This is a genomic window from Micromonospora sp. NPDC005220 (genome assembly GCF_040607895.1).
Taxonomy (GTDB): Bacteria; Actinomycetota; Actinomycetes; order Mycobacteriales; family Micromonosporaceae; genus Micromonospora.
Map to the genome: position 1 here is coordinate 1 of NZ_JBEXHP010000013.1, position 115343 is coordinate 115343.

Consider the following 115343-nt stretch of genomic DNA (forward strand, 5'->3'; position numbering starts at 1 on the left):
TCACCGACATCCTGCGCACCGCCCGCGCCACCGGCTCGACCCCGGCCGCCGCCGCCCACTCCCGCGCCCGCCAACGCATCGAACACGGCCGCCGCTAACTCGGAAGCAGACCTACTTCCCCCCGATCAGGTCCAGTTCGCGTCGTGAAGCGGCAAGGACAACCCTGCCGCCACCCGACCGGGAGACAACGGCCAACCGCCACCCTCTTGCCCGCAGCCACGCCACCGGTATCCGGTATCCGGCCGACCCTGGAGTACATCCACATGACCCTGCCCACCAAACTCGTGATCGTCATCCGTGCCGACCTATCGGCCGCATGGGCGGTCAACGCCGCAGCCGTACTCGCGTTGAGCCTGGGCGGGCGACTGCCCCATCCACCGGCGGCGGACGCCGAAGACGGATCCGGCGAGCCGCACGTCGGGCTGAACCCCCATCCGGTGCCCATCCTGAGCGCCACCGCCGACCAACTCCGCGACCTGCACCGCAGCACACGCGCCGACGCCGATCTGATCACCGTGGCCTTCAACGAGGTCGCCCAGCAGGCCCGGACCTACGACGACTATGTGACCGCACTCGCCGCAACGCCGGCGGACGAGATCAACTACGTCGCTGTCGCGGCGTTCGGCCCGCGTAACCGGATCACCGCCCTGACCAAACGCTTCCCCCTCTACGCCCCCACCGACGCATCGATCACCGCACGGCCGGACGACACGCGCAGGAGGGCCGGCCTGTTCCCCACCACCGACGATCGCCGGTTCACGACACCCGCCACCGGCGACGAACGGCAGATGCTGCACGACATGCTGCGAGCCCAGCGCACCACGCTGACGTTGAAATGCGCAGACGTCGAGGACGCCCTGGACCGCCGATCGGTGCCGCCATCGACGCTGTCGCTGCTGGGCCTGATCCGACACCTCGCCGACGTGGAACGCCGCTGGTTCCGCCAGGTCCTGGCAGGTCAACACGCGCCCCCACGGTTCTCGTCCCAGACCAACCCCGACGGCGACTTCGACGACGCCGTGTCCGACCCAGCCTTCGTCACCGCAGCCCGGCAGGCGTGGCACGACGAGGTCACGTTCGCCGACGCGTTTATCGCCGCCGCCCACAACCTCGACATCGAGGGCAACGACACGTGGCGCGGTACCGTCTCGCTGCGTTGGGTCCTCATCCACATGATCGAGGAGTACGCCCGCCACAACGGCCACGCAGACCTGCTCCGCGAGCGGATCGACGGAACCATCGGCATGTAGCCCGTCCCGTCATGATCAGGTGCACTGTTCTCGGCACGAGCGCGTATAGGGCGGCGTAGGCCAACGGGTTGCAGAATCGAGAACGCCTGGGCCACGCTCTGCATCCATCCGGCGGCGCGATGAATGAACCGAGTACGCCGGAGACCGCGAGGACCGGCACGGCCGGGTTCCGCGCGTCGATGAGGACCGAGCTGAGCACCGCACCAGCCGCCGGCCGGGCACGGCTACTCGGCAGCGTCGCGGGTACGTGCCGCGATGCGGATGGTGGTGCCTGCGGGTCCGCTGTCGACCAGGACGTAGTCGGCCATCTGCCCGACCACCCACAGGCCCATTCCTCCCGTGCCGGACAGCGGCGGCCGCTCGGTGCGGGGAACGTAGTGGGCAGCGTCGAAGCCCAGCCCGTGGTCGGTGACCTCACAGGTGAGCTGGCCGTCCAGGAGCAGGCGTACGGCGCCGCTGCCGCCCCCGTGGCGGATCACGTTGATCAATAGTTCGTTGACCGCGGTGACCCAGCTTTCGATCTCGTCGTGGTCGAGGCCGCACCGGCGGCTGACGGCCTCGACCTCGTGTCGAACGCGGGTGAGATCGGTGAGGGTGAACGACGTCGAGAACAGGACCTTTCCGGCGGTGGGGGCATGGTGGTCGGGCGGTGGGTTCGCCACTGCTTCCCCTCTCTGTCGGACGTCGAGCGGGTGACCTTACCGGTGGCGCGACGGAGGATGGCGCTTCGAAACGGTTCACCGGACGATCAAGACATCAATGTGAGATGGGAAGGTACCCCACGCGGGCGGCACGACACTGTTGATCTCGCTGCTGGCATGCTGTCGGCCGCGTACCGGCGTCTAGGCTTCCTTCGTGGCTGATGCCGAGCTGGTGACGATTGAGGAGCGGCTGCGTCGTATCGAGGCGATCACCGACGCCGCCCTGTCGGGGCTGAACATCACCGAGTTGCTCGACGAGCTACTTGAACGGGTCCGAGACCTACTCAAGGTCGATACCGCCACCATCCTGCTGCTGGACGACCACAGCGGCGAGCTCGTCGCGACAGCGGCCAAGGGCCTGGAGGAGGAGGTACGCCGCGGCTTCCGCATCCGGGTCGGACGCGGCTTCGCCGGCCGGGTGGCGGCGACCCGCGCGCCGGTCACGATCTACGACGTGACGCCCCACGACGTGGTCAATCCCATCCTGCTCGCCACAGGCATACGTGCCCTGCTGGGCGTGCCCATGCTGGCCAACGGCAACCTGGTCGGCGTACTGCACGTCGGCTCCCTGGCCCTGCGGCGGTTCGGTCCCGACGACGTGCGGCTGTTGCAGCTCGTCGCGGATCGGGCCAGCTTCGCCAGTCAGGCCCGAGCGCAGGTTCTCGACCGGCAGGCGGCGCTGGCCCTGCAACACAGCCTGCTACCAGGCCGGCTACCCGACACCCCCGGCCTGGACCTGGCCGCCCGGTACGTACCCGGCCACGACCTGGGCATCGGCGGCGACTGGTACGACGTGTTCGGGTTGCCCTCGGGCTGGCTGGGCGCCGTCATCGGTGACGTCTCCGGGCACGGGCTGCCATCCGCCGTCGTGATGGGACGCATCCGCAGCGCGCTACGCGCCTACGCCCTCGATTCCGACTCCCCCGCCCAGGCCCTGACCTCCCTCGACCGCAAGATCCACCACTTCGAGGCGGGCACCCTCACCACCGCCGTCTATGCCCTGATCACACCCGACCGCGCGACGGTGCACCTCTCCTGCGCCGGCCATCTGCCACCGCTGCTGGCTACCCCCGGCCAACCCACCAAGCTCGTCAACCTCCCGGCGGACCGGCCACTCGGCGTGGGCCGGCCATTGGCCGAGCGCCGTACCACCGTCCTGGACCTACCGCCGGGCGCGGCGCTCATTTTCTACACCGACGGGCTGGTCGAACGACGCAACGAGCTGATCGACACCGGCATCGAACGCCTCGCCGACGCCGTGCAGTCCGGTCCGGCCGACGCGTTGTGCGACCACATCATGGCCACCGCCGAGGAGGACCCGAGCGACGACATCGCCCTGCTGGTCATCCGACGGCAGCCAGCATCGGAGTGAGCCGGCTCTGCCTGGAGCCCGAACCCGCCGACCCACTCCTGACCCGAGGCGTCCGGATCATCCCGATACGTTCAGCTTCAGCGGACGATGATCAGGTTGGCCATGTCGACGACCGGCCGGTAGCCGAGGGCGGCGTAGATCTTGTTCGAGGTCGGGTTGGCTTGGTCGGTGAACAGGCAGACCCGCGCACCCTCGGCCCGGATCCGCCGGGAAACCTCGGCGACCGCGTTGCTGGCCCAACCACGCCCCCGCTGGGCCGGCGGCGTGTACACCGGGCCTACCCGGGCCACCCCGAACGACGGCGGGTTGGCACCGGTGAGGTGCACCGGCTCCCCAGCCTCGTCGACCCAGAACCACAGCCGTCCAGCGTGGAGCCGGCGCAGCATCTCCGTGTGGTCGGGCATCTCGTGGGCACTGGTACCGCGCGGGCGGCCCGCCTGTTCGTCGGCGTCGCCCATGAAGGCGGCGAACCACTCCGTGACCAGTCCCACGTCGCCCTCGGTCGCGGCCACCAAGCTGCCCGGCACAGGTGGCGGCACCGCCAGCTCGCCGAGCTCGTGCAGCCGGGTGTGCTGGGTGACCTGGACTTCCGCCTACGCTAGCCACCGCCGCGCCCCATCGACACGGGAATATCGCACGGGCGAGAACCTGCAAGCGCCGAGCCAGCTGGCATCTTCGGCCGCACGAAGGTCGAACACCGCAGCCTGCGGCGTCCGCACCTGCCGCGAACCAAGCTCTACGCATTGTCGACGCCGGGTTCTTCGGTACGTGGTCGCAGTGTCCCGTCCCGCGAAAGCTGTCAGAATCGTCGTGATGGAGCCGGTACGCGAGCGCGAGGAGAAGGCATGAGCGACTGGAACGAGAAGATCATCACCGAGTTTCGCGCGAACGATGGGCAGGTCGGTGGTCAGTTCGCTGGCGCGCCTCTGCTGCTGTTGCACACGGTCGGCGCCAAGAGCGGCCAGCCTCGGGTGAATCCGATGATGTACCAGAAGGTGGACGGCGGCTTCGCCGTATTCGCGTCCAAGGCCGGTGCGCCCACCAATCCCGACTGGTACTACAACCTGCTCGCTCAGCCGCAGGTCCAAGCGGAGATCGGTACGGACAAGGTCGAGTTGATCGCCAGGGTTGCCGCCGGGGATGAGCGGGAGCGGATCTGGAGCGCGCAGAAGGCCGCGTATCCAGGCTTCGCCGACTACGAGCAGAAGACCACCCGCCAGATCCCCGTCGTCATACTGGAGCCTGCGCCGTAGGCAGAGAGTCATATTCACCGGTGTGCCACTCGCAGCTATCGTCGTCAGATGCCAGGTGCCCGCACCGCCGTGACCGCCCTTGTCACCCTGACGATCGTTGACGTCTTCCACACCATCGTCGCCCTCGCGGCGTACGAGCACCGGATCGGCGTAGTAACCCACGACGGGTCCGGCACGGCGGACATGCTCAACGCCATCGTGCCGCTCCGCGAGCTGTCCGCGGTCATGCTCTGTCTGCTCCTTCTCACGCCGCTCACCGCCTGGGCCGGGGTCGCCAACTGGGTCACCCGGGCCCGTAACAGCGGACCACCGGTCGCACCCCCAGCGCCAGTGAAGTCGTGGTGGATAAGCGCCACCATCGCCGCATCCCTCAATCTGATCGCAACCGTGGCACTCGTGACCACCACGGCCGCCGGCATCCAGGTCGTCCGGCGCACCCAGGCAAACCAGCAGCAAAAGGTTGTTGCCGGAGCCGCAACGGCGTAATCGACCACGTGCGGCACCGGCTGCCCCACGTCGGCGGAGGTCTGCGGGCTGCGGGCTGGTGCGGGCAGGCGGTGGAACCTGACAAACGACGTCAGCAGCCGAGCCGCTTGGTGGAGAGAGCGATGTCGTCGATCCAGAGGTCGAATTCGCCCGGCGTGGTGCCGCCCTGATAGAGCTGCCAGCCGACCTTGACTGTGTTTACCGTCGGCAGAACGAAGGGCACGTCGTTGCCGCCGTGTTCGGTCGTCGACGCGGTCAACCCCGGGATCGCCACCTCGTCGATCCACACTGTGACGCGGTTGTCCGTCGGGTCGAGTTTCCACTCGAAACACTGCCAGGTGTCCTCGGCAACCGGGGCGGACTCCCGCCAGTTGGTCCAGTCGCCGGTCGGGCCACCGTCGGCACCCACGCCCCAGAAGATTCCGGGGACTGTGGGCGCGTACTGGCCGCCGACCGGGCGGACGACCTCCGAACTGCCGGTGCCGGTCGCCTCCACCAGCGTGAAGTGCGCCCAGTCGGGGGCGGTGGGGAACGCATCGACGCGCAACCGCATCCGGCCATAGAAGCGGTTGCCCGGCGCCGCGAAATCGTCGACACGCAAAAAGGCTCGTCCGTTGTCGACAGTGTGCACGTGCAACACCTGGTTGCCGCGGCGGGCACGCTCGACGGTGAGCGTGCCGTTGCGGGTGTCGAGGCCCCAGTCCACAGTGCTGGCGCCACCACGCGGCAAACGCTCGAAGTCTTCACAGAAGAGCAGGCCAGGGGCGCACGAACGTGGGGAGGCACCCGAGGCGCCGGCCGGGACACTGCCGGCTGTGGTGCCGAGGATCAGGGCGGCGGTGAACACCGCGAGGAAACGGCGCATGGTCATCCTTCATGGCGTTGAGTCCCTACCGCGCGGGCAGGGGCCGGAATGGTGCTTCGAACATCGCGATCGCTGCTCACCACGTGGCCGGGGACACGTACGGTGGACATCCGCCCATCGTCGTGGAGATGGTTCGGCGGTACGGCGCGCGTCCGTCGTAGCGGCACTCCGCCAGCACTGCCATGCTCCCGCGCTGACCGTTCCCAGCGCGGTTGCCCCCGCGCCGCAGCGATGTTCGCCATTCCAGCACACCTGCGACCATTCGGGCAACATCGACGTTCATCACTGAGTGCGCTGCGGGCATGCCGCCGCCCACGGAACGGAACGCGCCAGCGCCTGACCCGCGTGCGCGCGTCCGGGCCACGACGGAACGATGCTGAGCAGGCACCCTGCCACCTCGTCCATGCGTTCTGGGTATAGGTTCGGTGGATGGATCTGGTCGCCGCCTGTCGGGCCTTCGTCGCCGTCAGCGGCCACGGCAGCTTCACCTCCGGCGCCGCCGCGGCAGGAATCCCCCAGCCAGTCGCCAGCCGCCGCATCGCCGCCCTGGAGGAGCACTTCGGGGCGCGGTTATTCGACCGGACATCCCGCGCGGTCCGGTTGACCCCGTTCGGGCAGGACATGCTGCCGACAGCGCGACGCCTGGTCGACCTCGCCGACGCCATGGCCGATGACGCCGAGCGGGCCCGGCTGCGGCCGCTGCGGGTCGCCGTACCCGAGATCTGCCCGCCGCACCACCTCGCCGCCCTGGTGGTCGCGGCCCGACGGCAGCGGATCCACCTGGAGGTACGGCCGGCCGGCCCGCAGGAGCGCGAACGGCTCTGCCAGACGCTCGATGTCGGTGCCGGGATCGTGGCGGTTCCGGAGGCGATGGCACCCTGGCGGGTGCCGCTCGGGCTGGCCGCCCGCACTCCCTTTCCGGCGCCGACGGTGTTCCTGGAGACGCTGCGCAGCGGCCGAGCCCGCGCGCAGGCACGCCGGCGGATCCTGATCCAGCCCGAGGACGACGTCGTGCACCTGCGGGACCCGCTGACCCGCGCCGGCCAGTCGGCCGGCCTGGCACCGACGCAGGTGTCGATTGCGCCATCTCTAGTTGACGCCGCGGCAGCGGCCCTCGTCTCCCCCGACCTGCTGCTCTGCTCCCGCCAGCAGGCCGAGGACTTTGCACTGCACTGGTGCCCCCTCGCCGGCCCACAGCTCCTACGGGGTTACGACGTCGCCGCCGGCGTCCGCGAGGACCTCGCCAACCTCCGCACAGTCCTGTACGCGGACGTCGCACGATGTCTGGGCGCGACCGGGGATGGCGCACCCGGTGCCAGTTCGACAGGAGATGCGGGATGAGCGCCACGGCCGTCGTCCGCCACGCGCGTGACCTGCTCGACGAAGCAGGGCTGCACGGCGCCTTCCTCGTCCGCGACCTCGACTCCGGCCAGGAGATCGGCTTCGACGCCGACACCCCCTACCCGACGGCGTCGCTGGTCAAGGTGCCGCTGGCGGTCGCCGTTCTGGAGCGGGTCGGGCACGGGGAAATCGACCCGGCGACGCCTGTCGACATCGCGCCGGGTCGGATCACCACCCCCGGCCCGACCGGGCTCAGCCGCTTCCGCCATCCTGCACGGATCTCTGTGGACGACCTGCTTTACCTGAGCACCTCCGTCAGCGACGGGGTCGCCGCCGACGCCCTGTTCGACCTCGTCCCGCCGGCCGCGGTCGCCGCCGAGCTGCGGCGACTGCGGATCGAGGGCATCACCGTGCGGCACCGGGTCGGCGACCTCGCCGAAACGCCGGCGGAACGCCTCGGCCCCGACGACGTACACCTGGCGCATTCCCTCGCCATCGGCGCGGCAACCCCGGGGCAGGGCCACCCCGTCGCCCAGCTCGACGTCACTCGTGCGAACGCCGGGTCGGCGCGGGCCTTCGTCGACCTGCTGCACGCCCTCTGGCGGCCCTCGACGATCCACCAGAGCACCGCCGCCCGGGTACGCGCCCTGATGGCGGACAACCTGCACCGGCAGCGACTCGCCCCGGATTTCACCTCCGACGCGTCCCGCTGGTCGTCGAAGACCGGCACCCTGCTGCACCTGCGCCACGAGGTAGGGGTGGTGGATCATGCGGACGGGCAGTCGTACGCGGTCGCCGCGCTCACCGCCTCCCGGGTGCCCGCCGTCGCGCAGCCCGGCAGCGAGGCGACGATGGCCCAGGTCGCCCGGAGCCTGCACGATCACCTGCGGACGGGCACCCTGCCCTGGTGGGGTTAGTCCGCGCTGGTGGCCCGGGATCGCCGCTCGCGCAGCGGGCCGGCACACCGTCACAACCTGGCGATCGCGACCTCGGCCGCCTGGGCGATCAGCGCGTCGTCGTAGACGGCGTCCTTCTCGTCGCGGCTGGACAGCACCGAGAGGACGATCGGCGCATGATCCGGGGGCCAGATCACCGCGATGTCGTTGCGGGTGCCGTAGCCGCCGGCACCGGTCTTGTCCCCCACGACCCAGCCGTCCGGCACACCGGCGCGGATCAGCTTGCCGCCGGTGGTGTTGCCCTTCAACCAACCGTTGAGCACGTCGCGGTCCGTCGGTTCGAGGGCGTCTCCCACGGCGTACGCCCGCAGATCCTGGGCCAGGGCACGCGCGGTGCTGGTGTCCCGCCGATCACCCGGCCTCGCCTCGTTGAGCGCGGTCTCGTAGCGCGCCGGATCGGTGACCTTGTCACCGACTCCCCGCAGTTCCTTCTCGAACCGCTGCGGCCCGCCGAGCTTGCGCAGGAGCAGGTTGCCGGCGGTGTTGTCGCTGTAGCGCACGGCCGCGTCGGCGATCGCGCGCAGCGTCATGCCCTCCGTGACGTGCTGCTCCGTGATCGGCGAGTAGGTCACCAGGTCGTCCGCCGAGTACCGCACCACCCGGTCCAACTCGGCGTCGGTGGTCTCGTCGAGGACCTCCGCGGCGGCCAACGCCTTGTACGTCGAGGTAAACGCGAACCGTTCGTCGGCCCGGTACTGCACGGTCTGGCCGGTACCGGTGTCGATCGCGAAGACCCCGAGCCGCGCGTCGAAGTTCTCCTCCAGTCGCCGGAATTCGTGGTCCCGGTCGGTGGCGGTGGACGCGGTGACCGTTGCCGCACGGTCCCGCGTCGCCTGTTCGGCGGCATCGGCGGGGCCGCACGCGGCCAGGGACACCGCAGCCATTGCGGCCACCAGACGGTGTGTCGCAAAAGTCATCATCGCTCCTTGGTCGGTGCCGTCGGTCCGGCGCGGGCGGCGCCGGTCGGGCAGGACTCGACCCTGGCAGGGATCCGGCATGCGGTCGAAGACGGAACTGGCGGTGTTCATGCTGATTTGGCATCGCCGGCGCGGCGCGGATGGATCCTGGTCGAGATCAGGCCGGTGATGCCGGGACGCCGGTCACAGCCAGTCGTGTTCGCGGGCGTACCGGGCCGCTTCGTGGCGGGTCCGGGTCTGGGTCTTACGCATGGCGTTGGAGAGGTAGTTCCGCACGGTGCCTGGCGCCAGGTGGAGTCGGACGGCCCGGACGCCAGCGCGATTGTGTGGGAGTTCGCCGAGCGCCATCCGATCCGGTGAGCCCCGGCCCACGGCGCGGACGGTTCAGACGGCGCCGCGGCGCGGTTGATGGCGGCCGTCCCACCGTTCCTGTCGCACCAGGACCGGCGCGGTCAGCAACCGGGCGATGTCGTTGGGCCACCTTCGTCACCGGCGTGTGCGACTACTGGGTGCCGGTCGCCTCCTGGGCCAGGTCGACCGGCCGCACCTTGAGTTTGGTGGCGATGCGCATCAGTGCGCGTCGGTCGGCGGGGGTGAGGGGGTCGAGCACGTACCGCCGCACCGAGCGCACGTGGGCCGGCGCGGCGGCGACAACGACGTCGTAGCCGGCGTCGGTGAGGGCGGCGATCGTGTAGCGACGGTCCACCGGGTCGGGAAATCGTACGACCCAACCTCGCTGTTCGAACCGCTTGACGACGTTGGAGAGACGGGACAGCGAGCCGTTGGCCAGGTAGGCGAGCTCGCTCATCCGCAGCCGCCGGTCGGGCGCCTCCGACATCTGGCTGAGGGTCAGGTAGTCGAAGAGGGTGAGCCCGGCCACCTGCTGCAGGGGCGACTCCAATCGGCCGGGCAGCAGCAGGACCAGCGAGGCCAGACCGGTCCAGGCGTCCTTCTCATCCGCCGACAGCCAGAGCGCCTGGTCGGTGGCGTCCTCGTCGGGGCCCGGAGTGGCGGTGGTTGCCATGCCGACACCATACCCAGCAGCCAATACTTCATGGTTGAAGTTGTGCATGCTACCATTCACTTCAAGCATGAAGTCATGAAGAGGGAGAGCAGCATGATCGAGCCACAGTTCTTCGCCACGCCCGGCTACGGCCCCTGGATGCTGGAGAACCGGCACTACCAGCAGGCCTTGCGGATCGGTGACCGCGTCGACATCTCGGGCCAGGGCGGATGGGACGACGAACTCACCTTCCCCGAGTCGCTCGAGGAGGAGATCGTCCGGGCCTTCGACAACGTCGAGCGCACCCTGGCCACGGCCGGGGCCACCTGGCGGGACGTCGTCTCCGTGGACTCCTTCCACGTTGCGAAGGCCCCGGGCCTCATCGACGAGGCGCACGGCCAGTTCATGGTGGAACAGTTCCGTAAGCGGATGGGTGACCGGTCCCCCATCTGGACCCTGATCGGCGTCGCGGCTCTGGCCGCGCCGAATATGCGCGTCGAGATCCGGGTGACCGCCGTCGTCGGTCGCCCCTGACCCGTCACGAACGACCGCGATGACGCGGTACGCCTGCGCTGGCCGGCGGAGCGGCTGTCCTTGGCGTCCGGCGAGGTGGGAACGGGGGCCCCGACACGGCGTCCCAGTTCGCGGGCACCGCGGCTGATTCCCAGCGCTATCTCGCACTGATGCTGCGCTTGCTCCAACCCTGACAAGCCGAATGCGTCTGCGGAGGAGCTGGCGGCCGAGCAGGCACACCAGCTCCTCCGGGCCGGGTTTCAGGTGGAGCAGGTGGGCATCTTCGCCACGACGCCCAGATTGCCCAGGACGCCGGAGCCACCCGGGCCACCGGGGTTGAGCAGCAGCGAGCCCTTCCGTCGCATGTGGCGTTCAGGATGTGACCTTCAGCGCGCACGCGTGGCGGACGGCTTCGCGACCCATACGGCGTCACAGCTCCGTCCGGCGAACCTTTGAGCGGTGCCCCGGTCCTTGCCACCCGGGTCGCTCGTGGAGGCGGTCAGCTCCGGGTTCGCCACGCCGTCGGCAGGCGGCCGGGCTCGACCTCGGGTCACTCCTGCGGTGCGATCAGCCGGTCGTCGGTGGCGTCGCGGACCGTGATCGCTTCCACCGGGCACGAGTCGGCGGCGTCGAGGATGACCTCGGCCGGGGAGACGACGTCGGCCAGCGGCGCGGACAGGCCGCCGACCAGGCGGAAGTGCTCGGGCGCGGTGCCGGCGCAGATGCTCGTGCCGATGCAGCGGCGCGAGTCCACCCCGATCCGCCACGCGGTACTCACCAGGCCACCGGCATGCCGAGCAGACCCCGCACCAACATGCCGCGCTTCCACTCCAGCTCTGCTTCCGGTACGGCGAGCCGCAATCCGGGCAGGCGAGTCACCAGGGTGGCGACGGCGACCTGCAACTCCATGCGGGCCAGTTGTGCGCCGAGGCAGTGGTGTACGCCGTGTCCGAACCCCAGGTGCGGTTTCTGCTCGCGCTCGAAATCCAGCCGGTCCGGGTCGGCGAAGACGGTGCCGTCCCGATTCGCCGACGACAGTGAGCCGAGAACCGGCTCACCGGCCCGGACCAGCACCCCGCCGACCTCGACGTCCTCCTTGGCGTACCTGGCGAAGGAGGATCCGACGCCGAGCGGCACGTACCGCAACAGTTCCTCGACCGCGGCCGGCACCAGCGACGGCTCCGCCCGCAGCCGAGCGAGCTGGTCCGGATTGTGCAGCAGGACGTAGACGAAGTTGGGGATCTGGGTCACCGTTGTCTCGTGGCCGGCCGCGAGCAACCCTGCCGCCAGCTCCACCAGCTCGGCCTCGCTGAGCCGGTCCTGATTTTCGTCGCGGGCTCGCACCATCGCGCCGAGCAGGTCGTCGATCTCCGGCTCGCGGCGGCGCTCGGCGACCAAACCGCCGATGTAGCCCCAGAGGTTGTTCAGGTACTCCTGGATCGTCTTCGACGGCAGGGAGGTGGTCGAGACGATCGCCTCGGACCAGATGTGGAAGCGGCCGCGGTCGGCGTACGGGACCCCGAGCAGCTCGCAGATCACCTGGATCGGCAGTGGCGTGGCGACGTGCTCCACCAGGTCGGCCGGCGGACCGAGCCGGACCATGTCGTCGACCAGCGCGTCGGCGATCTCCTGGGTCCGGGGGCGCAGCGCCTCCACCCGACGTGCCGTGAACGCCTTCGCCACCAGGCGGCGCAGCCGAGTGTGATCGGGCGGGTCCATGGTCAGCATGCCGCTGTACTGCTGGCGCGGGGTCAGCCTGGGCTCGTCGCGCTGAACGGCCGGGGCGCGACCGAACCGCACGTCGCCGAGGACCGTACGCACATCCTCATACCGGGTGGCGAGCCATGCTTCCTCACCGTAGGGGAGCTTGACCCGGGTCATCGGCTCGTTCTCGCGCAGCTCGCCATAGGTCGGATCGACGACGAGGCGGTCGGGCACACTGAACGGGTACGGCCGCGCGGGCGGAACGGCTCGGCTCTCGGTGGTCTGCGCGCTCTCCGTCATCCGAATCCCCTTCGTCGAGACAGCGTGATCCTCAGGCCGGCACCACTGTCGTAGCGACGCCGGATTACCAGCGTCAGGGCTCGCGAACAGCACACATCAACGCTCAGTAGTCTCTCGATATCGGATCGTAGCGAGAGTTGTCGATGATCGCTATGACGGCTGACGGGCGTCCGCACGCGATCGACCATGCGGGCGCCCAGGGGACGACGAGAAGTCCCAGGCGTTGACTCATGGCCAGGAAAGCGCAATTGTGTGGAAGCGCTCCCATCGACGGGCTCCTATTCGAGAGGAATGCTCGTGCGTCCCCACACAGCTCTACTCCCGGTCGTGCTCGCCACGGCCCTCGGCGGTCTGGCCCTGCCGGTGCCCGCCCTGGCCGCGGCCGGCCCGGCGCTGGCCGTCGACACCACCGCCGCCCGGCACCAGATCAGCCCGTACGTCTACGGCATGAACTTCGCCGACGAGGGGCTCGCCCGCGACCTGCGGCTGCCGGTGCACCGCTACGGCGGCAACGCCACCACCCGCTACAACTTCCGTGCCGACACCACCAACCGCGCGGCAGACTGGTATTTCGAGAACATCCCCAACGACAACCCGAATCCGGACGATCTCCCCGAGGGCTCGGAGAGCGACCGGTTCGTGCAGCAGAACAAGGCCACCGGCGCCGCCACGGTCATGACGATGCCGATGCTCGGCTGGATCGCCAAGGACCGCTCGCGGGCGTGTGGCTTCAGCGTCGCCAAGTACGGCCCGCAGGAGTCCACCGACCAGTGGGCACCGGACTGCGGCAACGGCAAGAAGCCGGACGGGTCGCTGGTCACCGGCAACGATCCGAAGGACACCAGCGTCGCCGTCGGTCCGGAGTACGCCACCGACTTCGTCAACCACCTCAAGGGACAGTTCGGCGCCGCCGCCAACGGCGGAGTCCAGTTCTACAACCTGGACAACGAGCCGGACCTGTGGCACTCCACCCACCGCGACGTCCGCCCGACCGGCCTGGGCTACGACGAGCTACGCGACCGCACCTACGCGTACGCCGCCGCGATCAAGGCCGCCGACCCCGGCGCGAAGACGCTCGGTCCCGTCGGCTGGGGCCTGAACTCGATCTTCTATTCGGGCCTCGACCAGGACACCTGCTCGCGTACCGGCTGCTGGTCGAACCCTCCGGACAAGGCCGCGCACGGCGGCCAGGACCTCGGCCCGTGGTACCTGGACCGGATGCGCGAGTACGAGCAGCAGCACGGCACCCGCATCCTCGACTACTTCGACGTCCACCTCTACCCGCAGCAGTCCGGCGTGCTCGGCGACGCGGCCGGCGACGCCAACACCCAGGCGCTGCGGCTGCGCTCGACCCGCCAGCTCTGGGACCCGACCTACGTGGACGAGAGCTGGATCAACAGCCCGGTCCGGTTCATCCCGCGCCTGCGCGAGCTGGTCGACCAGCACTACCCGGGCACGAAGGTCGCGATGACCGAGTACAACTGGGGCGGCTTCGGGTCGCTCAACGGCGCGCTCGCCCAGGCCGACGTACTCGGCATCTTCGGCCGCGAAGGGCTCGACCTGGCCACCCTCTGGACCGCACCCACGGCCGACCAACCGGTGGCCAACGCCTTCCGCATCTACCGCAACTACGACGGCAAGGGCGGCGCGTTTGGCGATACCTCCGTCCGGGCGACGAGCGCCGACCAGGGCAAACTGGCCGTGTACGCCGCCGAGCGGAGCGCCGACAAGGCCCTCACGCTGGTCGTCGTCAACAAGACCGGCGACGACCTGACCAGCCCGGTCGCCCTCACCGGTGCCGCCGCCAGCACCGCCCAGGTCTACCGGTACAGCGCAGCGAACCTCACCGGCGTCGTCCGGGAGGCCGACCTGCCGGTGACCGCCAGCGGCCTCACGGCCACCTTCCCGGCCAACTCGATCACCCACCTGGTGCTGCCGCGCACCACCACGCCCGGCGACACCCAGGCGCCCACCGCCCCGGGCAAGCCGACCGCCGGCACCATCACCAGCGACAGCGTCGCGCTGACCTGGACGCCGTCCACCGACAACACCGCCGTCACCGGCTACGACGTACACCGGGTCGACACCACCGGCACCGTCAAGGTGGGCAGCGCCACCGGCACCACGTACACGGTGACCGGACTGACGCCGGACACCCCGTACACCTTCGTGGTAACCGCCCGCGACGCGGCGGGCAACGTCTCGACGGCCTCGCCCGGCCTGACCGTGCGGACCGCGCCCACCGGCCGCTGCACCGTCGGCTACACGGCGAACAGTTGGCCGGGCGGCTTCACCGCGACCGTGACGATCAAGAACACCGGCACCACCGCGATCGACGGTTGGAAGCTCGCCTTCGACTTCCCCACCACCGGCCAGAAGGTCAGCCAGGGCTGGTCGGCCACCTGGAAACAGACCGGAACGAGCGTCACCGCGGACAGCATGAGCTGGAACGGCAAGCTCGCCCCCGGCGCATCCACCGGCATCGGCTTCAACGGCACGTGGAGCGGCACCAACCCGACGCCGACTGCCTTCACCCTCAACGGTCAACGCTGCGGGTGACCTGAGAAACCCTGCTCCGTCCCACACCGGCGGAGCAGGCCGGGAGGGTCCGGGGCCGCTGCGCCCCGGACCCTTGGCTCAGGTGACGGTCCGGGCCAGTCCCGCGACAGGACGGCTCAGAGCCCGATCACCGGGACCGTCCAGCCCGACCGCCTGAGGGCGGAGGCAACGACGATCCCGGCGACCTTGGGCACCGCCCTCGGACAGTCGCGCCAGATCGAGGGAGTGAGGTTGGCAAGGAGGCCCGCTACGGATGGCCCGGCACGGTCAGCCACCGCCGGGGCCCGGGCCCGTTGTGGTCACGGTGGATCGCGGTGAGGGCATCGATCGACAGCCGCACCATAGTGTCCACCAGTATGCCCGGGTCGACACTGCCGTCCGGCCCCAGGTCGTCGTCGACCGGCAGGTGAACGATCGGCCAGGGTGGGTCCTCGAGATAGCCCCGCATCTGTTGGTAGGCCGCGGCCATCTCCTCCTCCGGGACGTTCCACACCTCGCAGCCCCGGGCGCGAAGCCGCGCCCCAGGCTCGACGACCAGCACGAGCGGGAGGCTCGCTGTGCGCAACTCCTCGTCGAGTGCACGCAGCACCCGGTGATCGGCCAGAGACCAGACCTGACGGCGGGCGTGATTGGCCATCAGGTGCTGGGCGTGCTCAATCATCGCCGCCACACGCCCATCCTCCTCGCGCATGGCGCTCGGAGCCCGAGGTCCATAGCGAAGGTCCGCATAGCCGTAGCCAAGCGCGTGGGCGACGTAGCTGCCAAGGAACTCGGCATGGGCATACGGGAGGCCCAGCGCCAGGATCGGCGCCGGCGCGTGCGGATCGGCCGCCCGCGGCCCGCGCGGGCGCTCGTGGTCGGGTACCTGAAGGACGAACGGCGGATGGTCGATGAAGTCGTGCGCTTCCTGCTCTCGCCAAGTCAGCCCGTACGGCCCGTACAGGTCGGCCAGCAGGTGATGAACTTCCTCGCGGGCGACATCCTCGGGCAGGGCCGGCTCATGCAGGGGCTTCAGTGCGAGGTAGGTGTGCTGAAGCAGGCGGTACTGGCTTCCGCGCACCGCAGGGCGAAGCGTGACCTCCCATTCCTTGCTGCGGGACAGCAGCGCCCCGGCCACCTGAGCGGCGGGCGGCGAGTCGGCCGCCTCGATGGCCTGATCGACCCAGCGCTTAACCCGGCGAAGACCCTCCCGCAGCTCGTGCGCCGCCTGATTCTGGTACGCGATCGGACCCAGCTCCGGTGGCAGGACCCCGGCCAACTCCAGCAGCAGCACATGCGACAGTCCGGTGAGTTCGGACAGCCGCTCGAACGTGTGCAGGTCGGCGTCGGCGTCGCCGTTGAGCCAGTTTTGCAGGGTGTTGCGGCTGACGTCGATCGCCCGGGCTGCGGCGTTGACCGACAGATTCTGCTTGCGCAGCGCTTCGGCGACGACGTTGCCCCACGCGATCCGCGCCGCTGAGCGAGGGTCTGACGCTCGTTTCGAAGCCAAGATCACCACCTGACCAGCCGTTGTGCGTCCACTGACACAACTTGGCAGTCGGCGGACACGACGCGGATGGGCCGAACGGGCATATTCAAATGACCAAGGTCGTAATGGTGAGGAGCCCGTTCGTGCCCAGCATCAAGAAAGTAATGGTCACTGGCATTCCGGTCCTGGTGGCCGCGCTTGTCGGCGCCGGTGCCACCGTGTACGCCCAGAGTCGCAAGGAATCGCCAGCAAGCCTCGGTGTGGCGATCGACAACGGGAATGGAAACTGTGTCAACATGGGTAGCAATGGCACTGCGGTCTGCAACCTGGGGCCCATCGAGGAGCAGACGCCATTTCGGGCCAGTCAGGCCCCGGTGGGTGCCGGACCGTGGGCTTTCCGGGTAGCCGAAACCGTCGTCGACGGCACCGACCTGGGCCTGACCGTGCGGTCCTGCCCGTACCAGAACTGCGGCTGCAGCACCGCACTGTGCGAAAAGATCGGGCTGGCCCGAAATGCGATGCTGATCTATGCGCGGTGCCATTTCGATTCCGGATACAACGGCAACGACACGACCACCGACTGGCTGGCGATCACGTGGCCGAGCAACACGCCCGGCGACCTGACCGCACGATTCGACTCGCCCGGTGATCCGTATACCGGATGGGTCCTGGCGAAATACACGACGCCGGCCGGACACAATGGCGAGATTCCGGAGTGCCGGACGCCCGCGCGAGGCGGATGACCGGTCAGCTGACCGGGAGCGCCGCCCGGAGAACGATGTGCCGGGCGGCACCCTGGTCGTCGGCGACGGCGACCAGGAGGGCGGCCGGCATGAAGGAGAAGGCCGGAAATCCGGCGTCGGATAGGGAAGCCCGCCCCTTCGGCGCCAGACGGCCCAGGGTGACGTGCGGGCGGAAGCTGTCTCCCATCAGCTCGTAACGGTACAACTCAAGATTGCGCCGTTGGTCGTCGGTGGGGGTGAGGTGCGGCGGCATGGGCACCGGGAGCGCCAAGTCCCGGAGCCGATCGGCGATCTCGAACTGCTGGCCGAGCAGCGCCCCCGTCTTGGCGTAGCCGATCTCCACATAACCGCCCGCGGTGCACGCGAGGCTCTGCCCGGCGCAAGCGACGCCGGTCGCGTGGCGGGCCGCGCCGGCAACCCGAGCCAGCACGGCGTCCAGCGCCCACGGCTCGAACTCCGCCATGTAGAGCGTCAGGTGGGGGTGCCGGCCGTCCTCCCCGATGCGGAAGACCGAGTCGGTGGACAGCACGTCCGCCGCCAAATGAACGAGGCTTGCGGCTACGGGCGCCGACGGTTCAAGCGCGACGTTGAGACGAGTCATGTGCGCCACTATCGACCGGCACAACGCTCGATGTCCCGTCAGTCAGCTGACGCCTTTCGTCAAGCAGTGGGCACTCACCCGACGGCCGCAGGTCAAAGCCTCACCGACGTCCGTGCCGAAGTCCAGCCAGGGCGATGTGTCGCCGCACCCGACCGGCTCACCGACGCCTCTGCCACTATTGCGACCGGCCAGCCGTGCAGTTCCTCACGATGTCCGCCGGCTCACCGCCCGTCGGAGACCGCCACTGCGTCACCTTCGGCCCACCCATCGGAGCAGCACCCTGCTCGCTATCCGCAGTGGATGGCTTTCGAGGCCGTGACCGGGATCGAACCGGCGTACGCGGTTTTGCAGACCGCTCCCTGACCACTCGGGCACACGACCACGCGGAAGTGCCCCATTGCTCCGACGACTGGACTCGAACCAGCACCTGTACGGATTAACACTCCGTTGCTCTACCGATTCGGCGACGCCGGAATGGTCGCGCGTGGGCCGGGCTCGAGCCGACGGCCGCCGGTACCCCCAGACCGGCGCGCTACCGACTGCGCTACATCCTGACGCGTGCCCCCGGCGCGATTCGAACGCGCGACCCCCAGATCCGTAATCTGGTGCTCTTTCCGCTGAGCCACGGGGGCATGGTGTCGTCGGAGGGAGTTGAACCCTCCGAACGGTTGAGCGGTCGGCGGGCACCGACCCCGCTTCTTCGGTTTGGAGGACCGACGTGTCCGCCGAGTTCACCACGACCGCATGGCATTGCTTGCGTAGGCCGTACGGGGCTCGAACCCGTAACCTCCTGGCTGAGAACCAACTGAGCTGCCAGCTTGCTCCAACGGCCCATGACGTCGGCGGGGATCGCGGTCGCGTGCCCACGATCGCCACCAAACACGCCCTCCCCCGGCTCGAACGGAATCCTCGGCGACTTCACTCTCGTGCGCTACCGGTTACCTCGGGAGGGAATGAATGCGTGGAGAAGAAGGGACTCGAACCCTCGACCTCCGGTCTGCCGAACCGGCGCTCTCCCATCTGAGCTAGAACCCCATGGTCCGGGACCGGGGTGTCGAACCCCGTTTCTCTCGCTCCCAAAGCGAGCGGGTCAGCCGTCTCCCTCGTCCCGGAGGTAGTACGCCCGGCCAGCCCACGCAGGCGCCGGTCGGGTTTCACTATGCCACCACTATGGAGTTGAGAATCTGCGACGCCGCCGGCCGCAGCCGTGACGTAGAGCAGGGGCGGCAGGATTCGAACCCGCAACCTTCCGTTTTGGAGACCGGTGCTCAACCAGTTGAGCTACGCCCTCTTTGGAATTGTTCTGTAACGAGAAAGCCGCCCTGTCCCTGTCGGGGTGGGCGGCTTCGCAGCTTGCGCTGGCGCTATTCGCACCGCCACCCCGGCTTCCAGCTCTGCTCACTCGCGCACCGGTCGTGGGCTCGCCCAATCGAGGGCAGCACGACACCACCGCGCGGCATGAACCGCGTGGTTTCGGTGTGGGCGCGCTGCAACACGGCGAACTCCTTGGGTTGGTCGGGACGGCCTTGCTCATTCAAGGTAAGCGCTGTGTCGATCGGATGGCAAAGGATATTCCGAGCGACCTCCATGTGACTCGTCGAGGGTGGCGGTCAGGCGCTGCCAAGCGCTGTCGACAACGGTCCCTGCTCGCGGCCCAGCGACCGTCGTATGGCGTTCACCAGCGCGAGCTGCGCCTCGATCGGCTCCCGCATCGCCGCGGCGAACTCCTCCTCGGTCAGCGCGTCGGTGCGGGCGTCCACGGCCGCCTTGGCCAGGAACCCGCCGATCGCGGCGCCGAAGTTCTCGATCTCCCGGGCGACCGGGATCGGCGCCACCAGGCTGGCCGAGGTGAGCGCGGCGCTCCACACCGACCAGTCGTACTTCCAGTCCGACCTGGCCCAGTGGGCGCTTTTCAGCAGGAGGGTGAAGGTCGCGTACTGCCGCAACAACTCCTGATACGCGGCGAGCTGTCGGTCGCGAAGCCAGTGCCGGTTCTGAGCCCGATGGGTGAGAACGGCGCCGGCGACGACGCCGACCACGGCGGACAGACCGCCGCCCGCGCTGGTGAGGATCGATTCGAGGACCGCCATCGCAAGATTGTCCCGCAGTTCGGTCATGCCGGACAGTGGCGGGAAATCAGGCGGTCACACCAACACGTGATCTCGGTCCCGGCGGAGGAAGGACGACAGCAGTTGCCTGAACTCGTGCGGGTGCTCGATCGCCGGCACGTGCCCGCATCGGCCGAGAACGTGCAGACGCACATCAGCCAGGTGTTCGAGCAGGGGCTCTACTGCCGTCGGGAGCGGGGTGACGCGGTCCTCGGCGCCGTGAACGAGCAGCACGGGCGCGCGGATGGCTGCCAGCGTCTGCGCCGAGAGGGTGAGATCGTCGACCCACCGTGCCCTGGGTGGGGGGAACAACGACGCGAATGCGGCCGCCCCCGCTCGCATCGCAGCCGCACGGGCGTCGACGGCCGCGTCGGTCACGAGCGCTTGGTCGAAGACGAGGCGACTCAGCATGTCCCGTGCCCCGAGCGGGCCGGCGGGGGCGGCCCAGACCGCGTCGAGCTCCGCGGACAGCGGCGCCCCGGGGGCGCCCATCGTCGAGACCGCCACGACACGGGTGACCTGCTGGGGGCGCGCGGCCGCCAACGCCAGCGCCACGGCACCGCCCATGGAGTGACCCACCACGGCGTAGTGCTCGATCCCGAGAGCATCCATCAGGCCCGCGGCCTGCTCCGTCCACAGCCGGAGCCCACCCCTGGAGCCCGCCGGGACAGGTGTACGGCCGAACCCCGCCTGGTCGGGAGCCACCAGGTGCCAGGACGCACCCAGCGCCTGCGCCGTCGTTGCCCAGGCGCCGGACCCGGTCGTGCCGGGTCCGGAGCCGTGCAGCATCAGCACCGCGGGACCGGTGCCGCTCTCCAGAAGGTGGACGGGGGAACCGTCGACTGTGACGGTCCGAAGTGCCGTCACCGGGGCAGGCCAGGTGTGCTCATGCCGATGCGGGATTGACGGACTTCGAGAAGACCTCCATCATCGCCCTGCCGAACTGCGGCATGTCGGGCCACCCCCGGCAGGAGACGAGGTTGCCGTCCACCACGTCGGGAGCGTCGATGACCGTGGCGCCCGCGTTCTCCATGTCACCGGTGATGGGCGGGAAGCACGCCGTCTTCCGACCCTTCAGCAGCCCGTACACCGCTGGTACCTGCGCGCCGTGGCACACCAGCGCGATGGGGAGGTTGCGCGCGAAGAAGTGCTCGGTGATGCGCCTGACGTCGGCGTCGACCCGGATCCATTCGGGGGCGCGTCCGCCGGGGATGATGAGGGCGTCATAGCGCTCGACGTCGACCTCGGCCCAGGGCACGTCGACAGGCAGCTTCCGGCCGTTCTTCTCTACGTAGGCGTCGGAGTTGGGGTCGAACTCGTGGATGACCAGTTGCACGTCACGCATCGTCCGTGACGAGACGTCGACGTCCCAGCCGCCCTCCTGCACGCGATAGTAGGGATACATGGTGTCGAGTTCCTCGGCGGCGTCGCCGGTCAGGAGCAGCGCTCTGGGCACCTGCTTCTCCTCGCATGTGGGGGCGGTGTGGTGGATCCAATCCGATCCGATTGGATCCAGTCAGCATTCCTGGGCCCCGCCCGCCCGTCAAGCCTCTACCGCCATTCCGCCCGCGTCCGCGGCCTCGTCGAACAGTCGTCGGAAACGCTCGCCGGAGCGCAGGATGTGCCGACGCATCGCGTAGGCGGCGGCGTCCGGGTCACGCGCGGCGATCGCGGCCACAATTTCCTCGTGCTCGGCCATGGCCAGGTGAGTGACCTGGGCGTCGTGGTGAAGCCGGAAGAGGTGCACGTGGCTGTGCAGGCGAGCGAGCGCTTCCCGGATGACGTGGTTCTCCGCGCTCAGGGCGACGAGATCGTGAAAAGCGGCGTCGCGTAGCCCGAAGGCGCCGTAGGCCATGGGCCCGTTGCCCTCCTCCAGCTCCGCCATCTCCTCCAGCATTCGTCGCAGGCCGGCCACCTGCTCGGAGGATGCGCGTTCAGCGGATCTGCGCGCCGCTGCCGGCTCGAGAAGCAGGCGGACCTCGAGCATGTCCTCGAAGCGGTGGCGGGTGATCTGAGGGGGGATGCGGTAGCCAGCATGGGGCACACGCACGACCAGACCCTCGGCCTCCATGCGGTTCAGAGCGTCTCGGATCGGCGTCTGGGAGACCCCCAGCTCTCGGGCCAGGACGTCGATCGTGACGCGGGAGCCGGGCTCGATCCGTAGCGACATCAGCTGTCCGAGCAGCGTGTCGTACACCTCGTCGGCAAGCCGGCCGCCAGATCTTCCCGGCGGCGTCGCGCCCGTCACGGCCCTACGGCCCCGCGCGATCATCGCATCGTCGTCCATCGTGACGTGAGGTCCTTTCCTGCGTCTTCGGGAACCTGTTGACATCAGTCACAACGCTGCGACATGCTGACGCCCCCACTCGATCGTATAGGAAACGTGGACCGAAGATCTTCTCGGTGCCATGACCAGTACATCGCGGCGTACTCGTGACGCCGGTCCGCGGGTCGACCCCCGCGACAGTCCGGCGACGCGCCTGAACCACCTGAGCAACTGCTCGGCGAAGCACATAGCGAGGCCCTAGAAGTCCGAAATCAGAAAGCAGGCACGAAGATGCAGCGAATAGGACGAACATCGAGTTCCCGGCGAAAGGTGCAGCTGGCGGCGGCGGCCATGCTGCTGGTGGCCACGACCGTGACGGCTTGCGGCGACAGCCCGGACGACGGCGCGAAGGCGAGCGCCCCCAAGGCACCGGCGACCATCCCGGAGCTCACCACGGACCCGCTGACCCTCAGCTTCATCTGGTTCGACTGGCCCCCCGCCCAGGCACTGGAAGCCTTCGCGAACGCGGAGTACAAGAAAGAGCGGCCGAACGCGACCATCAAGGTCAACACCGTGCCGAACGCGAACTGGCACGACGCGATGTTCACCCAGTTCGCCGCGCGCAAGACCGACTTCGACATCGCGATCCTGGACTCGCAACACATCGGCGAGGCCGTGACGAACGGCAACATCCTCGACATCACCGACTTCGTCAAGCAGAACATCGACGTCAATGCCTACAACCCGTACCTGCTGGCGGCCTACGGCCAGTTCCCCCAGGCGGAGACCGGCAAGCGCGACGAGAACGCCAGCCTGTACGGACTGCCGCTGCTCGGCGACACCTGGACGATGATCTACCGCAAGGACCTGATCGGCGACAAGCCACCGCAGACCTGGGACCAGATGATCTCAGCCGCCGAGAAGTGCCAGGCGGACAACCCGGGCGTCAGCGGGCTGGCTTTCCACCAGGCCAACGGCTCCGACGCCGCGGCCGTCACCTACAACACGGTCAACGGCGTCTACGGCGGCAACCTCTGGGACGCCAAGACGCGCAAGATCGACGGCGTTCTCAACGACGCCGCAGGCCAGGAGGCGATGGACGTCCTGGTCAACAAGATGAAGCCGCTGACCGCCAAGGGCTCCGGCAACTGGTTCATCGACGAGGTGAACGCGGCGGTCGCTCAGGGCAAGGCCTGCATCGCGTTCAACTGGATCGCCGCGAGCGGCGGCCTGCTCGACCCGAAGCAGTCGACGCTCGGCACCACGCGGGAGCAGATTCTCGACAAGCTGGGCTTCGCCACCCTGCCGAGCCAGAAGACGAACCTGGTCCCGCTCGGCGGCATGGGGATGCACGTGTCGGCCTACTCCTCCTCGGCGAACCAGGCCGAGGCCCTGAACTTCATGAAGTGGTTCGAGCAGGCTGATGTCCAGAAGAAGTGGGCCGCGGCCGGTGGTGTGCCGTCGCGTACGGACGCAATCCAGTCGCCCGAGTTCCTCAACGCCGGGCCGTTCAACAAGGTGTACGCCGACTCGGTTCCGCGGATGCGGGACATGTGGAACGTGCCCGAGTACGCGCGCCTCGTCGACATTGAGAACACCAACGTGAACGCGGCTCTCAACGGCGCGAAGAAGCCGAAGGATGCGCTCGACGACATCGCCAAGGAGCAGCAGAGCGTGCTCGACTCGAGCAACCGCAAGGGCGGCGGCGGACTGTGAGTGACAGTGCCCCTCTGACGACCGATCAACCCGGGCGGGTGGCGTCCGCGACGCCACCCGCACCGGGTCGGTCCCGCCGGTTGAGCGATCGCGGGCTCGCCGTGGTCTTCATCTCCCCCGCGATGCTGCTGTTGCTCGCCATGTCGGTGTTCCCGTTGCTGTGGGCGTTGTACCTGTCCTTCACCGACTACTCGGCCACCCGCGGCGGGCCCGCCAATTTCATCGGGTTCGGGAACTACACCGCCATCCTGACGTCGGCGCAGGTTCACACGAGGGCCTTGACGACGTTGATCTACGTGGTCGGCGCGGTCGGCCTGCAGACCGTGCTCGGTTTCGGCATCGCCTATCTGATCTCACGGCGCACGCACGGGCGAGGAGTGCTGACCACTCTGTTCCTGGTGCCGATGATGCTGTCGCCGGTCGTGGTCGGGCTGTTCTGGCGATTCATGCTCGACGCGCAGTTCGGCGTGGTCAACAGCATGCTCGGCTCGGTCGGCCTGGGGCAGGTGGAGTGGCTCACCCGGCAGCGAACGGCACTGATTTCCCTGATCGTGGTCGACACCTGGCAGTGGACGCCGTTCATCATGCTCATCGCACTGGCCGGCCTTACCGCGGTTCCCAAATACCTCTACGAGGCCGCCTCGATCGACCGGGCGTCCGAGTGGTTCCGGTTCCGCACCATCACTCTTCCGTTGGTATGGCCACTGCTTCTCATCGCCGTGATGTTCCGGGCCATCGAGGCGTTCCGGCTGTTCGACCTCGTCTACATCCTCACCAACGGAGGTCCGGGTGTCTCCACTGAGACGTTGTCGTTCCACATCTACAAGGTCGCGTTCCTGGGCTTCAACACCGGAACCGCTTCGGCGTACGGGATCCTCATGGTCCTCGTCGTCATCGTCCTCACGCAGTTCTACCTGCGCTACCTGAACAAGCTCAAGGAGGGCTGATGGCCGTCTCCGTCGACGAGGCCGTGTCCACAGGTCCTGCCCGGGATGACACGCCCACCGCGCGTCGCCTCGGTGGCCGGGGTCGCTCCGCGCTGGAGGTCGCGCTGCTGACCGTGCTGGCCGTCGTGATGCTCTTTCCGGTGCTGTGGATGATCGAGACGTCCATCAAGGAGAACCGGGACGTCTACGCCATCCCGGCCAAGTTCTTCGACTTCAAGATCACCTTGGACCACTACCGGGACGTGTTCGTCGGCCCCGACGGCGGTCGCACGGCCCTGTCGGTCTCGTTCCTCAACTCCGTCGTGGTCGCCGGGGTCTCCACGGTGCTGGCCACCGTGCTGGGGGTCCCGGCGGCCTGGGCCTACTCACGCTTCGCCGTGAAGGCGAAGAAGGACCAACTGTTCTTCATCCTGTCCACCCGCTTCATGCCGCCCGTGGTGGTCGTGATCCCGATCTTCCTCATGTACCGCCAGGTCGGACTCATCGACAACAAGCTCGGCCTGATCCTCATCTACGCCGCGTTCAACGTCCCGTTCACGATCTGGATGATGAAGGGGTTCGTCGACGAGGTGCCCGCGGAGTACGAGGATGCCGCCATGCTCGACGGCTACACCCGTTTGCAGGCGTTCCGGCGATTCACCCTTCCCCTGCTCGTGCCCGGCATCGCCGCGACGGCGGTCTTCGCACTCATCTTCTCGTGGAACGAGTTCGTGTTCGCCACCTTCCTCACCTCCAGCGACAGCGTCCGGACGGCCCCACCCGCCATCGCCGGCCTCATCGGCGGCACCACCACGGACTGGGGTCTCGTGGCCGCCGCCTCCGTGGTGTTCGCCCTACCGGTGCTCGTCTTCGCGTACCTGGTGCGCAAGCACCTCATCGCCGGTGTGACGCTCGGGGCGGTGCGACGCTGATGGCCGGCATCGAGGTGACCGCCCTGCACAAGCGCTACCCGGACGGGACGGTGGCGGTCGATCGCGTGGACCTGTCCATCGGCCACGGCGAGCTGTTCGTGATGCTCGGCCCTTCGGGTTGCGGCAAGACGACCACGCTGCGGGCCATAGCCGGCCTGGAGAGGCAGACGACGGGCGACATCCGCATCGGCGACACGCTGGTCAACGACCTGCCGCCCGCCGAGCGGGACATCGCCATGGTGTTCCAGTTCTACGCTCTGTACCCACACCTGCGCACCCGCGACAACCTGGCGTTCCCGCTGCGGGCCGAGGGACTGCCCAAGCAGGAGGTGCACGCGCGGGTCGACGAGGCCGCCCGGCTGATGCGGCTCGGTCCGCTCCTGGACCGGCGACCGCGCCAGCTGTCCGGCGGGGAGCAGCAGCGTGTCGCGCTCGCTCGCGCCCTGGTGCGCCGACCGCGCGCCTTCCTCATGGACGAACCTCTCACCAATCTGGACGCGGAGCTGAGGGCGGACATGCGCACGGAGATCAAGCACCTGCAGGGAGAGTTGGGGGCGACGATGGTGTACGTCACCCACGACCAGGTCGAGGCGATGTCGCTCGGTCACCGAATCGCCATCCTCAACAGGGGCCGCGTCGAGCAGATCGGCACCCCGCTGGAGGTCTACGACCGTCCGGCGAGTCTCTTCTGCGCCGCCTTCATCGGCTCGCCGCCGATGAACCTGGTTGAGGTGGAGGTGGCCGACGGGAAGCTGCGCAGTCAGGGCGGACTGGTCCTCACGCCGCCGCCAGGCCTGCCACGCGACCGCCGCCTGGTCGCCGGCGTCCGGCCGGAGGCGTTGGAGGTCACCGAACCACTGGCGGAACGTTCGGTCCCGGCACGGGTGGTCTCGGCGGAGTGGCTGGGCGACGAAATCATCTACGTGGTCGACCACGGCGGTCAGCGTGACGTCCGGGTTCGGATGCCACCGACCGTTCGTTTCGCCGCTGACGCGAAGGTCGGGCTGCGGCACACCGGCGGAACCCCGGCGGTGTATGACGCGCGCACGGAAGAGCTGGTGGCCTGATGGGAACCGTGGCAGCGCAGGGGCTGCGCAAGTCCTTCGGCAAGGTCCAGGCCCTGGACGGGGTGACGCTGGACGTACCGGACGGCTCGTTCTTCGTCGTGCTCGGGCCCTCCGGGGCCGGCAAGACGACGACCCTGCGCGCGATCGCCGGCCTGGAGAAGCTTGACGCCGGGTCCGTGCACCTGGACGGGCGGGACGCGACCGGTGACACGCCGGCCGCACGCGACCTGGCCATGGTCTTCCAGAGCTACGCCCTCTACCCGCGACACACGGTGTACGAGAACATCGCCTCTCCGCTGCGGGCACGCCGCTGTTCGTCGAGCGAGATCGCCGCCGCCGTCGAGCGGATGTCGAGCCTGCTGCACATCGAACGTCTGCTGCAGCGTCGTCCCGCGCAGCTGTCGGGCGGTGAGATGCAGCGGGTCGCCCTGGCCCGGGCGCTGGTCCGTCGCCCGCGCGCGTTTCTCATGGACGAACCGCTGACGAACCTCGACCTCAAGCTCCGCGTCGAGATGCGCACCGAGCTCACCCGCATCCACCGCAGCCTCGGAGCGACCTTCGTCTACGTGACCAACGACCAGGTCGAGGCGCTGTCCATGGCCGACCAGGTCGCGGTCCTCAAGGAGGGGAAGGTGCAACAGGTCGGAACGCCGACCGAGGTGTACGAGCGTCCGGCCAACAAGTGGGTCGCCGGATTCGTCGGGAGCCCACCGATCAGCCTGCTCGCCTGCCGCGCCGAGGGAGATCGGCTGGTCGGCTCGGACGGCTGGACCCTGCCGCGGCCCCGCTGGACCACGGCGGAGGACGGTCGTGCGCTGCTGCTGGGCCTGCGCGCGGAGGACCTGTCCGTCGAGCAGCGTGGGCACGCGTCGTTGTCCGGGGAGCTCTACGGGCTTGAGCCGCTCGGTGACCGCACGGTGGTCGACGTCCGAGTGGGGACGGAGATCCTCAAGGTCAAGGCACGACCCACAGTCACCGGTACGCCCGGCGAGCGGCTACAGGTCACCGTCGACCTGGACCGTGCGCACCTGTTCGACGCGGACACCGGGCTGTCGCTGTCCGAGGCTGGGCGTTAGCGGCGTCGCTCCGGACCTCACCACGAAGATCGCAGGAGGCGACGCAATGAGTGACCCGATGGACGTCCTGGCCCCCGAGCACCGGCGGCTCCGGATCGGCGACGCCTGGCGCGACGCCGCAAGCGGCGCCACCTTTGCCGTCGAGGACCCGGCCACCGGCAAGGTCATCGCCGAGGTGGCGGACGCTGACGTCGTCGACGGGCTCGCCGCTCTGGACGCGGCGAGCACGGCAATGGCGCAATGGGCGGCGACCCCGCCGCGGAAACGGTCAGAGTTGTTGACCGCGACGTACCGGGCACTGACCGGGCGATCCGAGGAGGTCGCCCGGCTGATAACGCTGGAGATGGGCAAGCCGCTCGCCGAGGCTCGGGCAGAGGTGGCCTACGGCGCCGAGTTCTTCCGTTGGTTCGCCGAGGAGGCGGTGCGCGTCGAGGGGCGCTACAGCGTCGCCCCCGCCGGTGGCTATCGCATCCTCACCGTGCCGAAGCCGGTCGGACCGTGCGTCTTCGTGACGCCCTGGAACTTTCCATTGGCCATGGGTGCCCGCAAGATCGCTCCTGCGCTGGCCGCCGGCTGCACGACCATCACCAAGCCGGCAGGCCAGACGCCCCTCACCATGCTGTTCCTGGCCCGCCTCATGGAGGAGGTCGGCGTACCCCCGGGCGTCGTCAACGTGGTCACCACCAAGCGTTCCGGCGAGGTCGTCTCCGCGCTGCTGGCCGACAGCCGGACCCGCAAGCTCTCGTTCACCGGGTCGACCGAGGTCGGGCGCGTGCTGCTTCGGCAGGCTGCGGACAACGTGCTGCGTACCTCGATGGAACTGGGCGGCAACGCGGCCTTGGTCGTGTGTGCGGACGCTGACCTGGACGTCGCGGTTGACGGCGCCATGGTGGCCAAGATGCGCAACATCGGGGAGTCCTGCATCGCGGCCAACCGGATCTACGTCGAGGAGCCGGTGCGCGAGGAGTTCACGGCGCGCTTCGCCGAGCGCATGGGCGCGCTGTCGGTGGGCCACGGCCTCGACGACGGCGTGGACGTCGGGGCGTTGATCGACGAGGCCGCGGTCACCACGATCGACGAGCTCGTCACCGACGCGGTCGATCGCGGCGCCCGGGTCCTGGTGGGCGGCGAGCGTCCGGACGGGCCGGGCCACTTCTACCCGCCTACGGTCCTCGTCGACGTGCCCGACGACGCGCGGATGCTGAAGACGGAGATCTTCGGCCCGGTGGCGCCGATCATCTCGTTCACGTCCGACGACGAGGTGCTGGCGAAGGCCAACGACACCGAGCACGGCCTGGTCGGATACGTCTTCACCCGGGACCTCCAGCGGGCGCTCCGGTTCGCCGAAGGGTTGGACACGGGGATGGTCGGCATCAACCGTGGTCTGATTTCGGACCCGTCAGCTCCGTTCGGAGGTGTGAAGCAGTCCGGGATCGGCAAGGAGGGGTCGCACGAGGGCATCCTCGAGTACCTCGACCTCACCTACGCGGCGATCGACCTACCGTGATCGGCCTGCGGCCGCCCGGCGCGCGCGCCCGCGCCATCCGGGCGGCCAACCTCGCCGACGCCGTCCCGGTCTCGCAGGTGACCTGGACGTCCGCCCAGCACATCACCGCCGACGTTCCGGAGAGGCACCGACATGCTTGAGACCGTCCGCGGACCACGCCAGCTGATAGTGGGCGAAGGGGTCGCGCAGAACATCCCACGAGTGGTGGCCGAGAGTGGCTCGCGAGTGCTCATCGTGACCGACCAGGTTCTTCTGGGGCAGCCGGGCGTGGCCGAAATCGTGGCCGCCGTGCGGGAGAAGGTCGAGGTCGTCGAGGTGTTCTCCGACGCGACCCCGGACGTGCCACTCGCCGATGTCGCAGTGGCCGTCGCGGTCGCCGCCGAGGTGGACGCCGACGTGATCCTCGCCATCGGGGGCGGCACGGTGATCGACCTGGCCAAAATCGTCGGCGTCATCCGGCGCCACGGTGGGACGCCGCGCGACTTCTACGGCGAGTCGAAGGTGCCGGGGCCGACACTTCCTCTCGTCGCGGTCCCGACGACCTCAGGCACCGGCTCCGAGCTCACACCCGTCTCGGTGTTGACCGACCCGGACCGCGAGCTGAAGGTGGGGGTTTCCAGCGTCCACATCGTGCCCGACTTCGCCATCGTCGACCCCGAACTCACCTACAGCTGCCCCGCGACCGTCACCGCCCACTCCGGCATCGACGCGTTCTGTCACGCGGTGGAGAGCTACACCGCGCGACCCCGGGCCCACGGACCGCGCGACCCGGTGGAGCAGGTGTTCCTCGGCCGCAACCCGATCACCGACCACTACGCGCTCCTGGCTGCGGAACGGATCGCCCGTAGCCTGCGTCGTGCGGTCCGGGACGGAGGCGACACGGACGCGCGCGCGGACATGTCCTACGGGTCCATGCTCGCCGGGCTCGCCTTTTCCCACGCGGGCAACGCGGCCCCGCACGCTCTCCAGTACCCCATCGGCGCAGCCACGCACACGCCGCACGGCCTGGGCGTCGGGCTGCTACTGCCCTACGCGCTGGACGCGGCCAAAGATGCCATCGGCGACCGGTTGGCCATCCTCGCCGGAGCGTGCGGGCTCGACGTGACCGACGCCTCGAACGCCGAGGCCGCCGATACGTTCCTCACCTGGCTCGACGGGCTCCTCGCCGACATCGGTATCCCTCCCACCCTGGCGGACATCGGCGTGGCACGCGCCGACCTCCCGCGCTTCGCGGAGATGGCCAGTGGCGTCACCCGTTTGATCCAAAACCATCCCGGCCCGACCGACACCACCAGCCTGACCGCGATCCTCGAAGCGGCCTGGACCGGGGACCGGACCTGACAGCCACTCGGCGAAGACGATAGCCAGGGGCGGGAGTCGCCGTCGACGCTCTCGCGGCGGCCAGTCATCGGTGGCGGGGACGTGGGCCGGTCGGATCGGGTGGGACGAAATGTTTGGCGGTCTCGTTGGCAGCGACGTTGACGATGGTGAGCGTGGCGAGAGTCGCCAACACCGCCGGTGGGAGTGGTGCCAACCCGAGCGGCGCGGCGAGTGGGCTGAACGGCAGCGCGACGGTGACCGCGATGAGCACCAGTCCGGTGCCGGCCAACGCCGCTGAGGGGCGAGTGCGCAGGAAGCTTCGGTTGGACCGCAACACCAGCAGCACGATGATCTCGGTGGCGGTGAACTGGACGAACCAGGCGGCGCGGAAGACGTCGGTGGCTACGTGCCACCACCAGTGCAGGGCGGCGAGCACGAGGAGGTCCACGGCGATGCTGATCGATCCGTACACCAGCATGAACCTGCGGATGGCCCGGACGTCGACGGTGCGAGGGTGCTGGAGTTGCTCGGGGTCGGCGTGGTCGGTGGACAGGGTGGTGTAGGGGATGTCGGAGAGGAAGTTGAGCAGCAGGACCTGGCGGGGCAGCAGCGGCAGGAAGGGCAGGAGGAGCGTGGCGATGCTCATGCTGACGACGTTGCCGAAGGATGCGCTGGTGTTGACGCGGATGTATTTCAGCGTGTTGGTGAACGTGCGGCGGCCGAGGCGGATGCCGTCGGCGACCACGTCGAGGTCCTTGTCGAGCAGCACGATCGCGGCAGCCTGCTTGGCGACGTCGACGGCGGTGTCGACGGAGATCCCGACGTCGGCGGCGTGCAGCGCGGGGGCATCGTTGATGCCGTCGCCGAGGAAGCCGACCACGTCGCCACGGCGTCGCAGCGCGGTCTGAATGCGTTCCTTCTGCAACGGGTCCACCTCGGCGAACACGCTGACGTCGGCGATCCGGTCCGGTAGCTCATCGTCTGGGCAGGCGGCGAGGTCGGCGCCGATCAGCGGTTCACCGGCGAGCCCGACTTCGGCGGCGACGTGTCGCGCGGCATGCCGGTTGTCACCGGTGACCAGACGGACCGTGATACCCATCGCGGCGAGGCGGCGGATCGCGGCGGCGGCGTCGCCGCGGGGCGGGTCCTGGAAGGCGAGCAGTCCGACGAAGGTCATCTCCCGTTCGTCGGCCACAGCGACAGCGGTGGCGCCGGGCATGGGCCGTACGGCAAGGCCGAGCACCCGGCTGCCCTCGTCGCTGAGCGCGGTGAACCGTTGCAGGACGCGGTCGCGCACCTCGTCGAGCGGCACCGTGCCGGCGGCGGTCCGCGCGCTGGTGCAGACGTCGAGCACCGCGCGCAACGCGCCCTTGGTGACCAGGACCGACCCGTCGCTGTCGCGAACCAGGATGGACAGGCGTTGGCGGGTGAAGTCGTAGGGCGCCTCGGCGATCCGGGTTTTCGGGTCGGCGGGTGGTTGCCCCGTCATGATCGCCGCGTCGATGGGATTGGGAAATCCGTGCTGGAGGCCGGCGTTGAGCCGGGCAAGGCGGGCTACCTCCGCGTCCGGCTCGCCGTCGACCGAGAGGCATCCGGTGAGGGCCACCGTTCCGGCGGTCAGGGTGCCGGTCTTGTCGGTCAGGAGAACAGTCATGGCGCCGAAGTCCTCGATGACGTCGAGGCGTTTGACGATGACCCGGTGCGCGGCCATCGCCCGGGCTCCGGCGGAGAGGCTGACCGCGACGATGGCGGGCAGCATCTGCGGGGTCAACCCGACGGCGAGGGCCAGCGAGAACAGCAGGGAGTCGATGACCGGGCGGTGCATCAGCAGGTTGGCGACGAAGATACCGACCAGCAGCACCATCATGATCCGGACCAGCAGCAGCCCGAAGCGGGTCAGCCCGCGCTGGAAACCGGTGCTGGCGGGACGAGCGGCGACCCGACGGGACACCGCCCCGAAGGTGCTGTCCCGTCCGGTGCGCATCACGACCGCGCGTGCGGTGCCGCTGGCCACATGGGTGCCCATCCACAGGGCGTTGCGCCGTTCGGTCAGTTCCGCCTGCGCTGGCGACGGGTCGCTCGACTTCGTCGCGGGGAACGACTCGCCGGTCAGCACCGCCTGGTCGACCTGCAGACGCCCGGCCTCGACGATCCGGCAGTCCGCGGGAACGACGTCCCCAGCCCGCAGCACCACGAGGTCGCCGACGACGACCTCCTCGACCGGTACGGAGACCTCACGCCCGTCGCGGACGACGTCGGTGTTCACGCGCACGCGGGCCTGCAACGCGTCGACGGCCCGCCCGGCGGCGTGTTCCTGCCAGAAGCCGAGTCCGCCGCTGGCGGCGACGATGGCCAGGATGATCGCGCCGTCGATGAGGTCCCCGACGGCCATCGACAACACGGTCGCGGCGATCAGGATCAGGATGATCGGGCTGGTGAACTGTGACAGCAGGAGCCGCCAGCCCCGCTTGCCGCCCGCGGCGACCCGGTTGGGTCCGTGCTCGCGCAGCAGCGCGGCGGCGCGTTCGCCGGTGAGCCCGCCGGTGGACGCCCCGACGGCGGCCACCGCGTCCGGCAGCGGCCCGGCCCAGAACGCCGTGTGCTCGCCCTCTGCTCGCCCCACTGCGCACTCCGCGGTCCTCAGCCACCCGTCCCGCGAGTGACGCTACCGATTCGCCCCACGGCGCGCGGCCGATTGGCCGCCGATCAGGATCGCGGTCTCGCCCGGCACGACCAGCCCGAGCAGGGTCGATGACTCCAGGGCCGGCAAAACGAAAACCAGGGTCAGGACGAGGAGCGGCGGCAGCCGATGAGCGCCGGTTGATTGTCGCCCCCGAACGGGTTGGCCAATGGCAAAGAGGACCATCCGGCGGGGGCGATCCGTAGGGTTCAGCTCGACGGAAGGCACGACGCCGAATGAGGGGCGACCGAGGACCGGTGGGAGCGCGCAGGCATCGCCCATCGCCGGCGTTGCTGGTTGGCCTGACCGTGTCGACCAGCCTGCTGGTAGCGGTGAGCGCGGCTACCCGGCAGCGTCCCGTGCCGCTGTGGGAGCGGGACCTGTTCGCCTTGCTCAACCACCTTCCCGCCGGGCTGACTCCGGTTCTGGTTCTGGTCATGCAGGTCGGCTCATACGCGGCGGTGTTCGTCGCCGCCGCAGTAGCGGTCGTCGGACGCAGAGTCGGCATGGCGTGGAGTCTCCTGCTGGCCGGGAACCTGGCGTACTGGCTCGCGCTCGCCGTCAAGGCCATGGTCGCCCGGCAGCGGCCGGCAGCGCTGCTCACCGACGTGGTGCTGCGCGAGACAATCACCGGACGGTTCGGATACCCGTCGGGACATGTCGCGGTCGCCACGGCCCTGACGCTCATCGCGGCGCGGGCCGGGGGCCCTCGGTGGCGCCGGGCCGCCTGGGTGGTGATTGGGCTGGTCGCCGTCGCGCGGATCCACGTCGGGGCACACCTGCCGGTCGACGTGGTCGGCGGAGTCCTCGTCGGCTGGCTCGCGGTGTGTCTGACCCGGCTCGCGGCCGGCGAGGTCGGGCCGCAACGGTCCGCGCCTGCCCTGCGGACGACGCTGCGGCGGCGCGGGATCGACGTGGCACGGTTGGCGCCGATCCACGGCGACGCCCGCGGCTCGCAGCCGTGGCAGGCGGTCACCACCGGCGGGCGGCGGCTGTTCGTCAAAGTGACCGGCGGTGAGCAACGCGACGCGGACTGGGTCTACAAGCTCTACCGGAGGGTGCGCTACCGCCACGTGGCCGACGCGCCACCCTATCTGAGCGCCCGCCAGCAGAGCGAACACGAAACCTGCCTGACTCTGCTGGCCGAACGCGCCGGCGTCAGGGTTCCCTCTGTCGTCACGACCGCCACCATGCCCGGCGGCGACGCCGTACTGGTGCAGGAGTTCATCGACGCCGCCCCGCTGCACTCCGCCATCGGGCCCGTCCCGCTCGCCGCCGTGCACGACGCCTGGGAACAGGTCGCCCGCCTGCACCGGGCCGGCATCGCGCACCGCGACCTGCGCGCCGCGAACGTGCTCGTCGGTCGGAACCTCGCCTACCTGGTGGACCTGGGCTTCGGCGCCGACGACGCCTCGGCAGAGCAAAAGGCCCGCGACATCGTCGAGCTGATGGTCGCCCTCTCCACGCGGGTCGACCCGGCCAGCGTCGTCGCCGCCGCGGTGGACCACCTCGGTGTCGCGTCGGTCGCGGACAGCGTGCCGTTCCTGCAACCTCCGGTGCTCTCCCGCGCGGGACGCAGCGCCCTGCGTGGTCACCACGGCATGCTGACCTGCCTACGCCAGTTGATCCTGGAGCGTTGCCCCGACCGCGACCGTACGACGGTGAAGGTGGTCCGGTTCAGCCGCCGCACGGTCCTGGAGCTGCTGTTTTTGGGGTTGATCGTGCACCTGTTGCTCCCCCAACTCGGCGAGGTACGCACCGCGGCGCGTCTGATCGTGCACGCCAACCCGGTCGCGGTCGCGGCGACGCTGCTCGGCTCCGCCCTGACCTACCTGCTCAGCGGCGTCGTGCTCCGGTTGGCCACGGCCAATCGGGTCCCGCTGGGCGAGGCCACCCTGGTGCAGGTCGCCGCGTCGTTCGCCAACCGGCTGGCGCCCGGCAGCCTCGGCGGCGCCGCACTCAGTTTGCGGTACCTGCACCAGAAGGGACTCACCGCCGCCGATGCGGCCACCGCCGTGGCCGTCGCCCGCACCGCCGGCGTGGTCTCGGTCGTGCTGCTCCTGCCGGTGCTGTTGCCGTTCGCCCGGCAGCCCGCCCGCATCCTCACTCACGAGGCGACCAGGGCACTGCCGCTGCTACTGGGCGCCTTGGCCGTCCTACTCGTCCTGGCGGCGGTGCTCGCCGTACCCCGGATCCGGCGGCGCGGACGCGCGGCCGCCGGCCAGGTCATCACCGCGCTGCGCGCCCTGACCCGTCAGCACGGACTGCGGCGGCTCGTCGTCGCGTCCACGGCGCTGACCCTCACCTACGGCCTCTGCCTGTACCTCGCGCTGCTCGCTACCCGCGGCCCGGTCCCCATCGCACACCTGCCTCAGGTGATCCTGGTCTGCCTCGTCGGTGAGGGCGTCTCGTCCGCCGCGCCCACCCCCGGCGGGCTCGGTGCCACCGAAGCCGCGCTCGTCTCCGGCCTGCTGCTCTACGGGGTGCCGCTGGACGCCGCTGTCGCAGGCACCCTGATCTACCGCCTCGCGACGTTCTGGCTGCCGGTACCGCCCGGCTACCTGGCCTGGCGGGCCATGAGCCGCCGCCGGCTGATGTGAGCACCAGCGGTGTCGGTCACTGCGGCGGTCGGTGGGCAGGGCGAGGGCGATCGGGCGCGGTCGCGGTGGTGGCCGGCCCGGCGGCAGGGTCCGCCGGTGGCGAACCGGCGTGGTCACGGTAAAGATCGTCGATGTCCGCGGCGTAGCGCGCCGCCACCACGCTGCGTCTGACCTTGAGCGTCGGTGTCAGCTCCCCGTCTTCCTCGGTGAGGTCACGGGGCAGGACGCGGAAGGTCTTGACCTGCTCAGCCCGGGACACGGCGCGGTTGGCGCGGTCCACAGCGGTCTGGATCTCGGCGCGCAGGCGCGGGTGATCGCGTATCTCGGCCAGAGGGGCCTCGGGTACCTGATGGGTGCGACGCCATCGTTGCCAGCCCCGTGCGTCGATGCTCACCAGAGCGGCGACGAAGGGGCGGCCGTCGCCGACGAGCACGCACTGGCTGACCAACGGGTGAGCGCGGATGGCCTCCTCGATCGGGGTAGGCGCGACGTGCTTGCCGGCCGCCGTCACGATGAGTTCCTTCTTCCGGCCGGTGACCTGCAGAAACCCACCCGTGTCGAGGTGGCCGAGATCGCCGGTGCGCAGCCAACCGTCGTCGGTGAACGCGGCCCGGGTGGCGTCCGGGTTGTTCCAGTAGCCGCCGAACACCACAGCGCCGTGGGCCTGGATCTCGCCATCGGCGGCCACCCGGATCCCCACGTCGGGCAGGGGCGGCCCGACGGTGCCGATGCGGTGCCGGTCGGGTCGGTTCACGGTCAACGCCGGTGAAGTCTCGGTCAGGCCGTAACCCTCGAGCACGGTGATGCCGACGCCACGGAAGAAGTGGCTCAGGCTTTCGTTCATCGGCGCACCGCCGACGATGACGGTGCGGCACCGTCCGCCCAGGCTGTCGCGGAGCGTGCGATAGGCCAGCACCTCGCAGGCCCCGTGCGTCAGCCGCAGCCAGGCGCTCGGCCCGCCCCGGTCGTCGAGGGAACGGCTGTAGCGCACCGCGATCCGCTCGGCCGCGGTGAACAGCCACCCGCGGTGGGCGTCGTCGGTCTGCTGTCGTGCCCGGTCGTACATCTTCTCCAACATCCGGGGCACGGCGAGGATGAACGTCGGCTGGTATCGGCGCAGCTGGTCGCGCACACCAGCGATGTCGGAGCTGTGCACCGTCGTCGCCCGCGTCTGCACCATGCCCACCTGAATGAGACGGGCGAACGCGTGCGCCAACGGCAGGAACAACACAGTGGACGCGCCCTCGTGCAGCAGGTTCGGCAGTGCGGACACCGCACCCGTGACGTCGCGGGAAATGTTGCCGTGCGTCAGTATGCAGCCCTTCGGACGGCCGGTCGTCCCGCTGGTGTAGACGATGCTGGCCACGTCGGCGGCGGAAACCCGATGGCGGCGTGTCTCGACGTCGGTGTCGGCGACGTCGCGTCCGAGACCGGCGAGGGTGATCAGCCCGCCGGCGTCGATCTGCCACGCCTCGCGCAGTTCCGGCGCGTCGGGCCTGGCCGCCTCGACCAGACCGGCGTGGGCTGCCGTCTCCATTACACACGCCACCGCGCCGCAATCCCGCAGAATCCACGTCACCTGGTCGACGCTGGCGGTGTCGTAGATCGGCACGGTCACCGCGCCCACCGCCCAGAGGGCGTAGTCGACCAGGGTCCATTCGTAGCGAGTTCGGCTGATCAGGGCGACCCGGTCGCCGTGTCCGATACCGGCGGCGATGAAGCCCCGGGCGAGGGTCGCGACGTCGTCGCGGAACTGCGCGCAGGTCACCGGCACGTCACCCCCGCGTACCGGCCGCCGCGGGGGCCAGGCCCTCGACACCGGCGCCGGGCGAACGAACTGTACCTTCGCCGGGTCCTCCTCGGCGTTGACCCACACCCGCTCGGCGAGGCCCGACGTCGTCGGACCGACGTCAGGCGACGCGACAGCCATGTCCTGCACGATGTCCCCCCGGTTGCCCGGAACCGGCGACGCCGGTGCGTCGACCACCTGCACCGCCCATCGTTCTCACCCCCGGCTCGGCACGCGGACGGTTCACGGAACAGCCCCACGAGCCACCAACACGTGATAAGGCGGCGAAGGCGAGTGCGCACGGCAGCGGCGGGCCCCCGCCCTCGGACGAGGTGCCGCCGCAGCGACGACCGCTGCCGCCGCTACCTCGTCGAGCACAGGACGTGGCCATCTCGCGCGTTACCCCCCACGTACGCTTGAAGGCGATGGACGAGACCACTGGGCTGCGGGAGCGCAAGAAGGCGGCCACCCGCCTGGCCCTGCACGAGGCGGCCCTGAGCCTCACCGCCGAGCAGGGGCTCGACGGCCTGACCGTCGAGGCGATCGCCGATGCCGCCAACGTCTCCCGGCGGACGTTCTCCAACTACTTCTCCAGCAAGGAGGAGGCGCTCTTCCACGGCGACACCACGCGCCTTCGCCGGCTGTTGCAGCTCATCGGCGAACAACCCGTCGACGAGCCGCCGTGGGCAGCACTCAGCCGGGCGGCGCAACGCTTCATCGAGGAGTTGTTCGGCGACGGAGACCCGCCCTGGCTGACCCAGCGGCGGCAGCTACGTCGGCACCCCGGCCTGGCCGCACATCAGGTCGCGGCGTACAGCGCCGTCGAGCGCGAGTTGGCCGGCGAACTGGCACACCGGCTCACCGGCGCCGACGTGGCGCTGCGCTCCCGCGTCCTGGCCGCCACCTTCCTGGCCATCCTGCGGGTTGCCGTGCAGCACTGGATCGAGCACCCGAACGAACCACTGGTAGACACGGTCCGGACCGCCCTCGCGGAGGCCGCCGCTGCCACCTCCGGGCGCTAGGTGTTCTGTCCAGAAGGTTGGGGATCGACACGCAGGCACCACCGCTTCGGCGACCTCCTCCGAGAGGCTTGACGGTCGCCGAGGCAGGCGGCGGGAAGTGCTAGTCGAGGCCGAGGCCGCGGCGGCCGGTCTCGTTCAGGTCTTCCTCGCGGAAGCGGTTGGGCCATTCACGCTCGTAGTGCTCGGCGGGGAAGTCGCTGGGGCTCTCGCCGGTGAGAAACGCCTGGCGGACCGAAGCGGCGTAGGCCTCGTTGCGGGGGCACCAGGGCGCGGCGGGGATGTACATGACGTTTCCCCAGCCCTGCTGGGCCTCGACCGGGGCGACGCTGTGAATCATGTCGGCGTGCCACCAGACGGAGTCGCCGGCCTGGACGTCCGGGATGCCGACGAGGGCTTCCATGAGAGGGGCATGCCATTTGTGGCCGGCGGGGAAGACCTGGTTGACGGTGACGCCGCACATGTCGTCGTCCGGGACGTCGGGCAGTAGCGGGCGCAGCATCAGGTAGGCCATTGCCTCGGGGATCGGGACGGTGTGCAGCACGCCCTGGTCGTGGTTCATGTCGGACAGCGCGGTCCAGCCCTGGAAGGTGCGGAAGGCGGAGCACATGGTGGTGCCGGGGTATTGCGGACCGGCGGTGCGGTGGGCGGCGTCCCACGGGTCGTACTGCTCGACGCTGCCGTCGAACAGGTGCCGGAACGCCTGCTGGTAGGCGCTGGTCATCCAGAGGTCGAGGGTGCCGGGGTCGAGGTGGGTGCCGAGGCCGGCGGAGTCGGCGCCCTCGGGCCGCCGGCGGATCCGGTCGGGGTAGAGCGAATCGCGGTCGGGGTCGAACCACTGCACCCCATCGGATTCGTGCTTCCACTGGTGGTTGAGGAGGGACTGAACCTTGGCCATGCGGTCGCTCTGCCGGGCTTGCATCTGCGCCGAAGACCAGTAGATGGGGTAGATCTCCGGTTTCGAGCCGACGCTGCCGAAGAAGTCGTCGCCGGGGCCGCGGTAGTTCTCGAAGAAGTTGTTGCCCTCGACGTAATCGACGATGTCCCGATCCCATTGCAGGGCCTGGTCGCGCTCGAAGTGTCCGCGGACGACGAGGCAGCCGCGCTTGCGTAGGTGAGCGAGCTGTTCAGCGGTGACGGTTCCGTTGGCGATGTCGGCGTAGTCGATGACCGGCCAGATCGATTCGCCGCGCCGGCGGGCGGCGGCGATGTCGTCGATGGCGGCCTGCACGCGCTGCTCGACCACGGAGAAGACCTCCTCAACGGTACGACCGGAGGCGGCGATGCGCTCGCGCAACGCCTGCTTGATGTCCCGGATCGCGGCCTTGAGGTCGGTGGGGGTTTCTTCCCAGTGGGGTAGCGCGGTAGTTGTCGGCACGACGATTCCTTCCAAGTTAGAAGCCCTTACTTGGACGACTGTACGTGTCCCCCACGACTCAAGGCAAGAGCCCTGACTAGAAAGCCACTTCGGCTCCACAGGGCGCCCAGGCATGGGCAACCCCGGTCGTCCACGCCTCGGACAGCTCGCCACGGTCCGGTAAGACGACACCTCTGTCTAGGCTTGCCGAGTGGAGCCCGCCAAGCCGTCACAAGACCTCGTCCGGTCGGTCACCGATGAGCACGTGCTGCGCGCCCTCATGCAGCACCGCCGCCTCACCCGTGCGGAGCTGGCCGTCGAAATCGGCATCTCGAAGCCCACCGCCGTCGAGAGCGTGCGCCGGCTCACCGAACGCGGCCTCGTCGCCGACACCGGCGAACGCACCCCGGGCGGCCGCGGCCGCGGCCGGGTCGGCTTGTACTACTCGCTCGCCCCCGCGCTCGGGGTTGCGCTGGCGATCACCATCGCCCCCACCGGCGTCGCCGCCGAGTGCATCGATGTCTACGGCGACGTCGTCGCGCGAGCGGCTCGACCGATAGATCGACCGGCCCATCCGACTCAGGTATCCGCAGCGCTCAGCGAAGTGGCCGTCGAGGTCAGCGCCGCTGCCGGCCAGCCGGCCCGGCTGGCCGTGATCGGTGCCGCTGACCCAGTGGATCGCAAGACCGGCCGACTGGTACGCCTACCCGACGCGCCCTTCCTCGTCGGCGAGTTGGACCCAGCCGCCATACTGGCACCACTCGAGGTCATCGTCGACAACGACGTGAACTGGGCGGCGCTCGCCGAGCCGACCCTGCGCGACTTCGCTTACCTCTACCTGGGCGAAGGACTCGGCTGCGCGATCGTCGACGACGGCGAAGTCCGGCGCGGCCATGCCGGCCTCACCGGAGAGATAGCCCACCTGCTCACCATCGGGCCCGCCGGCCGAGCAATCCGTTTCATCGACATCTTCGGTGAGCTGAACCTACGCCGCGACGGCACCACGGCGATCGACATCGAACGCCTCCTCGCGAGCGACCCCGCTACTCACGAAATCATCGGCACTGCCGTCGCCGGCGCCATCGCGGCGGTTATCGCCCTCGCGGACCCACAGGAAATCGTCGTCGGCGGATCATGGGGGCCGGCGCTGCTCGACAGCATCCGCCCCGCCGTCGACCGCATGCCTCGGCGAGTTCCCGTCCGAGCCTCTGCCCTGACCGGCGACCCGGTGCTTGCCGGCGTCCGCGCGGCCGCGTGCACCCGCCTGCGGGCATCAGTGACCACCACCGACTGATTCCGCAAAGGCCGGCCCACGCCGTCACCTGATGCAACCCGAGGTCACCCAGAAGGGGTCACCGCACCGTTCGGACGCGGATTCTCTCTGGCCAGTCCGCGTTCATCGCGTCCCTCTACCTTGCCATCGGATCACTACCCAGAAGTATCTGGTCCTTCGTTCTTGACGAAATGAGGATTGATGGCAGTAAGCAAGCGGGTGGGCCTGGGTGCTGCGGTGGCCGCGCTGACCCTGACGCTGCCGGGCGCCGCCTCGGCAGCCGAGCGAAGCATGTGGGACCGGGCCGAGTTGATCAAGTTCGCCGCGCTGCCGGCAGTGACCTTCGTTCCCGGTAGCGAACCGTCCGGCTCGTCACTCGGCACTGCCCCCATCAACGGCATCACCCCACCGTTCGCCGACCAAACGATTCAGGGGTTCAGCGGCGTCCTGCGCAACACCGACGGCACCTTCGACGTGCTGTCCGACAACGGGTTCGGCAACAAGGCCAACAGTGCCGACTTCCTGCTGCGTGTCCAGCGGGTCGCGCCCGGCTTCGCCGGCGGGGCCGTCGACGTGGTCGGCGGCATCAACCTGACCGACCCGGATGGCAAGGTTCCATTCGCTCTCACCCGCGCCGACCGCGTGCTCACCGGTGCCGATTTCGACGTCGAGTCGATCACTCGGACGGCCGACGGCACGTACTGGATCGGTGACGAATTCGGCCCGTACCTGTTGCACTTCGACCGGGCGGGCCGCTTAATGCAGGCGCCGGTGCCACTGCCGGGCGTGTTCGCTCCCGAGAACCCGACCCGCGGTACGACCCCGGCCAACCTCGCCAGCAGCAAGGGCTTCGAGGGCATGGCCCAGTCACCGGACGGCGCCACGCTCTATCCGCTACTCGAGGGCACGGTCACCGGCGACCCGACCGGCACACTCCGGCTCAACGAGTTCGACGTCAGGACCAACACCTACACCGGTCGACGCTGGACTTACGCGCTCGACGCTGCCGACCACGCGATCGGTGACGCATTCATGGTCGACCGTGACCGTTTCCTGATCATCGAGCGGGACAACGGCCAGGGTGAGACGGCGAAGGTCAAGAGGATCTACCTGGCCGACAAGCGCGACCGGAACCGGGACGGGCGCCTCGACAAGACACTGGTCGCCGACCTGATGAACATCGCCAACCCGCGGCACGTCGGCGGGTTCGCTGGCACCTTCACATTCCCGTTCCAGACGATCGAGGACGTGGTGATGCTCGACGACCGCACGCTGGCCGTCCTCAACGACAACAACTTTCCGTCCTCCTCGGGCCGCACGGCCGGCCAAGCGGACAACAACGAGTTCATCGTGATCAGGCTTGACCGCGACCTGGACGCCGACAAGCGCATCCTGCGTCGCTACTGACCCCGACGCCGAGGGGGTGGGTTGACCTGAACCGCCACCCACCCCCTCCCGGAGCAGCCGTAAGTCGCATTCCACGGTCCACATGCACACACCAATGTGGGCCGCACCAGGTACGTCGCGCACTGGTCGAACGGGGATGACCGCCGGCACGGCCGTCCGACATGGAATATCTCATTTCGGTGACAATCGTCCCAAAAGGTGCGTACGGTGCCGGCATGGTCTCTCGCACGTGGCGTAACCTATTGATCACAGCTCTCGGGATGGGCGTGCTCGCCGGTGCCGGTCAGCTCGGCATCGCGTTCAGCGTCGGCATCGTCCAGCTCACCGGCGTCTCCACCGGCGCCACCGTCAACCAGTGGCCCGCCCAGCTCGCCTGGGTGGGCTGGTTCGCGGCACACGCCGCCATAGCCGGCACCGTCGTCACCGCACGCCTGGCCCGCCGGTACGGGGTGCTGGAAAGCACCGGCAGATTGGTGGCCATCGCCGCCGCGGCCGCGCTGGGCGCCACCGTCATCGCGCTGCTCTGCGTCCGGCCGGCTCAGGCCGCCGATCGTTTCTCGGTGGACCCGATCTGGGCCCTCGGCATCTGCACGATCGTCGGCGCGCTGGTCGGCGCGGGTGCCGCGATCGCCGTACTGCTGCAGCCACCGCTGGGCTGGAACATGGCGGCGGTAGGCGGCGCGGTCTGGCTGCTGGCGCTCATCTCGGCCGTCCCGGCGCTCGCGACCGCCGGGCCGTTGCCCGCCGTACGGATCGGCGTGCTGGAGCAGGCCGGGCTCGACACCGACGCGGCACACCGCCAGGCTCTCCTGATACTGCCGACGGTGGCCCTGCTCGTCGGCGCGGCGACCGGCGGGCTGGCCCGTTGGCGCAGGCATCCGCCTCTGGTCAACGGCGCGACCGGCGCGACCGGCGCGGTGCTGATCGCGTTCGCCTACCTGACCGCCGGTCCCGGCGGCGCCGTCGACCGATACCAGATCACGCCGTACTACGGCGCGCTGCTCGCCGTCGCCGCCGGCGTGCTCGGTTCGGCCGCCGCCGCGTTGTTCCGCTGGCCGTTCCTGTCGCGCACCTCCGAAGAGCGGGTCGTCGAGCCGACACACATCCTCCGTCCGTTGTCCGACCCCGCCGTGCCGCAGGCCATGACGGCAGGCACTGGCGCGGCCGGCGAGCCGCAGCCCGTCGACCTGGCCGGCACGGGGACGTTCGTCGGCGTGACGGCAGCGACGCACACGACCGCGGCCGAACCGCCGGGCTACGGTGCGCCGGCCGACTCCGCGACGCGGACCGCCGCACCGGCCGTTACCGCCGCACCGGCCGCATCTGGCGACGTCGCCACACAGCCAACACAGGCCGCACCGGCCGACCTCGCCACACCGGAGACATCGCAACCGGCGCCCGCGACGGCGGCTTACCTTCCCGCGGGACCCGGTGGGGACGGCTCTGGAACGGCGGGGGCCGACAACACCGAACCCGACGGGGCATCCGCCGCCCCGGGGACCGGCCGGATGTACCAGCCGCCGAAGACCGACCGGACTCACGTTCAGGCAGCTCGGCCAGTCGTTCCGGCCCGGCGGATGCCGTCCTCGACCGAGCCCGCTCCAGGCGCCGAGGCAACCCACTCGGCCGGCACGCAAGGCAGCGCCGAACCGGCTCTCCCACCTCGGCACCGGCCGCCCCTGCCCGACCTGGACCAGGCCGCGAACTGGGATGCCCTCGCGAACGCCCGGCGCGCCGGTACCCTGCCCACGGCCGACGCCGCTCAGGCCGGCCGCGTCGGGGCCGTTCCGGCATCCGTTGTCAGGGCGGAACGGACCGGAGTGGGGGCTGGCGGCCGGCTGGGCCTGTTCCGGCGCAACAGATCCCGGGCCGACGCGGACGGCGCGGGCACCCGGCCGGACGGCGAGCCGCTGCCGCGGCAGGACGCGGAGTTTGTCGACTGGGTGAGCCGGCTGGGCAGGCCGGTAGTGGACAGCGAGTCGGCTCAGGAGGGCCCTCACGGGTCACTCCGCTCCGCCAGCCGCCACCACGGCGACATGTAGCGAAGGCAGACTAGCCGCCCTTGACGTGCGGCGCACGTTTGGCGAGCAGGAAGACCGCGACCACCACGAGGGCCAGGGCGAGCGCCTCGCCGAGAAGGGACAACGGGTCGGTGCGGATTGACTCGTCCAACCAGAGCAGCCCGACCAGGATGGCCACCAAGGGGTCGGTGACCGTGATGGCGGCCAGCGCGGGTGCCCCCATCGGGCCGGCCTGGTAGGCATTCTGGCTGAGCAGCACCCCGAACGGGCCGAGCACGGCGATGGCGTACACCTGCCACTGACCGAAGATCATCGCCGGGCTCTTCTCGAGGTGGAACGCCAGGCTGCTGATCAGGCCGGCCGTTACGCCGTAGCAGATGCCGGCCGCGATGGCCAGGGGCAGCGGGCGCCAGCGCCGGTCCAGCCCCAGCGCGGCCACCACGCTCAGTCCCACGCCGACGACCACGGCGACGCAGAGCAGAAACGCCGACGAGAACGATTCGAGTCCCTGACCCTGACCACGGGTCGGCCGGGCAATCACCAGGAACGCGGCGAGCCCGAGCAGGCAGAGAATCGACTCCAGGAGCAACGTGCGGTCGACGCGAACATGCCCGGCCGCGGCGAACAGCAGGATGTACCAGACCAGCCCGGTCACCAACAGTGGCTGCACCAGGATCAGTGGGATCAGGCTCAACGCCACGACTTGCAGGGCGAACGCCGCCGCCGCGAGCACCACTGACCATCGCCAGCCCCGCACGTGGAAGAGAGCCAACAGCAGGCTGGGCCGGCCGGCTGGCGCCGTGGGCACCTGGCGGGAGGCGCGGAACTGCAGGACGGACGACCCGGCGAACGCTGCCGCGGCACCGAGGGCGACCGGTATCCCGACGGCCATCGCCCACGCCGCGTTCATCGTGCGCCAGTCGGACCGCTCACCTGGGCCGCCTCCTCCAGCATGGGTCGTCACCTGTCCGTCCGCCCGGACGCAGCAGCAACCCGACCGGATCGGGGCCGTTGGCTCGGCCGCGTTTCCGGCGGCTCGGGGTTCCCTGTTCGAACTGGTTCAAACGGGTCGTCCGGTGCCCGTTCGTCGAGGCACGGGAATCAGCGCGGTTACGCCGAACGGCCGTAATTGGCTCGTTAAGCTGACGATCGTCTCGAAAGGGGCGGCGCCCCTTTTGCCGCGTACCGCCTGGGAGCGCCCACATGTCAGCGACCGCGTCCGCGCGTCCCGGTTCAACACCGGTCGTGGATCGTCTGTTCGCGCTGCGGCGGCTGCGGCTCGGCGTGTCGGGCGAGCGCGACCGCCCCGGCGACGGCCAGCGCGAACCCCACCGCCGCCACGGGAACGGACCCGGGCCGTACCCCATCACCGAGCAGCAGCCAGCCGGCCGCCGCCGGGGCCACGGTCTGCCCGAGGATTGTCGATGCGGAGGCCACGGTGACCGTGCCGCGTTGCAGGGCTGTGGCGTAGAGCAGCAGGCCGGTCAGCCCCGCCAGCACCACGGCGTACGTCGCCGGGCTGGCCAGCAGATCGCCGACCGTGCCGGCCGCGCCGATCAGCCGGGCGCCGAGCGCCGCGCAGCCGAACGACAGCCCGGCGAGGAGACCCGGCACGGCCGGCCCGGACATTCGCGGACTACCCAGGTACGCCACGACGGCCAGGGCGAGCACCGCCGCGAGCAGCCACCAGCCAGCCGACCCCGGCACCTCGCGGGGTGGCCGACTGGTTACCGTGATCACCAGGAGCACCAGACCGACCACCACCGCACCGATCGCCGCCCAGTCCCGGGCGCTGAGCCGGATCCGCAGCACGAGCAGGGCGATGAGAGCGACCATCCCGAGGTTGGCCGCCTGCACCGCCTGCACGGCGAAGAGCGGCGTGGTCCGCAGCGCGGTGAAGGTGAGCAGCGAGGACGCACCGTCCAGCGCCAGACCGGTCGCGTAGAGGCCGTTGCGTACCAACCGCAGCAGCAGGCGCGGGTCGAGGTGCTCGGTGGGCGCCACCCGGCGGGCGCCGATCGACTGCACGATCGCCGCGGTGGCGCTGCACGACGCGGCGATGAACGCGAGCAAGAAGCCGAAGGCCATGAGGCATTCCCGTGGTCCTGGCCGCCGGACGGGACCGCCCGTGGCACCTGCGCATACCCGTCTTCGGCCGGGTATCGCCCCCGCCGCGCGAGCGACCGGTGAAGACGACAGGTCGGCCGGCCCCGCCCGCCGGGTCCGAGCCGACCGAGCGGACAGCCCGACGGGTGCTGATCGTTTCGGCCGACATCGGCGGCGGCCACGACGCCACCGGCCGGGCGCTGCAGGAGCGCGTACACGCGCTCTGGCCCGGGAGCCGAGTCGGGTGGGCGGACACGCTCGACGTCATGGGGCCGGGCGTCGGGCCTGGCTTCCGGCGCACCTACGTCACCAACGTCGCGATGACACCCTGGTTGTACGAGTTCTTCTGGGCCTCGCTCTGGCGGCACCGCTGGTTCGCCACCGCCTCCAAGTGGTTCACCGGTGCCTGGGCGGGCCGCCGGCTCGCGGCGACCATTGAAACCTTCGACCCCGACCTGATCGTCTCGACCTATCCACTGGGCAGTGCCGGGCTGGCCTGGCTCCGCCGGCATCGCGGGCTCGACGTGCCGATGGGCGCGTGGATCTCTGACTTCGCCCCGCACCCCTTCTGGGTCTACCCGCAGCTCGACCTGAACGTCGTGGTGCATCCGTCGGCGCTGCCGGTGGCGGCAGTCGCCGCGCCCGGAACACCGCTCGGCGTTTGCGCCCCGCCGGTACTCGATCGGTTCCATCCCGGCGACCAGGTCGAAGCAGCCCGGCGCTGCGGCCTCGACCCGGAACGGCCACCGGTGGTGGTCGCCTGCGGCTCGTACGGCTTCGGTGCGATGGAGGAGGCGATCGCCGCGCTGGTCGGCATCGGCGACGCGATGCAGGTCGTCGCCGTCTGCGGGCGCAACGAGGCGCTCGCCGACCGGCTGGAGGCGTTGAACACTCCCCCGGGCCGGCTGGTGGTCCGCCGGTGGGTCGACGACATGCCGACCCTGCTGCGGGCCGCTCGACTGCTGGTCACCAACGCCGGCGGGGCCACCGCACTGGAGGCGTGGGCCACCGGCACGCCGGTGGTGATGTACCGGCCCATCGCGGCGCACGGGGCCGCCAACGCGGCACTGATGACCGCCGCAGGGCTCGCCGAGACTGCCCAGGATCCGGCTGCCCTCGTCGCCTGCGTCCGTACCCGGCTGGTCGATCGACCGCCGGCCCGCCTGGTCGAGGTCCCGCCCGGGCCACTCCTGCCGTACCTCGGGCTGCCGGCGCTGGCCGACCGGCGACCGCCGGCAGAGGCGGTGGCGCCGGACGGTGGACGGGCGCCGAACGGCAGGCCGCCGAGTTGGCCGTTGCGCGCGCAGGATGCGTTCTTTCTGCACGTGCAATCGCCCACGGTGGCCCAGCAGATCGGTGCCGTGCTGGATCTGGACCCGCACCCGGACGGCCGGCCGCTCACCCGGGCGGACCTGACCGCGTTGCTGGCCCGGCGGCTGCCCGCGATTGCGACCCTGCGACGCCGCCTGGTGTCGCGGGGCCGGTGGCGCCGGCCCGGTTGGGTCGTCGACCGGCACGTCGAAGCCGGCGCGCATCTCGACGAGGTCCGGGTCGGGCCCGACGACGACGGCGCTGCCGTGGTGGACCGGTTCTGGTCACAGCCGCTGGCCATCGACCGCCCGCCATGGCGGATGCTGCTGGTCAGCGGCCTTCCCGACGGCCGTACCCGGGTCGCGGTCAAGCTGCATCACTGCCTCGGGGACGGGCTCTCCGCGATCGGCGTCCTGCACCGCCTGATGGACGCGGCCGGCGACCGGACCCCACCGCGGAAATCTGCGCCCGACGCCGTTGCTTCGACGCGGGCTGCGGCCGACCACCGGGCCGACGCGGCTGTGGACGCGGAACGTGCACCGGCCCGGCGGGGCCGTCCGGGCGATCGGACCCGGGAGGTGGCTCGGCAGGCCCGGCTCACCGCGCGTGGGTTGATCCGTCTCGCCACGCAGGGGCGCGCGCCTGCCAGCCCGCTCAACCAACCCCTCAGCTCGCCGCGTCGGCGGTTGGTCACCGCGAGCCTGCCCGCCGCCGATGTGCTTCGCGCGGCCCGGGCCTGCGGCGCGCACACCAGCGAACTGATGGTGGCCCTCACCGCCGGAGCGCTGGGCGCGGTCCATCCGGCGCCGGCGCCCCGACGGCTGCGGGCGATGTTCGCGGTCTCCGTCAGCCCACGGCGGCGGGCGGCCACCCACGGCAACTGGACCGGCGCGGTCAGCCTCGACCTCCCGCTGGAGCGGGCGGGGACCCGCGATCGGGTCCGCGCCGTACGTGAGTCGCTGCGCGCCGCGCTCGCCAGCGGAGAGGCCGAGGCCGCCGGCCTGGTGATGCGGGCGATGGGCGCGCTCCCCGCGCCGCTGCACGCGGCGGCGGCCCGGCGCGTCTACACCAGCCGGAACCTCAACGTCATCGTCTCCTACCTGCCGGCACCGTTTCGGACACACCGGCTGGCCGGCGCGTCGGTGCGAACGGCCACCCCGGTGGTCGCCCTGGCCGACGGGGTACCGGTGGGCATCGGCGTGCTGCGGTGCGGCCTCGCCTTCGAGATCGGCGTACTGATGGACGAGTCGCTCGCCGACCGCGGCACCGCCTTCGTGGCCGCGCTCCGCGCCGACCTGGCCGAGCTGCTCTCCGACGTCGCCGTGGCCCCGGGCGGGAACGACGGCGAGGCAGCCGTGGGCGACGGCGACGCGGGGGCTGACGTCGCGGTGTCCGCCGGGCCGGCGCCGCCGGGGGTTCGTCGGTGCGCCTGACCGGGTCGGTGGTCCTGGTCACCGGCGCGTCGTCCGGTATCGGGGCGGCGCTGGTACGGCGGCTCACCCGGGCGGGCAGCCACGTCCTCGCGGTCGGCCGGGACCCGAGCCGGCTCGACCGGCTCGCCACCGAGACCGGCGCGATCCCGCTGCGGGCCGACCTGGCCCTGCCCGGGGCCGCCCGGGAGCTGGCCGAGCGGGCGATGGACCGGCACGGCCGGGTGGACGTGTTGGTCAACAACGCCGGCGTCGGCTGGGCGGGACCGTTCGGCTCGATGCCGACCGAGCGCGCCGAGGAGATGCTCGCGGTGAACCTGCGGGCCCCGGTCGAGTTGACCCGGGCGCTGCTGCCCGAGATGTGTCACCGCGGCGGACACCTGGTCTTCGTCGGCTCGATCGCGGGCCGACTGGGGGTGGCCGAGGAGGCCGTCTACGCGGCCAGCAAGGCTGGCCTGGACGCCTTCGCGCGCAGCCTCCAACTGGAATCCGCCTGCCCTCGGGTCGGCGTGACGGTGGTCGTGCCGGGGGTGGTGCAGACAGCGTTCTTCGCCCGTCGGGGCCGGCCGTACCACCGGGACCGGCCCCGCCCGATGCCGGCGGACCGGGTGGCCGAGGCGGTGGCCGACGCGATCGCCGGGAACCGGGCGGAGGTCTACCTGCCGGCCTGGCTGCGGGTGCCGGTGGCGGTGCAGGGCCTGCTGCCGGCGGTGTACCGCCGCCTGGCCAGCCGGTTCGGCTGACCGTCCGAAGTCCCGCGGCCCGGCCGTTCAGTTCATCCGGGCCGCCCGCAGCGACTGACGCAGCGAGGACATGGTGGCCAGCACCGCCGTCGGCTCGTAGCCGCAGTGCGCCATGCAGTTCGCGCAGCGGGGGTCGCGCCCCCGGCCGTAGCTGTCCCAGTCGGTCGAGTCGAGCAGCTCCTGGTAGCTGCTGGCGTAGCCGTCGGCCATCAGGTAACAGGGACGCTGCCAGCCCAGCAGGGAGTACGACGGGATCGCCCACGCGGTGCACGGGAAGTCGACCCGTCCCTCGAGGAAATCCAGGAACAGCGGCGAGTGGTTGAGCCGCCAGCGCGCGCGCCGGCCACCGGCGAATGCTTTGCGGAACAGCTCCCGGGTCTCCGTGACGCCCAGGAAGTGCGCCTGATCCGGCGCCTTCTCATAGGCGTACGCCGGCGAGAGCATCATCTCGTCCACGCGCAGGTCGTCGTTGAGGTAGTTGAGCACCTCGATCACGGTCTGCGGGGTGTCGGTGTTGAAGAACGTGGTGTTGGTGGTGACCCGGAAGCCGCGCCGCTGCGCGGCCCGCACGGCCGCCACCGCCTCGTCGAAGACGCCGTCCTTGCAGACCGACGCGTCGTGCCGTTCCCGCAGCCCGTCGATGTGCACAGTGAAGGCGAAGTACGGCGACGGACGGAACTTGTCGAGTTTCTTGGGCAGCAGCACCGCGTTGGTACAGAGGAACACGAACTTTTTGCGCCGCACGAGTTCGGCGACGAGGGTGTGGATCTCCGGGTGCATGAGCGGCTCGCCACCGGCGATGGAGATCATCGGCGCCGCGCATTCCTCCACGGCGGCCAACGCCTGCTCCACCGGCATCCGACGCTTGAGCAGGCTCGCCGGCTGCTGTATCTTGCCACAGCCCGCGCACTTCAGGTTGCAGGCGAACAGCGGCTCAAGCTCCAGCAGCAGAGGAAATTTCTCCCGCCGGCGCAGCTTCTGCCCGACCAGGTATCGCGCGACCCGCAGGCTCTGACGCATCGGCATACTCACGGCTGACGTACCTCCTTCGGCAGGGTGAAACGCACGTCCTCCACAGCAGCGCTGTGCTCACTCACCTCCCCCGCCCCGAGGGCGGTGAGGGCGGCGATGAGTTCGTCGACCAGCCCCGGGGGCGCCGAAGCGCCCGCGGTCACGCCGACCGTCGCCACCCCGTCCAGCCAGCGCAGGTCCACGCAGCCCACGTCGTCCACCAGATACGCCCGGGACCCGGCGCGCTCTGCCACCTCCACGAGGCGGCGGGAGTTCGAGGAGTTGGCCGAGCCGATCACGAGGACCAGGTCGGCCTGCCCGGCGACGGCGGTGACGGCGCGTTGCCGGTTGGTGGTGGCGTAGCAGATGTCGTCCGAGCCGGGACCGGACAGCGCCGGGAACCGCCGCCGTAGCGCACCGATGATCGCCGCCGCCTCGTCGGTCGCCAGCGTGGTCTGCACCAGGTACGACACCCGCGCCGGATCGTCCACCCGCACCGTCTCGGCAGCGGCCGGGTCGGGCACCAGGCGGATCTGCTCGGGCGCCTCGCCGAGGGTGCCGTCGGTCTCCTCGTGTCCGGGGTGCCCGATCAGCAGCACCGTGTCGCCCCGGCCCACGAACCGGCGCGCCTCGGCGTGCACCTTGGTGACCAGGGGGCAGGTGGCATCGATCACCGGCAGCCGTCGATCGGCCGCCTCCTGGCGTACGGCCGGCGCGACCCCGTGCGCCGAGAAGACGGTGAGCGCCCCGTCGGGAACCTCGTCCAGTTCCTCGACGAAGACCGCGCCCAAGGCCCGCAGGTCGTCCACCACCCGGGCGTTGTGCACGATCTGCTTGCGCACGTAGACCGGTGGTCCGTGCCGGCGCAGCGCCTGCTCCACCACCGCGATCGCCCGTTCGACTCCGGCGCAGAAGGATCGGGGCGAGGCCAGTACGACCCGCTGGACACTCTGCGCCGCCGCCCATTCGGCCAACGCCGCCGCCACCGCCGGCAGCACGCGCAACGCGGTACGGACCCGACGCACGGTGGCTGGCCGGTACAGGGGCCCGGCTGCGGTGTCGGCGACCACCCGGACGCAGGCCGCGGGCGCCGAGACGCCGGCCAGCAGCCACGCCGATTCGAGGTCGGCGACCAGCGCGCCGGTCGCCGCGAGCCGGGCCCGGGTCGCGCCGTCGACCAGCCGGTGGGTGCTGACCACCGGGCCGACATGCACCCGCAGACCACGTCGGCGCAGCGCGCCGACGAGCAGCCCGGCGTCCGGCATGCGCAGTACGCCCGGCGGGCCGTGCGGAGTCAGCGGGTCGACGCGTATCTCGCTGGCCACCACGACATCGCCGGGGGCCAGGCCGAGGGCCAGCCCACCGCCGATGCCGGCGACGGCGACCGGGCCCGTTCCGCTACGCCGGGCGGTGGCGGCCGAGCGGGCGCGCCGCGGTCCGACACCGGTACGGCGCAGCGCCAGTCCCGGTCGGTCGGGCAGGCCACGCCGCAGCGCGGTGACCTCCAGGCGCATGGGCGCGTAGAGCATCCCGTCGGGGCCGTCGGAGCCATCCGGGCCGGTCATCGGGTCACCGTGGCCTCGACACCGGTCTCTCGCGCGTTCAGGACCCGACCGAGCGCGCTGACCGGGAAGACCAGCCGGTACAGCCCGTAGTTGATGTAGAAGTCGCCCGGGAACCCGGTGCCGGTGTACTGCGGCTCGTCCCAGCCGCCGTCCGGGCGCTGGGTGTCGACCAGCCAACCGACGCCGCGACGTGCCGGCTCCCCCGCGCCGTGGCCCGCCGCGTGCAGCGCGAGCAGAGCCCAGGCGGTCTGCGACGCGGTCGACTCGCCTCGGCCGATCCAGGCCGGGTCCCGGTAGGAGCGCATGTCCTCGCCCCACCCACCGTCCGGGTTCTGGTGCGCGAGCAGCCAGTCGACGGCCCGCCGAAGCGCCGGGTGAGCGGGCGGCAGGCCGGCCGCGACCAGGGCCGGCACCGCCGCCCCGGTGCCGTACACGTGGTTGGCGCCCCAGCGGCCGAACCAGGAGCCGTCCGGCTCCTGGGCCCGCAGCAGCCACTGCACGGCGCGGCGCAGCGGCACCGTGTCGGCGAGATTCTCCGCCGCCAGCGCCTCCACGATGTGGGCGGTCACGTCGGCGCTGGGCGGGTCGATGACCTCGCCGAAGTCACAGAACGGCAAATCGCCGACGACCGCACGGGTGTTGTCCGCGTCGAACGCGGCCCAGCCGCCATCGCGGCACTGCATGCCCAACAGCCACCGCGTCGCGCGCAGCACAGCCGGCTCGACCGGTACGCCGGTCCGCCGCAACGCCATGATCACCTCCGCGGTGTCGTCGGTGTCGGCGTACCCATCGTTGTCGAACTCGAAGGCCCAGCCGCCGACCGGCGTGTGCGGCCGGCGGACGGCCCAGTCGCCGCGGACCCGGATCTCCTCGTCGAGCAGCCAACCGCCGGCCCGGACCAGCGCGGGGTGCCCTGCCGGCAGCCCCGCGTCGGAGAGCGCGGTGACGGCGAGCGCGGTGTCCCACACCGGCGACTGGCACGCCTCCAACCGGCGGACCGGCCCGTCCGGGGTCTGCTCCCGCACGGTGAACCGGTCGAGCCCGGCCAGGCCGGCCCGCAGCACCGGATGGTCGAGTGGGTAGCCGAGCAGGTGCAGTGCCATCAGCGAGTAGACCCAGGGCGGCTGGATACCGCCCCAGGAGCCGTCGGCCTCCTGCCGGGCCACCACCCACTCTGCGGCACGCCGCAGAGCGTGCCGGCGGACCGGTCCCCGGGCGATCCGCTCGTAACCGTTGGCGAGCCGGTCGAGCCGGTGCAGCAGTCCGGGCCGCGAGGTGAGCCGGGGCGGCCGCGCCGCCACCGCAGCGGTGTGCAGCTCGTCGACGGCGAACCCGAGCTCCCGCACCGGCCGCAGCGCGCGGACGATCGACAGCGGGACGATGGTCTGCCGGGCCCAGCAGGCGAAGTCGTAGATGTTGAACGGCACCCACGACGGAAGCAGCACCAGCTCGGGCGGAACGGCGGGCAGCCGGGACCACGGCCAGTGGCCGAAGAGGGCCAGCCAGAACCGGGTGAACACCCGGCTGGCCGCGACCCCGCCCTGCGCGCGGACGAAGCGGGCGGCGGCTGCCATGTGCGGCGCCTCCGGCGAGTCGTCGGCCAGTCGCAGCGCCACGTAGGCCTCAATGGTGGTGGAGAGGTCTCCCGGACCACCGTGAAACGTCGCCCAGGACCCGTCCGGCCGCTGCTGGGACCGGATCCACCGAGCCGACTCGCTGGTCCGCTCCGCGGTGCGGATGCCGAGGAACTGCCGGAGCAGCAGGTCCTCGGCGTCCATGGTGACGTTCGTGGCGAGCTCGCCCTTCCACCAGCCGGCCTCGTCCTGCAACCCGAGCAGGTGGTCCCGGGCACGCCGCAGCGCCTGCCAGGCGGCATCGGCCGGATGCGTGCCGGTCGGAGGGCCGAGCGAGACGGACCCGCTGGGCTCCGGAGACAGCAGCTCGGTCATCAACGGTCCCGCCCGGTGATGAAGGCGGCGACGTGGGTCAGCTCGCGGCGTACATCCTCGGGCAGGTTCAGGGCGGCCAGTTCCTCCCGGGCCCGCTCGGTCTCCTGCCGAGCCCGCTCTCTGGTCCACTCGCGCGCGCCGGTCGCCTCGATCAGGTCGCTCGCCCGCGTGACGTCCTCGGCGGACAGCGGCGCTGGGGACCGGTACAGCTCGGCCAGGGCGCGGCCGGCGCTGCCCCCGCTGGTCACCGCACGAACGACCGGGATGCTGCGCTTGCGGGAGCGCAGGTCCGACCCGACCGGTTTGCCGGTGCGCTGCGGATCGCCCCAGATCCCCAGCAGGTCGTCGACGAGTTGGAAGGCCAGACCGAGGTGCAGGCCAAACCGGGACAGCCCGTCGACCAAGGTCTGCGGACCGCCGCAGAGCAGTGCCCCGAGCGCGCACGAACTGGCGAGCAGCGCGGCGGTCTTGTTCCGGGCCATGGTCAGGGATTCGTCGAGAGTGACGTCGTCGCGCCTTTCGAAGCTCAAATCGGACGCCTGCCCGGCGAGTAGCGCCCGGACGTCCACGGCGAGCCGTCGGGCCGCGGGGCACCCGCCGGGCACCTCGACGAGCGCCTCGTACGCCAGCCCGATGAGGGCGTCGCCGGCGAGGATGGCCGGACCGACCCCGAACACGGTCCACGCGGTCGGGCGGTGCCGGCGTTCGGTGTCACCGTCCATCACGTCGTCGTGCAGCAGCGAGAAATTGTGCGCCAACTCGACCGCGGCGGCGGCCGGCACACCGGCCTCGGGCTCGGCGTCGGTGGCCCGAGCCGACAGCAGCGTCAGCATGGGACGCAGCCCCTTGCCCTGCCGGGTGGCGGGTGAGCCGTCGGCGTCCCAGTACCCGAGCTGGTAGCCCGCCACCAGGCGATTGCCGGGGTCCAGGCGGTCGAGGAGCGCGCGGATGGCCGGCTCCACGTGGCTCTGGATCTGGTCAATGCTGCTACTGCCTACAACAGTCATCGTGCGGCCTCCGTGCGGTGTCGGGGCCGGGACACGAGTTGGCGGGCGACGACGTCGGCGGCCTCCCGGCCGCTGCGCACCGCGCCCTCCATCGTGTCCGGCCAGCCGGTGTCGGTCCATGCGCCGGCCAGGACCAGTCCGGGCAGGCGGGTGGTCGGCACCGGCCGGTACGCCCGGGTGCCAGCAGCCTGTCGGAAGGTGGCGCGCGGCTCCCGGGTCACGAACGCGTCGCGCACCGGAGTGCGTCGGGCGGCCGGGAACAGGTCGGCAAGGGCCGCCCGCTGCGTCGCCACCAGCTCGGCAGCGGGACGGTCGATGAGTGCGTCGGCGGCCGACAGGGAGACCACCAGGTGCTGGTCGTCCGCGCCCGGCTCCGACCGGTCGAAGATCCACTGCGCCGGGGACTCCACCGCGGCGGCCATGGTCAGCGTGGTGACCGGCCGTTCATAGCGCAGATGCACGTTGACGATGGGCACCGCTCCCAGCCGGTGCCAGTCGCCGGCGGTGGGCGCGGCGGCCGGCGGCACCAGCGACGCGGCAACCTGGTGCGGCACGGCCACCACGACCGCGTCCGCGGTCAGTTTGCCGTCGTTCAACCCGATCCGGAAACCCGCGGGTTCCGGGTGGATCCAGAGCACCCGGGACCGGGTGTGCACCGCGACGCCGAGCCGGGCGAGCAGCCGCCGGGCCGCGACCGCGTGCAGGTCGACCAGGGGAACCAGGGCCCGGCCGATGTCGCCGGCGTCCGCGTCGTCCAGCAGCCCGGTGCGGAACACCTGGGCGGCGAGCGCCAGCGACGCCTCGCCGGACGGAAGGTTCAGCGCTGCCACGCAGATGAGGTCCCAGAGCCGCCGGCGGCTGCGTTCGCTCTGGCCGTGTTCGACCAGCCAGTCGCCAAAGCTGCGCGCGTCGCTGTCGGGCCGGTCCGGGTCGACCTGCCGCAGCGCCGCGCAGGCGCGCGCCGCGGCGAGCCGCTCACCGGGGCTGAGCAGCCGGTAACCGGCGAGCGCGGGCAGCAGATGCGCCGGTGCCGGTAGCCGGCGACGGGCCAGCAGGTGCGGTGCCCGTCCCGGGAGCAGCACCGGCACCGCGAACCGCGGTTGCAAATCGGTTCCGGCGGAGGTCCCGAGCCTGTCCAACAGGCCCCGGTAGGCGTGGTAGCAGCGAAGGAAGACGTGCTGCCCGGTGTCGACGGTCAGACCGTTACGACGGAAGGAGTAGGTGGCTCCGCCCAGCTCCGTCCGGCTTTCGAGCAGCGTCACCGGCAGGCCGAGGTCGGCGAGTCGGATGGCCGCGGTGATGCCCGCCAGCCCGCCGCCGATCACGCAGACCCCGCCGGTACCGGTCGGCGGGGTTTCCAGCGACCCGGTCATGTCGGCCGCCCGACGAGCGCGCGGGCCGCCACCCAGGCCTTTTCGTGGGCTGAGAGCGACACCCGGCGGTGGGTGACGGCCAGCGGGTCGGCCGCGATGCGCGCAAGCAGCCGCCGGTAGATGCCGGCCATCGCGGCGGTGCACGCCGCGCTGCGCCGGTCCAGCATCGGCAGGAGGCGCAGCCCGATGCCGTACCAGTGGTCGGCCCGGTCAGCCTCGAAACGCACCAGCTCGATGAGCCGCGCGGGCGGGTCGGTGAACCCGCCGTCGTTCAGGTTCAGCGTGCAGCCGAACCGTTCCAGGTCCTCGGCGGGCAGGTAGACGCGCCCGTCGGCCCGGTCCTCCACCAGGTCGCGCAGGATGTTGGTCAGCTGCAACGCCACGCCAAGCGCGTCGGCCAGCGGTGCGGCGCGGCCTGGGTCGCGGGTGCCGAACACGCCGAGGGAGAGTCGGCCGATGGAGCCCGCCACACAGCGGCAGTACCAGTGCAACTCCTCGAAGGTGGCGTACCGCCGGCCGGTCACGTCGGCCGCGCAGCCGTCGATCAGTTCGTCGAACGCCTGCAGCGGTATCGGCATCCGGGTCGCGGCGTGACCCAGCGCGGTGAGGACCGGGTCGCCGCCGGCGTCGCCGGGCAACCGCCGCAGTGCCGCCCGGATCTCCCCCAGCCGCTCCAGCTTCTCCGCCGGCGGCAGATGGCCGTCGCCGATATCGTCGATGCGGCGGGCGGTGGCGTAGATGGCCGAGAGGACGCGGCGTTTCGCCGGGGGCAGCAGCCGGATGCCGTACGCGAAATTGGCGGCCTGACTGCGGGTGATGTGCTCGCAGCGGCGGTAAGCGGCCGCGACGTCCATGGTCACGGTCATCCGGCGCTCCGCACCGTGGCGCTGAGCCAGCGACGGAGGACCCGGCGAGTCCGGGGACGGACGGTCACCCGCAGCGGGTCGTGGTCGGCGTCGGCCAGCGCGTCGAGCGTGGCCCGGCCGCCGGCGATGTAGCCGCCCACTGCCAGCCGGGACCACCCGTGCAGGGCCGCCACCAGCGGAGCGCCGGCATCGAGCCAGGCCCGGGCCCGTTCCGCCTCGAAGCAGATGAGTTCCCGTAGCCGCCGGTCGGCGGTGGGGCTGGCGAGATCGGTCTCGGTGACGCCGAAGCGGCCGAGGTCCTCGGTGGGCAGGTAGACCCGGCCCCGGCGGTAGTCCTCGGCGACGTCCTGGAGGTGTTCGACGAGTTGCAGCGCGGTGCAGATCCGATCGGAGAGCGCGAGCTGCGTCGGCCCGACCTGCCCGAAGACGTGCAGGACCAGCTCCCCGACCGGGTTGGCCGAAAGGGTGCAGTAGTCGACCAGCTGCGCGAACCCCGCGTACCGACTCACGTGCTGGTCGACCCGGTTGGCCTCGACCAGGCGGAGCAGAGGCTCGATCGGCAGCCGGCACTCAGCCACGGTGGGCGCGAGGGCACGCACCACCCGGTCGGTCACCGGCCGGCCGGCATACAGGGCCCGTAGCTCGGTCTCCACCCGGTCGAGGGCGGTGAGCCGGTCGACCCCGGGTGTGAGGGGCTCGTCACCGAGGTCGTCGACGTGGCGTGCGTACCGGTAGACGGCGAACAGGTGACGGCGGTGCCGACGGGGCAGCACCCGCAGCGCGACGGGGAAGTTCTCCTGTGCCCGCGCCTGCTCGATCCGGCGGGTCGTCAGGGCGACGGCGGGTGGACTCATCCAGGGTTGCCTTCCTCTGAGCGTGCGGCCGACGGTGGTCAGGTCATCCGGGCAGTGGGGTCAACCGCGTAGGCGGGCGGGTCCGCGCCCCGGCGAGCGGCGTCCCGGCCGGCGGGCATCGCGCAGCATGCTGCGGATTCAGGTGGCCCGACCGTCGCGGGTGCTGGTGGTGCCACGACCGAAAGAGATCACCTCAAATCATCATGAAATTACCCTAGTCGGTCTTGCACCCCGCACTACTTGAATCGGAGCGAATGCCGGCGTAGCAGGCCCATCTCCGTCAGACGTACGGGCAGATCCGCGACCTGCAAACCCCGAGGCATCGGGGGCTCACCGTCCCGGTGAGCCCCCGATCTGACGATGGTCAGGCCGCGTGCAGGCTGACGTTCGCCGCCCGTAGCAGCCCGACGATCCCCTTCACCGCCGCCAGGCCCTCCTGGTGGGAGCCAGCTTTGATCCGGCCGGACCAGTAGCCGTACCGGTCGGCGAGGGTGCCGATGCCGGCCGACCCGGCCTGGACGACGCACGACCCGAGTGGGTCGTTCGGCGCCTCGGCGGCCGGGGCCGCGGCGCACCCGACGCCGAACTGCTCCTGCTGCGTCAGCGGACTCAGCCCTGAGACGTCACCCTGGCACGGGTCCCAATCCATTTGCTGCTTGCAACTGGAGTAGTTCGCCAACGCCCGCTGATAGGCGTTGAACAGGTGCAACGACCCGCCGTTGTAGCTGTCCTGGCTGCGCGGCAGGCGGTAGTCCGCCGGCAGCGACCGGTCACCGAAGAGCTGACCGTGCAGCACGTCGTCCCGCTCCAGCGCCGACGACCAGCCCAGGTCCGAGAAGATCTGCAGCATCCGTACCGTGTCGGAGACCTTCTTCCCGGCGTCCCACATCTGCTGCGAGACCGACCAACTGCCCGCCGGGGGGCGGTCCACGCCGGTGCCGAGCGCCGCCACCCGGTAGTAGTAGCGCTGTTTGCCGGTCAGCATGGCCTGGGTCTTGGTACGTGCCTGCGCCAGCGCGGCGTCGTTGTCCACCACGACGCCGCTGTTGTCCAGCGCCGCCCGGTACGTCGAGCTCCACTTCCGGCTGATGTAGTAGTCGGGCTCCCGGCAGTAACCGGTCGGCGGGTTGGACCGCTGGTCCCACAGGCAGATGTCGGTCAGGTGCGTCTGCCAGGTGACCGTCCGCACGTCCTGCCAGTCGCCGCCGGACCACTTCGCCTGCTGCCGGACGACCAGCTGCAGATCTCCGTTGGTCTGCTGGTAGCGCGGGCCGTCGTTCACCTCGATGTTGATGAACTGCGCGTCGAGACAGGAGCGCAGCGCCGGCCGGTAGTCCGGCGCCATCGCGTAGTTGGCGAGGTGGTAGACGTTCGGCAGGGCCGAGCGGTTGACCCGACTCGGCGTGGCGAGGTGCGCCGACGCACCGCCGCAGTACGCGATGCCGGGCACGTCCGCGATCCGGCCGGCGGCCGGGATGTCCTGGTCGACGCTGCCCCACATGTTGTAGTCACGGTCACTCTCCACCCAGCGCACCGCCCGGCCGACTTCGTCGAGGGCGGTCTTCCACTGACCCATCGCCGCCCGGTAGTCGGCGACCAGCCGCTGGAACAGCGCGTTGGTGCCACCGTCCGCGGCCGGTGCGCTGAACTGTCGCACCCGACGGTTGACCGCGTCGCCCGCAGCGATCGTGCTCTCCGTCTCGGACGCCGCGACCTGGGCTGCGTACTCCGGGTTCTGCAGTTGCAGGATCAGGTTCGCCCGAGCGCCGAGCAGCCACGCCGACGGGTTCGCCACCCCGGAGGCCGGCTGGTCGCCGGGCGCCGTGGTGAGCGCGATGCCCCGGGAACCCGCCCACTGGGCGAGGTAGTCGATCGCGCCGGCCGGCAGGTAGAGGCCGACCGTGCCCATCGGGTCGGACAGCGACGTGCCGGTCGGGACGACGTACGGCGCCTGCCGGGCGCTGTCGGCCGCGAAGGTACGCGTCGGCGAGTCGGCCTGGTCGAAGTAGGTTGCCGTGGAATCGATCTTCGTACCGGTGCGCGCCTCCCGGTGCACGTACCGGTCGACGCTGGCCTTCAGCGGCTGCTGGGCGATCTGCTCGAAAGCCGCCTGGCTGGCCAGCGCCAGCGTGTCCACCCGCTGATCGAGTACGAGCAGCTGGCCGGCGATCACGGTCAGCTGGGCGCGTACCTCGGCGAGGTCCCGGGACAGCGCGGTCAGTTGGGCGATCAACCCGTCGTACATCGCGCCGAGCATCTTCTCGATCCGGTCGAACCGTTTGTCCATTCCGACGGCCAGCCGGTTGATCTGATCGCGCAGTGCCGCGATCTCACCAGCGGTGGCTCCGTCGGCGCCGCCGCCGGAGGTGAACAGCGGAAGCAGGATCATCGCCGCGCCCACCAGGCCACCGACCAGGGTGAAGGTGGACATCGCCAGCGCCATGGTGGAGATCCCGGCGGCCGAGATCGCCGCGGTGTACGTGGTGATCGCCGAGATGGCGCCGACCACCGCCTTGGCGATCGTCTCGATCTGCTTGCCGAACTGCTTGTCCACCATTCCGGCGAGCTTGCCGAGGACGGTGACGGCCTGGCCGAGCCGCTCGTTGAGCTTGCGGTCGGCCTCCGCCTTCGCCTTGGCCGCCGCCTCGTCCCCGCTGGTCGGCTTCTGCGGCCCGTCGACCGGGAACCGGTCGGACTGGGCCACCACGTCGGTCACCGCGGTCGCGGTCCGCGCGCGCAGCTCCTCCAGCGCCTCGTCGAGCTGCGCCTGGATCTCCGCCCGGTAGGCGTCCTTGTCGTAGCGCTTCGCGGTGATCGCCGACAGGTTGAGGTTCCCGCTCAGGTCAGGCAGCTGTGCGAGCGCGTCCGCCGGGGTGTCGAGGCGTACGCCGAGCCGGGTGCCGACTGCCGTGTTCCACACCTCGGCGAGGACCGGATCGGTGCCGGCCCGCGCGTGCAGCGAACTCCACACCTCGGTCAGGGCACCCCGGGAGAGCATCTCCCACAGGTACTCCTGGGTGCCGCTGCGGACCTGTTCGATCGGCGGCACGATGCCGCCCAACTCCTCCCCGGTGGTGCTGCGCAGCAGCCCCTTGACCGCCGGGCCACCGAGGTAGGCCGCGCCGCTGCCGGCGAGCTTTTCCATCGCCGCGCCCAGCAGGTGCAGCTTCCCGGGTGACTCGTCCGATGCCGGGACGGCCTGCCCGACGAGGGTGGTGACGGTGCTCAGGTGGGCGTCAACCGCGGCGGTGTCAGCCGTCGGGTGGGTACCGCGCCAGTCGCTCAGTTCGGCGGCGAGCACGGCGTCGACCAGGCCCTGGGTGCCGCCGTCACGGACCTGGACGACTGCCGCGAACAGCGAGTGGTGCACCGCCTGCTCGTCGTACGGTACCGGGTCGGCGGCGACCGCCGGCCCGGCCAGCCCGACGACCAGGCTCGCGCCGGTCACGGCCGCGAGCCACCGGCGTGGGTGGCTCAGGCCTCTCGTGGTTCTCATGTGTGTCCTTCCTCCAGCGTCCCTCGGGTACGGGACGAGGTGCGGGTTTCCATGAGGCCGCAGTGGGGTTGGCGCGCCCTTAACGCCGTCTTGGCGGGCTGGTGGTGGGCGGTGGGCGCCGGCTGCGGGAGCAGCGAACGCCGGACGGTGACCGGTTCGAGGAGGGACGCTGGGGCCGGGAGAGGTCCGACCGGTTGATCAGGGACTGTCGGATTGTGGATCTCCAAGCTGGTTGCGGCTCACTAGGGTCGCAGCGTGACGACGATCGGTGTGCTCGGCCGGGTGTGGGCAGTGCGGGACGGCAGCCCGATCGAACTCGGGGCACCGCGGCAGCGCGCGGTGCTGGCCAGGCTCGTCGCCGGCGGCGGTCACGTGGTGTCGGTCGACCGGCTCGTCGAGGACCTCTGGTCGGGAGACCCACCGCCGCGGGCCCAGGCCGCCCTGCAGGTGTACGTGTCGAACCTGCGCCGCGCGTTGGAGCCGGACCGCCCGCCCCGCCATCCCGCCCGGACCCTCGTCACCGCGGCCCCGGGGTACGCACTGCGGCTAGCGACACCGGAGGTGGACGCCTGGCGGTTCGAAGCGGCACTGCGGGCGGCGACGCGGGCCGCCGAGACGCAGCCGCAAGCGGCGGTCGCCGGCCTGGACGAGGCCCTCGCCTGTTGGGGCGGCGCCACGTCGTACGCCGAGTTCGTCGGGGAGCCATGGGCGGACCGGGAGAGCGAGCGGCTGGGCCGGCTGCGGCTGACCGCCGTCGAACAGCGTGCAAAGCTGCTGCTCGACCTGGATCGCGCCGATGAGGTGGTCCTCGACCTCGATCCGCACATCCGGGACCACCCGCTGCGGGAGCAGGCCGCGATGCTGCTCGCGGTTGCGCTGTACCGCCTCGGACGGCAGGCCGATGCCCTCGACGTGCTGCGATCGGTCCGCTCCGCGCTGGTCGACCAGTTGGGCATCGACCCCGGCCCCGAGCTGCGGAGGCTGGAGACGGATCTGCTCCGGCAGGACCCCCGCCTGCGGCCGCCGGCCGCCGGGAGTCCCCGACCGACAGCTGCGGCCGGGCGGACCGACCCGCCGACCGCCGTATCCGGCGCCCCGGCTGTCGTACCTGATCCATCGCCCGCGGCGCGGCCACCGCTGGGCCGCGCGACCGAGCTGACCCGGATGCGTTCGGCGGCCGACCGCGCCATCAGCGCCGGCCTCGGCATCTGCTGGGTCGGCGCCGAGGCGGGGGGTGGGAAGTCGACGCTGGCCCGTCACCTCGCCGGGTTGCTCACCGCCGACGGCTGGATCACAGCGACCGGCACCTGCCCGCAGGTGGAGGGCGCACCACCGGCCTGGGCGTGGCACGAGGTGGTCACCGCCGCCCGCGCGCGGCTCCCACTCGATGAGCCGGAAGCCCGCGGCCTGGCGCTGCTGTTCGACACCGGCGCCGCCACGCCGGCCGGCGCCCGCGGGCAGTACGACGAGTTCCACCTGCGCCAGGCCCTGGGCGCCTACCTGTCAAGGCTGGCCGGCCACGGCCCGCTGCTCGTCGTGATCGAGGACATCCACCGGGCCGACGGTGAGACCCTGCGCATCCTGCGTCACCTCGTCGCCGCCCTCGCCGGCGCGCCCGTGCTGCTGGTGGCGACATACCGCCCCGACGAGGTGACCGACGACCTCGTGGTGGCCCGGGCCGCGCTCGCCGGCGTACCGGCGGTGGAACTGGACCTCGGCGGCCTGGACGACGTGGCCGTCACCGAACTGTTGCGTCGTCACGGAGTCGACACGACCGACACCGAGCTGCTGCGCACCGTCCGGGAGCGCTCGGCGGGTAATCCGCTGTTCACAATCGAGCTGGCCAAACTGATCGCAGCCGAAGGCCCGGGGTCGGCGCTCGACGGCATCCCCGCCGGGCTGGGTCACGTGCTGACCCGCCGGCTGGCACGGCTGCCGGCCGCCGCCCAGGCGGTGCTACGGCACGCCGCCGTCCTGGGGCCGGACGCCGAGGTCGACATCCTGATCGCCGTCGACGGCGGCGCCGAGGACCCGGTTCTCGACGGCCTGGAGGCCGGGGTGACCGCGGGGACTGCTCGTCGAGCCCGAGCCGGGGCGGATCCGATTCGCGCACGCCCTGATGCGGGACGCCCTCTACCACAGCGTCCCGCTGCTGCGGCGTACCAGGATGCACGCTCGAATCCTCACCGTGCTGCGGGAGCAACGGGTCGACGACGTGGCGGCGCTGGGGCGGCACGCGCTCGCCGCCCTCACCCCGGCCACCGCACAGGACGCGATCGGCCACCTGGCCGCTGCCGCCCGCCGGGCCGGTGACCTCGGCGCGCCTCGGGAGGCCGCCGCCCACTGGGCCGGCGCGCTGCGCGCGGCGGACCTCGCCCCAGCGGCTCCCGCCCGGACACGTCTCGACCTGCTCTGCCACCAGGCCACCGCGAGCGCACTCGCCGGTGACGTGTTGACCGCCCGCGCCGCGCGCGCCGACGCGGTGCGGCTGGCCACCGGGATCGGCGACCCGCTGGCCGTCCACTCGGCGCTGACCTGCTTCGACGCCCCGGTGGCCTGGACCATCCGGCCGGACCGTGCCGTCGACGGGCCGCTGGTGCGGCTGTTGGAGCAGGAGCTGTCCCGGGTGGGCGACGACCGCCCCGCACTGCGGTCCCGGCTGCTGAGCACCCTCGCCTTCGAGATCGAGGGCGCCGATCTGCGGCGCGCCGACGAGGTCACCCGGGAAGCCCTCGCGCTGGCCCGCGGGCAGGACGATCCGGGGGTGCTCTGCCGCGCGCTCAACGCCCGCTACTTCGTCACCGTCGCCCCTACGCACCGGGCCGAACTGCCCGAAGTCGGGCGGGAGCTGCTGGCGGTCGCCGAGGCGGCGGGGCTCACCGCGTACCAGTGCGAAGCCCACCACATCCTCTATCAGGCCGCGCTCGCCGAGGCCGACTTCGACCGGGCACGCCATCACGTCGACCGGGCGATCGAGGAGGCCACCACCGGACAGCTCGGCCTGATCCTCGCCGTGATGGGGTGGTTCACCGGCCTGCGTGCTCTCTTCGCCGGGGATCTCGACGAGGCGTCGCGCCGGTACGCGGAGGTCAGCGATCGGATGAGCCGCGTCGGCGGTCCCAACGCGGCAGCGATGGGTCTGATGGGCCGGTTCACCGTGCTGAGCGCGGTCGGGCGCGGGCACGAGGTGATCGAGGAGATCCGGCAGGTGCACGCGCGGGTGCCGGACGACACCCACGACGTGCTGGCCCACGCGCTGCTCTCCGCTGGCGACGCTGCGGCGGCCCGGGCCGTCTGGCGGCCACAGACCCCGATCCGCCCCGACTACCTGTGGCTGTACTGGATGACGCTGCGCGGGCAGGTCGCGGCGCGGCTCGGCGACCGCCCGGCCGCGCTGCGTTGCTACCAGGAGCTGCTGCCGTGGGCCGGGCGTTTCGCCGGACTGGAGTGCGGATCGATCTCGCTCGGCCCGGTGGACCAAACCCTCGCCGAGCTCGCCGCAGCGCTGGGCGACCCGGCCGCCGCCGCGCACCGCGACGCCGGGCTCCGACTGGCCCGCCGGGTCGGCGCCGTGCCATGGAGCGAGGAGTCGGCGTACGTGTCGACGGCGGTGGGATGAACCGGTCGCTGCCGCTCGGGCGGCGTCAACCGCCGAAGACCGTCGCCTCCCGACGGCGGAAGCCCGGTCGCAGCGCCACGAGCATCAGCCGCAGCACCGGCCCAGCGACCTTTTTCAGCTCGTCCAGTTCCTCCGGGTGGGCGTACCGCTCGATCCTGGGCAGTTCGAAGCGGAGCGCACCGCCCTTGCGGACCGCGCGTTCCACGGTGTTCCAGTCGGCCACGCTGACGTACCGCCGGATCACCGGGAAGATCAGCCGCTCCTCCTCTTCGATGTGCTCGTCGAGGACATCGCGCAACTGGGCCACGGTGGCGGCGAGGTGCCCGGCGACGGTGTGCACCCGGCCCGGTTCTCCGGAGGCCGAGGCGAACGCCGCGACCAGGTCGTCCGCCGCCCCCCGCACCTCGTCGAGGACCGGATCGAGCGCCGCGTGGTCGTCGCTGAGCTCCCGCAGGTCGATCTCGGCGCCCGCCGAGCGTTCCAGCACCGGCCAGAGCACCTCGTCCTCCATCTTGTGGTGATGATGGATGCCGTCGCAGAGCAGCTGCAGGTACGTCCGCAAGGCCGTCGCCCGGCGGCGGTCGTACGCGATCTGGCCAGCGGCCACGCGGCTCATCAGCTCGGCGAGCCGTCGAGTGTCGGACCGCATGGTGCGGTGGTTGATCCGGAAGCCGATGAGGTTCGGCTCGGTGTGCGGGGTCGTGGTGCCCATGGTCTCCTCCGGCCGCCCCGTCGGCGGCCTGTTCGGGATGGGTCGGCCATTGGCGGGCCGCCCCGGCGCCGGCTACGGACGGCCGACTCGCTCTCGTGCCCCTCGACTCTCAGGCGGCGCGCCTGGCGTGCACTTGGCGGCGACTTGGCGGGCGTGGCTACAGCCCGGCGGCGTCGAGGCGCGGCGACAGCATTGGGCAATAAAGTTAAAGATTGGCGTTGACTTCGCCATTGATGACCATCAGGCTGTGAGAGCGCTCTCTCGGGCTCGTCCTGGCCGTCAGGATGGGCCCAGCCCGATGTCAGGAGGTTCCGGTGAAAAGAGCCATGTCGATGTTAGGCCGCCTCAGGGTGGCTCTCGGCGCCGCCGCGGCGGCCCTTGTCACGACTGTCCCAATGGTTGTCGTCATGCCGCAGCCGGCCCACGCGGTGGGGCCCGATCTCCTGCCGGTCACCGTCACGAACAACTCGGGTCGCGGCGAGGCGGTGTTCCTCTACATCCTTGGGCAGGACATCCGTCCCGGCGGCCGGCTCGGCTACGTCAATGCCGCCGGGCAGTTCTCGGCCTGGCCCGCCGGTGGCCTGCCACCGACCCCCGCTCCGGACGTCGCGATCCCCGGCCCCGGCAACGGAGGCAGCGTCACCGTACGCTTCCCGCGGTTCATCTCGGCCCGAATGTACTTCTCCTTCGGCCGGAAGCTGGACTTCCGTCTCAGCCCCGACGGGCTCGTCCAACCCGCTCCATGGGCCGGCGGTGACCCGAACCGGGACACCCTGTTCGACTGGTCCGAGTTCACCTACAACGACTCGGGCCTGTGGCTGAACAGCTCCCAGGTGGACATGTTCGCCGTCCCGCACGCGGTGAGCGTCACCGGCGCCGACGGACAGACGATCCGCACCGGCGACCCGGTCGCCAACGGTCGGGACAACGTGATCAACCAGATCCGGGCCAACCCGGACTTCGCCCGCTCCGTGTACACCCGCTCCGACGGCACCGTCCTGCGGGTCCTCGCACCCGGCAAAGCGATGGACGCCGGCCTGATGAACCCGAACTACCTGGACGGATACATCACCTCAGCGTGGAACGCCTACACGGGCCGAACCCTCACCGTCGTGCCCCGGGTCAACGAGCCGAACCGGCGGTTCTTCGGCCGGACCAACGGCAACACCATGGTCTTCACCGACTCTGCCGGCGCCCAGGTCGCCACGGTCGCCAAGCCCAGCACGGCCAACGTCTGGGGCTGCGACGGGGTGTTCAACGCCCCGAACACCCCACCGTTCATCGAGCCGGAGATCAAACGGACGCTGTGCACGGCGCTGAACAGAGGCACCCTCGGCACCTCCTCGCAGGAGCCGGTGCTGGATGCGAACCAGTTCTACCGCAACAGTGCGCCCAACCACTACTCGCGAATCATCCACGCCAACATGGCCGACGGCAAGGCGTACGGCTTCGCCTACGACGACGTCGGCGGCTTCGAGTCGCTGGTGCACCACGGTGACCCCCGCTCGGCGGCGATCATCCTCTCGCCCTTCACCGGCGGCAGCCCACCGCCCACCACGCCGCCCCCGGCCACCGGCTCGGCCATCATCAGCAACTGGCACAACAAGTGCATCGACGTGCCGAACTGGAACTTCAACGACGGTCAGCGGCTGATCGTGTGGAACTGCACCGGCGGCACCAACCAACGCTGGGAGTTCGTCGACGGCACCCTTCGCACCCAGAACAACAAGTGCATGGACGTTGCCTGGGGCTCCACCTCCGACGGCGCCGCCATCCAGATCGCCACCTGCTCCGGCAACCCCGCCCAGCAGTTCGTCCTCAGCGGCGCCGGTGACCTGGTCAATCCACAGGCCAACAAATGCGTCGACATCAAGGACTGGAACCCGAACAACGACGCCGTCCTACAACTGTGGACCTGCAACGGCGGCGCCAACCAGAAATGGCGACGCGGCTGACCGATCGCACAGGGCCGGGTGCCCGGACGAGCGCGTACCGAGGTCCGCTCGTCCGGGACCCGGTACCGACCGGTGCACGGGTCGAACGGGCCATGGCGTTCTGGCACCGTACAGGGGCGGACACCATCCCCGGCCGAGACTCAGCTCGCCGCCCGGGAGGCCAGCAGGTCGAGCGCGATGTCGACGATCATGTCCTCCTGTCCGCCGACGAGTTGCCGCTTACCGACCTCGTGCAAGATCGTGCGTACGTCGACGCCGTAGTGCATCGAGGCTGCCTCGGCGTGTCGGAGGAAGCTCGAGTAGACACCGGCGTATCCGAGGGTGAGGGTCTCACGGTCCACCCGTACCGGACGGTCCTGGAGTGGCCGGACGAGGTCGTCCGCGGCGTCCTGGAGCGCGGCAAGGTCGCAGCGGTGCGTCAATCCGTGCAGGTTGGCCACGGCAATGAACGCCTCGATGGGGCAGTTGCCGGCCCCGGCACCATGACCGGCGAGTGAGGCGTCGACGCGGGTGACGCCCTCCTCGACCGCAACCACCGAGTTGGCCACCGACAGCGAAAGGTTCTCGTGGGCGTGGATGCCGATCTCGGTCTGGGGGTCGAGGACGTCCCGGTAGGCGCGGACCCGCTCGCGGACACCGTTCATGGTGAGGTGGCCTGCCGAGTCGGTGACGTAGACGCAGTGCGCTCCGTAGGACTCCATGAGCTTCGCCTGCTTCGCCAGCTCGTCGGCCGGGGCCAGGTGGCTCATCATCAGGAAACCGGAGACGTCCATGCCGAGGTCGCGGGCGTGGGCGATGTGCTGGGCGGACACGTCGGCCTCGGTGCAGTGGGTCGCAATCCGCACTGAGCGGACGCCGAGCCGGTAGGCGTGCTCGAGTTCTGCGACCGTGCCGATGCCGGGCAGCAGCAGAGTGGTGAGCGTGGCGGTGGTGATGTTGTCGGCTGCGGCCTCGATCCACTCCCAGTCGGTGTTCGACCCGGGGCCGTAGTTGAGCGACCCTCCGGCGAGGCCGTCACCGTGCGCGACCTCGATCGCATCGACGCCGGCGGCGTCGAGGGCGGCGACGATCGTGGCGACGTCGTCGGGCGAGATCCGGTGGCGTACGGCGTGCATCCCGTCGCGCAGGGTGACGTCCTGGATGTAGAGCTTCTTCGCGGGAGCAGGGTCGGCCATGGTGTCGGTCTCTCGGTCAGCGGCGGTTGTCAACGGGTCACCCCACGGACGGACCCGGTGGTGAGCCGGGTGGCGATCGCCTCCGCGGTGCGGAGCGCGGCGGACGTCATGATGTCGAGGTTGCCTGCGTAGGCGGGCAGGTAGTGGGCTGCACCCTCAACTTCGAGGAACACCGTCACCTTGGTCGTCACTGGTCCGGCGCCTTCGGGGAGCAGGGTGTGCACCGGCTCGCCCGGTGGGATCGGGGTGAACTGGACCTCCTGCTTGAGGCGGTAGCCAGGCACGTACTGCGCGACCTGCTTGACCATGTCCGCCACCGAGGAGCGGATCGCGTTGTGGTCGGCGTCGCCGATGAGCGCGAAGACGGTGTCCCGCATGATCAGCGGGGGTTCGGCAGGGTTCAGGATGATCACCGCCTTGCCGCGCAGGGCGCCGCCGACCTTCTCGATCGCCGCTCTGGTGGTTTCGGTGAACTCGTCGATGTTCGCGCGGGTGCCCGGTCCGGCCGAGCGGGACGAGATCGAGGCGACGATTTCGGCGTAGGGGACCGGTGTGACGCTGGAGATGGCGTGCACGATCGGGATGGTGGCCTGGCCCCCGCAGGTGACCATGTTGACGTTGTCGGCGCCGTCGTCAAGGTGCTCGTCGAGGTTCACCGGAGGCACGACGTACGGGCCGATCGCGGCGGGGGTGAGGTCGACGACCTTCTTGCCGTACGGCTTCAGCTTCCTGGCGTTGATCAGGTGTGCGGAGGCGGACGTGGCGTCGAAGACGATCTCGATGTCGTCGAAGCCGTCCATCGCGATCAGACCGTCGACGCCCTCGTGAGTGGTGGGCACGCCGAGGCGTCGGGCACGAGCCAGACCATCGGATGCCGGGTCGATACCGACCATCGCGCCCATCTGGAGGGTCTCGGAGAGCCGCAGAACCTTGATCATCAGGTCCGTGCCGATATTGCCGGAGCCGATCACGGCCACCTTGGTCTTGCTCATCACTTCTCCTTCGCCGAGAACGTGGCGGTCACCGTGCCGAGGGAGGAAATTTCGGCTCGGACCGTAGCCCCGGGCGGAACGGCAGACATCGGGCCGAGCGCTCCGGAGAGCACGACCTGGCCGGCACGCAATGGCTCGCCCAGGTCGCGGGCAGTACGAGCCAACCAGAGCAGCGCGTTGAGCGGATCGCCGAGGCACGCAGCGCCGTTGCCCTCGGACACCAGGTCGTCGTCGACGTACATCCGCATCGTGACCTCCTCCGGTTCGAAGTCGGTGAGCGCCACCTTCTGGGAGCCGAGGACATAGAGGCCGCTGGAGGCGTTGTCAGCGACGGTGTCGGTGATTCGGATGTCCCAGTCCGCTACCCGGCTGTCGACGATCTCCAGCGCGGCGACGGCGTGGTCGACAGCGGCACGGACGACAGCCACCGACAGATTCTCGGAGTCGAGGTCCGCACCCAGGACGAATGCGACCTCCGCTTCCGCCTTGGGTTGGAGCAGCCGCCCGCTTGGGATATCCGGCAGGTGGGAGACATCCATGTCGTCAAACAGCACACCGAAGTCGGGCCGGTCCACACCTAGCTGCTGTCGTACGGCGGGAGAGGTGAGGCCGATCTTACGACCGACGATTCGCGCGCCGGCGGCGACGCGGTTCGTGGTGAGTCGCTGCTGTACCGCGTAGGCCAGCTCGATGTCGCTGTCGCCGAGCAGGTCGCGCACGGGCTCACACGGCACCCCGTTGAGGGCAGCCAACTCGAGTCGTCGGGCCGACTGAGTGATGGCGGCGGCCCGGTCGGTGTTTGTGGGCATGTGGATCATCTGTGTCCTCGTGGTCGGATCGAGGTCTCCGGCCATGGCAGCCGCATGTCCAGAGACCCCGCCGGTGGCGTGCACTCGGGCGACGTGCCGACACACGCCGAGTGGTCAAGACAGGTGAGAGGTGAACTCGTCAACGGTTGCTACGACGGCGAACAGACCCATCGAGCCGAGGGAGGCTTCGTGCGCGCCGGCGTCCGCGGCAGATGACGCGTCCGACAGGACCACGGTGTGGTAGCCGAGGTCCGCGGCCTGGCGAACGGCACCTTCGACAGACGCGTTGGTCGCGACGCCGCACACGACGACGTTTTCGATCCCCCGCTCGTTGAGGAGGTCGGCCAGTGCGGAATCGGTGAACGGACCCGGTCGCTTGTGCGTGACGACCACGTCGGACTCCGTGACCGTGAGCTCGGGGACGAGTGCTGCGCCCTCCGTGCCGTCCTTGAGGCAGCCTGCCTGCCCCACCATCTGCAGCAGCGGGAGCGTGGGGTTCAGGTCGGAGTGATCGGGTGCGAACGCGATACGCAGCGGAACCACGACTCCGCCCGCGTCGCGCAGGTGCTTCGCCGCCGCGTTGACCTTCGTCACGACGTCGCGGGCGGTGTACTCGGCAGAGAAGATCGTCCCGAAGGCAGTTCCCGCCGTGACGATGTCGTGCTGGAGATGCACGATGAGAAGCGCCGTCTTGGACGCGTGGAGCTGGTTCATCAGTGGGTCCTCACTTGTGGGGCTGGACGATGACGCTGGCGAATCCGCCGTCGCGGTGGTTGGCTGCCGCCTGCACGGCCTCGTTGGCCTGCTCCAGCGGGAAGTGGTAGGAGTCGAGGTGGCTCAGGTCGAGAGTGCCCGCAGCCGCCATCCGGGCCATGTCCTCACCCTCGGCGGTGGTGAACCACAGAGATCCGATGATGCTGATGTGCATGGTCATGAGCCGGTACATCGGAATGGGAAGGTCCTCGGGCATGGCGCCGATGCTGACCATGCGGCCTCCACGGCGCAGCGCCCAGATTCCCGCCATCGTCACGTCAGCCGTCGCGGTGTCGCCGGTGGCGTCGAGGAACACGTCTACGCCGCGTCCATCCGTGTGGGACCGGACCCACTCACCAATCTCCTGCTCGCCGAAGGAGAGGACCTTGATGCGTGCCGGGTCGATCTGACGGACCCGCTCCAAGCGCTCCTTGTTGCGTGCCACGGCGAAGATCTGAGTTGCCCCCATGGCGCGCGCCAGAAGGACGGCGTTTACGCCGAGCGTGCCGGTTGCACCGTGGATCAGGACGCTGCTGCCGGCACGGACGTCGCCCTTGCGTAGGCCGCTGTAGGACGTACCCAGGTAGCCGAAGCGCGTGGCGTGGTCGAGCGCGACGTTGTCCGGGATGACGATGACGTTCTTGACCGGCGCCTTCACGTATTCGGCCAGCCCGCCGTAGGGGTAATCCTTGTGGATCTCGGCGGACTCGGGCCCGAAGCCGAAGTAACCCATGAACGTGTAGGCCGGGTCGTTCATCGGCTCGCCGTTGCGGGCCGCCCATGAGTCCCCCGAGTCCAGGCCGGGGTTGATGTAGACCCGATCGCCAGGCTTGAGGTTGCGCACCCGGGAACCGACCTCGGTGATCACGCCAGCACTGTCCATCCCGAAGGCGGCAGGCAGCTCCGGCAGAGGAAGGAAGGGCTTGACGGTCGGGTAGGTGTTGATGACATTGCGCAGGTTCTGGACGATGGCCGCCGCCTCGACCCGGACAATCACGTCCTGGTCGCCCGGGGTCGGCTTCTCGATCTCGTCGATCTGGAACTTGCCGCCCACTTCGTGCAGCCGCGCCGCTCGCATCGTTGTCATGCTCGGACTCCTCACAGGTAGCGGTCGGCAGCCTTCCCATGAGCAGGACCACTGCCGATTAGCATGCCACATGGTGGCACGAGGTGACGGCTACCACAAGACTTGCCTGGTACATTCCTCTACTCGCCCTGGGGATGGACATCCCAACGGCTATCTAGCATGCTAGATCCGACACCAAGGGGAGAAGGACAGACATGACCGAACGCGAGTTCACCAGTGTGTGGTCAGACCTCGCCCAGGCGGAGTTCAGCCAGGGCTTTCTCCAGGCAGGGCCCTACCGGACGCGCTACCTGCGGGCGGGGTCGCAGGACAAGCCACTGCTGCTCATGTTGCACGGTGTCACCGGCCATGCCGAGGCGTACGTGCGGAACCTGAAGGCGCACGCCCAGCACTTCAACGTGTACGCCATCGACTTCATCGGGCACGGCTACTCAGTCAAGCTCGACCACCCTCTGGAGATCCCCCACTACCTCGACCAGATCCACCACGTCATGGACACGCTCGGCTACGACAAGGCGTACTTCAGCGGCGAATCGCTGGGCGGATGGGTAACGGCCCGTTTCGCCCAGCTTTATCCCGAAAAGGTGGAGCGGATCGTGCTCAACACCATGGGTGGCACGATGGCCAACCCGCAGGTGATGGAGCGCCTCTACACGCTGTCCATGCAAGCCGCGGAGGACCCGTCCTGGGAACGGGTCAAGGCGCGCCTGGAGTGGCTGATGGCTGACCCGTCCATGGTCACCGACGACCTCATCAAGACCCGCCAGATGATCTTCCAGCAGCCGGACTGGCCGCAGGCCTGCCGGATGAACATGGCACTGCAGGACCTTGAGACGCGCAAGAGGAACATGCTCAGCGACGACGACCTGCGTGCGATCAAGGCGGACGCCCTGGTGATCTGGACGACCAAGGACCCGTCAGGCCCCGTCGACGAGGGCCGGCGCATCGCCGAACTGATCCCCAACGGCCACCTGCAGGTCATCGAAAACGCCGGCCACTGGCCACAGTACGAGCAGGCCGAGGTATTCAACCGCGTACACCTGGACTTCCTGCTGGGAAGCGAGGCGGTGTGAGATGACCGTTGCACTGATTGCCACCTCTCACAGCCCGCTGCTCGAGCACGCCGACCTTGACGATGAGGTGACCGGCGAGCTCGACCAGGCGTTCGGAATCGCCCGACGGTTCGCCGAGGAGTTCGACCCGGAGCTAGTGATCAGTTTCGGACCTGACCACTACAACGGCTTCTTCTACAACCTGATGCCGCCGTTCTGCATCGGCTACGCGGCGAGCAGCGTCGGCGACTACGGCACCCAAGCGGGCTCCCTCAACGTTCCAGAGGACATCGCACGGGGGATCGCCGAGGCCGTCATGTCGGCAGGCATCGACCTCGCGGTCTCTCTTGACATGGAACTCGACCACGGCGCGGTCCAGCCCATGGAGATCCTTTTCGGCGACATCGCCGCCCGCCAGACGGTGCCGATCTTTCTCAACTCAGTCGCACCACCCTTCACCCCGCTCCAGCGAGTCCGGCTTCTCGGCGAAGCCGTCGGGCGCCACGTGGCCCAGTTGGACATGCGGACCCTGCTCATCGCCTCTGGCGGTCTCTCCCACGACCCCCCCGTCCCTCGACTGGCGACTGGCACGCCCGAGCAGCGCCGGGTCCTGCTGGGCCACCATCGGCCCGCGACTCCAGGCTGGCGGAAGGAACGAGAGCAGCGCGTCATCGACACCGCCCGGGCCTTTGCCGCAGGCACCGCAGACATCCAGGACCTCGCCCCCGATTGGGACCGCGCCCTCATGGCCACCCTCGCCTCGGGTGACCTGACCAGCCTGGATGCGTGGACGCCAGAGGAGATGGCCCGGATCGCCGGGAACTCCTCGCACGAGGTGCGGACCTGGATCGCAGCCTATGCCGCACTAGGATCCTGTGGCGCTTACAGCGTTCAGTACAGCTACTACCGACCGATCCGTGAGCTGATCGCGGGTTTCGGCCTGACCACTGTGACACTCGACTGAGCACGACCGACGAGACTCGTCGACATGGTTGGCTTGTGCCCAGCGCCAGAGATTGGGAACCGCGATGAGCACAGCCACCGAATCGGGAAGAACCGACGTCCCGTTGGGACGTCTACTGTTCGACCGCCTGCAGGAACAGCTCGTCGAGGGCACGTACCCACCCGGCTCGCGCGTGCCGATCGATGCGATCAAGGAAGAGTTCGGGGTCAGCAAACAGCCCGTCATGGAGGCGCTGCGACGACTCGCCACGATGGGACTCGTGGAGATCGTGCCCCAGAGCGGCTGTGTCGTCCGGCAGTACACCCAGCAGGAGGCGCGCGACTTCTTCGGCGTGTTCGGCTCATTCGAGGGTGACATCGCAGCAGCAGCGGCCCTTCGACACGTTCCAGAGGAACTCGCAGAGCTCGACCACGCGCTCGAGCTGCTACACCAAGCGGAACACACCCCCGAGGTCGTCCAACGGAGTCGCGACTACTTCCGGTACAACGCCGTCTTCCACCGGGTCATCCACCGGATGGCCCGCTCGCCGCTCATAGCCGACCTCAGCCAGCGCATGTGGGTACTGTCAGACTTCCTGATGTACAGCTTCGCCGGCGCCGCACCCATCGCTGGCGCCGTCGACCCCCGAAATCACGACCACGATTTGATACGAACCGCGATCCGGGATCGCAACGACACCGTCGCCAGAGCCGCCATGGACCACCACATCCGGTCCATCACCCGGCTCTTCGCCGACTGATCGTCATTAGGGGTGGCTTCACGCCTCCCCAACGGTCAGCGAGCTGGTGCGACACATCGGGCAGGCGTCGACGTTCAGGTCTTCCGCGCCGTACGCCGGTTGCCGAACGACTCCATGGTGGTCGCCTTCTTGGCCGGTGCCCTGGTGGCGGACGTGGTGCGGGCCCGGGTCGGCGCGGCCTTCTTCGCCGGTGCCTTCTTCGCCGCGGCCCTCGCTGCGGGCGCCTTCTTTGGTGGTGCGTTCTTGGCGGCGACCGCCTTCGCCGTCGGCCTGCGGCTGGGCGAGGCCGTGGTGGCGGAAACGTCCGTCTTCCGGGCGACGCGGGGCGTGGTCGGCGTGGGCTTCTCGCCGGGCGTCTTGGCTGCGCTCGCGCCGGTAGCCCGCTTCGTGGCAGCGGCGACCTTCTTGGCCGCCGCCTTCCGGCTCGGCGGCATCTTCGTCGCCCCGGTGGCCTTGGCGGGCCCTGGTGGTCTGCGTGCCGGGACGGTTGTCCTGCGTGGGCTCATCCTCGCTCCTCCTCGGGTCTCGCCGGCATCGCCAGCGCTGCCGGACGACAGACGTGGCGGGTCACCTGGGCCCCGATCGGCGAGGTGTTCCCGCGCCTCCAGCCGCCAAACGCGGGACGGAAGGGCCGCGTCCAGCAGCCCGGACGGGTCAGTGCGGTCAATGTGCCTGACGACGTGATGAGACCCGGTCGCGGGGTAGTCCGGGTAGGTGTGGTGACGGCCGCGCGGCCGGCACCACCGTTCTGTCCAGACGTATGAGGGACGATTGATTCATGACCGTACGTGACGTGAGGCCCGACGAGTCCCTTTCCGGCGTACGGGTCCTGGTCACGGGGGCGACCAGCGGCCTTGGCCGCTCGATGGCCGAGGCGCTGGCCGACAGTGGCGCGCGGGTGGTCGTCACCGGCCGCGATGAGGGCCGCACCGCCCAGGTCGCCGAGCAGATCGACGCGGATCGCGGGCGGGTCGGTGGCGTCGCCATGGACGTCCGGGATGAGCGCTCGGTGGCCGACGGTGTCCGCCGGACGGTCGACCGCCTGGGCGGACTGGATGTGCTGGTCAACAACGCGGGGATTGGCATGCGGACCGTGAACCCGGAGTTCTTCACCGAACCTCGGGGCTTCTGGGAGGTCACCCCCGACGGTTTCCGGGACGTGATCGACACGAACCTCACCGGCTACTTCCTGGTCGCCCGCGCGGTCGTACCGACCTTCTTCGCCGCCGGCGGCGGACGCATCGTGAACATCTCGCTCAACGAGGAGACCATGATCCGTAGAGGTTTCGTGCCCTACGGCCCGTCACGAGCGGGGTCCGAGGCGCTGTCCCGCATCATGGCCGCCGATCTGCGCGAGCACTCGGTATGGGTCAACGTGCTCCTGCCCGGCGGGGCGACCCGTACCGGCATGATCCCTGACGGGATGCCCCAGGCGGTCCGCGAGCAGATGCTTGACCCCGCTGTCATGGCCGCGCCGATCCGCTGGCTGTGCTCGCCAGCCGCCGACGGTGTCACCGACGAACGCATCGTGGCCCGTGACTTCGATGCGTGGCTGCGTACCCGGACGACCGATCCGTCCCGGGACCGTTGATCGCCGGTGACGCGAGGCCTGTGTTGTGGGGTGGTGGCTACAGGGCGAGGATGACGGTCATCGCGGCGTAGCTGGCCAGCAGCAGAACACCTTCGAAGCCGAGGCGGCCCCAGCCGCAGGTTTGGCGGATGAGTAGACCTCCGAGGAGGGTGGCGGTCATGAGCAGGCTGGTGGTGGTCGCGAGCAGTTCTTGATCTCCGGCGGCGTGGTAGATCGAGCCGTGCTGGTAGGCGATGTCGCCGGCGACGAGGGTGAGCACGTCGAGGATGTTGCCGCCGAGGACGGCGGCGATGGCGAGGGTGACCGCGCCGCGGCGTACGGCGGCGATGGCGGTGACGGTTTCCGGGAGGGCGTTGACCACGCCCATGAGGACGGCGCCGACGAATCCGGCGGTGAGGCCGGTGGTCTCCACGACGCTTTCAGCGGCGAGGGCGACGAGCCAACCGCCGGCGGCGACGAGGAGGCCGACGACGGCGAAATCGGTCCACAGCCACACCGGTGAGCGTTGGCTGAGGGCGTTCTCGTGGTGGGGGACGTCGGGGCGGGTTTCGGCGGTGGCGATGGCCTGCCACATCGGTTGCGCGCCGGCGCGGCGGATGAGCACGAGCCCGCCGATGTAGGTGGCGACGAGCACGGCCGACATCGGGTTGACGCCGGCAATGCTCGTCTCGGGGATGTAGCTGGCCAGCAGGGCGAGGGCGAGCAGGGCGATGAGCAGGCAGCCGGAGAGCAGGTTCGACAGCGACGCGGCCGCGTGTTCGAGGTTGGCGCGGCGGTGGAAGGCATCGGCGACGGCGACGGCGGTGGTCTGGGCGGCGATACCGCCGACGGCGTTGCTGTAGCCGAGGCTGGCTTGGCCGCTGCCGGCGGCGACGACGGTCATGATGATGCCGGACAGGCCGGTGACGACGCCGAAGAACACGACGCCGAACAGCGCCTCACCCCAGCCGGTCCGGTCGGCGAGGGCGTCGCCGAGCCCGGCGAGGCGCACGCTGCCGGCCACGGTGACCGCCCCGGCGAGGACGAACACCGCGGCGCTGAGCGACAGCGGCCAGGGCAGGGTGATGAGGTCCGGCACCGGCGGGTGTTTCCCCGTTCTTGGCGGGAAATGCCCCCGGTGACCGTATTCGTAAGGTGCCCTTCCCGCTGCCGCTACGGTCGAGGGTCCGGATGGCCCGGGGCGAGGAGGTCAGGATCAGCCGGCGGCGGCTATGGCGCGCAGGTCGCGCTGGTGTCGGTGTTGGTGGTGGTGAACGCGGTGTTCGCGGGTAGCGAGATGGCGTTGGTGCACACGACGAGACCGACCGCGACGTGCAAGCCGTCGTCACAGCGCCGGACGGGTCGCAGCTGCTGCACGACCTGCAGGACATCGGGGTCGACCTGGACGAGGAGACCCTGGAGGCCGGCGACTACACGACCGTCGCCGGTCTGGTCCTGGCCCACCTCGGCCACATTCCGACCGCCGCGGGCGAGACCGTGCATCTGCCCGGCTTCATCGCCGAGGTGGCGGAGGTGACCGGCCGTGCCATCACCCGCGTCCGGCTGCGGCCCGTTCCCACCGCAGGTGAGGACGAAAACGAGGCCGCCGTTGTCTCCACAGTGGACGCGGCCGCCACGACAATGATCTAATTCGCGATGATCGTCCACCTCCGGTCGGATTGTCCGACCGGGATCGCGAAGGAGTGTGCATGCCCGTCACCGCCGACTTCACTAAACTGGTCGACAAGGCCTATCAGGACAAGTCCCTCACCGAGCTGGTCGACGCCCCGGTGGCGGCCCTCGCCGGGGTCAGCGACGGCGACGCCAAGCTACTCAAGGACGCCTTCAACATCACCACCGTCGGCGACCTCGGCCGCAACCCGTACTTCCGCACCGCCAGCGCGCTGGTCGCACTGACCGGCGGCGCCAAGTAACACCGGGTGCCCGGCGGCCACGGCAACTCCTGGCCGCCGGGCCTCTGCCTTTTCGGAACACGGGCCAGCGCACCCGTCGCCGGGCGGGGTGGTTTTGCCGCTGGCCGCGTGGGGCAATCATCGGGCCGACGACAACCCCTCTGGAGGGACGGCCCTCATGGAAATCTCCGGCTTCCTCGCCGCCATTGTCATCGGTCTGATCATCGGCGCGCTGGGCCGGCTGGTCGTACCGGGTAAGCAGAACATCTCGATCTGGCTCACCCTCGCGATCGGTGTCCTCGCCGCGATCCTCGGCACGCTCGTCGCCGGTGCCCTCGGCTTGGCCGACACCAGCGGCCCCGACTGGATCGAGCTGCTCATCCAGGTCGTCTTCGCCGCGATCGGCGTCGCGGTCATCGCCGGTGTGTGGGGCCGGCGCCGCGTCGGCTGACCTGACTCTCTCGCGTGCGGGCCCGCCCCTTCTGGGGCGGGCCCGCCGCAGGTCAAGGGCAGGCCAGGGGCCACCTGCGACCAGGCCAGCGCCAACGCCAAGCAGGCCGGCGAGGAGATCAAGGACGCCTTCAAGAGCTGACCCGCCCCGTGCAGAGCGCGGCACGGTGAGATGACTGAACGGCCACGACGGGGACACCCGTCGTGGCCGTTGTCTGTGGCCCGAATCCGCTGCACCCTTCGGAGTGGTCTTTTAGGCTGCGTGGGCGGGGCCGCCCGGTTCGACGCAGGCGTGGCGTTGGCGCTGTACGGACTGGTCGGGGCGCTCCCCTCGGCGGCCTGGCTCCACCACTACGTCAGCGGCACGGGAGCTGCCGCGACGGCGCGTAACGCCCCCGGTTCTCGCCGTCGCCGCCCGAGCCCGGCTACCGGTGAGGAGCACCGATGACCCAGAGCGAACGGCAACGCCCGGAGATCGTCGTGGGACTGGTGGCAACCCCACCGGACCACCCGGCCCGGGTGGCTGCGAGGCTCGCTGCGGAGCTGGCCAGCGGGCTCACCGAGCGGGTGCGCGCGGACGTGCGGTGGACCGTCCGGGAAGGCTGGGGGGAGGTGGTGCCGCGCCGCGACGGCGGCGCGGAGGCCCTGCTCGACGATCTTGCTAGGCGGCGCACGGACGATCAGTGGGACGTCGCCATCTGTCTGACCGATCTGCCCCTGCATGCCGAGAGGGTGCCCCTGGTCGCGCAGACCTCTGGCCGGCGCCAAGTCGGGATGATTTCCCTGCCCGCGCTGGGACTGCGCCAGATGCGCTCGGTCCGCGCAGCCGTTCCGGATCTGGTGGGCCGGCTGCTGACCGACGCCTCCGACCACCGGGGGCCGCCGGCCGACCGGGCACCAGCCGAGAGGGCACGCCGGATTCCCGCCGTTCGTCGAGTGATCGGCGGGGCCGACGCCGGTGAGCGCCGTTACCTCGCTTCGGGGCTGATCGGCCGTGCGCGCCTGTTGACCGGCATGGTCCGAGCCAACCGCCCTGGGCGCGCCCTGCTGGGCCTGTCCAAGCTGCTGGTCGGCGCGTTCGGCACGGCTGCGTTCGCGCTCACCACGGACACCATCTGGCAGATGGGCGATGCCCTCGGCGGACTCCGGCTCGCTGTGATCATGGTGCTCGGGCTGAGCGCGTTGGTGGCCTGGCTGATCGTTGCGCACGACCTCTGGGAAAAACCGAGCCGCGAGACACCGAGTGACCTGGCACGACTGTTCAACCTGGGTACGATCCTCACTCTCACTCTGGCCACGGCAGTGTCCTACGTGGTGCTGTTCGTGGGAACGGCGCTCGTCGGGGCGCTGCTGATCGACACATCCGTGCTGCAACAGATTCTGCAGCGGCCGGTGAATGCCGGCGATTATCTGACGCTCGCCTGGATCACCAGCTCACTGGCCACTGTCGGCGGCGCGATTGGCTCAGGGCTGGAGAACGAGGAGACGGTCCGGGCTGCCGCTTACGGCTACCACCCCCAACCCGGCGGCTGGCGGGAGGAGAAGGGCAGGGAGCGGTCCCGCGGCGGAAGCTGAGCGGGTGCACGCCGCCGGGGTCGCGATCGGACCGGCGAGGGGTTGGCATGCCATCACCGAAGCGGTTCAGGCTTGCCGGCGGTTCGCCGTGGACCTCAGCGCGTACGAGCTGGCCGGGGGCAATCCGGCAAGTGCGGTCGCGCTACGGCGCCAGGGGCACTGGCGACGGCGGAATCAGTTGTAGGGTTGGAAAACGGCTCGCACGCAACCGTCGAGTTTCTGTTTGAATATCTCGTAGCCGTGCGGCCCTTCGTCCAACGGCATCGTGTGGGTCGCGAGATGCTCGGTGACCAGCTCGCCGCGGGCCATCCGCTCCAGCAGCATGGGAATGTAGCGCTGTCCGTGCTGCTGCGCGCCCCGCAGTGTCAGCCCCTTGTTCATCACCGCACCGAGCGGAAACTTGTCCACCAGGCCGGCGTATACCCCCAAGATGAACACACTGCCACCCTTGCGACAGTTGTAGATCGCCTCCCGCGCGGCGATCGGTCGGTCGGACTCGATCCGCAACTGCTGCTTGACCTGGTCATACCAGAATTGCGGACCGCTGCTGTGCGACTCCATTCCCACTGCCTCGATGCACACGTCCGGGCCTCGACCGCCACTGCGCTCCAGCAATTCGCCGCTGACGTCCTGCTGCTCGTAGTTCAGCGTCTCGACGCCGAGATGTGTCTGGGCCATCTGGAGCCGGTTGTCGAGTCGGTCGATCACGATCACCCGATCGGCACCGAGCAGCACGGACGCCCGAGCCGCCATTTGTCCGACCGCGCCAGCACCCCAGACCGCCACGACATCGCCCGGTTTGACCCCGGCGAGGTCAGCGCCCATCCAACCGGTCGGCGCGGAGTCGGAGGCGAAGAGCGCGCGCTCGTCGCTCACCTCGTCCGGGACGGTGAAGGCACCCTGGTCGGCGTAGGGGACGCGGATGAACTCGGCGTGGCTGCCGGCGAAGCCCCCGAGTGCGTGCGAGTAGCCGTAGCAGCCGCCGGGCGCGGCGCCCCAGACGTTCTCGCTGATCATCGGGTTCGTGTTCCCGTTGTCGCACAGCGAGAACTGTTGTTGCTGGCAGTACCAGCACTTGCCGCAGGAGACGAATGAGCAGACGACGACGCGGTCTCCTACTTTGTGGTTGCGGACCTGCGGACCGACCTCGACGATGTCGCCGAGAAACTCGTGCCCGAGGACATCGCCGCGTTCCATGAACGGGATGTACCCGCCGAGCAAATGCAGGTCCGAACCGCAGGTCACCGTCCGACGCACCCGCACGATGGCGTCCTGCTCGTTGCGGATCTGCGGGTCCGGAACCTGCCGCACCGCGAGCTCGTTGGCTCCCTCCCAGACCAGCGCCTTCACAGTCGTCCCTCCCGCCGACCCTGTCGGGTGGCCATTCGCAGTGGCTTGTTCATCGGAGTCGGCTCGGTCGTGGGCGGATAGTCCGGGTGCAGGACCTCACTGGTCTCGATCAGTTGCTTCGACTCTCGCAGCGCAGCCCGGATCGCCTGTTCAGGATCTCGGCCGGTGACCCGTCGGGCCGCGGCGACAACAGGGAGTCGGGCGCCGTCGCGCAGCCGTACGGCGATCTCGGTCCCCCGGCCGCCGGGGGCGGGCCGGACCTGGACCTCGACGGCGTCGCCGAGCCCGGCCAGCGGCTCGGGGAACTGACCGCCCGGGGCGACGTCACCCGCCGGTCGGTTCACCGTCGCCACATGCCACCGCGCCCCGCGCCGCCGGGCCTGAGCCCGTTGCCACTGGTCATCGCCCCGGCCAGCCCCACCGAGTAGGCGCCGGGCGACCATCCCGCCGCCAATCACGGCCGCACCACCGATCAGCCACCTCATGTCCGCCCCTGTCCCTTGATCTACTCGTGCGGGTGCGTCGATAACCAGCACCCTTCAGTGCAAACAATTTCATAAAGGGCGGACCGCGCAGGGGTGTTTGCGACACTTGCGCAGTTCCGCCACCGACGCGGTGGTGACGTCGCCTGGCTCCTGCCGAAGCGGCCGAAGGTCCTACAACATCTCCAGCGGTTGCGGGCCGGCCGGCGGTGGGAACGCGGTGTCGAGTGCCGCCACGTCCTCCTCGGTCAGTTGCAGGTCGCGTGCTTCCGCGTTCTCCCGTGTGTGTTCCGGGTTGGACGATCGGGGGATGGCCGAAACCATTTCCTGCCTCAGCACCCAGGCGAGCGCGACCTGAGCGGGCGTCGCCCCGTGCCGGGCGGCGACCTCCGCGATCTGGTCGTGGCCGAGCAGTCGGCCCTGCTCGATCGGGGAGTACGCCATCACCGGGATCCGGTGCTCGCGCAGCCACGGCAGCAGGTCGTACTCGGGCCCCCGGCGGGTGAGGTTGTACAGGATCTGATTGGTCGCGCAGTCGCTTCCGCCCGCCTCGATCAGCTCCGTCATGTCGGAAAGGTCGAAGTTGCTCACGCCCCACTGGCCGATGTCACCGGCGTCGACGAGTTCGGCGAACGCCTCGATCGTCTCGGCGAGTGGATGCGTGCCACGCCAGTGCAGCAGGTAGAGGTCGATGTGGTCGACGCCGAGTCGTTGCAGGCTTCGGCGGCAGGCCTGCACTGTTCCCCGCCGACTGGCGTTGGACGGCAGCACCTTGTCGACCAGGAAGACGTCGTCGCGTCGTCCGGTGATCGCCTCGCCGACGAGTTCCTCGGAAGCGCCGCCACCGTACATCTCCGCGGTGTCGATCATGGACATGCCCAGGTCGAGCCCGGCGCGTAGGGCGGCCAACTCGCCCTGCCGTCTCTCCGGGCGATCGCCCAGGTACCACGTGCCCTGGCCGAGCACGGGCATGGTCTGGCCGGTTGGTAGCTCGATCGATGCGGCGGGGAGAGTCATGGCGACCTTTCCAGGATCCTGGGTACCGTTTGTGTTGGGTGCGTTACCCGCTGCGACAGGAAGCACTCTCGTGGCGCGACCTTTCTCCGCGCGGCTCTCGCTGAGCGGCGGGCGTACAGGCGGGTTTGTCCGTCCTTGAGTGGCGTTCGGTGGCCTGTTTCCCGGCGCCGACGCCGGGAAGGCGACCGCGAGCGAACGATGCGCCACCGACGGGGTGGCGCCGCGAACGGGAAGGCCGCAAAAATGGCGCAGAGCCAGCAGCCACTGACCGGCAAACGAGTCGCCTGCCTCGCCGCCGACGGGGTGGAGGACGTGGAGTACACCCAGTCCCGAGCCGCCGCGGAGCAGGCGGGGGCCGAGGTCCACCTGATCTCCTTGAATTCCGGTGAGATCCAGTCGATGAACCAGGACATCAATCCGGCCAACCACTATCGGGTGGACCGGACCGTGGCCGAGGCCAATGCGGCCGACTACGACGCCCTGTTGCTGCCGGGCGGGACGGTCAACCCCGACCGGCTCCGGATGAACCCGCAGGCGATGGATTTCGTCCGGGCGTTCTTCCAGCAACGAAAGCCGGTGGCGGCGATCTGCCACGGCCCCTGGTCGTTGGTCGAGACCGGCATGGTGAACGGCCGGACCGTCACCTCATTCCCGAGCCTGCGCACCGACATCCGCAACGCGGGCGGGACCTGGGTGGATCAGCAGGTGCAGGTCGACAACGGCCTGGTCACCAGCCGCAACCCCAGCGACCTTCCGGCCTTCTGCGCCCAGATGGTCGAGGAGTTCGCCCAGGGCGAGAACGTCCACCAGATGGCGACGGCCTGACTGGGCGGGGTTCAGGGTCGGGAGGATCAGCCCGGGCCTGGGCCCCACGCCGGTTGACGTCCTGAGCAGCGGAACAGAGATCGCCTCCATACCGCGGCAGAGGGGCGGGTCGAAGTTGTTACCGACCACCGATCCGGCCACCACCGCGCGCGCCCGGTCGCCGGACGCGTCGTCCGGTCCGGATGCGCCCGGTCCGCAGGACTTGCGGCATTCCCGACCTGGATGTCCGGTCGTTTGCCGCAGACGACCCTGGGTAGGCGCAGTCGATGAGCGGGCCAGACGCAGACCTGGGCGACCGGTCAGACACCAGCCGCGCGGTGGCGTTCAGCGACGCCATCTTCGCCATCATCATCACGTTGCTGGTCCTGGATCTTCGGGTACCGGACGTTCCTCCTGGCCACCTCCTGTCTGGCCTGCTCGGCCAGTGGCCCTCGTACGTCGCTTATCTCGCGTCCTACTCGTATGTGGCCGTCGTCTGGCTCAACCACAAGGCGGCGTTCAACCGCATTCAACAGACCGATCGCGGCCTGCACTGGGTGAACCTGCTCGTGCTGTTCAGCACGGCGCTGCTGCCGTTCCCGACCGCCGTCGTGTCGCATGCGCTCCAGGAGCACGACAACGCCGACCAGCGGGTGGCCGTCGCCTTCTACGCGCTGATCGGCGCGGTGCTGTGCGCTACCTGGCTGGCGTTCTACCACTACCTGGCGAAGAACCCGGACCTGCTCAAAAACCAGGCCAAGAGCGGCTTCTTTCACGTCGAGCGGTTCAGAGCCCTCGCCGGGGTCGTCCTGTACGTCCTCGCGGGGTTGGTCGGCTACCTGGTCGCGCCGTTGATCGGCCTGGCCATCTTCCTTCTTCTGCCCGTCTTCTACGCCATCACCAGCTCCGGCCTGTACCACTCGCCCGTGACCCGACGTATCACCCACCACCATCCGCCACCACGCTGAGGGCGGACGAGCCGCCGTTTCACCCCGACGGCGGCGGGTACCCGCCGCAATCCGGTTCGAGAGGGGGTCCGAGGTGAACTACAGCGAGTTTATTCAGTCGGTGGCAGCACGACCCAAGGTTCCGCCGGGGCAGGCGGAACCGATCACCCGCGCCACGCTCGAGACCGTGGCAAAACGGGTCACCGGTGGCCAGGCAAGGGACCTCGCCTCGCAACTCCCCGAGGAGCTACGCCGTCTGGTGTCCAGGCGCACCGAAGATCCGGAACGGTTCGGCCTGGCCGAATTCTTGGAGCGGGTGCAGTCCCGGGCAGGGGTGGATCGCCAGGTGGCCACCGACGGAGCGCGAGCCGTGTTGGATACCCTCCGTGAGGCTGCCAGCGCAAAGGAGTACGGGGACTTTGTCGACCAGTTGCCGCAGGAGTTCTGGCAGTTGACCGGGCCAGGGTCGGGACAGCTCCAGCCCCGCCGGATCGGCACCTAGGCGGTCAGGGTTGGTACTGACTGCGGGTGCGGGGCAGCCACTGGGGATGATGGTCGCGCAGATAGCCGACCAGCCCCTCGCGCAGGTCGCAGCGTAGGTCCCAGGCGCTGGCACCGTCGGCAGCCGTGGCCTGCACCTGGATGACCACCGTCTGCGGGGTGGAGTCGATCATCTGGAGCACCCACTGGCCGCCATCCCACAGCGGCGAGGACTCGACCAGCCGGCGCGCCTCCCGGCGCAGGTCGTACAGGTCGGCGGTGTGGTCGACATGGATCTCGACTTTGCCGACGACCCGAGATTCGTTCCGGGTCCAGTTCTGAAACGGCCGTTCGGTGAAGTACGTGGTCGGCAGGACGAGCATCCGCTCGTCCCACAGCCGAATCACCACGTTGGTCAGCTTCACCTCCTCAACCCGGCCCCATTCGCCGTCGACCACCAGCACGTCGCCGACATTCAGACCGTCGGCGAAGGCGACCTGGACACCGGCGAACGCATTGCCGAGCGCGGTTCGGGCGGACAGGCCGATCAGTGCGCCAACCACTCCCGCCGACGTCAGGACGGACACGCCGAAAAGGCGTACCGGCCGGAAGGTGATCAGGATCAGGCCGATCGCGACGATCGTGATCACGGCGACGGTAAGTCGCCGCACGGGACGGATCTGGGTGCGGGCTCGCCGGATCCGCCGGTTGGCGACCGGGTCATCCGGTAGTCGGCTGAACGCTACCGACTCGGCGACGTGCAGTGCCTTGATTACCAACCATGCCCCGGATGCGAACAGGGCTATCACGACGGCGTGCCGCAGAGAGCGCTGCCATCCGGCCGTCCCCATCGGCAGCGCGTAGTACAGCACCCCGGCCAGTAGGAACGCTGCCGCCGGACGGCGGCAGGCTAGCCGCAGCGGCTCCAGCATCCATGTGTAACGGCCATGGGCTAAGCGGCGGACCAGCACGCCGAGGACCCAGTCCACAACCGCCGCCGCACCCAGCACAGCCACTACGATCAACGCGGTACGCATCAGAGGCTGTTCACCGTAATCCCCGATGTCAGCCTCCCGCGGCTCCCTGCCCAGTCCACCGACTCAGGGTGCCACCTCGTCCAGTGGTAGGCAGCCAACATCGGCGAACAACCGCGGGCTGCACCGTCGCGATGAGCACGACACCGTGTTGTCGCTGACCTCGGCCGTGCCGGGCTCGGTGTTCACGGCAGAAGCGTCACGCCGTCGCCGCTCCGGAGCTGACGCGACGCGCCGGCCGCCGCCCGGGCTGCCTCCGGGCTGGGGGCGGCCAGGGCCGCCTCGGCGATCTGGCGGCACTCGTCCAGGGTGTGCGCGGCCAGGGACTCGCGCACCGCTGGGATGCTGCGGGGCGCCATGGACAGGCTGGTGATGCCCAGGCCTGCCAGTACCAGGGCGAAATCGGGATCGGCGGCGGCCTCTCCACACACACCAACCGGCTTGCCCGCCTCGACGCCGGCTGCCGCGCAGGAGGCGAGGAGCGCGATCAGCGCGGGCTGCCACGGGTCGAGCAGGTCGGCGAGGTCGCCGCACATACGGTCAGCGGCGAACGTGTACTGGCTGAGGTCGTTGGTGCCGACGCTGAGGAAGTCCACCTGGCGCAGCACCTGGCTGGCGCGCAGGGCCGCGGCCGGCACCTCGATCATCACGCCGGCGGTTGGCAGGCCGTGCTCGCGGCAGGACTCAGTGAACGCTGCCGCCTCCGCCGCCGTGGCGACCATCGGCGCCATCACCCACACGTCGGCGTCCGCCGCCGCAGCCGCCGTCGCGATCGCGGCCAGCTGCGTGGTGAGCACGGCGGGGGTCTGCCGCGCGACCCGCAGACCGCGGACGCCCAGCGCAGGGTTGGGTTCATCGGCCAGACGCAGGAACGGCAGCGGCTTGTCGGCTCCGGCGTCGAGGGTGCGCACGACGATCTTGCGGCCGGGCAGCGCGGCGAAGACATCGCGGTACGCGGCAACCTGCTCCTCGTGCGACGGCGGGTCGTTGCGGTCGAGGTAGAGAAGCTCGGTGCGGAACAGGCCGACGCCTTCCACCTCGCCGGTGAGGTCGCGGGCGGAGCCGATGTTGGCCAGGAGCGCGATGGGATGGCCGTCCGCGGTCCGCCCCGGGCCTCGGGAGCGGGCGCGGCGTTCGATCTCCGCGAGTCGGTCCGCGTTGACGGTGGTCACCGTCTCGGCGGAGACGCCGGCCACCACGACGCCGCTCGCGCCGTCGAGAGTGGCCAGCGCGCCGTCGGCCACGTCCAGGATGCCGGCGCAGCGGACCACGGCCGGGATACCGAGTGTCCGGGCCAGGATCGCGGTGTGGCTGGTCGGCCCGCCCTCGGCCGTGACCAGACCCAGCACCAGGTCCGGTTCGAGGCCGGCGGTGTCGGCGGGCGCCAGGTCGCGGGCGATGAGCAGGTACGGGTGGCCAGGGTTCGGCACGCCTGGCATCGGCAGCCCCAGGCACGCGGCGACGAGGCGGTCCCGCAGGTCGTCCAGGTCGCTGACCCGCTCGGCGAGGTACCCGCCCGCGGCTTCGAAGGCGGCCCGATGCACGGCGAGCACGTCGGTGATCGCGTGCGGCGCGTCCACACCCCCGTCGATGGCGGTGTCGGCGGCGTCGACGAGCGTCTCGTCCTGCGCCATCAGCACCTGAGCGCGCAGGACCTCCGCGGCGGTCGCGTCCACTGCGGTGTCGGCGCGACGGGTGAGGTCGGCGGCGACGGCGAGGACGGCCGCCCGCACGGCCGCCTTCTCGGCCTCGGGATCAATGGTCTGCGCCAACGGCGGCAGGGCCGGAGGCGGGGCCAGCCGGTATACCGGCCCCGCCGCACCACCGGGGCTGGCCCCGATCCCCCGGAGTTCACGCATCCGCGGCGTCCAGATCACGTTCGAGGAGGTCAGCCAGGGTGTCGACGGCGTCCTGCGCGCCGTCGCCGTCGGCCTCCAGGGTGACCTCGGTGCCTTTCTTGGCGCCGAGCGACAGCACGGCGAGCATGCTGCGGGCCGGCACGGGTTTCTTGTCGCCGGTGCGGATGGTGACCAGCATCGGCTGCTTCGCCGCTTCGGCGACGAACAGCGCCGCCGGGCGGGCGTGCAGCCCGCTGGCGGAGCCGACGAGGACTGTTCGGGTGGGCAACGGATCCTCCTACGGTTCGATCGTCACCTTGATCGCTTCGCCGCGCGCCACGATGCCGAAGGCGTCGAGGGCGCGGTCGAGCGGCAGGCGGTGGGTGATGAGATCGGCGACCGGGACGGAGCCGTTGGCGATGAGTCGCAGCGCTTCCTTGTTGTGCTCGGGGCTGGAGCCGTTGGCACCGACGATGGTCAGTTCGCGGTAGTGCACGAGGTTGGAGTCCAGGGAGATGACCGGCTTGTCCTTCGGCAGGCCGCCGAAGAAGCTGATCCGGCCCTGCCGCGCGGACATCTGCACCGCCTGCTCCTGGGCGGCGCCGGCGGCCGTGGCGGTGATGACGACGTCGGCACCGCGCCCCTCGGTGAGCTTGAGTACCGCGTCGACGACGTCGGTCTCGGCGCCGCAGATCGCCGCGTCCGGCTCTACCAGGTTGGCGGCCAGATCGAGGCGTTCGCGGTTGAGGTCGACGAGGAACACCCGGGCCGCGCCGCGCGCCCGGGCCAGCCGGACATGCAGGCAGCCGATCGGCCCGGCACCCACGACGACCACGTCGTCGCCCTCCCCCACACCGGCGAGGTTCTGGCCGTTGAGGACGCAGGCGAGAGGTTCGGCGACGGACGCCTCGGCGAAGCTGAGTCCCTCGGGGATCCGGTTGAGCCCGTCAACGGCGAGGACGTTGTGCGGCACGACCAGGTATTCGGCGAACCCGCCGTCGAAGTGGTACCCCATCGACACCTGGTTGGGACACACGGTCATCCGGCCGCGCCGGCACTCGGCACAGTCACCGCACGGGATGGCGGCGATGACCTGGACCCGGTCCCCCGGCTGCCAGCCCGTGACGTCGCCGCCGACTTCGATGATCTCGCCGGCGATCTCGTGGCCCATGACGCGCGGTGGGGCGATGTGGTGGTGACCGAAGCGTGAGATCTTCACGTCGGTGCCGCAGGTGGAGCAGGCCCGGACGCGGATCTTCACGTCGGCGGGGCCCGGAATGGGCTCGGGCCCGTCCTCGATGCGGACGTCACCGGGTGCGTGGAACCGGACAACCTTCACGATGGCTTCCCTTCAAGGATGGTGATCACGTCATCGGCGCTCGTCGACTCCCGTAGCCGCTGCGCCTGCGCCGGGTCCATCAGCACCGAGGCGAGCTGGGCCAGAATGTCCACGTGCCCGTCGCCGGCCGCGGCGATGGCGACGCAGACCCGCACGTCGGAGCCGCCCCAGTCGACGCCGTCGGGGAAGCGCAGTACCGCGAGGGCGTCGCGCTGGATCGACTCCTTGCTGTGCAGCGTGCCGTGCGGGATGGCGACGCCCTCCCCGATGTACGTGGAGACGCTCTGCTCACGGGCGAGCATCGCGTCCACGTACGCCGGGGCGACCGCGCCGACCTCGACGAGTACCGCGCCGCAGCGGCGAATCGCCTCGTCCCGCGATCCGGCCCGTTCGTCGAGCCGGATCGCGTCACGGGCCAGCAACTCAGCCACTCAGCTCACCACCGCGCTGTACCGCGTTCACGACCCTGCTGACGGCCGGGTCGCCGATGAACACCTGGATCGGCACGATCACCTTGTCGGGCGCGCTGACCCTGGCTCGCGAGGCAAGCCCCTGGTGGCAGATGACCACGTCGGCGTCCGCCGGGATCGAGTTGACCGGTGTGTGCTCGACTGTCACCGCGCTCTTCGCCAGTTGCCGTCGAAGTTGGCTGGCCAGCATCACGCTGCTGCCCATGCCGGCGTCGCAGGCGACGACCACTTTCTTGATCTCGGTGCCGTTGATGGTGGGCATCTGGTTCAGACCTCCTGCTTCGCCGACTTGTCGAGGGTCTCGTCGGGGTCGACGACCCTTTCCTCAGCTGGGCCGACAGCCGTCTCCTCGTCCGGGCCGACAGCGTCCGCCGCGGGCTCGCCGCGACCGAAGCCGAGCAGGGCCGAGGCGACCGCGAAGGTGACGGCGGCGGCGATCACGACGCCGAGAATGACGCCGAAGTGGCCGCCCTTGGGAGTGACCGCGAGGTAGGCGAAGATGCTGCCCGGCGAGGGGGTGGCGACCAGGCCCGCACCGGTGATCACGAAGGTGCCGACGCCGGCCGCACCCCCGGCGATCATGGCGAGGATCAGCTTCGGCTTCATCAGCACGTACGGGAAGTAGATCTCGTGGATGCCGCCGAGGAACTGCACGATGATCGCGGCCGGGGCGCTGGGACGCAGCGCGCGGGGGCCGAAGACCATGAAGGCGAGCAGCAGACCGAGGCCGGGGCCGGGGTTCGACTCGATCATGAACAGGATCGACTTGCCCTTGTCGGCCGCCTCGGCGATGCCCAGCGGACCGAACACGCCGTGGTTGATGGCGTTGTTGAGGAAGAGCACCTTGGCGGGTTCGACCAGCACCGAGGTCAGCGGCAGCAGGTCCTTGCCGACGAGCCAGTCGACGCCCGAGCCGGCCTGCTTGGTGAGCCATTCGACCACCGGGCCGATGCCGTAGACACCGCCGATGGCCATCGCGGCCCCGATGATGCCGGCGCTGAAGTTGTCGACAAGCATCTCGAAGCCGGGACGGATCCTGTTCTCGACCAGGCCGTCGAACAGCTTGAGGACATAGGCCGTGAGCGGCCCAATGATCATCGCGCCGAGAATCATCGGCACATCCGCGCCGACGACGAGGCCCATGGTCGCCACCGCGCCCACGACGGCACCGCGCTGGCCGTGGACCAGCCGGCCGCCGGTGTACCCGATGAGCACCGGTAGCAGGATGCTGATGATCGGGCCGACCAGTTCGGCCAGGGTCTTGTTGGGCAGCCAGCCGGTCGGGATGAACAGTGCGGTGATCAGGCCCCAGGCGATGAACGCGCCGATGTTGGGCATGACCATCGCGGCCAGGTAGCCGCCGAGGCGTTGCACGGTGGCTTTGGGGCCCTGGCCCTTTACCTCTGGTGTGTAGGAAGAGGAGGTCACGGGGGTATCTCCTTCATGAAGGGCGGTCCAGACGGCCGCGGGGGAAGAAGCTCGTCCAGCTAGAGATGGATGGTGACGTCGTGGCGGAACATGTCCGCGGGGCCGGGCATCCGGCTGCCGGGCAGGCTCACCGCGGCGGCGCCCCAGGCCAGGCCCTCAGCGAGGGCGGCGGCACCCTGCGCGCCCGCGGCGAGGAACCCGGCGAGCAGCGCGTCGCCGGCACCGACGGTGCTACGGGGCCGGGCGACCGGACAGGTGCCGGTGCGGACCCCCTCGGCGTCGACCAGGACAGCGCCGTCAGCGCCGAGGCTGGCCACCACGGTGCCGGCTCCCCACGCCCGTAGGGTTTGGGCGGCATCGACCACATCGTCGAGGTCCTTCAGCGGGGTGCCGACCACGTCGGCCAGTTCGTCGCGGTTGGGTTTGAGCAGGGTCGCCCCGGCCAGGGCGGCCTCGCGCAGCGCAGGACCGCTGGTGTCGACGGCGACTCTGACGTTGGCAGCGCGCAGCTTCCGGCACAACTGGGCGTACGCGTCGGCGGGCAGGCCGGGCGGGACGCTGCCACACAGCACGACCCAGTCGGCACCGGTGGCGCGGGCGAGCACACGGTCGATCACCTCGTCGAACTCGGCGCGGCACAGGGCCGGGCCAGGTTCGTTGATCTTGGTGACCGTGCCGTCGGGCTCGGCCAGGGTGATGTTGGAACGGGTCCGTCCGGAGATCGACACGGCGAGGACCTCCACACCCTCGTCCTCGAGGAGGCGGATGAGCTGGTTGCCCTCGTCACCGCCGGACGGCAACACCGCTACCGAGGGAACCCCGTTGGCCAGCAGGGCACGGGATACGTTGACGCCCTTGCCGCCGGGGTCGAGGTGAGCGGTGGCAGCCCGGATGACCTCGCCCCGGGTGAGGGAGTCGACCTCCACGGCCCGGTCGAGGCTGGGGTTGAGGGTGACGGTGACGATCATGCGCGTACCACCCGAACGCCCGCGGACTCCAGGTCACCGACCAGGTCGAGGTCGGCACGGCTGTCGGTGATGAGCAGGTCGAGGTCGGCCAGCTCAGCGAACCGGGCCAGATAGTCGTTGCCGAGCTTGGTGTGATCGGCGAGCAGCACCGTGCGGCGGGCCGCGCGGACCATCGCCCGCTTCACCGCCGCCTCGGCCGGGTCCGGGGTGGTCAGTCCACGCTCGACCGAGATGCCGTTGGTGCCGACGAACGCGACGTCGACGTAGAGCTCCGCCAACGGCGCCAGCGCCCAGTCGTCGACGGTCGCGAGGGTCTTCCCGCGGACCCGTCCACCCAACAGCAGGACGTTGAGGTTGGCATAGGTACCGAGGGTCGTGGCGATGACCGGCGAGTTGACCACGACGGTCAACTCTCGGTCCACCGGCAGCAGCTGGGCCAGCCGGGCGGTGGTGGTGCCGGCGTCGAGGATGATGGCGCCCTCCTCCGGCACCTCGCTCAGGGCGAGCTTGGCGATGCGCTCCTTCTCCTCGATGAGCACCGCGTCCCGCGCCGCCAGCGCGGGCTCGAAACCGAGCCGTTCGACCGGGATCGCTCCACCGTGGACCCGGCGCAGCACGCCGGCCCGCTCCAGGATGGTGAGATCACGGCGGATGGTCTCCGACGTCACGTTGAGCCCGTCGGCCAGGCCAGCCACCTCGACCCGGCCCACATCCCGGGCGATGCGGAGGATCTCCTGCTGTCGTTCCTCGGCGTACATCTTGTTGTTTCACCGCCGTTTCGGTTTTGCTTGTGCTTTGTTTACGCCCGGTTATAGGCAAAGTCAAGAGAAGGGCCACAGAAACCCACACCGGGACGGTCGGCGAGTGCCGCGGCTCGCGCCAGCGTCCCGGTGTGGGGTTTGTGTCCCTACGACTCGCGCGCCCGGTTACGGCGGTGGTGGACGATCAGCGCGACCGCGCAGAGCAACGCCACCAGGCCGAACGCCGAGCTGATCCACTGGTTGTCCGCCGCGGTCGACAGCACCACGTTGGCCGCCGCGCTGACGAAGAGCACCAGCCACAGCAGCGGGCGCAGCAGGCCGCCCGGCTTCTTCGGTGCGGCGGCCGGGGCCTCGGTGATGCGGCACGGATCGGTCATGACTGCCTCCATTCGGCGAACGTTCCTCGACGCCGTCGACGCTAGGTAGGCGGCGCGGGCGGAGACGATCCCGCCAGCTCGACGACAGTGGTACAGCAGGCTGTACCTTCCGCGCCGGACTTGCTGGGCGGGGCTCGCGGTGGCCTATGTTGGCTGCGGAGGTGGGTCGATGGCGTACGTGCGGGGCCGGGTTCGCGCCTCGGTCGACGCCCTGGAGCACCTCGTCGGAGGGCTGGGCACCGCCACGCTGGCGCTGGGCGCGCTGCTCTGGGCGGCGATCGTGGCGGTGACCTGCCTGGGCGGGGTGGGGCTGCTGGCGGCGCCCGGTGCGTTGCGGGCGGTGCGCTCGGTGGCCGACCGCGAGCGGGCCCGGCTGTCCCGCGGGGGCGAGCCGATCCCCACGCCGGGGCCGGTGCCGGCCGGGTTGCGGGCGGCGACGCGCGATCCGTTCGTGCGCCGGGAGCTCGGCTGGGTCGCGCTGTACTCGCTCATCGGCCTGGTGACCGGGTTGGTCGGCCTCGCGCTGCCACTCTATGCCGTGCAGGACGTCACCTTCCCGCTGTGGTACCGGCTGATCCCTGCCGACGCCGGCGCACCGGGGATCGTCTGGTGGCGCGTCGACGGATTGTCCGAGGCACTCGCTGTCGGCCTGCTCGGGGTGGGCTGGCTGGCCGCCGCGATCTGGTTCAGCCCCGTCCTGGCCCGTCTCCAGGCCTGGCCGAGCCGGTGGCTGCTGCCTCCGCCGCCGGGTGTCGACCTGTCGCTGCGGGTGGCCGAGCTGACCGCCACCCGCGCCGCGGCCCTGGACGCCCACGTTGTCGAACTGCGCCGGATCGAGCGGTCGCTGCACGACGGCACCCAGAACCGGTTGGTCGCGGTCAACGTGTTGCTGGGCGCCGCGCGGCGGGCCGTGCGCCGCAATCCGGACCGCGCCGACGAGATCCTCGGGCAGGCGCAGGACGCTGCGGAACAGGCACTCGGTGAGCTGCGTACGGTGGTGCGCGGGATCCTGCCGCCGGTGCTGGACGACCGGGGTCTCGCCGGTGCGCTGGCGGGCCTGGCCGGCAGCTGCGCGGTGCCCTGCCGACTGGAGGTGGACGTGGCCGTGCGGTGCGCGGCCTCGGTCGAGGCCACCGCCTACTTCGTGGTGGCCGAGGCGCTGACCAACGTCGTGCGGCACAGCGGTGCGAGCCAGGTGGACGTGGCCGTGCGCCGCGAGCGCGGCCGGCTGCTGGTGAGCATCGAGGACGACGGGCGCGGCGACGCGGACGAGACACGTGGCTCAGGGCTCACCGGTATCCGCCGGCGGGTCGAGGCGTACGACGGCCGGATGACGCTGACGAGCCCGCCGGGAGGGCCGACGAGAATGGACGTGGAGCTGCCATGCGGATCGTGATCGCCGAGGACGACCCGCTGCTGCGTGAGGGTTTGGCGCTGCTGCTGCGGGCGGAGGATCTGGACGTGGTCGCCACGGCCGGTACTCCGGGCGAATTCCTGGTCGCCGTCGACGAGCATGCGCCGGACGTCGCGATCGTGGACGTACGGATGCCGCCGACCCACACCGACGAGGGCATCGTGGCCGCGGTGGAGGCCCGGCGGCGCCGTCCCGGCCTCGCGGTGCTGGTCCTGTCGGCGTACGTGGAGCAGGCGTTCGCCACCGACCTGTTCTCGGTCGGCGCCGTCGGGCTGGGTTACCTGTTGAAGGAGCGGGTGGGCCGGGTCGAGGAGTTCCTCGCCGCGCTGCACCGCGTCGCGGGCGGCGGCAGCGTGATCGACCCGGAGGTGGTGGCGCAGCTGCTCGCCCGCAACCGCCGGACGGACACGGCGCTGAGCGAGCTGTCGCCGCGTGAGCGTGAGGTGCTGGGGCTGATGGCCGAAGGGCTTGGCAACAGCGCGATCGCCGAGCGGCTGTTCGTCACCGACGGCGCGGTGCACAAGCACATCCGCAGCATCTTCTCGAAGCTTCAGCTTCCACCCGACGACCGTGCCGATCGGCGGGTCACCGCGGTGCTGCGCTACCTGAACGGCGATCGACGGTAGCGCCTGCTGTACCCGGACCTGGCAGCCCGCGGGATGGTTGCCGTTCTCCCACGTCAATAGCGTTTCTGGTGCGCGCAGTTCTTGCCGATGACACGGAGAGAGGCCACCAGAATGCCGGACTATCCGGGACAGACAACAGAACCGGCGGTACGCGTCGAACACCTCACCCGGGTGTACGACGCCGGCCGTGACCAGGTGGTTGCGCTTGCGGGCATCGATGTCGGCTTCGACCGGGGCACCTTCACGGCGGTGATGGGGCCTTCGGGCTCCGGCAAGAGCACACTGCTGCAGACCGCGGCCGGGCTCGACCGGCCCACCTCGGGTCGGGTGATCATCGGAGGCACCGACCTGTCCGGGCTGTCCGAGACCCGCCTGACCGGGCTGCGTCGTACCCGGATCGGGTTCGTCTTTCAGGCGTTCAACCTGATCGGCGCGCTCACCGTCGAGGAGAACATCGTGCTGCCCCTGCGTCTGGCCGGCGTCCGTCCGGACCGGGCCTGGCTGACCCAGGTGGTCGAGCGGGTCGGCCTCACCGACCGACTGCACCACCGGCCGGCCGCGCTCTCCGGCGGCCAGCAGCAGCGGGTGGCGATCGCCCGGGCGCTGGCCACCCGCCCCGAGGTGATCTTCTCGGACGAGCCCACCGGCGCCCTCGACTCGCGGACCGCGGCGGAGGTGCTGACGCTGCTGCGCGCGGTCGTGGACGAACACGGGCTGACCGTGGTGATGGTGACCCACGACCCGATCGCCGCGTCGTACGCGGACCGCGTGCTCGTGTTGGCCGACGGTGCGATCGTCGCCGACCTTCCGCAGCTCGGAGCCGCCCGTATCGCCGAGCACCTGGCGTCGCTGGATCGGCGGGTCCTCCGATGACCGGGCTCGCCGCCCGCCTGCTGCGGCACCGCGCCGGCCCCGCCGCCGCGACCCTGCTGGCCCTGATCGCCGGCGTGCTGATCCTGGTGGCGATGGGCACCCTCGTCGAGTCCGGGCTGCGTTTCCGCGCGGAGCCACGGCTCTGGGCGGCGGCCGACGTGGTCGTCGCCAACCGCACGGTCAGCCACACGTTCAAGGAGTTCGACGGCGACACCACCACGAGCACCGTCACGCTGCCCGAGGGCGGCACTGTGGACGCGACAGTGGTGGACCGGATCCGCCAGGTGCCGGGTGTCGCGGCCGTCACCGGCGACGAAGGGGTGCTGATCGGCTCACCCGCCGCCGTGGGCCACGGCTGGGACACGTACGCCTTCACCGGTCGTCCCATCGCCGCGGGTGCCGCGCCACGGGCCGACGACGAGGTGCTGGTCGACACCCGGCTCGGCGTGGCACCCGGCGACCGCATCGACCTGGTCGTCGGCGGGGTCACGCGGTCGTACCGGGTGAGTGGGACCGCCGAGACCGGTTCGGCGGCGGTGTTCTTCACCGACGCGCAGGCCGCCCGGTTGTCCGCCCACCCGGGCCGGGTGGATGCGATCGGTGTACGGATGGTGCCCGGCGGCGATCTCAGCGCGGTACGCGAGATCGCGTCGGCGGCCGGCGCCACGACGTACGCCGGAAAAGACCGTGGGAATGTCGAGCAGTCGGAGGACCAGGCCGCCCGGACCTTGCTGGTCGAGGCCGGATCGGCTTTCGGGGGGTACGTCGTCCTGCTGATCATCTCCGTGGTGGCCGGCACCATCGGGCTGTCCGTCCGGCACCGTCGCCGTGACCTGGCGTTGCTGCGCGCGGTCGCGGCCACGCCGGGGCAGGTGCGCCGCATGCTGATCGCCGAGGCCGCTCTGCTCGCCCTGGTCGGCTCTGCGATCGGCGGTCCGGCCGGCCTGCTGGCGGCCCGCTGGGTGCACGGCGAGCTGGTCGAGAGGGGGTTCGTGCCGGCCAGCTTCCCGATGGCCGGCGGCCTGTTCGCGGTGCCGGCCGCGGTCGGTACGGCGGTCCTCGTGGCGGTGCTCGCCGCGGTGGTCGCCGGACGCCGGGTCACCGGGATCAAGCCGATCGAGGCACTCGGCGAGATCGCTGTCGAGCCTCGGCGTAGCAGCCGGGTGCGGTTGGTCGCCGGCGTGCTGACGCTGGCGGCGGCCGGCACCTCCGGGGCGTTCACGCTCGGTGCCGCCGGGTCGACCGGGGCACTGGCCGGCGCGGTCGGCATGCTGTACCTGTTCGTCATCGCGGTGGCGCTGCTCGCACCGAGGATCAACGCGTACGCGGCACGCCTGCTCACACCGTTGCTGCCGAAGGTGTGGCGGGTCAGCGGCTACCTGGCCGCGGCCAATCTGCGGGCCAACGCGCAGGGCATGGCGACCGTCCTGACCGCCCTCGTGCTGTCCGTGGGGTTCGGCGGCTCGGTCTGGTTCCTGCAGACCAACCTGGAACGGCAGACCACCACGCAGAGCAGCGCGGGAACCCTCGCCGAGCGGGTACTTGTCGCTCCGGGTGGGCTGCCGGCGGACGCGGCGCGGGAGGTCCGCGAGTTGACCGGGGTGCAGGCGGCCACCGGTGTGCGCCGTACGCAGGTGGTGGTGCGTGCGCTCGGCGGAATCGAGCCGGTCAGCGCGCAGTCGGTCGACCCGGCGGGCATCACGTCCACGATGGACCTCGCCGTGCGCGAGGGCAACCTGGCCGACCTGCGCGCCGGCACTGTCGCCCTGTCCGCGATGCAGGCGTCCTCGTCCGGCTGGGACGTCGGCGATCAGGCCGAACTCTGGCTGGGCGACGGCACCCCGGTCACGTTGGACGTCGTCGCGATCTACGACCGTGGCCTCGGCTTCGGCGACGTCACACTGGCTGCCGAGACGGTCGCCGGGCACACGGCCGGGGATACCACCGACGAGGTCCTGGTCAGCATCGGCCCGGGAGCCGACACCGCGTTGGCCACGTGGTCGGCTGGGCAACCGGGCACCGAGATTCTCGACACCGCCACCCGTACCCGCCTGCTCAGCACCGATCTGGCGCTCGGAGCCTGGCTGAACCGGCTGCTGATCGGCGTGATGGTGGGGTACGCGGCCCTGGCGGCGGCCACCACGATGGCGATGGCCGCGCTGGCCCGCCGCCGCGAGTTGGCGTTGCTCCAACTGGTCGGCGTCACCCGCCGTCAGATTCGCGCGATGGTCCAGGCCGAACAGGCCGGGCTGCTCGGCACCGCGGTGCTGATCGGCGCGACGATCGCGGCGCTGACTTTGAGCGCGATCGTCAACGGACTGACCGGCAGCCCGATCCCGTACGTCCCGCCACTCGGTTGGGTAGCGGTGCTCGGCGGCACGACGCTGCTGGCGCTGGCAACCACGGTGTGGCCCGTCCGACGGCTGCTCAGCGCGCCTCCGATCGACAACATCGGTGTGAAGGAGTAGCCGTCGCGGGTCGCACATCGCTGACCGTGCCGCCTCCGCGGACATCGCTGAGGCGGCACGGTCGCATCGAGTTGAGCGCCGAGCGCGTGGTGCGCCCCGCCCACCCCGGCGTCGTGGCGGATCCAGCGCGGGAATGCGCGGCAACGCTGACCCGGACCTGAATTTCAAGCGCGACATATACACGGGCAGCTGCGTGGACTCAGACGGTGATCTCCCGCGGGTCGCGGTCGGCTCGCAACTGAGGCGGTCGACCCGCCACCCGCTCGAATGAGGTAGTGGTGAAGCCAGATGTACCAGCGACGTCTCACCCTGCCGTACTAGCCTCGACCGTCGGGATGCAGCACGACCTTGGTCCAGCCGTCGTTACGGGCGTCGAAGTTCTGGTACCCCGTTGGCGCCTCGTCCAGCGTGAGTTCGTGGGACACCAGAAACGACGGGTGGGCCTTGCCGGTAGAGATGAGGTTCATCAGCTGCCGGTTGTAGTTCTTCACGTTGCACTGGCCGGTTGCCATGGTCTGCCCCTTGAACCAGAACATGCCGAAGTCGAACGGCACCTTGCCCTGTTTCTGTAGCGGGTCCGGCGCTCCCGGGTCCTGAGGCACGTACACGCCGACCACGCCGATCGTGCCGCCGAACCGCACGGAGTGCACGAGGTTGTTCACGGTCAGCCCCGCCTTCTCCTGGCCACTCGGGTCGTGCGCCTGGTAACCGACGGCCTCACAGCCGCGGTCCGCGCCCATCCCGCCGGTCTGCTCCAGGATCTGGTCGACCGGTGATCCCTTCGAATCGTCGATCGGGATCGCGCCGATCTGCTCCGCCAGGCGCAGCCGGTCCGGATGGCGGTCGACCACCATCACCTTGTTGGCGCCCTTGATGATCGCGGAGTACGCGGCGAGCAGGCCAACCGGTCCGCCACCGTAGACCGCCACACTGTCGCCGGGTCGCACACAGGCGAGCTGGGTGGCGTGCCAACCGGTCGGGAAGATGTCCGACAGCATGACGTAGTCCTTCTGCCGGCTCATGTCCCGGGCGTCCGGCGGCAGGACCAGACAGTTGAAGTCCGCCCATGGCACCCGCAACAACTCGGCCTGACCGCCGTTGTAGGGACCCATGTCGGCGAACCCGTAGGCCGCGCCGGCCATGCCCGGCGCCGGGTTGGCCACCAGACAGAACGCGGTCAGACCCTGGTTGCAGTTCGCACAGCACCCGCACGCCACGTTGAACGGCAGGCACACCATGTCGCCGACCTTGACCAGATCGACCCCTTCGCCGACCTCGATCACCTCACCCATGTTCTCGTGCCCGAGCACGCGCCCAGACTCCATGTCCGTGCGTCCTTCGTACATGTGCAGGTCCGACCCGCAGATGTTCGTCGTCGTGATCCGGACCACGGCATCCGTCGGTCTCTCGATTCTCGCGTCCGGAACCTCCTTGACGCTGACCGTCCTCGGACCCTCGTACACGACAGCCTTCATCTGCGTTCCCCCGTTAAGAAGTTGCTCACTGCGTGAGCCCATGCCCCTTGCTGACGTCCACATCCTCGCAGACCGTTCCGATCCTTAAGCCCGTTTTGCGGCTTCCACCGGCCGCGCGAGTGGGTGTCGCGCGTAGGCGGGCGTACCGTCGGACATCTCCGGCCTGGGCAAACACGGCCGAGATGGTGGGGTGCCGGGTACGTGTCAGCGTGGCGGCGAGGCCTCCTCCAGTGGACGTCCATGGGCTCGGGTCGTGTCAGAGACGGCAACGCCGAGCAGGACCGCGGCTGCTGCTGCAGCGACCCCGAGGGGTGGTAGGCCAACCATGATCGGCGCCATGGCCGCGAGGACGAGGATCCCGATCGGCCGCGGCCAGGACACTCGGGCGAAGGCCACGTACTCGAATACTGAGCGCCCGGCGAGGAAGAGCGCAGGCCCTCCGAGGATGGCCCCGACCCAGGCGGGTTTGGCGTCTCCGGATGGATCTATGAGGACGAGTTCGGAGCCGGATGAGCTGGCGAGGATACCGGACACCATGAGCAGGTGCGCGAGCTCGGCCAACCGACCGAGCCGGCCGGGGTCGGCGGACGCCGCGATGGCCTCGCCCAGGATTTGGCCGGCCCGATAAAAGTAGATCCGCCACAGCAACACCGTGATGACGAACGACAAGGTGAGGGCCATTGTTCGTTGCGCCACGATCGGACCGCGGAGAAGACTCGATCCGGAGGTCAGGATCGTCTCACCGAGCGCGACAATGACAAGCTGCCAGTAGCGTTCGGCCAAGTGCTCGCCCGCGACGGCCCACGGGGACACCCGCGAGCGACCCAGCCCCGGCACCGGCCAGCCGAGTCTGGCCCCCAGGTAGTCGATCGCCAGGGCCACCGTCCACAGCGAATTGCGCATCACCTCGGGAGCGAAAGCTCCGGCGAGCCACGGCACGGCCGACGCGCCGAACCAGATGAGCGCCAGCAAATTGACGCGACGCAGATTGTGACCGCGCACGATGCCTACGAAGAAGAGGGTGCGACCCACCTGAATCGCGACATAAGTGCTCGCGAAGAGCAGACCAGTCTCGGCGAGAGCCCCCGAAATCGCGACCGCCAGGAGCAGGCTCCCGTACATCGTCGCAACGACAACGAACTGGATCGGCGGCTGAAACGGATCGAATCTGCTGGTCACCCATGCCGTCTGGGTCCAGATCCACCAGACCGCCAAGAACAGGAGCAGAGTCTCGCCGTTCTCCGCAAGGGAAGTGGTCAGCCTCTCCGCGACGTGACCCCTGGTGTAGTCCAACACCAACTCGTGCACAATCCGGGTGAGCGCAAAGACGAACACGAGATCGAAGAACAATTCCAGGAAGGTCGGCCGCTGCGGACTCTCACGCTGGCGCAGCAGATTGTCCACTCTATTCCTCGTCACCCAGCCCGCTCGCTTCGTCGACTAGTCGTTGAAGCAGTCGTACCACGTTGCCGCGGCGCCCACGGATAAAGACGCACCCCCGATGACCAAATAGCCTGACGGCCGACGAGGGCTGCCACCGCCCAGCACCGTTCTCTCCCGAGACGCCGCCCCAGGAACTGGGCTTCGGCTCTGGGATGACCTGCTGGCGCAGGTTGCGGACTGGAACGACGCCGGTGTGTGGCAGCAGCCGCACGAGGTGGTGCTCGGCAGCATGCGGGCAGTTGGACATGTCGCGGGCGGTGATCGACGGCTCCCATGTCCCAACTGCTGTCCCTGGTCGCTGGTCTCAGCGCTTGAAACCCTACTTGACACATAGGAATTGTGGGTTAGCGTCGTATCTGTGACCAGCCAACACACCCTGCTTCAGGGCACCGCCATCGGGGTGTCGCGGGGATGCTGCCGTGGCTGGACCGCCGCCTGCGGCTGCTGCCGCTGAGCCTGCGCTCCTCTCTGTTTCCACTCGCGCCGCCGGCTCGACGATGACCGGCAGCCGATTCCTCGTACCGATCGACTGTTGCTCGCCGCCCTGCGTCCACGCGCAGTCGTGGCGGCGCGCAGCTGTCTTTGTCGACCCAGGAGGACAGCCATGACCGTCATCGCCGAACCCGTGACTCCGGTCGACCCGGACATGTTCCGTACTCTGCTGCGCCGGCACGCCGCCGCAGTCGCGGTGGTCACCGCCGCGGGCGAGCCACCGGTCGGGTTCACCGTCACCTCGCTCACGTCGGTGTCGCTACGGCCGTCGCTGGTGTCGTTCTGCCTGGCCCGATCGTCGTCGAGCTGGCCGACGATCGCCGAGACGGAGCACGTCGCCGTGCACCTGCTCGGTGAGAACCAGGAGGACGTCGCGCGGACCTTCGCGACGAGCGGCATCGACCGGTTCGCCGCACATCCAGCGTGGCGGTACGGGCCGCACCGGGTGCCGCTGCTGGACGAGCCGGTCGCGTGGCTCCTGTGTCGCGTGACCCAACGGGTGCCCGCGGGCGACCACGCCATCGTGATCGCCGAGCCGCTGATCGCCAGTCACCGCGACGGTGCGCCTCTGCTCTACCACATGGGGCGCTACGCCGCCCTGCAACCTGCGACGAAGGAGTTGTAAGTGACCTCACCATCCCTCCTGGACCGTCGGGCGTTCCTGTCCGCGACCCTCGGCGCGGTCACACTCGGCCTGACCGCCTGCGCTGCCGACGACACACCCACCGCGGCGTTGGCCGCGGGCGCTCCGCTGCCGCAGGCCGTGCCGAAGGGCACCAAGCTCGTCGTCGGAGACAAGGAGCACCAGAAGGCGATCGAGTTCTCCGGCGAGGCCGACAAGTTCAGCTTCGAGGTGGAGTGGGCGAACATCAGCGGCGGCCCACAAACCCTGGAGGCGTTCCGCGCGAAGGCGCTGGACATCGGCTCGGTGGCCGACATCCCGCCGATCCACTCGCACTGGACGGGCATCCCCACGAAGATCGTGGCCTCGAAGTTCCGCCAGGACCCGCTCAACCACGCCATCTACCGGCTCGGCATCGCACCGGGCGTCACGGTCGCCACCCTCGCCGACCTCCGCGGGAAGAAGATCGCGTACAGCCCGGGACAGGCGCAGGGAGCACTGGTACTACGGGTACTGCACAAGGCCGGCCTTACCAAGAAGGACGTCAAGCTGGTGGAGCTGCGGCGGGCCGCTTCAGGCCGTACTGGGTCCGCCAGGACAGAGCTGCGCGGCGACCCGCATCAGGTCGACGACCCGGCGGGAGGTGAGCCGAAGAGGCAGCATGCGATCGATTTTCCTACCAATCAGGTAGGATTTCAAGTCCTTGGGTGAGCATCCTTGGAGGCGGACAGTGAGTGAAACACCTGTGTCGAAACAGTCGGTGCCACTGCGAAAGCTCGGCTTCCTGACCATCGGCCTGTTCGACGAGGCCGACCCTCGCACCGGCCACGAGGCGACCCTCCAGCTCATCGAGTTGGGCGAGCACCTCGGCTTCGACAGCACCTGGGTACGCCACCGCCACCTCCAGTACGGCATCTCCTCACCGATCGCCGTCCTGGCGGCGGCCTCACAGCGGACCCGGCACATCGAGCTCGGCACCGCGGTCATCCCGCTCGGCTGGGAGAACCCACTGCGGCTGGCCGAGGACCTGGCCACTGTCGACATCCTCTCCGGCGGACGCCTCAACCCCGGGGTGAGCGTCGGCCCACCGATGCACTACGACCGGGTCCGCCGATCGCTCTACCCGGACACCGCCGAGGCGGAGGATTTCAGCTACACGCGGGTACGACGGCTGCTCGACCTCATTCGCGGCGAGCCGGCCAGCGACGTCGAGGGCTTCGAGGGTTTCGAGCAGTTCTCCCGCCGGGTGCAACCGCACTCCCCCGGCCTGGCCGCCCGGATGTGGTACGGCGCCGGCAGCCTCAGCTCCGCCCGCTGGGCCGGCGAGCAGGGCATGAACCTGCTCACCAGCAGCGTGGTCAAGGCCGAGGAGTCCACCGACTTCGCCGAGATCCAGCTCTCGCACATCCGGACGTTTCGCGCCCACCACCCGGACGGCGATCGGGCTCGTGTCTCGCAAGGGCTCGTCGTCATCCCCACCGACACCGCCACCCCGAGCCAACGTGCCCGCTACGAGGAGTACGCCCGTCAACGCACGCCTCGAACGGCGTCACCCCAGGGTCCGGCCCGGATGATGTTCGCCCCCGACCTCGTCGGCCCGTCGGAGCTGATCGCCGAACGACTGCTTGACAATGTCGCGTTCCGCGAGGTCGACGAGGTCGCGTTCGCTCTGCCCTTCACCTTCACGCCGGCCGACTACGCGCAGATCCTCACCGACATGGCGACCAGGCTCGGCCCCGTGCTCGGGTGGCACCCCAGCCGCTGACGTGGGCCGGCCAGGTTGAGCGAATTCCCTACTAATCCGGTCTGTGTTATAGGTCTCTAGTCCTGGATTTTCCTGGCGCCGCTCACGGAACATGGTCGCTGCGGCTCCCAGCCGCGCGGTGTGGCATCGACCGGTAGACGGTCTCCAGCTACCGGAACGAGCACCGAGAGGGGTCAGCGTGGGCAGGAAGTGTTGCCGGGAGCGCTGAGCTCCCCGGCCCACCCCACCCCTGGACCCCGTAAGGAACCAACGTGTCCGCCGACACTCATGCCGCGCCGCCTGCTCCGACCCGACCACCGAGCCAGGCCCGCAGCACAACCGCCCGCCACCTCTGGCGCCGCCTGGCCGCCGATCGTTGGGCGCTGGGCGGAGCCGGCGGTGTGGCCTTCTTCCTCGTCGTCGCGGCCGCCGCCCCACTGCTCAGCGCGATCGCGGGTCAGGACCCCTACACGTACGACCTTGACGCCCTGTCGGACTCCGGGGCGCCGAAGGGCTTCGGCGGCGGAATCAGCGCCCAGCACTGGTTCGGGGTGGAACCGATGACCGGGCGCGACCTGTTCGCGATCGTGGTACACGGCGCCCGTACCTCGATCCTCGTCGGTGCCGGGGCCACCACCGTCTCGGTGCTGCTCGGAGTGATCGTCGGCCTCACCGCCGGCTTCTACGGCGGCTGGTACGACCGCATCGTCACCCGGACCATCGACGTCCTGCTCGGTTTCCCGTACCTGATCTTCGTGATCGCGCTCGGCGCGATCGCCCCGGCCAGCCTCCCGAAGCCACTGCTCCTCGTCGGCGTTCTCGCGATCTTCGGCTGGCCCTCGATCGCGCGCGTGGTCCGTGGCCAGACGCTGGCGTTGAAGCGGCGCACCTTCGTGGTCGCATCGACCGCGCTCGGCGCAGGTGGCTGGCACCTGCTCGTACGGCAACTACTGCCCAACATCACCGCCACGATCATCGTCTACGCCACCATCATGATCCCGTCGATGATCGGAGCAGAGGCCGCACTGTCGTTCCTCGGGGTCGGCGTGCCACCGCCGACACCGGCGTGGGGCCGCTCGATCGGCGACGCGATCGCCTGGGTCCAGACCGACCCGATGTTCCTGGTCTTTCCCGGCGGGGCGCTCTTCCTCGCCACGCTCGCCTTCAACCTGCTCGGCGACGGCCTGCGCGACGCATTCGACCCGAAGACGGGAGGGCTGCGGCGATGAGACTCCTCCGACTGGTCTCCGGACGCCTGTTCAGCATGATCGTCACGCTGCTCGTGATCAGTCTGATCACGTACGCGGTGTTCGTCCTGCTGCCCAGTGATCCGGCGCAGCTCTCCTGCGGACGACCCTGCACACCCGAACGGCTCGCCGACGCCCGCGCTTTCATGGGCTACGACCAGCCCTGGGCGCAGCAGTATGTGGCCTTCCTCGGCGGGATCGTCACCGGCCGCACCTTCGGCACCGGAGCTGCCGCCGTGCACTGCGCGGCGCCCTGCTTCGGGTACTCCTTCCAACTGAACGAATCGGTCACCCACCTCATCCTGGAACGCATCCCGGTCACCTTCTCCATCGCCGTCGGCGCCGCCGTGCTCTGGCTGATCATCGGCGTCGGCACCGGAGTCGTCTCGGCCGTCCGCAGGGGCACCGCGATCGACCGGGCAGCGATGACGTTCTCCACGATCGGTGTCTCCGCTCCCAGCTACCTGGTCGGCCTGCTCGGCATCCTGCTGTTCGGCTTCACCCTCAACATGGTGCCGGTCAACGGGTACGTGCCGCTGACCGAGGACCCGGTGGGCTGGTTGTGGCACCTGGTGCTGCCCTGGTGTGTGCTCGCCCTGATCTCCGCGGCGGTCTACGCCCGGCTGACCCGGGGTCAGATGCTCGACGTGCTGGGCGAGGACTACATCCGCACGGCCCGCGCCAAAGGGCTGCGGGAACGGCGGGTCGTCGGTCGGCACGCCCTGCGCAACGTCCTCATCCCGGTGGTCACCGTTTTCGGGCTCGACCTCGGGTCGCTGCTCGGCGGCGCGGTCATCACCGAGCGGGTCTTCAGCATGCCCGGCCTGGGCGCCCTGCTGCTGGACGCGGTCGGCAACGTCGACCTTCCGCTGATCATCGGGGTCACCCTCTTCTCCGCGTTCCTCATCATCCTCGCGAACTTCGTCGTGGACCTGCTCTACGGCGTCCTCGACCCAAGAGTGGCGCCCTGATGCGCCAACCATCGAAAGGTAAGGCACTGATGAAAAGACGCAGCGCACTCGCGCTCGCAGTCGTACTCGCCCTGGCCGGTTGCAACGCGAACCCGGACGTTACGCCGGACGCCGGCGGATCGACCGGGGGCACCGCGAAGGGTGGCACGTTGACCATCCTCAACGCCGCCAGCGACATCAACTTCGACCCCGCCAAGAGCCAGAACCTGGCAATCACCACCCTGGGCCTGGTCCTGCGCCGGCTCACCACCTGGGAGGTCCAGCCGGGCAAGGCGGCGCAGGTGGTACCCGATCTGGCGACGGACACCGGTAAGACCACCGACGGCGGCAAGACCTGGACCTTCACGCTGAAGGACGGGCTCAAGTACGCCGACGGGGCTCCGATCACCGCAGGCGACGTCAAGTACGGCATCGAGCGCTCCTTCGCGCCCGAACTCTCCGGCGGCCTCGGCTACCACAAGAGCCTGCTCGTGGGCGGCGCCGAGTACAAGGGGCCGTACTCCGGAGCGGACCTGGCCTCGATCGAGACCCCGGACGCGAAGACCCTCGTCTTCCACCTCAAGACGGCGTACGGCGACTGGCCCTGGATCGTCTCCATGCCGGCGTTCGCGCCGGTGCCGAAGGCGAAGGACGACCCGAAGAAGTACAGCCAGAACCCGGTCTCGTCCGGCCCCTACCAGGTGGAGTCGTACCAGCAGGGTGTCTCGGTGAAGCTCTCCCGCAACCCGAACTGGGACGCCGCCACCGACCAGGTGCGCACCGCCGGACCCGACAATGTCGTCTTCCAGCTCGGCCAGGACACGACGGTCCAGTCGCAACGGCTGATCGCCGACTCGGGTGACGACCGCTCCGCCTTCGGCGCCGGTTTCGTGGCGCCCGCCCAGCTCGCGCAGATCGAGCAGAACGCCAGCGCGAAGCAGCGGTTGGTCACCTCGGACGCCGGCGCGCTGTCGTACCTGGCGCTCAACACCCAGCGCGGGCCGCTGAAGGACGTCAAGGTCCGCCAGGCCATCCAGTACGCCGTGGACAAGCGGGCCTACCAGGTCGCCTCCGGCGGTGCCATCGGCGGCGAGCTGGCCAGCACGTTGATCACGCCCGGCATCGCTGGGCGGGTCGACTACAACCTCTACCCGGCCGACCCGTCTGGCGACGTCGCCAAGGCCAAGCAGTTGCTCACCGAGGCGGGGCAGACCAGCCTGAACCTCACGCTGCTGTCCGAGAACGACCAGCCGAGCCTCGCCAAGTCGCAGGCCATCCAGCAGGGGCTGCAGCGGGTGGGCATCACGGTGACCATCAAGCCGGTGGACGAGGAGGCCTGGACCGCCGAGGTCACCGGCGACAAGGGTGACTACGACCTGACGGTCTCCAGCTGGCAGCCGGACTTCCCCAGCGCCAACGGCAACATCCAGCCGCTGTTCGCGTCCACCGAGATTGGCGGCGGTGGCTACAACATCGCCCGCTACTCCCAGCCCGAGGTCGACACGCTCATCGCACAGGCCACGGCCGAGACCGACCCGACGAAGGCACAGGCCCTGTGGGCACAGGCGGACAAGCGCATCCTGCAGGATGCGCCGATCGTGCCGCTGACCTACACGAAGAACTCGTTCCTGCACGGGTCGAAGGTGCAGAACTTCTTCGTGCCGTCGTTCCCGGCCTACCCGAACTACCTGAAGGTATCGCTGAAGCAGGGATGACGGTCTCCCCCACGGAGCCACACCTCACGAAGGCCACCCGGTCACCGCTGCTCGCGGTGGCCGGGCTGGCCGTGGAGTTCGAGGTGGATGGCGACACGCACGCAGCCGTTCACGACGCGTCCTTCGCGCTGCACCGCGGGCAGGTCCTCGCCCTGGTCGGCGAGTCCGGATCAGGCAAGAGCGTCACCGCGATGGCCGCCCTGGGCCTGCTCCCCGCCACCGCCCGGGTCAGCGGCAGCATCACCCTCGACGGCACCGAGCTGATCGGCGCCGAGCCGAGCCTGCTGCGGGAGGTACGCGGCGGCCGGATCGGCACGATCTTCCAGGAGCCGATGACCGCGCTCAACCCGGTCTTCACCATCGGTGACCAGGTCGCCGAGGCGATCCGGGCGCACCGCTCGGTGACACACTCCGCCGCCAACGCCCGGGTTCTGGAGTTGCTCGCCACCGTCGGCCTGGACGACCCCGCGCGGATCGCCCGCTCGTATCCGCACGAACTCTCCGGCGGTCAGCTCCAACGGGCGATGATCGCGATGGCCATCAGCTGTGACCCGCTGCTGCTGATCGCGGACGAGCCAACCACGGCGCTGGACGTGACCGTCCAGGCCGGCATCCTCGACCTGCTCCGCGACCTGCGCACCCGACTCGACATGGCCGTCCTCCTCATCACCCACGACATGGGCGTGGTGGCCGACGTCGCCGACGACGTGGTGGTGCTGCGCGACGGTCGGATCGTCGAGCAGGCGCCCGCCGCCCAACTCTTCGCCGCGCCCCGGCACGAGTACACCAGGGCGTTGCTGCACGCCGTACCCAGGTTGCCGGAGCTGCGGCTCCCCGAGCCGGAACCGGCGACGCCGCTGGCGCACGAGCCACGACCGCTCGACACGTCGGCCGGTACGGAACCCGTCGTGCTTCTCCGCAACGTCGTCGTCGACTATCCGGGAAGGCGGCGCGGCCGGCCGGTCCGGGCGGTGGACGACGTCTCGTTACACATCGGCCAGGGTGAACTGGTGGCCCTGGTCGGCGAATCAGGCTCCGGCAAGTCGACAGTCGGCCGGGCGATTGCCGGCCTCGTACCGGTGACTGCCGGCACGGTGACCGTCGCCGGCGTCGACCTGGGGCACGCCTCCCGTCGTGAACTGCGCACGTTCCGCTCTCAGCTCGGCATCGTCTTCCAGGATCCCGCGTCGTCCCTGAACCCCCGCCGGACGGTCGGCGCGAGCATCGCCGAACCGTTGACGCTGCACACCGATCTGCGCCCGGACGCGCAACGCCACCGCGTCGACGAGCTGTTGGACGCGGTCGAGCTGCCGTCGCGCCTGCGCGACCGCCACCCGTACGAGATGTCGGGTGGGCAACGGCAGCGGGTGGCCATCGCCCGCGCCATCGCCCTGAACCCGGCCTTGTTGATCGCGGACGAGCCCACCAGCGCCCTGGACGTGTCGGTGCAGGCACGGATCCTGGAACTGCTCCGGTCGCTACAGGGCCAGTTTGGTTTCTCCTGCCTGTTCATCAGCCACGACCTGGCAGTGGTCGAGCAACTCGCCGACCGGGTGGCGGTTCTGCATCGCGGCCGGGTCGTGGAGGAGGGCCCGGCGGACGATGTGCTGCGCGCGCCCCGGCACCCGTACACGTCGCGGCTGTTGGCGGCGGCACCGGTTGCCGACCCGGCCCGACAGGCGCTGCGGCGGGCGGCGTGGCGCCAGCTCACCAGCGCGCCGCGCTGACGGGACCACCACGGCCCGGAGAAGATCCTCGCCGAGGCGGCGTGGTTTGCGGTGCTGCGCGGCTGGCACGGTGCGGCTGTCAGGTGCAGGGCCCGACCGGATCAGACGCTGGACCGACGATCCGCTGGAAGCCGATCCGGTACGCGAACCGCGCGGAACGTGGTGTGGCGCCGCAGCGTGAAGCCGATCGACTCGTACAGCCGGATCGCCGTGGTGTTGCTGGCGGCCGCGTGCACGGTTGGGCGGAGGCCCGATCCGACGGTCTCTTACCCGTTCGCCGGCACGCGGCTCCAGATATCGTTGCATTCGGCGCAGACGGCCTCGGGGATCCATCCGATCCGCATGAGCCCCGCGAAGATCGCGCAGCCCACGCAGAACGCGAACACGGATTCGAGTGTCGCCGCCACGATCACCGCGCCGAGGACGAGGTATGCCGCGAGGTGCTGCCCGAACCCGAGCGCCAGCACAGCGGCGGTCAGGGCCAGCACAGCGCCGATCCCCTGGGCGAACCGCTTGGGCGGCCCGGCGACGAGCTTGGCCCGCACCGATAGCCGCGGCGTGATCACCCGCGTGACGAGCAGGCCGAGCGGGCTGAGTGTGGGGCCGCCGAGCACCCGCGCGACGAATCCGTACGCGATCAGCGCGGTAATCCAGGGCTGGTCCAGCACGATCGTCACCGTGGACAGGATGACCACCCCGGCGGCGACGAGTCGGGCGGATACCTCGTTCACGGGGTTGGGGAAACCGAACAGCGCGCTGGCCATGGCGGAATGATACCTACTATTCCCATAGATTGAGTAGCCTATATCCGCTGGAGCCGGCCGGACCGGCTGTGGTGGAAGACCAGCGGGCGTCGAGGTGCTGGTTGGTGCGCACCGTGGGCGGCCCGGCGACGTTCGCCCCGGACATCGGGCTGCTCGTCACCTCGCACCCCCTTTCAACCGGCACCAGAAACGTGAAGTACTTTACGCCTCGGTTAGGAAAGCCTAACCTTACCGACGCGAGTTGGAGTACTTCACCATGCGCCTCTCCCGGTTACTCGCCGGCATCGTCGCGGTCACCACCACGCTCGCGCTCGCCGCCTGCGGCGGATCGTCCGACACCGACAAGACGCCCGCCACGTCCGGAAACGCGACGACGACGTTTCCCCTGACGATCACTCACGCCCTGGGCACCACCACGATCGAGAAGAAGCCCGAGCGGGTCGCCACCGTCAACTGGGCCAACCACGAGGTCCCCCTCGCACTGGGGGTCGTCCCGGTCGGCTACGCCAAGGCCAACTTCGGCGACGAGGACGGCGACGGCCTGCTGCCCTGGGACGCCGCCAAGCTCAAGGAACTTGGGGCGTCGACACCGGTGCTCTTCGACGAGACCGACGGCATCGACTTCGAGGCGGTGTCGAACACCAAGCCGGACGTCATCCTTGCCGCCTACTCCGGTCTGACTCGTCAGGACTACGACACCCTGACGAAGATCGCGCCGGTCGTCGCGTACCCGCAGGCGCCCTGGGCCACCTCGTGGCGCGACAGCATCAAGCTGGAGAGCCAGGCCCTCGGCCTGGCCGCCGAGGGCGACGCGCTGATCGCGAAGATCGAGAAGCAGATGAAGGACGAGGCGGCACGCTATCCGAAGCTGGCGGGCAAGTCGGTGATGTTCCTGACCCACCTGGACCCGACGGACCTCAGCAAGATCAGCTTCTACACCACGCACGACACCCGGGCCCAGTTCTTCACCGACCTCGGCATGACGCATCCGCAGAGCATCGCGAAGGCCTCCGCGGCAACAAAGGAGTTCAGCCTCACGCAGAGCGCGGAGCAGGTGCAGAACCTCAGCGACGTGGACATCATCGTGACCTACGGTGACGCCGAGGGCACCACCCTGGCCACCCTGCAGAAGGACCCGTTGCTCTCCAAGATCCCGGCGATCGAGCGTGGCTCCTTCGTCTCGCTGCCCGGCAGCACCCCGGTGGCCACCGCCGCCAACCCGACGCCCCTCGCGGTCTCGTTCGTACTCAAGGACTACGTCGACCTGCTCGGCAAAGCCGCCGACAAGCTCTGATGACTCGCGAAACGACATCCGTGCCGGACGTCGCCCTGGTGCGACGCCCGGCACGGGTACGCCTGACCTGGCTCTTGGTCGTCCTCGCCGCGCTGGTTCTGGTCCTGATCGCGTCGGTCGCCTTCGGCTCCCGGATCGTCGGCTGGGCCGACCTCACCGCCGCTCTCGGCGGCGCAGACGAGACGCTCAATCAGGCGGCGGTGACCAAACGCGTTCCCCGCACGGTCCTCGCGGCTCTCGTCGGGGCGGCCCTGTCCCTGTCCGGAGCGGTGATGCAGGGCGTCACCAGAAATCCGCTCGCCGATCCGGGCATCCTCGGGGTGAACATGGGCGCGATGCTGGCGATCGCGGTCGCCATGGTCACCGTCGGGTTGTACACCGCCACCATGTACATCTGGGTCGCCATCGCCGGAGCGGCGGTGTCCTCCCTGTTCGTCTACGCGGTCGGCTCGCTCGGCCGCGGCGGCGCCACCCCGCTCAAGATCGCCCTGGCCGGGGCGGCCACCTCCGCCGCTCTCGCGTCGCTGGTGGTCGCGATCGTGCTGCCGCGCGGCGACATCGCCGAGAACTTCCAGTCCTGGCAGGTCGGCGGCGTCGGCGGCGCGACCTGGGACAGCATCGGCCAGGTCCTGCCGTTTCTGATCGCCGGGCTGGTCATCTGCCTGCTGTCCGCCCGAGCGCTGAACTCCCTCGCGCTCGGCGACGAACTCGCCGCCGGCCTCGGTGAACGCGTTGCCCTGGTACGCGGGATCGCCGCTCTGGGCGCGGTGGTGCTCTGCGGCACAGCCACCGCGGTCGCCGGACCGATCGCCTTCGTCGGCCTGATCGTTCCGCACCTGTGCCGACTGCTCGTCGGACTCGACTACCGGTGGCTGCTGCCGTTCGTGGCCCTGGTCGGCGCCGCGTTGCTGACCGCCGCGGACGTCGTCGGTCGGGTGGTGAACCGACCCGACGAGATCGAGGCCGGCATCATCACCGCCCTGATCGGCGCTCCCTTCTTCATCTACATCGTCCGCCGGCGG

At 70.1% G+C, this 115343-nt stretch carries 99 protein-coding genes, 6 tRNA genes and 4 pseudogenes (1 of these 109 running past the window's edge); 51 read left to right on the forward strand and 58 right to left on the reverse strand.

Annotated elements, in window-relative coordinates; all coding sequences use genetic code 11:
- Positions 1-263 precede the first annotated feature (263 nt).
- Positions 264-1250: a DUF664 domain-containing protein gene (locus ABZU52_RS08630; protein ID WP_354970444.1), complete on the forward strand. Its 987-nt coding sequence runs from the start codon at positions 264-266 to the stop codon at positions 1248-1250.
- Positions 1251-1474: 224 nt separating this feature from the next.
- Here ABZU52_RS08630 and ABZU52_RS08635 read toward each other — a convergent pair whose 3' ends face one another.
- A complete protein-coding gene (locus tag ABZU52_RS08635; protein WP_354970445.1) occupies positions 1475-1912 on the reverse strand; it encodes an ATP-binding protein in 438 nt (145 codons plus the stop codon).
- A gap of 193 nt (positions 1913-2105) precedes the next feature.
- Here ABZU52_RS08635 and ABZU52_RS08640 point away from each other — a divergent pair, with 193 nt between their 5' ends.
- A complete protein-coding gene (locus ABZU52_RS08640) occupies positions 2106-3323 on the forward strand; it encodes a GAF domain-containing SpoIIE family protein phosphatase (RefSeq protein WP_354970446.1) in 1218 nt (405 codons plus the stop codon).
- Between the two features lie 77 nt (positions 3324-3400).
- On the opposite strand, the gene ABZU52_RS08645 is transcribed toward ABZU52_RS08640, so the two are convergent.
- Positions 3401-3850: a GNAT family N-acetyltransferase gene (locus tag ABZU52_RS08645; protein WP_354970447.1), complete on the reverse strand. Its 450-nt coding sequence runs from the start codon at positions 3848-3850 to the stop codon at positions 3401-3403.
- A 318-nt stretch (positions 3851-4168) separates the two neighbouring features.
- On the opposite strand from ABZU52_RS08645, the gene ABZU52_RS08650 reads away from it, so the two are divergent.
- Both ABZU52_RS08650 and ABZU52_RS08655 read left to right on the forward strand, forming a co-directional pair.
- Positions 4169-4576 carry a nitroreductase family deazaflavin-dependent oxidoreductase gene (locus ABZU52_RS08650; protein ID WP_354970448.1) on the forward strand — a complete coding sequence of 136 codons (408 nt, stop codon included), beginning with the start codon at positions 4169-4171 and terminating at the stop codon, positions 4574-4576.
- A gap of 48 nt (positions 4577-4624) precedes the next feature.
- On the forward strand, positions 4625-5062 hold the full coding sequence (locus ABZU52_RS08655; protein ID WP_354970449.1) for a hypothetical protein: 438 nt from the start codon (positions 4625-4627) through the stop codon (positions 5060-5062).
- A gap of 91 nt (positions 5063-5153) precedes the next feature.
- Here ABZU52_RS08655 and ABZU52_RS08660 read toward each other — a convergent pair whose 3' ends face one another.
- Positions 5154-5927, reverse strand: a complete 774-nt coding sequence (locus ABZU52_RS08660; protein WP_354970450.1) for a hypothetical protein — start codon at positions 5925-5927, stop codon at positions 5154-5156.
- Between the two features lie 429 nt (positions 5928-6356).
- On the opposite strand from ABZU52_RS08660, the gene ABZU52_RS08665 reads away from it, so the two are divergent.
- A complete protein-coding gene (locus tag ABZU52_RS08665; RefSeq protein WP_354970451.1) occupies positions 6357-7268 on the forward strand; it encodes a LysR family transcriptional regulator in 912 nt (303 codons plus the stop codon).
- Positions 7265-8185, forward strand: a complete 921-nt coding sequence (locus ABZU52_RS08670; RefSeq protein ID WP_354970452.1) for a serine hydrolase — start codon at positions 7265-7267, stop codon at positions 8183-8185. Before ABZU52_RS08665 ends, ABZU52_RS08670 begins: the two co-directional genes overlap by 4 nt.
- 50 nt (positions 8186-8235) lie before the next feature.
- On the opposite strand, the gene bla is transcribed toward ABZU52_RS08670, so the two are convergent.
- From bla to ABZU52_RS08685, 3 genes and pseudogenes are all read right to left on the reverse strand, one after another.
- Positions 8236-9141 carry a class A beta-lactamase gene (bla, locus tag ABZU52_RS08675; RefSeq protein WP_354970453.1) on the reverse strand — a complete coding sequence of 302 codons (906 nt, stop codon included), beginning with the start codon at positions 9139-9141 and terminating at the stop codon, positions 8236-8238.
- A gap of 183 nt (positions 9142-9324) precedes the next feature.
- Positions 9325-9447 (reverse strand): annotated as a pseudogene (locus tag ABZU52_RS08680) (LuxR C-terminal-related transcriptional regulator); the annotation flags it as partial.
- Between the two features lie 196 nt (positions 9448-9643).
- The gene (locus tag ABZU52_RS08685) at positions 9644-10165 is read right to left on the reverse strand and encodes a MarR family transcriptional regulator (RefSeq protein ID WP_354970454.1); all 522 of its coding nucleotides are present in this window, start codon (positions 10163-10165) and stop codon (positions 9644-9646) included.
- A 93-nt stretch (positions 10166-10258) separates the two neighbouring features.
- Here ABZU52_RS08685 and ABZU52_RS08690 point away from each other — a divergent pair, with 93 nt between their 5' ends.
- Entirely contained in the window at positions 10259-10678 is a 420-nt protein-coding gene (locus ABZU52_RS08690; RefSeq protein ID WP_354970455.1) for a Rid family hydrolase, read from the forward strand.
- Between the two features lie 529 nt (positions 10679-11207).
- Here ABZU52_RS08690 and ABZU52_RS08695 read toward each other — a convergent pair.
- Both ABZU52_RS08695 and ABZU52_RS08700 read right to left on the reverse strand, forming a co-directional pair.
- Positions 11208-11435, reverse strand: a complete 228-nt coding sequence (locus ABZU52_RS08695; protein ID WP_354970456.1) for a ferredoxin — start codon at positions 11433-11435, stop codon at positions 11208-11210.
- A complete protein-coding gene (locus ABZU52_RS08700) occupies positions 11432-12661 on the reverse strand; it encodes a cytochrome P450 (protein ID WP_354970457.1) in 1230 nt (409 codons plus the stop codon). The genes ABZU52_RS08695 and ABZU52_RS08700 overlap by 4 nt, the downstream gene beginning before the upstream one ends.
- 291 nt (positions 12662-12952) lie before the next feature.
- On the opposite strand from ABZU52_RS08700, the gene ABZU52_RS08705 reads away from it, so the two are divergent.
- Complete coding sequence (locus tag ABZU52_RS08705; RefSeq protein WP_354970458.1) at positions 12953-15220, forward strand: glycoside hydrolase family 44 protein; 2268 nt, start codon at positions 12953-12955, stop codon at positions 15218-15220.
- 247 nt (positions 15221-15467) lie between these two features.
- Here the strand turns inward: ABZU52_RS08705 and ABZU52_RS08710 are convergent, their stop codons facing one another.
- Positions 15468-16718, reverse strand: a complete 1251-nt coding sequence (locus ABZU52_RS08710) for a helix-turn-helix transcriptional regulator (RefSeq protein ID WP_354970459.1) — start codon at positions 16716-16718, stop codon at positions 15468-15470.
- 113 nt (positions 16719-16831) lie between these two features.
- Between ABZU52_RS08710 and ABZU52_RS08715 the strand changes: the two genes are divergently transcribed.
- The gene (locus ABZU52_RS08715) at positions 16832-17431 is read left to right on the forward strand and encodes a hypothetical protein (protein WP_354970460.1); all 600 of its coding nucleotides are present in this window, start codon (positions 16832-16834) and stop codon (positions 17429-17431) included.
- A 4-nt stretch (positions 17432-17435) separates the two neighbouring features.
- Here the strand turns inward: ABZU52_RS08715 and ABZU52_RS08720 are convergent, their stop codons facing one another.
- The 11 genes from ABZU52_RS08720 to ABZU52_RS08770 all read right to left on the reverse strand — a co-directional run bounded on the left by ABZU52_RS08720 (position 17436) and on the right by ABZU52_RS08770 (position 22427).
- Positions 17436-17972, reverse strand: coding sequence for a hypothetical protein (locus tag ABZU52_RS08720; RefSeq protein ID WP_354970461.1), 537 nt, complete (start codon positions 17970-17972; stop codon positions 17436-17438).
- 370 nt (positions 17973-18342) lie between these two features.
- Positions 18343-18413, reverse strand: a tRNA-Cys gene (locus ABZU52_RS08725).
- Between the two features lie 19 nt (positions 18414-18432).
- Positions 18433-18506: transfer RNA gene (locus ABZU52_RS08730), tRNA-Asn, on the reverse strand.
- 85 nt (positions 18507-18591) lie between these two features.
- A tRNA-Arg gene (locus ABZU52_RS08735) sits at positions 18592-18664 on the reverse strand.
- 1 nt (position 18665) lies between these two features.
- A tRNA-Gly gene (locus ABZU52_RS08740) sits at positions 18666-18776 on the reverse strand.
- 15 nt (positions 18777-18791) lie between these two features.
- A tRNA-Glu gene (locus tag ABZU52_RS08745) sits at positions 18792-18865 on the reverse strand.
- A gap of 385 nt (positions 18866-19250) precedes the next feature.
- Positions 19251-19323, reverse strand: a tRNA-Trp gene (locus ABZU52_RS08750).
- 319 nt (positions 19324-19642) lie between these two features.
- The gene (locus ABZU52_RS08755; protein ID WP_354970462.1) at positions 19643-20122 is read right to left on the reverse strand and encodes a hypothetical protein; all 480 of its coding nucleotides are present in this window, start codon (positions 20120-20122) and stop codon (positions 19643-19645) included.
- A 54-nt stretch (positions 20123-20176) separates the two neighbouring features.
- Positions 20177-21007, reverse strand: coding sequence for an alpha/beta hydrolase (locus ABZU52_RS08760; RefSeq protein WP_354970463.1), 831 nt, complete (start codon positions 21005-21007; stop codon positions 20177-20179).
- A gap of 19 nt (positions 21008-21026) precedes the next feature.
- The gene (locus ABZU52_RS08765; RefSeq protein ID WP_354970464.1) at positions 21027-21596 is read right to left on the reverse strand and encodes a DJ-1/PfpI family protein; all 570 of its coding nucleotides are present in this window, start codon (positions 21594-21596) and stop codon (positions 21027-21029) included.
- Between the two features lie 87 nt (positions 21597-21683).
- Entirely contained in the window at positions 21684-22427 is a 744-nt protein-coding gene (locus tag ABZU52_RS08770) for a GntR family transcriptional regulator (RefSeq protein ID WP_354970465.1), read from the reverse strand.
- A gap of 309 nt (positions 22428-22736) precedes the next feature.
- Here ABZU52_RS08770 and ABZU52_RS08775 point away from each other — a divergent pair, with 309 nt between their 5' ends.
- The 8 genes from ABZU52_RS08775 (at position 22737) to ABZU52_RS08810 (ending at position 30971) form a co-directional block, all read left to right on the forward strand.
- Entirely contained in the window at positions 22737-24122 is a 1386-nt protein-coding gene (locus tag ABZU52_RS08775) for an extracellular solute-binding protein (RefSeq protein ID WP_354970466.1), read from the forward strand.
- An 80-nt stretch (positions 24123-24202) separates the two neighbouring features.
- Complete coding sequence (locus tag ABZU52_RS08780) at positions 24203-25069, forward strand: sugar ABC transporter permease (protein ID WP_354970467.1); 867 nt, start codon at positions 24203-24205, stop codon at positions 25067-25069.
- Positions 25069-25980, forward strand: coding sequence for a carbohydrate ABC transporter permease (locus ABZU52_RS08785; RefSeq protein WP_354970468.1), 912 nt, complete (start codon positions 25069-25071; stop codon positions 25978-25980). The genes ABZU52_RS08780 and ABZU52_RS08785 overlap by 1 nt, the downstream gene beginning before the upstream one ends.
- Positions 25980-27047, forward strand: a complete 1068-nt coding sequence (locus ABZU52_RS08790; protein WP_354970469.1) for an ABC transporter ATP-binding protein — start codon at positions 25980-25982, stop codon at positions 27045-27047. Before ABZU52_RS08785 ends, ABZU52_RS08790 begins: the two co-directional genes overlap by 1 nt.
- Positions 27047-28123 carry an ABC transporter ATP-binding protein gene (locus ABZU52_RS08795; RefSeq protein ID WP_354970470.1) on the forward strand — a complete coding sequence of 359 codons (1077 nt, stop codon included), beginning with the start codon at positions 27047-27049 and terminating at the stop codon, positions 28121-28123. The genes ABZU52_RS08790 and ABZU52_RS08795 overlap by 1 nt, the downstream gene beginning before the upstream one ends.
- 46 nt (positions 28124-28169) lie before the next feature.
- The gene (locus ABZU52_RS08800) at positions 28170-29630 is read left to right on the forward strand and encodes an NAD-dependent succinate-semialdehyde dehydrogenase (RefSeq protein WP_354970471.1); all 1461 of its coding nucleotides are present in this window, start codon (positions 28170-28172) and stop codon (positions 29628-29630) included.
- Complete coding sequence (locus ABZU52_RS08805; RefSeq protein ID WP_354970472.1) at positions 29627-29770, forward strand: hypothetical protein; 144 nt, start codon at positions 29627-29629, stop codon at positions 29768-29770. Before ABZU52_RS08800 ends, ABZU52_RS08805 begins: the two co-directional genes overlap by 4 nt.
- Positions 29763-30971 (forward strand): iron-containing alcohol dehydrogenase, encoded by a 1209-nt coding sequence (locus ABZU52_RS08810; protein ID WP_354970473.1) that lies wholly within the window; start codon positions 29763-29765, stop codon positions 30969-30971. Before ABZU52_RS08805 ends, ABZU52_RS08810 begins: the two co-directional genes overlap by 8 nt.
- Before the next feature lie 64 nt (positions 30972-31035).
- On the opposite strand, the gene mgtA is transcribed toward ABZU52_RS08810, so the two are convergent.
- Complete coding sequence (gene mgtA / locus ABZU52_RS08815; RefSeq protein WP_354970474.1) at positions 31036-33573, reverse strand: magnesium-translocating P-type ATPase; 2538 nt, start codon at positions 33571-33573, stop codon at positions 31036-31038.
- 365 nt (positions 33574-33938) lie between these two features.
- Between mgtA and ABZU52_RS08820 the strand changes: the two genes are divergently transcribed.
- Positions 33939-36230: a lysylphosphatidylglycerol synthase domain-containing protein gene (locus ABZU52_RS08820; protein WP_354970475.1), complete on the forward strand. Its 2292-nt coding sequence runs from the start codon at positions 33939-33941 to the stop codon at positions 36228-36230.
- A gap of 109 nt (positions 36231-36339) precedes the next feature.
- On the opposite strand, the pseudogene ABZU52_RS08825 reads toward ABZU52_RS08820, so the two are convergent.
- Positions 36340-38169: pseudogene (locus ABZU52_RS08825) on the reverse strand (AMP-binding protein); the annotation flags it as partial.
- 275 nt (positions 38170-38444) lie between these two features.
- Here ABZU52_RS08825 and ABZU52_RS08830 point away from each other — a divergent pair.
- Entirely contained in the window at positions 38445-39041 is a 597-nt protein-coding gene (locus tag ABZU52_RS08830; RefSeq protein ID WP_354970476.1) for a TetR family transcriptional regulator, read from the forward strand.
- Between the two features lie 100 nt (positions 39042-39141).
- On the opposite strand, the gene ABZU52_RS08835 is transcribed toward ABZU52_RS08830, so the two are convergent.
- Positions 39142-40416, reverse strand: coding sequence for a DUF1479 domain-containing protein (locus ABZU52_RS08835; RefSeq protein WP_354970477.1), 1275 nt, complete (start codon positions 40414-40416; stop codon positions 39142-39144).
- A gap of 190 nt (positions 40417-40606) precedes the next feature.
- Between ABZU52_RS08835 and ABZU52_RS08840 the strand changes: the two genes are divergently transcribed.
- The 3 genes from ABZU52_RS08840 to ABZU52_RS08850 all read left to right on the forward strand — a co-directional run bounded on the left by ABZU52_RS08840 (position 40607) and on the right by ABZU52_RS08850 (position 45117).
- Positions 40607-41689, forward strand: coding sequence for an ROK family transcriptional regulator (locus ABZU52_RS08840; protein ID WP_354970478.1), 1083 nt, complete (start codon positions 40607-40609; stop codon positions 41687-41689).
- Positions 41690-41869: 180 nt separating this feature from the next.
- A complete protein-coding gene (locus ABZU52_RS08845; RefSeq protein WP_354970479.1) occupies positions 41870-43075 on the forward strand; it encodes an esterase-like activity of phytase family protein in 1206 nt (401 codons plus the stop codon).
- A gap of 215 nt (positions 43076-43290) precedes the next feature.
- Positions 43291-45117 carry a hypothetical protein gene (locus ABZU52_RS08850; protein WP_354970480.1) on the forward strand — a complete coding sequence of 609 codons (1827 nt, stop codon included), beginning with the start codon at positions 43291-43293 and terminating at the stop codon, positions 45115-45117.
- A gap of 10 nt (positions 45118-45127) precedes the next feature.
- Here the strand turns inward: ABZU52_RS08850 and ABZU52_RS08855 are convergent, their stop codons facing one another.
- Entirely contained in the window at positions 45128-46006 is an 879-nt protein-coding gene (locus ABZU52_RS08855) for a DMT family transporter (RefSeq protein ID WP_354970481.1), read from the reverse strand.
- A gap of 323 nt (positions 46007-46329) precedes the next feature.
- Positions 46330-47184, reverse strand: a complete 855-nt coding sequence (locus tag ABZU52_RS08860; protein ID WP_354970482.1) for a hypothetical protein — start codon at positions 47182-47184, stop codon at positions 46330-46332.
- A 164-nt stretch (positions 47185-47348) separates the two neighbouring features.
- Here ABZU52_RS08860 and ABZU52_RS08865 point away from each other — a divergent pair, with 164 nt between their 5' ends.
- Both ABZU52_RS08865 and ABZU52_RS08870 read left to right on the forward strand, forming a co-directional pair.
- Positions 47349-49946 carry a wax ester/triacylglycerol synthase domain-containing protein gene (locus ABZU52_RS08865; protein WP_354970483.1) on the forward strand — a complete coding sequence of 866 codons (2598 nt, stop codon included), beginning with the start codon at positions 47349-47351 and terminating at the stop codon, positions 49944-49946.
- A complete protein-coding gene (locus tag ABZU52_RS08870; RefSeq protein WP_354970484.1) occupies positions 49937-50686 on the forward strand; it encodes an SDR family oxidoreductase in 750 nt (249 codons plus the stop codon). The genes ABZU52_RS08865 and ABZU52_RS08870 overlap by 10 nt, the downstream gene beginning before the upstream one ends.
- A 27-nt stretch (positions 50687-50713) precedes the next feature.
- Here ABZU52_RS08870 and hpnH read toward each other — a convergent pair whose 3' ends face one another.
- From hpnH to ABZU52_RS08910, 8 genes are all read right to left on the reverse strand, one after another.
- Complete coding sequence (hpnH, locus tag ABZU52_RS08875) at positions 50714-51712, reverse strand: adenosyl-hopene transferase HpnH (protein WP_354970544.1); 999 nt, start codon at positions 51710-51712, stop codon at positions 50714-50716.
- Between the two features lie 2 nt (positions 51713-51714).
- Entirely contained in the window at positions 51715-53262 is a 1548-nt protein-coding gene (ispH, locus tag ABZU52_RS08880) for a 4-hydroxy-3-methylbut-2-enyl diphosphate reductase (protein ID WP_354970485.1), read from the reverse strand.
- Positions 53259-55211, reverse strand: a complete 1953-nt coding sequence (shc, locus tag ABZU52_RS08885) for a squalene--hopene cyclase (RefSeq protein WP_354970486.1) — start codon at positions 55209-55211, stop codon at positions 53259-53261. Before shc ends, ispH begins: the two co-directional genes overlap by 4 nt.
- A complete protein-coding gene (locus ABZU52_RS08890) occupies positions 55211-56218 on the reverse strand; it encodes a polyprenyl synthetase family protein (RefSeq protein WP_354970487.1) in 1008 nt (335 codons plus the stop codon). Before ABZU52_RS08890 ends, shc begins: the two co-directional genes overlap by 1 nt.
- Positions 56215-57591: a hydroxysqualene dehydroxylase HpnE gene (gene hpnE / locus ABZU52_RS08895; RefSeq protein ID WP_354970488.1), complete on the reverse strand. Its 1377-nt coding sequence runs from the start codon at positions 57589-57591 to the stop codon at positions 56215-56217. The genes ABZU52_RS08890 and hpnE overlap by 4 nt, the downstream gene beginning before the upstream one ends.
- Positions 57588-58457 (reverse strand): presqualene diphosphate synthase HpnD, encoded by an 870-nt coding sequence (hpnD, locus tag ABZU52_RS08900; protein ID WP_354970489.1) that lies wholly within the window; start codon positions 58455-58457, stop codon positions 57588-57590. The genes hpnE and hpnD overlap by 4 nt, the downstream gene beginning before the upstream one ends.
- On the reverse strand, positions 58454-59311 hold the full coding sequence (gene hpnC, locus ABZU52_RS08905) for a squalene synthase HpnC (RefSeq protein WP_354970490.1): 858 nt from the start codon (positions 59309-59311) through the stop codon (positions 58454-58456). The genes hpnD and hpnC overlap by 4 nt, the downstream gene beginning before the upstream one ends.
- Positions 59312-59675: 364 nt before the next feature.
- Complete coding sequence (locus tag ABZU52_RS08910; protein WP_354970491.1) at positions 59676-62807, reverse strand: hypothetical protein; 3132 nt, start codon at positions 62805-62807, stop codon at positions 59676-59678.
- Positions 62808-63062: 255 nt separating this feature from the next.
- Here ABZU52_RS08910 and ABZU52_RS08915 point away from each other — a divergent pair, with 255 nt between their 5' ends.
- Positions 63063-65120 carry a BTAD domain-containing putative transcriptional regulator gene (locus ABZU52_RS08915; protein ID WP_354970492.1) on the forward strand — a complete coding sequence of 686 codons (2058 nt, stop codon included), beginning with the start codon at positions 63063-63065 and terminating at the stop codon, positions 65118-65120.
- Between the two features lie 1331 nt (positions 65121-66451).
- On the opposite strand, the gene ABZU52_RS08920 is transcribed toward ABZU52_RS08915, so the two are convergent.
- Complete coding sequence (locus ABZU52_RS08920; protein WP_354970493.1) at positions 66452-67138, reverse strand: hemerythrin domain-containing protein; 687 nt, start codon at positions 67136-67138, stop codon at positions 66452-66454.
- A 407-nt stretch (positions 67139-67545) separates the two neighbouring features.
- Between ABZU52_RS08920 and ABZU52_RS08925 the strand changes: the two genes are divergently transcribed.
- Positions 67546-69093 (forward strand): beta-1,3-glucanase family protein, encoded by a 1548-nt coding sequence (locus ABZU52_RS08925; RefSeq protein WP_354970494.1) that lies wholly within the window; start codon positions 67546-67548, stop codon positions 69091-69093.
- A gap of 140 nt (positions 69094-69233) precedes the next feature.
- Here ABZU52_RS08925 and dmpG read toward each other — a convergent pair whose 3' ends face one another.
- The 5 genes from dmpG to ABZU52_RS08950 form a co-directional block, all read right to left on the reverse strand.
- Positions 69234-70268 carry a 4-hydroxy-2-oxovalerate aldolase gene (dmpG, locus tag ABZU52_RS08930; RefSeq protein WP_354970545.1) on the reverse strand — a complete coding sequence of 345 codons (1035 nt, stop codon included), beginning with the start codon at positions 70266-70268 and terminating at the stop codon, positions 69234-69236.
- A 29-nt stretch (positions 70269-70297) separates the two neighbouring features.
- Positions 70298-71260, reverse strand: a complete 963-nt coding sequence (locus ABZU52_RS08935) for an acetaldehyde dehydrogenase (acetylating) (RefSeq protein WP_354970495.1) — start codon at positions 71258-71260, stop codon at positions 70298-70300.
- Positions 71260-72069, reverse strand: a complete 810-nt coding sequence (locus ABZU52_RS08940) for a fumarylacetoacetate hydrolase family protein (protein ID WP_354970496.1) — start codon at positions 72067-72069, stop codon at positions 71260-71262. The genes ABZU52_RS08935 and ABZU52_RS08940 overlap by 1 nt, the downstream gene beginning before the upstream one ends.
- A gap of 114 nt (positions 72070-72183) precedes the next feature.
- Positions 72184-72783, reverse strand: a complete 600-nt coding sequence (locus tag ABZU52_RS08945; RefSeq protein WP_354970497.1) for a cysteine hydrolase — start codon at positions 72781-72783, stop codon at positions 72184-72186.
- A gap of 10 nt (positions 72784-72793) precedes the next feature.
- Positions 72794-73909: a zinc-binding dehydrogenase gene (locus ABZU52_RS08950; protein ID WP_354970498.1), complete on the reverse strand. Its 1116-nt coding sequence runs from the start codon at positions 73907-73909 to the stop codon at positions 72794-72796.
- A 194-nt stretch (positions 73910-74103) separates the two neighbouring features.
- Here ABZU52_RS08950 and ABZU52_RS08955 point away from each other — a divergent pair, with 194 nt between their 5' ends.
- The 3 genes from ABZU52_RS08955 to ABZU52_RS08965 all read left to right on the forward strand — a co-directional run bounded on the left by ABZU52_RS08955 (position 74104) and on the right by ABZU52_RS08965 (position 76664).
- Positions 74104-74982, forward strand: coding sequence for an alpha/beta hydrolase (locus tag ABZU52_RS08955; protein WP_354970499.1), 879 nt, complete (start codon positions 74104-74106; stop codon positions 74980-74982).
- Between the two features lies 1 nt (position 74983).
- Entirely contained in the window at positions 74984-75925 is a 942-nt protein-coding gene (locus tag ABZU52_RS08960) for a 3-carboxyethylcatechol 2,3-dioxygenase (RefSeq protein WP_354970500.1), read from the forward strand.
- A 64-nt stretch (positions 75926-75989) separates the two neighbouring features.
- Positions 75990-76664 carry a GntR family transcriptional regulator gene (locus ABZU52_RS08965; RefSeq protein WP_354970501.1) on the forward strand — a complete coding sequence of 225 codons (675 nt, stop codon included), beginning with the start codon at positions 75990-75992 and terminating at the stop codon, positions 76662-76664.
- 74 nt (positions 76665-76738) lie between these two features.
- On the opposite strand, the gene ABZU52_RS08970 is transcribed toward ABZU52_RS08965, so the two are convergent.
- On the reverse strand, positions 76739-77170 hold the full coding sequence (locus ABZU52_RS08970; protein ID WP_354970502.1) for a hypothetical protein: 432 nt from the start codon (positions 77168-77170) through the stop codon (positions 76739-76741).
- 272 nt (positions 77171-77442) lie between these two features.
- Between ABZU52_RS08970 and ABZU52_RS08975 the strand changes: the two genes are divergently transcribed.
- Positions 77443-78255: an SDR family oxidoreductase gene (locus ABZU52_RS08975; RefSeq protein WP_354970503.1), complete on the forward strand. Its 813-nt coding sequence runs from the start codon at positions 77443-77445 to the stop codon at positions 78253-78255.
- 37 nt (positions 78256-78292) lie between these two features.
- Here ABZU52_RS08975 and ABZU52_RS08980 read toward each other — a convergent pair whose 3' ends face one another.
- Complete coding sequence (locus ABZU52_RS08980; protein ID WP_354970504.1) at positions 78293-79333, reverse strand: cation transporter; 1041 nt, start codon at positions 79331-79333, stop codon at positions 78293-78295.
- 233 nt (positions 79334-79566) lie between these two features.
- On the opposite strand from ABZU52_RS08980, the gene ABZU52_RS08985 reads away from it, so the two are divergent.
- The 4 genes from ABZU52_RS08985 (at position 79567) to ABZU52_RS09000 (ending at position 82172) form a co-directional block, all read left to right on the forward strand.
- Positions 79567-79884 carry a transporter associated domain-containing protein gene (locus ABZU52_RS08985; protein ID WP_354970505.1) on the forward strand — a complete coding sequence of 106 codons (318 nt, stop codon included), beginning with the start codon at positions 79567-79569 and terminating at the stop codon, positions 79882-79884.
- A 59-nt stretch (positions 79885-79943) separates the two neighbouring features.
- Positions 79944-80168 (forward strand): hypothetical protein, encoded by a 225-nt coding sequence (locus tag ABZU52_RS08990; protein WP_124772411.1) that lies wholly within the window; start codon positions 79944-79946, stop codon positions 80166-80168.
- A gap of 157 nt (positions 80169-80325) precedes the next feature.
- The gene (locus tag ABZU52_RS08995; RefSeq protein WP_354970506.1) at positions 80326-80598 is read left to right on the forward strand and encodes a GlsB/YeaQ/YmgE family stress response membrane protein; all 273 of its coding nucleotides are present in this window, start codon (positions 80326-80328) and stop codon (positions 80596-80598) included.
- Between the two features lie 518 nt (positions 80599-81116).
- Positions 81117-82172 (forward strand): hypothetical protein, encoded by a 1056-nt coding sequence (locus tag ABZU52_RS09000; protein WP_354970507.1) that lies wholly within the window; start codon positions 81117-81119, stop codon positions 82170-82172.
- 174 nt (positions 82173-82346) lie between these two features.
- On the opposite strand, the gene ABZU52_RS09005 is transcribed toward ABZU52_RS09000, so the two are convergent.
- From ABZU52_RS09005 to ABZU52_RS09015, 3 genes are all read right to left on the reverse strand, one after another.
- On the reverse strand, positions 82347-83522 hold the full coding sequence (locus ABZU52_RS09005; protein WP_354970508.1) for a zinc-dependent alcohol dehydrogenase: 1176 nt from the start codon (positions 83520-83522) through the stop codon (positions 82347-82349).
- Complete coding sequence (locus ABZU52_RS09010; RefSeq protein WP_354970509.1) at positions 83519-83866, reverse strand: hypothetical protein; 348 nt, start codon at positions 83864-83866, stop codon at positions 83519-83521. The genes ABZU52_RS09005 and ABZU52_RS09010 overlap by 4 nt, the downstream gene beginning before the upstream one ends.
- Before the next feature lie 312 nt (positions 83867-84178).
- On the reverse strand, positions 84179-85021 hold the full coding sequence (locus ABZU52_RS09015; protein ID WP_354970510.1) for an aldo/keto reductase: 843 nt from the start codon (positions 85019-85021) through the stop codon (positions 84179-84181).
- Between the two features lie 243 nt (positions 85022-85264).
- Here ABZU52_RS09015 and ABZU52_RS09020 point away from each other — a divergent pair, with 243 nt between their 5' ends.
- The 3 genes from ABZU52_RS09020 (at position 85265) to ABZU52_RS09030 (ending at position 87274) form a co-directional block, all read left to right on the forward strand.
- On the forward strand, positions 85265-85846 hold the full coding sequence (locus tag ABZU52_RS09020) for a type 1 glutamine amidotransferase domain-containing protein (RefSeq protein WP_354970511.1): 582 nt from the start codon (positions 85265-85267) through the stop codon (positions 85844-85846).
- Positions 85847-86112: 266 nt separating this feature from the next.
- Positions 86113-86793, forward strand: a complete 681-nt coding sequence (locus ABZU52_RS09025) for a TMEM175 family protein (protein ID WP_354970512.1) — start codon at positions 86113-86115, stop codon at positions 86791-86793.
- Between the two features lie 73 nt (positions 86794-86866).
- A complete protein-coding gene (locus ABZU52_RS09030; protein ID WP_354970513.1) occupies positions 86867-87274 on the forward strand; it encodes a DUF2267 domain-containing protein in 408 nt (135 codons plus the stop codon).
- A 4-nt stretch (positions 87275-87278) separates the two neighbouring features.
- On the opposite strand, the gene ABZU52_RS09035 is transcribed toward ABZU52_RS09030, so the two are convergent.
- From ABZU52_RS09035 to ABZU52_RS09080, 10 genes are all read right to left on the reverse strand, one after another.
- Entirely contained in the window at positions 87279-88289 is a 1011-nt protein-coding gene (locus tag ABZU52_RS09035; protein ID WP_354970514.1) for a mechanosensitive ion channel domain-containing protein, read from the reverse strand.
- 182 nt (positions 88290-88471) lie between these two features.
- Positions 88472-90145: a phosphoenolpyruvate--protein phosphotransferase gene (ptsP, locus tag ABZU52_RS09040; RefSeq protein WP_354970515.1), complete on the reverse strand. Its 1674-nt coding sequence runs from the start codon at positions 90143-90145 to the stop codon at positions 88472-88474.
- The gene (locus ABZU52_RS09045; protein WP_222957770.1) at positions 90138-90413 is read right to left on the reverse strand and encodes an HPr family phosphocarrier protein; all 276 of its coding nucleotides are present in this window, start codon (positions 90411-90413) and stop codon (positions 90138-90140) included. Before ABZU52_RS09045 ends, ptsP begins: the two co-directional genes overlap by 8 nt.
- A 9-nt stretch (positions 90414-90422) precedes the next feature.
- The gene (locus ABZU52_RS09050) at positions 90423-91463 is read right to left on the reverse strand and encodes a zinc-dependent dehydrogenase (RefSeq protein ID WP_354970516.1); all 1041 of its coding nucleotides are present in this window, start codon (positions 91461-91463) and stop codon (positions 90423-90425) included.
- Positions 91460-91894 carry a PTS sugar transporter subunit IIA gene (locus ABZU52_RS09055; protein ID WP_354970517.1) on the reverse strand — a complete coding sequence of 145 codons (435 nt, stop codon included), beginning with the start codon at positions 91892-91894 and terminating at the stop codon, positions 91460-91462. Before ABZU52_RS09055 ends, ABZU52_RS09050 begins: the two co-directional genes overlap by 4 nt.
- Entirely contained in the window at positions 91887-92195 is a 309-nt protein-coding gene (locus tag ABZU52_RS09060; RefSeq protein WP_354970518.1) for a PTS lactose transporter subunit IIB, read from the reverse strand. Before ABZU52_RS09060 ends, ABZU52_RS09055 begins: the two co-directional genes overlap by 8 nt.
- A gap of 5 nt (positions 92196-92200) precedes the next feature.
- Positions 92201-93361 (reverse strand): PTS mannitol transporter subunit IICB, encoded by a 1161-nt coding sequence (locus tag ABZU52_RS09065; RefSeq protein ID WP_354970519.1) that lies wholly within the window; start codon positions 93359-93361, stop codon positions 92201-92203.
- Positions 93362-93420: 59 nt separating this feature from the next.
- Positions 93421-94329, reverse strand: coding sequence for a 1-phosphofructokinase (gene pfkB, locus ABZU52_RS09070; RefSeq protein WP_354970520.1), 909 nt, complete (start codon positions 94327-94329; stop codon positions 93421-93423).
- Positions 94326-95087 (reverse strand): DeoR/GlpR family DNA-binding transcription regulator, encoded by a 762-nt coding sequence (locus ABZU52_RS09075; RefSeq protein WP_354970521.1) that lies wholly within the window; start codon positions 95085-95087, stop codon positions 94326-94328. Before ABZU52_RS09075 ends, pfkB begins: the two co-directional genes overlap by 4 nt.
- Before the next feature lie 149 nt (positions 95088-95236).
- A complete protein-coding gene (locus tag ABZU52_RS09080; protein ID WP_354970522.1) occupies positions 95237-95467 on the reverse strand; it encodes a hypothetical protein in 231 nt (76 codons plus the stop codon).
- A 169-nt stretch (positions 95468-95636) separates the two neighbouring features.
- Between ABZU52_RS09080 and ABZU52_RS09085 the strand changes: the two genes are divergently transcribed.
- The 4 genes from ABZU52_RS09085 to ABZU52_RS09100 all read left to right on the forward strand — a co-directional run bounded on the left by ABZU52_RS09085 (position 95637) and on the right by ABZU52_RS09100 (position 100848).
- Positions 95637-96863, forward strand: coding sequence for a sensor domain-containing protein (locus tag ABZU52_RS09085; RefSeq protein ID WP_354970523.1), 1227 nt, complete (start codon positions 95637-95639; stop codon positions 96861-96863).
- The gene (locus tag ABZU52_RS09090) at positions 96851-97507 is read left to right on the forward strand and encodes a response regulator transcription factor (RefSeq protein ID WP_354970524.1); all 657 of its coding nucleotides are present in this window, start codon (positions 96851-96853) and stop codon (positions 97505-97507) included. Before ABZU52_RS09085 ends, ABZU52_RS09090 begins: the two co-directional genes overlap by 13 nt.
- Before the next feature lie 111 nt (positions 97508-97618).
- Positions 97619-98380, forward strand: a complete 762-nt coding sequence (locus tag ABZU52_RS09095) for an ABC transporter ATP-binding protein (protein WP_354970525.1) — start codon at positions 97619-97621, stop codon at positions 98378-98380.
- Positions 98377-100848, forward strand: coding sequence for an FtsX-like permease family protein (locus ABZU52_RS09100; protein ID WP_354970526.1), 2472 nt, complete (start codon positions 98377-98379; stop codon positions 100846-100848). The genes ABZU52_RS09095 and ABZU52_RS09100 overlap by 4 nt, the downstream gene beginning before the upstream one ends.
- A gap of 317 nt (positions 100849-101165) precedes the next feature.
- Here the strand turns inward: ABZU52_RS09100 and ABZU52_RS09105 are convergent, their stop codons facing one another.
- On the reverse strand, positions 101166-102365 hold the full coding sequence (locus ABZU52_RS09105) for a glutathione-independent formaldehyde dehydrogenase (protein WP_354970527.1): 1200 nt from the start codon (positions 102363-102365) through the stop codon (positions 101166-101168).
- Between the two features lie 162 nt (positions 102366-102527).
- Complete coding sequence (locus ABZU52_RS09110; RefSeq protein ID WP_354970528.1) at positions 102528-103727, reverse strand: low temperature requirement protein A; 1200 nt, start codon at positions 103725-103727, stop codon at positions 102528-102530.
- 164 nt (positions 103728-103891) lie between these two features.
- Between ABZU52_RS09110 and ABZU52_RS09115 the strand changes: the two are divergent.
- The 8 genes and pseudogenes from ABZU52_RS09115 to ABZU52_RS09150 all read left to right on the forward strand — a co-directional run.
- Positions 103892-104044 (forward strand): annotated as a pseudogene (locus ABZU52_RS09115) (IS5/IS1182 family transposase); the annotation flags it as partial.
- 326 nt (positions 104045-104370) lie between these two features.
- Positions 104371-104883, forward strand: a complete 513-nt coding sequence (locus ABZU52_RS09120) for a flavin reductase family protein (RefSeq protein ID WP_354970529.1) — start codon at positions 104371-104373, stop codon at positions 104881-104883.
- Positions 104884-105591, forward strand: a complete 708-nt coding sequence (locus tag ABZU52_RS09125) for an ABC transporter substrate-binding protein (protein ID WP_354970530.1) — start codon at positions 104884-104886, stop codon at positions 105589-105591.
- 19 nt (positions 105592-105610) lie between these two features.
- Entirely contained in the window at positions 105611-106645 is a 1035-nt protein-coding gene (locus tag ABZU52_RS09130) for an LLM class flavin-dependent oxidoreductase (RefSeq protein ID WP_354970531.1), read from the forward strand.
- A gap of 251 nt (positions 106646-106896) precedes the next feature.
- Positions 106897-107853: an ABC transporter permease gene (locus tag ABZU52_RS09135; protein ID WP_354970532.1), complete on the forward strand. Its 957-nt coding sequence runs from the start codon at positions 106897-106899 to the stop codon at positions 107851-107853.
- Entirely contained in the window at positions 107850-108842 is a 993-nt protein-coding gene (locus ABZU52_RS09140; protein ID WP_354970533.1) for an ABC transporter permease, read from the forward strand. The genes ABZU52_RS09135 and ABZU52_RS09140 overlap by 4 nt, the downstream gene beginning before the upstream one ends.
- A 29-nt stretch (positions 108843-108871) precedes the next feature.
- Positions 108872-110536 carry an ABC transporter substrate-binding protein gene (locus tag ABZU52_RS09145; RefSeq protein WP_354970534.1) on the forward strand — a complete coding sequence of 555 codons (1665 nt, stop codon included), beginning with the start codon at positions 108872-108874 and terminating at the stop codon, positions 110534-110536.
- Positions 110533-112263, forward strand: a complete 1731-nt coding sequence (locus ABZU52_RS09150) for an ABC transporter ATP-binding protein (RefSeq protein ID WP_354970535.1) — start codon at positions 110533-110535, stop codon at positions 112261-112263. The genes ABZU52_RS09145 and ABZU52_RS09150 overlap by 4 nt, the downstream gene beginning before the upstream one ends.
- 101 nt (positions 112264-112364) lie before the next feature.
- Here ABZU52_RS09150 and ABZU52_RS09155 read toward each other — a convergent pair.
- A pseudogene (locus tag ABZU52_RS09155) lies at positions 112365-112502 on the reverse strand (GNAT family N-acetyltransferase); the annotation flags it as partial.
- A 27-nt stretch (positions 112503-112529) separates the two neighbouring features.
- Positions 112530-113027: a DUF4395 domain-containing protein gene (locus tag ABZU52_RS09160; RefSeq protein ID WP_354970536.1), complete on the reverse strand. Its 498-nt coding sequence runs from the start codon at positions 113025-113027 to the stop codon at positions 112530-112532.
- Positions 113028-113268: 241 nt separating this feature from the next.
- Here ABZU52_RS09160 and ABZU52_RS09165 point away from each other — a divergent pair, with 241 nt between their 5' ends.
- Both ABZU52_RS09165 and ABZU52_RS09170 read left to right on the forward strand, forming a co-directional pair.
- Positions 113269-114321: an iron-siderophore ABC transporter substrate-binding protein gene (locus ABZU52_RS09165; protein WP_354970537.1), complete on the forward strand. Its 1053-nt coding sequence runs from the start codon at positions 113269-113271 to the stop codon at positions 114319-114321.
- Positions 114321-115343 carry the 5' portion of an iron ABC transporter permease gene (locus ABZU52_RS09170; RefSeq protein WP_354970538.1) on the forward strand. Its footprint extends 18 nt past the window's final position, so only the first 1023 of its 1041 coding nucleotides appear in the window; it begins with the start codon at positions 114321-114323; its stop codon lies beyond the right edge, outside the window. Before ABZU52_RS09165 ends, ABZU52_RS09170 begins: the two co-directional genes overlap by 1 nt.

Bases quoted from the DNA above. Each gene is read 5' to 3' on its own strand.
- ABZU52_RS08925 (WP_354970494.1), top strand. From the start codon at position 67,546: ATGCCGCAGCCGGCCCACGCGGTGGGGCCCGATCTCCTGCCGGTCACC.
- ABZU52_RS08665 (WP_354970451.1), top strand. From the start codon at position 6,357: ATGGATCTGGTCGCCGCCTGTCGGGCCTTCGTCGCCGTCAGCGGCCAC.
- ABZU52_RS08795 (WP_354970470.1), top strand. From the start codon at position 27,047: ATGGGAACCGTGGCAGCGCAGGGGCTGCGCAAGTCCTTCGGCAAGGTC.
- ABZU52_RS08965 (WP_354970501.1), top strand. From the start codon at position 75,990: ATGAGCACAGCCACCGAATCGGGAAGAACCGACGTCCCGTTGGGACGT.
- ABZU52_RS08945 (WP_354970497.1), bottom strand. From the start codon at position 72,783: ATGAACCAGCTCCACGCGTCCAAGACGGCGCTTCTCATCGTGCATCTC.
- ABZU52_RS08890 (WP_354970487.1), bottom strand. From the start codon at position 56,218: ATGACTGTTGTAGGCAGTAGCAGCATTGACCAGATCCAGAGCCACGTG.
- ABZU52_RS09120 (WP_354970529.1), top strand. From the start codon at position 104,371: ATGACCGTCATCGCCGAACCCGTGACTCCGGTCGACCCGGACATGTTC.
- pfkB (WP_354970520.1), bottom strand. From the start codon at position 94,329: ATGATCGTCACCGTCACCCTCAACCCCAGCCTCGACCGGGCCGTGGAG.
- ABZU52_RS09100 (WP_354970526.1), top strand. From the start codon at position 98,377: ATGACCGGGCTCGCCGCCCGCCTGCTGCGGCACCGCGCCGGCCCCGCC.
- ABZU52_RS09145 (WP_354970534.1), top strand. From the start codon at position 108,872: ATGAAAAGACGCAGCGCACTCGCGCTCGCAGTCGTACTCGCCCTGGCC.
- ABZU52_RS08685 (WP_354970454.1), bottom strand. From the start codon at position 10,165: ATGGCAACCACCGCCACTCCGGGCCCCGACGAGGACGCCACCGACCAG.
- ABZU52_RS09160 (WP_354970536.1), bottom strand. From the start codon at position 113,027: ATGGCCAGCGCGCTGTTCGGTTTCCCCAACCCCGTGAACGAGGTATCC.
- hpnD (WP_354970489.1), bottom strand. From the start codon at position 58,457: ATGACCGTGACCATGGACGTCGCGGCCGCTTACCGCCGCTGCGAGCAC.
- ABZU52_RS08850 (WP_354970480.1), top strand. From the start codon at position 43,291: ATGGTCTCTCGCACGTGGCGTAACCTATTGATCACAGCTCTCGGGATG.
- ABZU52_RS08630 (WP_354970444.1), top strand. From the start codon at position 264: ATGACCCTGCCCACCAAACTCGTGATCGTCATCCGTGCCGACCTATCG.
- ispH (WP_354970485.1), bottom strand. From the start codon at position 53,262: ATGACCGGCCCGGATGGCTCCGACGGCCCCGACGGGATGCTCTACGCG.
- ABZU52_RS08770 (WP_354970465.1), bottom strand. From the start codon at position 22,427: ATGGACGACGATGCGATGATCGCGCGGGGCCGTAGGGCCGTGACGGGC.
- bla (WP_354970453.1), bottom strand. From the start codon at position 9,141: ATGACTTTTGCGACACACCGTCTGGTGGCCGCAATGGCTGCGGTGTCC.
- ABZU52_RS08990 (WP_124772411.1), top strand. From the start codon at position 79,944: ATGCCCGTCACCGCCGACTTCACTAAACTGGTCGACAAGGCCTATCAG.
- ABZU52_RS09095 (WP_354970525.1), top strand. From the start codon at position 97,619: ATGCCGGACTATCCGGGACAGACAACAGAACCGGCGGTACGCGTCGAA.
- ABZU52_RS09105 (WP_354970527.1), bottom strand. From the start codon at position 102,365: ATGGGCTCACGCAGTGAGCAACTTCTTAACGGGGGAACGCAGATGAAG.
- ABZU52_RS08700 (WP_354970457.1), bottom strand. From the start codon at position 12,661: ATGACGGAGAGCGCGCAGACCACCGAGAGCCGAGCCGTTCCGCCCGCG.
- ABZU52_RS08800 (WP_354970471.1), top strand. From the start codon at position 28,170: ATGAGTGACCCGATGGACGTCCTGGCCCCCGAGCACCGGCGGCTCCGG.
- ABZU52_RS09025 (WP_354970512.1), top strand. From the start codon at position 86,113: ATGAGCGGGCCAGACGCAGACCTGGGCGACCGGTCAGACACCAGCCGC.
- ABZU52_RS08960 (WP_354970500.1), top strand. From the start codon at position 74,984: ATGACCGTTGCACTGATTGCCACCTCTCACAGCCCGCTGCTCGAGCAC.
- ABZU52_RS08830 (WP_354970476.1), top strand. From the start codon at position 38,445: ATGGACGAGACCACTGGGCTGCGGGAGCGCAAGAAGGCGGCCACCCGC.
- ABZU52_RS08660 (WP_354970450.1), bottom strand. From the start codon at position 5,927: ATGCGCCGTTTCCTCGCGGTGTTCACCGCCGCCCTGATCCTCGGCACC.
- ABZU52_RS09035 (WP_354970514.1), bottom strand. From the start codon at position 88,289: ATGCGTACCGCGTTGATCGTAGTGGCTGTGCTGGGTGCGGCGGCGGTT.
- ABZU52_RS08690 (WP_354970455.1), top strand. From the start codon at position 10,259: ATGATCGAGCCACAGTTCTTCGCCACGCCCGGCTACGGCCCCTGGATG.
- ABZU52_RS09150 (WP_354970535.1), top strand. From the start codon at position 110,533: ATGACGGTCTCCCCCACGGAGCCACACCTCACGAAGGCCACCCGGTCA.
- ABZU52_RS08920 (WP_354970493.1), bottom strand. From the start codon at position 67,138: ATGGGCACCACGACCCCGCACACCGAGCCGAACCTCATCGGCTTCCGG.
- hpnH (WP_354970544.1), bottom strand. From the start codon at position 51,712: ATGCCGATGCGTCAGAGCCTGCGGGTCGCGCGATACCTGGTCGGGCAG.
- ABZU52_RS08860 (WP_354970482.1), bottom strand. From the start codon at position 47,184: ATGGCCTTCGGCTTCTTGCTCGCGTTCATCGCCGCGTCGTGCAGCGCC.
- ABZU52_RS08705 (WP_354970458.1), top strand. From the start codon at position 12,953: ATGCTCGTGCGTCCCCACACAGCTCTACTCCCGGTCGTGCTCGCCACG.
- ABZU52_RS09015 (WP_354970510.1), bottom strand. From the start codon at position 85,021: ATGACTCTCCCCGCCGCATCGATCGAGCTACCAACCGGCCAGACCATG.
- ABZU52_RS08845 (WP_354970479.1), top strand. From the start codon at position 41,870: ATGGCAGTAAGCAAGCGGGTGGGCCTGGGTGCTGCGGTGGCCGCGCTG.
- ABZU52_RS09085 (WP_354970523.1), top strand. From the start codon at position 95,637: ATGGCGTACGTGCGGGGCCGGGTTCGCGCCTCGGTCGACGCCCTGGAG.
- ABZU52_RS09080 (WP_354970522.1), bottom strand. From the start codon at position 95,467: ATGACCGATCCGTGCCGCATCACCGAGGCCCCGGCCGCCGCACCGAAG.
- ABZU52_RS08755 (WP_354970462.1), bottom strand. From the start codon at position 20,122: ATGGCGGTCCTCGAATCGATCCTCACCAGCGCGGGCGGCGGTCTGTCC.
- ABZU52_RS08970 (WP_354970502.1), bottom strand. From the start codon at position 77,170: ATGAGCCCACGCAGGACAACCGTCCCGGCACGCAGACCACCAGGGCCC.
- ABZU52_RS08790 (WP_354970469.1), top strand. From the start codon at position 25,980: ATGGCCGGCATCGAGGTGACCGCCCTGCACAAGCGCTACCCGGACGGG.
- ABZU52_RS08940 (WP_354970496.1), bottom strand. From the start codon at position 72,069: ATGCCCACAAACACCGACCGGGCCGCCGCCATCACTCAGTCGGCCCGA.
- shc (WP_354970486.1), bottom strand. From the start codon at position 55,211: ATGACCGAGCTGCTGTCTCCGGAGCCCAGCGGGTCCGTCTCGCTCGGC.
- ABZU52_RS09060 (WP_354970518.1), bottom strand. From the start codon at position 92,195: ATGCCCACCATCAACGGCACCGAGATCAAGAAAGTGGTCGTCGCCTGC.
- ABZU52_RS08910 (WP_354970491.1), bottom strand. From the start codon at position 62,807: ATGAGAACCACGAGAGGCCTGAGCCACCCACGCCGGTGGCTCGCGGCC.
- ABZU52_RS08650 (WP_354970448.1), top strand. From the start codon at position 4,169: ATGAGCGACTGGAACGAGAAGATCATCACCGAGTTTCGCGCGAACGAT.
- hpnC (WP_354970490.1), bottom strand. From the start codon at position 59,311: ATGAGTCCACCCGCCGTCGCCCTGACGACCCGCCGGATCGAGCAGGCG.
- ABZU52_RS08655 (WP_354970449.1), top strand. From the start codon at position 4,625: ATGCCAGGTGCCCGCACCGCCGTGACCGCCCTTGTCACCCTGACGATC.
- ABZU52_RS08955 (WP_354970499.1), top strand. From the start codon at position 74,104: ATGACCGAACGCGAGTTCACCAGTGTGTGGTCAGACCTCGCCCAGGCG.
- ABZU52_RS08995 (WP_354970506.1), top strand. From the start codon at position 80,326: ATGGAAATCTCCGGCTTCCTCGCCGCCATTGTCATCGGTCTGATCATC.
- ABZU52_RS08785 (WP_354970468.1), top strand. From the start codon at position 25,069: ATGGCCGTCTCCGTCGACGAGGCCGTGTCCACAGGTCCTGCCCGGGAT.
- ABZU52_RS09020 (WP_354970511.1), top strand. From the start codon at position 85,265: ATGGCGCAGAGCCAGCAGCCACTGACCGGCAAACGAGTCGCCTGCCTC.
- ABZU52_RS08810 (WP_354970473.1), top strand. From the start codon at position 29,763: ATGCTTGAGACCGTCCGCGGACCACGCCAGCTGATAGTGGGCGAAGGG.
- ptsP (WP_354970515.1), bottom strand. From the start codon at position 90,145: ATGCGTGAACTCCGGGGGATCGGGGCCAGCCCCGGTGGTGCGGCGGGG.
- ABZU52_RS08950 (WP_354970498.1), bottom strand. From the start codon at position 73,909: ATGACAACGATGCGAGCGGCGCGGCTGCACGAAGTGGGCGGCAAGTTC.
- ABZU52_RS08670 (WP_354970452.1), top strand. From the start codon at position 7,265: ATGAGCGCCACGGCCGTCGTCCGCCACGCGCGTGACCTGCTCGACGAA.
- ABZU52_RS09140 (WP_354970533.1), top strand. From the start codon at position 107,850: ATGAGACTCCTCCGACTGGTCTCCGGACGCCTGTTCAGCATGATCGTC.
- ABZU52_RS08975 (WP_354970503.1), top strand. From the start codon at position 77,443: ATGACCGTACGTGACGTGAGGCCCGACGAGTCCCTTTCCGGCGTACGG.
- ABZU52_RS09090 (WP_354970524.1), top strand. From the start codon at position 96,851: ATGCGGATCGTGATCGCCGAGGACGACCCGCTGCTGCGTGAGGGTTTG.
- dmpG (WP_354970545.1), bottom strand. From the start codon at position 70,268: ATGGCCGACCCTGCTCCCGCGAAGAAGCTCTACATCCAGGACGTCACC.
- hpnE (WP_354970488.1), bottom strand. From the start codon at position 57,591: ATGACCGGGTCGCTGGAAACCCCGCCGACCGGTACCGGCGGGGTCTGC.
- ABZU52_RS08935 (WP_354970495.1), bottom strand. From the start codon at position 71,260: ATGAGCAAGACCAAGGTGGCCGTGATCGGCTCCGGCAATATCGGCACG.
- ABZU52_RS09075 (WP_354970521.1), bottom strand. From the start codon at position 95,087: ATGTACGCCGAGGAACGACAGCAGGAGATCCTCCGCATCGCCCGGGAT.
- ABZU52_RS08855 (WP_354970481.1), bottom strand. From the start codon at position 46,006: ATGAACGCGGCGTGGGCGATGGCCGTCGGGATACCGGTCGCCCTCGGT.